At 35.1% G+C, this 115,343-nt stretch carries 112 protein-coding genes, 1 pseudogene and 1 riboswitch (2 of these 114 running past the window's edge); of the genes and pseudogenes, 56 read left to right on the top strand and 57 right to left on the bottom strand.

The annotated features are described in order from the left end of the window. Positions 1–44: the final stretch of a COX15/CtaA family protein gene (locus K332_RS0102425; protein WP_026905991.1), read on the top strand. The gene continues 913 nt to the left of window position 1, outside the view; 44 of the gene's 957 nt are visible here — the last part of the coding sequence; its start codon lies off the left edge, out of view; it ends in the stop codon at positions 42–44. A 34-nt stretch (positions 45–78) separates the two neighbouring features. Here K332_RS0102425 and pyc read toward each other — a convergent pair whose 3' ends face one another. The 3 genes from pyc to K332_RS0102410 form a co-directional block, all read right to left on the bottom strand. Continuing rightward, positions 79–3,519 (bottom strand): pyruvate carboxylase, encoded by a 3,441-nt coding sequence (gene pyc / locus K332_RS0102420; protein ID WP_026905990.1) that lies wholly within the window; start codon positions 3,517–3,519, stop codon positions 79–81. After that, positions 3,507–4,691, bottom strand: a complete 1,185-nt coding sequence (gene ftsW, locus K332_RS0102415) for a putative lipid II flippase FtsW (protein WP_026905989.1) — start codon at positions 4,689–4,691, stop codon at positions 3,507–3,509. Before ftsW ends, pyc begins: the two co-directional genes overlap by 13 nt. Positions 4,692–4,833: 142 nt before the next feature. Beyond that, on the bottom strand, positions 4,834–5,115 hold the full coding sequence (locus K332_RS0102410) for an Fpa/YlaN family protein (protein ID WP_036687981.1): 282 nt from the start codon (positions 5,113–5,115) through the stop codon (positions 4,834–4,836). Positions 5,116–5,347: 232 nt separating this feature from the next. Between K332_RS0102410 and K332_RS0102405 the strand changes: the two genes are divergently transcribed. Both K332_RS0102405 and K332_RS0102400 read left to right on the top strand, forming a co-directional pair. Continuing rightward, positions 5,348–5,830, top strand: a complete 483-nt coding sequence (locus tag K332_RS0102405) for a hypothetical protein (protein ID WP_026905987.1) — start codon at positions 5,348–5,350, stop codon at positions 5,828–5,830. 149 nt (positions 5,831–5,979) lie between these two features. After that, positions 5,980–6,594 (top strand): YhcN/YlaJ family sporulation lipoprotein, encoded by a 615-nt coding sequence (locus K332_RS0102400; RefSeq protein WP_026905986.1) that lies wholly within the window; start codon positions 5,980–5,982, stop codon positions 6,592–6,594. Between the two features lie 40 nt (positions 6,595–6,634). Here K332_RS0102400 and K332_RS0102395 read toward each other — a convergent pair whose 3' ends face one another. Then, positions 6,635–6,886, bottom strand: a complete 252-nt coding sequence (locus K332_RS0102395; protein ID WP_026905985.1) for a hypothetical protein — start codon at positions 6,884–6,886, stop codon at positions 6,635–6,637. 113 nt (positions 6,887–6,999) lie between these two features. Here K332_RS0102395 and K332_RS0102390 point away from each other — a divergent pair, with 113 nt between their 5' ends. Then, on the top strand, positions 7,000–7,203 hold the full coding sequence (locus K332_RS0102390) for a YlaI family protein (protein WP_026905984.1): 204 nt from the start codon (positions 7,000–7,002) through the stop codon (positions 7,201–7,203). Between the two features lie 59 nt (positions 7,204–7,262). Here K332_RS0102390 and K332_RS0102385 read toward each other — a convergent pair whose 3' ends face one another. Next, positions 7,263–7,577 carry a YlaH-like family protein gene (locus K332_RS0102385; protein ID WP_026905983.1) on the bottom strand — a complete coding sequence of 105 codons (315 nt, stop codon included), beginning with the start codon at positions 7,575–7,577 and terminating at the stop codon, positions 7,263–7,265. A gap of 189 nt (positions 7,578–7,766) precedes the next feature. Here K332_RS0102385 and K332_RS0102380 point away from each other — a divergent pair, with 189 nt between their 5' ends. Further along, the gene (locus tag K332_RS0102380) at positions 7,767–7,949 is read left to right on the top strand and encodes a DUF5325 family protein (RefSeq protein WP_026905982.1); all 183 of its coding nucleotides are present in this window, start codon (positions 7,767–7,769) and stop codon (positions 7,947–7,949) included. Between the two features lies 1 nt (position 7,950). Here the strand turns inward: K332_RS0102380 and K332_RS0102375 are convergent, their stop codons facing one another. Both K332_RS0102375 and K332_RS0102370 read right to left on the bottom strand, forming a co-directional pair. Next, entirely contained in the window at positions 7,951–8,760 is an 810-nt protein-coding gene (locus tag K332_RS0102375; RefSeq protein ID WP_026905981.1) for an inositol monophosphatase family protein, read from the bottom strand. Positions 8,761–9,073: 313 nt separating this feature from the next. Continuing rightward, positions 9,074–9,265: a hypothetical protein gene (locus tag K332_RS0102370; RefSeq protein ID WP_026905980.1), complete on the bottom strand. Its 192-nt coding sequence runs from the start codon at positions 9,263–9,265 to the stop codon at positions 9,074–9,076. 217 nt (positions 9,266–9,482) lie between these two features. On the opposite strand from K332_RS0102370, the gene K332_RS0102365 reads away from it, so the two are divergent. Further along, positions 9,483–10,097 carry a YktB family protein gene (locus K332_RS0102365; RefSeq protein ID WP_026905979.1) on the top strand — a complete coding sequence of 205 codons (615 nt, stop codon included), beginning with the start codon at positions 9,483–9,485 and terminating at the stop codon, positions 10,095–10,097. A 222-nt stretch (positions 10,098–10,319) separates the two neighbouring features. On the opposite strand, the gene K332_RS0102360 is transcribed toward K332_RS0102365, so the two are convergent. The 4 genes from K332_RS0102360 to K332_RS0102350 all read right to left on the bottom strand — a co-directional run bounded on the left by K332_RS0102360 (position 10,320) and on the right by K332_RS0102350 (position 12,870). Further along, positions 10,320–10,589, bottom strand: coding sequence for a UPF0223 family protein (locus tag K332_RS0102360; RefSeq protein WP_026905978.1), 270 nt, complete (start codon positions 10,587–10,589; stop codon positions 10,320–10,322). Between the two features lie 11 nt (positions 10,590–10,600). Then, positions 10,601–11,554: an NAD(P)H-dependent flavin oxidoreductase gene (locus K332_RS0102355; protein WP_026905977.1), complete on the bottom strand. Its 954-nt coding sequence runs from the start codon at positions 11,552–11,554 to the stop codon at positions 10,601–10,603. A gap of 184 nt (positions 11,555–11,738) precedes the next feature. Next, positions 11,739–11,852 carry a GapA-binding peptide SR1P gene (locus K332_RS23515; RefSeq protein WP_084287650.1) on the bottom strand — a complete coding sequence of 38 codons (114 nt, stop codon included), beginning with the start codon at positions 11,850–11,852 and terminating at the stop codon, positions 11,739–11,741. A gap of 133 nt (positions 11,853–11,985) precedes the next feature. Then, a complete protein-coding gene (locus K332_RS0102350) occupies positions 11,986–12,870 on the bottom strand; it encodes a polysaccharide deacetylase family protein (RefSeq protein WP_026905976.1) in 885 nt (294 codons plus the stop codon). Positions 12,871–13,044: 174 nt separating this feature from the next. Between K332_RS0102350 and K332_RS0102345 the strand changes: the two genes are divergently transcribed. Beyond that, positions 13,045–14,568, top strand: a complete 1,524-nt coding sequence (locus tag K332_RS0102345; protein ID WP_026905975.1) for a glycine betaine uptake BCCT transporter — start codon at positions 13,045–13,047, stop codon at positions 14,566–14,568. A gap of 60 nt (positions 14,569–14,628) precedes the next feature. On the opposite strand, the gene lpdA is transcribed toward K332_RS0102345, so the two are convergent. From lpdA to K332_RS0102320, 5 genes are all read right to left on the bottom strand, one after another. Continuing rightward, positions 14,629–16,035, bottom strand: a complete 1,407-nt coding sequence (gene lpdA / locus K332_RS0102340) for a dihydrolipoyl dehydrogenase (protein ID WP_026905974.1) — start codon at positions 16,033–16,035, stop codon at positions 14,629–14,631. 4 nt (positions 16,036–16,039) lie between these two features. Next, complete coding sequence (locus K332_RS0102335; protein ID WP_026905973.1) at positions 16,040–17,323, bottom strand: dihydrolipoamide acetyltransferase family protein; 1,284 nt, start codon at positions 17,321–17,323, stop codon at positions 16,040–16,042. 21 nt (positions 17,324–17,344) lie between these two features. Continuing rightward, entirely contained in the window at positions 17,345–18,322 is a 978-nt protein-coding gene (locus K332_RS0102330; RefSeq protein WP_026905972.1) for an alpha-ketoacid dehydrogenase subunit beta, read from the bottom strand. Between the two features lie 3 nt (positions 18,323–18,325). After that, positions 18,326–19,369: a pyruvate dehydrogenase (acetyl-transferring) E1 component subunit alpha gene (gene pdhA, locus K332_RS0102325; RefSeq protein ID WP_211237398.1), complete on the bottom strand. Its 1,044-nt coding sequence runs from the start codon at positions 19,367–19,369 to the stop codon at positions 18,326–18,328. A gap of 792 nt (positions 19,370–20,161) precedes the next feature. Next, positions 20,162–20,827, bottom strand: a complete 666-nt coding sequence (locus K332_RS0102320; protein ID WP_026905970.1) for a YkyA family protein — start codon at positions 20,825–20,827, stop codon at positions 20,162–20,164. A 212-nt stretch (positions 20,828–21,039) separates the two neighbouring features. Between K332_RS0102320 and def the strand changes: the two genes are divergently transcribed. The 3 genes from def (at position 21,040) to rnjA (ending at position 24,324) form a co-directional block, all read left to right on the top strand. Then, entirely contained in the window at positions 21,040–21,591 is a 552-nt protein-coding gene (gene def / locus K332_RS0102315) for a peptide deformylase (RefSeq protein WP_026905969.1), read from the top strand. An 852-nt stretch (positions 21,592–22,443) separates the two neighbouring features. After that, complete coding sequence (locus K332_RS0102305; RefSeq protein ID WP_026905968.1) at positions 22,444–22,653, top strand: DNA-dependent RNA polymerase subunit epsilon; 210 nt, start codon at positions 22,444–22,446, stop codon at positions 22,651–22,653. A gap of 3 nt (positions 22,654–22,656) precedes the next feature. Then, the gene (gene rnjA / locus K332_RS0102300) at positions 22,657–24,324 is read left to right on the top strand and encodes a ribonuclease J1 (protein ID WP_026905967.1); all 1,668 of its coding nucleotides are present in this window, start codon (positions 22,657–22,659) and stop codon (positions 24,322–24,324) included. A gap of 76 nt (positions 24,325–24,400) precedes the next feature. Here rnjA and K332_RS0102295 read toward each other — a convergent pair whose 3' ends face one another. The 8 genes from K332_RS0102295 to fadH form a co-directional block, all read right to left on the bottom strand. Then, positions 24,401–25,066 carry a potassium channel family protein gene (locus tag K332_RS0102295; protein ID WP_026905966.1) on the bottom strand — a complete coding sequence of 222 codons (666 nt, stop codon included), beginning with the start codon at positions 25,064–25,066 and terminating at the stop codon, positions 24,401–24,403. Between the two features lie 632 nt (positions 25,067–25,698). After that, the gene (locus tag K332_RS0102285) at positions 25,699–27,540 is read right to left on the bottom strand and encodes an ABC transporter ATP-binding protein (protein WP_026905965.1); all 1,842 of its coding nucleotides are present in this window, start codon (positions 27,538–27,540) and stop codon (positions 25,699–25,701) included. 12 nt (positions 27,541–27,552) lie between these two features. Continuing rightward, complete coding sequence (locus tag K332_RS0102280) at positions 27,553–29,304, bottom strand: ABC transporter ATP-binding protein (protein ID WP_026905964.1); 1,752 nt, start codon at positions 29,302–29,304, stop codon at positions 27,553–27,555. A 164-nt stretch (positions 29,305–29,468) separates the two neighbouring features. Continuing rightward, entirely contained in the window at positions 29,469–29,711 is a 243-nt protein-coding gene (locus K332_RS0102275; RefSeq protein ID WP_026905963.1) for a YkuS family protein, read from the bottom strand. Between the two features lie 67 nt (positions 29,712–29,778). Continuing rightward, positions 29,779–30,909 (bottom strand): N-acetyldiaminopimelate deacetylase, encoded by a 1,131-nt coding sequence (locus K332_RS0102270; RefSeq protein ID WP_026905962.1) that lies wholly within the window; start codon positions 30,907–30,909, stop codon positions 29,779–29,781. A gap of 16 nt (positions 30,910–30,925) precedes the next feature. Next, complete coding sequence (dapD, locus tag K332_RS0102265) at positions 30,926–31,642, bottom strand: 2,3,4,5-tetrahydropyridine-2,6-dicarboxylate N-acetyltransferase (protein ID WP_026905961.1); 717 nt, start codon at positions 31,640–31,642, stop codon at positions 30,926–30,928. Between the two features lie 109 nt (positions 31,643–31,751). Next, entirely contained in the window at positions 31,752–32,207 is a 456-nt protein-coding gene (gene cbpB, locus K332_RS0102260) for a cyclic-di-AMP-binding protein CbpB (RefSeq protein WP_026905960.1), read from the bottom strand. Between the two features lie 721 nt (positions 32,208–32,928). Then, a complete protein-coding gene (gene fadH / locus K332_RS0102255) occupies positions 32,929–33,696 on the bottom strand; it encodes a 2,4-dienoyl-CoA reductase (RefSeq protein ID WP_026905959.1) in 768 nt (255 codons plus the stop codon). 147 nt (positions 33,697–33,843) lie between these two features. Here fadH and K332_RS0102250 point away from each other — a divergent pair, with 147 nt between their 5' ends. The 4 genes from K332_RS0102250 to K332_RS0102230 all read left to right on the top strand — a co-directional run bounded on the left by K332_RS0102250 (position 33,844) and on the right by K332_RS0102230 (position 37,108). Next, complete coding sequence (locus K332_RS0102250) at positions 33,844–34,695, top strand: metallophosphoesterase (RefSeq protein WP_026905958.1); 852 nt, start codon at positions 33,844–33,846, stop codon at positions 34,693–34,695. A 66-nt stretch (positions 34,696–34,761) separates the two neighbouring features. Then, positions 34,762–34,989, top strand: coding sequence for a hypothetical protein (locus tag K332_RS21860; protein ID WP_036687844.1), 228 nt, complete (start codon positions 34,762–34,764; stop codon positions 34,987–34,989). Positions 34,990–35,200: 211 nt separating this feature from the next. Then, the gene (locus K332_RS0102235; protein WP_026905957.1) at positions 35,201–35,782 is read left to right on the top strand and encodes an SCO family protein; all 582 of its coding nucleotides are present in this window, start codon (positions 35,201–35,203) and stop codon (positions 35,780–35,782) included. An 849-nt stretch (positions 35,783–36,631) separates the two neighbouring features. Beyond that, positions 36,632–37,108 carry a YkyB family protein gene (locus tag K332_RS0102230; protein WP_026905956.1) on the top strand — a complete coding sequence of 159 codons (477 nt, stop codon included), beginning with the start codon at positions 36,632–36,634 and terminating at the stop codon, positions 37,106–37,108. A gap of 40 nt (positions 37,109–37,148) precedes the next feature. Here K332_RS0102230 and K332_RS0102225 read toward each other — a convergent pair whose 3' ends face one another. Then, positions 37,149–37,502, bottom strand: coding sequence for a hypothetical protein (locus tag K332_RS0102225; protein ID WP_026905955.1), 354 nt, complete (start codon positions 37,500–37,502; stop codon positions 37,149–37,151). Between the two features lie 233 nt (positions 37,503–37,735). On the opposite strand from K332_RS0102225, the gene K332_RS0102220 reads away from it, so the two are divergent. Continuing rightward, complete coding sequence (locus K332_RS0102220; RefSeq protein ID WP_026905954.1) at positions 37,736–38,635, top strand: DMT family transporter; 900 nt, start codon at positions 37,736–37,738, stop codon at positions 38,633–38,635. Positions 38,636–38,661: 26 nt separating this feature from the next. Further along, positions 38,662–39,822: an aminotransferase A gene (locus K332_RS0102215; protein ID WP_026905953.1), complete on the top strand. Its 1,161-nt coding sequence runs from the start codon at positions 38,662–38,664 to the stop codon at positions 39,820–39,822. 64 nt (positions 39,823–39,886) lie between these two features. Here the strand turns inward: K332_RS0102215 and K332_RS0102210 are convergent, their stop codons facing one another. Beyond that, positions 39,887–40,072, bottom strand: a complete 186-nt coding sequence (locus K332_RS0102210) for an aspartyl-phosphate phosphatase Spo0E family protein (protein WP_026905952.1) — start codon at positions 40,070–40,072, stop codon at positions 39,887–39,889. Between the two features lie 194 nt (positions 40,073–40,266). Between K332_RS0102210 and lepB the strand changes: the two genes are divergently transcribed. The 3 genes from lepB (at position 40,267) to K332_RS0102190 (ending at position 43,491) form a co-directional block, all read left to right on the top strand. Further along, positions 40,267–40,791: a signal peptidase I gene (gene lepB, locus K332_RS0102205; protein WP_245604620.1), complete on the top strand. Its 525-nt coding sequence runs from the start codon at positions 40,267–40,269 to the stop codon at positions 40,789–40,791. Positions 40,792–41,173: 382 nt separating this feature from the next. Beyond that, positions 41,174–42,331, top strand: a complete 1,158-nt coding sequence (locus tag K332_RS0102195; RefSeq protein ID WP_026905950.1) for a hypothetical protein — start codon at positions 41,174–41,176, stop codon at positions 42,329–42,331. Between the two features lie 20 nt (positions 42,332–42,351). Next, complete coding sequence (locus K332_RS0102190; RefSeq protein WP_026905949.1) at positions 42,352–43,491, top strand: S1C family serine protease; 1,140 nt, start codon at positions 42,352–42,354, stop codon at positions 43,489–43,491. A 56-nt stretch (positions 43,492–43,547) separates the two neighbouring features. On the opposite strand, the gene K332_RS21855 is transcribed toward K332_RS0102190, so the two are convergent. Both K332_RS21855 and K332_RS0102180 read right to left on the bottom strand, forming a co-directional pair. After that, positions 43,548–45,497: an EAL domain-containing protein gene (locus K332_RS21855; RefSeq protein ID WP_051359322.1), complete on the bottom strand. Its 1,950-nt coding sequence runs from the start codon at positions 45,495–45,497 to the stop codon at positions 43,548–43,550. Positions 45,498–45,524: 27 nt separating this feature from the next. Further along, positions 45,525–46,886: a TrkH family potassium uptake protein gene (locus tag K332_RS0102180; RefSeq protein WP_036687843.1), complete on the bottom strand. Its 1,362-nt coding sequence runs from the start codon at positions 46,884–46,886 to the stop codon at positions 45,525–45,527. Between the two features lie 258 nt (positions 46,887–47,144). On the opposite strand from K332_RS0102180, the gene K332_RS21850 reads away from it, so the two are divergent. The 3 genes from K332_RS21850 to K332_RS0102165 all read left to right on the top strand — a co-directional run bounded on the left by K332_RS21850 (position 47,145) and on the right by K332_RS0102165 (position 51,073). Beyond that, a complete protein-coding gene (locus K332_RS21850) occupies positions 47,145–48,245 on the top strand; it encodes a CdaR family transcriptional regulator (protein ID WP_051359321.1) in 1,101 nt (366 codons plus the stop codon). A 93-nt stretch (positions 48,246–48,338) separates the two neighbouring features. Further along, positions 48,339–49,751 (top strand): glycolate oxidase subunit GlcD, encoded by a 1,413-nt coding sequence (gene glcD / locus K332_RS0102170; protein ID WP_026905947.1) that lies wholly within the window; start codon positions 48,339–48,341, stop codon positions 49,749–49,751. Further along, a complete protein-coding gene (locus K332_RS0102165) occupies positions 49,748–51,073 on the top strand; it encodes a (Fe-S)-binding protein (RefSeq protein WP_026905946.1) in 1,326 nt (441 codons plus the stop codon). The genes glcD and K332_RS0102165 overlap by 4 nt, the downstream gene beginning before the upstream one ends. 104 nt (positions 51,074–51,177) lie before the next feature. Here K332_RS0102165 and K332_RS0102160 read toward each other — a convergent pair whose 3' ends face one another. Further along, positions 51,178–51,588, bottom strand: a complete 411-nt coding sequence (locus tag K332_RS0102160) for a YwpF family protein (protein ID WP_026905945.1) — start codon at positions 51,586–51,588, stop codon at positions 51,178–51,180. A 431-nt stretch (positions 51,589–52,019) separates the two neighbouring features. Between K332_RS0102160 and K332_RS21845 the strand changes: the two genes are divergently transcribed. The 11 genes from K332_RS21845 to K332_RS0102100 all read left to right on the top strand — a co-directional run bounded on the left by K332_RS21845 (position 52,020) and on the right by K332_RS0102100 (position 61,255). Continuing rightward, complete coding sequence (locus tag K332_RS21845; RefSeq protein WP_051359320.1) at positions 52,020–52,736, top strand: hypothetical protein; 717 nt, start codon at positions 52,020–52,022, stop codon at positions 52,734–52,736. 305 nt (positions 52,737–53,041) lie between these two features. Further along, the gene (locus K332_RS0102145) at positions 53,042–53,248 is read left to right on the top strand and encodes a DUF1657 domain-containing protein (protein ID WP_026905944.1); all 207 of its coding nucleotides are present in this window, start codon (positions 53,042–53,044) and stop codon (positions 53,246–53,248) included. A gap of 54 nt (positions 53,249–53,302) precedes the next feature. Further along, positions 53,303–53,773 (top strand): hypothetical protein, encoded by a 471-nt coding sequence (locus K332_RS0102140; protein ID WP_026905943.1) that lies wholly within the window; start codon positions 53,303–53,305, stop codon positions 53,771–53,773. A gap of 39 nt (positions 53,774–53,812) precedes the next feature. Continuing rightward, positions 53,813–54,292, top strand: a complete 480-nt coding sequence (gene spoVAC / locus K332_RS0102135; RefSeq protein WP_026905942.1) for a stage V sporulation protein AC — start codon at positions 53,813–53,815, stop codon at positions 54,290–54,292. Beyond that, entirely contained in the window at positions 54,293–55,309 is a 1,017-nt protein-coding gene (gene spoVAD, locus K332_RS0102130) for a stage V sporulation protein AD (protein ID WP_026905941.1), read from the top strand. Further along, positions 55,306–55,656, top strand: a complete 351-nt coding sequence (gene spoVAE, locus K332_RS0102125; RefSeq protein WP_026905940.1) for a stage V sporulation protein AE — start codon at positions 55,306–55,308, stop codon at positions 55,654–55,656. Before spoVAD ends, spoVAE begins: the two co-directional genes overlap by 4 nt. An 18-nt stretch (positions 55,657–55,674) precedes the next feature. Next, positions 55,675–55,878 (top strand): DUF1657 domain-containing protein, encoded by a 204-nt coding sequence (locus K332_RS0102120; protein WP_026905939.1) that lies wholly within the window; start codon positions 55,675–55,677, stop codon positions 55,876–55,878. A 15-nt stretch (positions 55,879–55,893) separates the two neighbouring features. Further along, the gene (locus K332_RS0102115; RefSeq protein WP_026905938.1) at positions 55,894–56,751 is read left to right on the top strand and encodes a DUF421 domain-containing protein; all 858 of its coding nucleotides are present in this window, start codon (positions 55,894–55,896) and stop codon (positions 56,749–56,751) included. Between the two features lie 621 nt (positions 56,752–57,372). Next, on the top strand, positions 57,373–58,899 hold the full coding sequence (locus K332_RS0102110) for a spore germination protein (RefSeq protein ID WP_026905937.1): 1,527 nt from the start codon (positions 57,373–57,375) through the stop codon (positions 58,897–58,899). Between the two features lie 11 nt (positions 58,900–58,910). Continuing rightward, on the top strand, positions 58,911–59,999 hold the full coding sequence (locus K332_RS0102105) for a GerAB/ArcD/ProY family transporter (protein ID WP_026905936.1): 1,089 nt from the start codon (positions 58,911–58,913) through the stop codon (positions 59,997–59,999). Continuing rightward, positions 59,996–61,255 (top strand): Ger(x)C family spore germination protein, encoded by a 1,260-nt coding sequence (locus tag K332_RS0102100; protein WP_026905935.1) that lies wholly within the window; start codon positions 59,996–59,998, stop codon positions 61,253–61,255. The genes K332_RS0102105 and K332_RS0102100 overlap by 4 nt, the downstream gene beginning before the upstream one ends. Before the next feature lie 242 nt (positions 61,256–61,497). On the opposite strand, the gene K332_RS0102090 is transcribed toward K332_RS0102100, so the two are convergent. The 6 genes from K332_RS0102090 to K332_RS21835 form a co-directional block, all read right to left on the bottom strand. Beyond that, a complete protein-coding gene (locus tag K332_RS0102090; protein ID WP_026905934.1) occupies positions 61,498–62,877 on the bottom strand; it encodes a Glu/Leu/Phe/Val family dehydrogenase in 1,380 nt (459 codons plus the stop codon). A gap of 76 nt (positions 62,878–62,953) precedes the next feature. Next, a complete protein-coding gene (locus K332_RS0102085; protein WP_026905933.1) occupies positions 62,954–64,375 on the bottom strand; it encodes a hypothetical protein in 1,422 nt (473 codons plus the stop codon). A 591-nt stretch (positions 64,376–64,966) separates the two neighbouring features. Beyond that, on the bottom strand, positions 64,967–65,530 hold the full coding sequence (thiT, locus tag K332_RS0102075; RefSeq protein WP_026905932.1) for an energy-coupled thiamine transporter ThiT: 564 nt from the start codon (positions 65,528–65,530) through the stop codon (positions 64,967–64,969). 114 nt (positions 65,531–65,644) lie between these two features. Beyond that, positions 65,645–65,748, bottom strand: a riboswitch (TPP riboswitch). Positions 65,749–65,810: 62 nt separating this feature from the next. Further along, the gene (locus tag K332_RS0102070) at positions 65,811–67,598 is read right to left on the bottom strand and encodes a M3 family oligoendopeptidase (protein WP_026905931.1); all 1,788 of its coding nucleotides are present in this window, start codon (positions 67,596–67,598) and stop codon (positions 65,811–65,813) included. Positions 67,599–67,770: 172 nt separating this feature from the next. Continuing rightward, positions 67,771–69,198, bottom strand: coding sequence for an N-acetylmuramoyl-L-alanine amidase family protein (locus tag K332_RS24365; protein ID WP_051359319.1), 1,428 nt, complete (start codon positions 69,196–69,198; stop codon positions 67,771–67,773). Then, positions 69,173–69,448 carry a phage holin gene (locus K332_RS21835; RefSeq protein WP_036687840.1) on the bottom strand — a complete coding sequence of 92 codons (276 nt, stop codon included), beginning with the start codon at positions 69,446–69,448 and terminating at the stop codon, positions 69,173–69,175. The genes K332_RS24365 and K332_RS21835 overlap by 26 nt, the downstream gene beginning before the upstream one ends. A gap of 260 nt (positions 69,449–69,708) precedes the next feature. Here K332_RS21835 and K332_RS0102055 point away from each other — a divergent pair, with 260 nt between their 5' ends. Then, a complete protein-coding gene (locus K332_RS0102055) occupies positions 69,709–70,242 on the top strand; it encodes a YceI family protein (protein ID WP_026905930.1) in 534 nt (177 codons plus the stop codon). Positions 70,243–70,270: 28 nt separating this feature from the next. Here the strand turns inward: K332_RS0102055 and K332_RS21830 are convergent, their stop codons facing one another. Further along, entirely contained in the window at positions 70,271–71,143 is an 873-nt protein-coding gene (locus K332_RS21830; protein ID WP_051359333.1) for a VanW family protein, read from the bottom strand. 218 nt (positions 71,144–71,361) lie between these two features. Beyond that, complete coding sequence (locus tag K332_RS0102045; RefSeq protein ID WP_026905929.1) at positions 71,362–72,573, bottom strand: NAD(P)/FAD-dependent oxidoreductase; 1,212 nt, start codon at positions 72,571–72,573, stop codon at positions 71,362–71,364. Between the two features lie 159 nt (positions 72,574–72,732). On the opposite strand from K332_RS0102045, the gene K332_RS0102040 reads away from it, so the two are divergent. Then, on the top strand, positions 72,733–73,176 hold the full coding sequence (locus tag K332_RS0102040) for a DUF2663 family protein (protein ID WP_026905928.1): 444 nt from the start codon (positions 72,733–72,735) through the stop codon (positions 73,174–73,176). A 239-nt stretch (positions 73,177–73,415) separates the two neighbouring features. On the opposite strand, the gene K332_RS0102035 is transcribed toward K332_RS0102040, so the two are convergent. Next, the gene (locus K332_RS0102035) at positions 73,416–74,651 is read right to left on the bottom strand and encodes a SpoIID/LytB domain-containing protein (RefSeq protein ID WP_245604619.1); all 1,236 of its coding nucleotides are present in this window, start codon (positions 74,649–74,651) and stop codon (positions 73,416–73,418) included. Between the two features lie 339 nt (positions 74,652–74,990). Here K332_RS0102035 and uraA point away from each other — a divergent pair, with 339 nt between their 5' ends. Continuing rightward, a complete protein-coding gene (gene uraA, locus K332_RS0102030; protein ID WP_026905926.1) occupies positions 74,991–76,265 on the top strand; it encodes a uracil permease in 1,275 nt (424 codons plus the stop codon). A 60-nt stretch (positions 76,266–76,325) separates the two neighbouring features. On the opposite strand, the gene K332_RS0102025 is transcribed toward uraA, so the two are convergent. Then, on the bottom strand, positions 76,326–78,485 hold the full coding sequence (locus tag K332_RS0102025) for a type IA DNA topoisomerase (RefSeq protein WP_026905925.1): 2,160 nt from the start codon (positions 78,483–78,485) through the stop codon (positions 76,326–76,328). 204 nt (positions 78,486–78,689) lie between these two features. Between K332_RS0102025 and K332_RS0102020 the strand changes: the two genes are divergently transcribed. Next, positions 78,690–79,169: an SRPBCC family protein gene (locus K332_RS0102020; protein ID WP_026905924.1), complete on the top strand. Its 480-nt coding sequence runs from the start codon at positions 78,690–78,692 to the stop codon at positions 79,167–79,169. Between the two features lie 22 nt (positions 79,170–79,191). Here K332_RS0102020 and dacB read toward each other — a convergent pair whose 3' ends face one another. Then, positions 79,192–80,583, bottom strand: coding sequence for a D-alanyl-D-alanine carboxypeptidase/D-alanyl-D-alanine endopeptidase (gene dacB / locus K332_RS0102015; RefSeq protein WP_051359318.1), 1,392 nt, complete (start codon positions 80,581–80,583; stop codon positions 79,192–79,194). A 224-nt stretch (positions 80,584–80,807) separates the two neighbouring features. Between dacB and K332_RS0102010 the strand changes: the two genes are divergently transcribed. After that, entirely contained in the window at positions 80,808–82,070 is a 1,263-nt protein-coding gene (locus K332_RS0102010; protein WP_051359317.1) for a helix-turn-helix domain-containing protein, read from the top strand. 15 nt (positions 82,071–82,085) lie between these two features. After that, positions 82,086–82,220: a hypothetical protein gene (locus K332_RS24660; protein WP_281170884.1), complete on the top strand. Its 135-nt coding sequence runs from the start codon at positions 82,086–82,088 to the stop codon at positions 82,218–82,220. A gap of 339 nt (positions 82,221–82,559) precedes the next feature. Here the strand turns inward: K332_RS24660 and abc-f are convergent, their stop codons facing one another. From abc-f to K332_RS0101990, 3 genes are all read right to left on the bottom strand, one after another. Next, positions 82,560–84,134 carry a ribosomal protection-like ABC-F family protein gene (abc-f, locus tag K332_RS0102000; RefSeq protein ID WP_026905921.1) on the bottom strand — a complete coding sequence of 525 codons (1,575 nt, stop codon included), beginning with the start codon at positions 84,132–84,134 and terminating at the stop codon, positions 82,560–82,562. A 381-nt stretch (positions 84,135–84,515) separates the two neighbouring features. Continuing rightward, complete coding sequence (locus K332_RS0101995) at positions 84,516–86,240, bottom strand: methyl-accepting chemotaxis protein (RefSeq protein WP_026905920.1); 1,725 nt, start codon at positions 86,238–86,240, stop codon at positions 84,516–84,518. 248 nt (positions 86,241–86,488) lie between these two features. Beyond that, a complete protein-coding gene (locus K332_RS0101990) occupies positions 86,489–86,848 on the bottom strand; it encodes a YuzC family spore coat inner layer protein (protein WP_051359316.1) in 360 nt (119 codons plus the stop codon). A gap of 189 nt (positions 86,849–87,037) precedes the next feature. On the opposite strand from K332_RS0101990, the gene K332_RS0101985 reads away from it, so the two are divergent. Then, complete coding sequence (locus K332_RS0101985) at positions 87,038–88,288, top strand: DNA polymerase IV (protein WP_026905918.1); 1,251 nt, start codon at positions 87,038–87,040, stop codon at positions 88,286–88,288. A 50-nt stretch (positions 88,289–88,338) separates the two neighbouring features. On the opposite strand, the gene coaW is transcribed toward K332_RS0101985, so the two are convergent. Continuing rightward, positions 88,339–89,142 carry a type II pantothenate kinase gene (gene coaW / locus K332_RS0101980; RefSeq protein ID WP_051359315.1) on the bottom strand — a complete coding sequence of 268 codons (804 nt, stop codon included), beginning with the start codon at positions 89,140–89,142 and terminating at the stop codon, positions 88,339–88,341. A gap of 190 nt (positions 89,143–89,332) precedes the next feature. Here coaW and K332_RS0101975 point away from each other — a divergent pair, with 190 nt between their 5' ends. Beyond that, the gene (locus tag K332_RS0101975; protein ID WP_026905916.1) at positions 89,333–91,297 is read left to right on the top strand and encodes an acetate--CoA ligase; all 1,965 of its coding nucleotides are present in this window, start codon (positions 89,333–89,335) and stop codon (positions 91,295–91,297) included. 57 nt (positions 91,298–91,354) lie between these two features. Here K332_RS0101975 and K332_RS0101970 read toward each other — a convergent pair whose 3' ends face one another. After that, positions 91,355–92,557 (bottom strand): S8 family peptidase, encoded by a 1,203-nt coding sequence (locus K332_RS0101970; protein ID WP_026905915.1) that lies wholly within the window; start codon positions 92,555–92,557, stop codon positions 91,355–91,357. A gap of 283 nt (positions 92,558–92,840) precedes the next feature. Between K332_RS0101970 and K332_RS0101965 the strand changes: the two genes are divergently transcribed. The 8 genes and pseudogenes from K332_RS0101965 to qoxD all read left to right on the top strand — a co-directional run bounded on the left by K332_RS0101965 (position 92,841) and on the right by qoxD (position 100,220). Then, on the top strand, positions 92,841–93,662 hold the full coding sequence (locus K332_RS0101965) for an alpha/beta fold hydrolase (RefSeq protein ID WP_051359314.1): 822 nt from the start codon (positions 92,841–92,843) through the stop codon (positions 93,660–93,662). Positions 93,663–93,775: 113 nt separating this feature from the next. Next, on the top strand, positions 93,776–94,237 hold the full coding sequence (locus K332_RS0101960) for an Hsp20/alpha crystallin family protein (protein ID WP_036687838.1): 462 nt from the start codon (positions 93,776–93,778) through the stop codon (positions 94,235–94,237). Positions 94,238–94,399: 162 nt separating this feature from the next. Next, the gene (locus tag K332_RS0101955; protein ID WP_026905912.1) at positions 94,400–95,176 is read left to right on the top strand and encodes a DUF2268 domain-containing putative Zn-dependent protease; all 777 of its coding nucleotides are present in this window, start codon (positions 94,400–94,402) and stop codon (positions 95,174–95,176) included. 210 nt (positions 95,177–95,386) lie between these two features. Further along, positions 95,387–95,464 (top strand): annotated as a pseudogene (locus K332_RS24655) (YjcZ family sporulation protein); the annotation flags it as partial. Between the two features lie 935 nt (positions 95,465–96,399). After that, positions 96,400–97,326, top strand: coding sequence for a cytochrome aa3 quinol oxidase subunit II (gene qoxA / locus K332_RS0101945; protein WP_026905911.1), 927 nt, complete (start codon positions 96,400–96,402; stop codon positions 97,324–97,326). Between the two features lie 64 nt (positions 97,327–97,390). Next, complete coding sequence (qoxB, locus tag K332_RS0101940) at positions 97,391–99,337, top strand: cytochrome aa3 quinol oxidase subunit I (RefSeq protein ID WP_026905910.1); 1,947 nt, start codon at positions 97,391–97,393, stop codon at positions 99,335–99,337. Continuing rightward, entirely contained in the window at positions 99,337–99,933 is a 597-nt protein-coding gene (locus K332_RS0101935) for a cytochrome (ubi)quinol oxidase subunit III (RefSeq protein WP_026905909.1), read from the top strand. The genes qoxB and K332_RS0101935 overlap by 1 nt, the downstream gene beginning before the upstream one ends. Before the next feature lie 2 nt (positions 99,934–99,935). Further along, positions 99,936–100,220, top strand: coding sequence for a cytochrome aa3 quinol oxidase subunit IV (gene qoxD / locus K332_RS0101930; protein ID WP_026905908.1), 285 nt, complete (start codon positions 99,936–99,938; stop codon positions 100,218–100,220). 57 nt (positions 100,221–100,277) lie between these two features. Here the strand turns inward: qoxD and K332_RS0101925 are convergent, their stop codons facing one another. Beyond that, positions 100,278–100,502: a hypothetical protein gene (locus K332_RS0101925; protein WP_026905907.1), complete on the bottom strand. Its 225-nt coding sequence runs from the start codon at positions 100,500–100,502 to the stop codon at positions 100,278–100,280. A 261-nt stretch (positions 100,503–100,763) separates the two neighbouring features. On the opposite strand from K332_RS0101925, the gene K332_RS0101920 reads away from it, so the two are divergent. Further along, positions 100,764–101,306, top strand: a complete 543-nt coding sequence (locus K332_RS0101920; RefSeq protein ID WP_026905906.1) for an NfeD family membrane protein — start codon at positions 100,764–100,766, stop codon at positions 101,304–101,306. Between the two features lie 51 nt (positions 101,307–101,357). After that, a complete protein-coding gene (locus K332_RS0101915; protein ID WP_026905905.1) occupies positions 101,358–102,935 on the top strand; it encodes a flotillin lipid rafts scaffold protein FloT in 1,578 nt (525 codons plus the stop codon). Positions 102,936–103,199: 264 nt separating this feature from the next. Here K332_RS0101915 and K332_RS0101905 read toward each other — a convergent pair whose 3' ends face one another. Together K332_RS0101905 and K332_RS0101900 are read right to left on the bottom strand one after the other, a co-directional pair. Further along, the gene (locus K332_RS0101905; RefSeq protein ID WP_026905904.1) at positions 103,200–103,553 is read right to left on the bottom strand and encodes a DUF1360 domain-containing protein; all 354 of its coding nucleotides are present in this window, start codon (positions 103,551–103,553) and stop codon (positions 103,200–103,202) included. Positions 103,554–103,687: 134 nt separating this feature from the next. After that, positions 103,688–104,332, bottom strand: coding sequence for a DUF3889 domain-containing protein (locus tag K332_RS0101900; protein WP_026905903.1), 645 nt, complete (start codon positions 104,330–104,332; stop codon positions 103,688–103,690). A gap of 426 nt (positions 104,333–104,758) precedes the next feature. Here K332_RS0101900 and K332_RS0101895 point away from each other — a divergent pair, with 426 nt between their 5' ends. Then, positions 104,759–104,968, top strand: coding sequence for a metal ABC transporter ATPase (locus K332_RS0101895; protein WP_026905902.1), 210 nt, complete (start codon positions 104,759–104,761; stop codon positions 104,966–104,968). Between the two features lie 38 nt (positions 104,969–105,006). Here K332_RS0101895 and K332_RS0101890 read toward each other — a convergent pair whose 3' ends face one another. Next, positions 105,007–105,279: a GNAT family N-acetyltransferase gene (locus K332_RS0101890; protein WP_026905901.1), complete on the bottom strand. Its 273-nt coding sequence runs from the start codon at positions 105,277–105,279 to the stop codon at positions 105,007–105,009. A gap of 275 nt (positions 105,280–105,554) precedes the next feature. Between K332_RS0101890 and K332_RS21825 the strand changes: the two genes are divergently transcribed. Further along, a complete protein-coding gene (locus K332_RS21825; RefSeq protein WP_036687834.1) occupies positions 105,555–105,989 on the top strand; it encodes a YndM family protein in 435 nt (144 codons plus the stop codon). 129 nt (positions 105,990–106,118) lie between these two features. Next, the gene (locus K332_RS23875) at positions 106,119–106,217 is read left to right on the top strand and encodes a YjcZ family sporulation protein (protein ID WP_156914130.1); all 99 of its coding nucleotides are present in this window, start codon (positions 106,119–106,121) and stop codon (positions 106,215–106,217) included. 166 nt (positions 106,218–106,383) lie between these two features. Here K332_RS23875 and K332_RS0101875 read toward each other — a convergent pair whose 3' ends face one another. Next, complete coding sequence (locus tag K332_RS0101875) at positions 106,384–109,128, bottom strand: UPF0182 family protein (RefSeq protein WP_026905899.1); 2,745 nt, start codon at positions 109,126–109,128, stop codon at positions 106,384–106,386. Positions 109,129–109,370: 242 nt separating this feature from the next. Between K332_RS0101875 and K332_RS0101870 the strand changes: the two genes are divergently transcribed. Both K332_RS0101870 and moaC read left to right on the top strand, forming a co-directional pair. Beyond that, a complete protein-coding gene (locus tag K332_RS0101870; protein ID WP_036687831.1) occupies positions 109,371–109,961 on the top strand; it encodes a DNA-3-methyladenine glycosylase in 591 nt (196 codons plus the stop codon). Between the two features lie 58 nt (positions 109,962–110,019). Continuing rightward, a complete protein-coding gene (gene moaC, locus K332_RS0101865; RefSeq protein ID WP_036687964.1) occupies positions 110,020–110,502 on the top strand; it encodes a cyclic pyranopterin monophosphate synthase MoaC in 483 nt (160 codons plus the stop codon). A 485-nt stretch (positions 110,503–110,987) separates the two neighbouring features. On the opposite strand, the gene K332_RS0101860 is transcribed toward moaC, so the two are convergent. The 7 genes in view from K332_RS0101860 to K332_RS0101830 are tightly spaced (at most 11 nt apart) and all read right to left on the bottom strand, a layout consistent with a single transcriptional unit that may run on beyond the window. After that, positions 110,988–111,500, bottom strand: coding sequence for a MogA/MoaB family molybdenum cofactor biosynthesis protein (locus tag K332_RS0101860; protein WP_026905896.1), 513 nt, complete (start codon positions 111,498–111,500; stop codon positions 110,988–110,990). A 10-nt stretch (positions 111,501–111,510) separates the two neighbouring features. After that, positions 111,511–112,104: a molybdenum cofactor guanylyltransferase gene (mobA, locus tag K332_RS0101855; RefSeq protein WP_026905895.1), complete on the bottom strand. Its 594-nt coding sequence runs from the start codon at positions 112,102–112,104 to the stop codon at positions 111,511–111,513. Between the two features lies 1 nt (position 112,105). Beyond that, positions 112,106–112,606, bottom strand: coding sequence for a molybdopterin-guanine dinucleotide biosynthesis protein B (gene mobB, locus K332_RS21820; protein WP_051359313.1), 501 nt, complete (start codon positions 112,604–112,606; stop codon positions 112,106–112,108). Positions 112,607–112,608: 2 nt separating this feature from the next. Next, positions 112,609–112,842, bottom strand: coding sequence for a MoaD/ThiS family protein (locus K332_RS0101845; RefSeq protein WP_026905894.1), 234 nt, complete (start codon positions 112,840–112,842; stop codon positions 112,609–112,611). Next, on the bottom strand, positions 112,839–113,318 hold the full coding sequence (locus tag K332_RS0101840) for a molybdenum cofactor biosynthesis protein MoaE (RefSeq protein ID WP_026905893.1): 480 nt from the start codon (positions 113,316–113,318) through the stop codon (positions 112,839–112,841). The genes K332_RS0101845 and K332_RS0101840 overlap by 4 nt, the downstream gene beginning before the upstream one ends. Beyond that, positions 113,311–114,621: a molybdopterin molybdotransferase MoeA gene (locus tag K332_RS0101835; protein ID WP_026905892.1), complete on the bottom strand. Its 1,311-nt coding sequence runs from the start codon at positions 114,619–114,621 to the stop codon at positions 113,311–113,313. Before K332_RS0101835 ends, K332_RS0101840 begins: the two co-directional genes overlap by 8 nt. An 11-nt stretch (positions 114,622–114,632) precedes the next feature. Next, on the bottom strand, positions 114,633–115,343 hold the 3' portion of the coding sequence (locus K332_RS0101830; RefSeq protein WP_026905891.1) for a MoeB/ThiF family adenylyltransferase. 300 nt of this gene lie beyond the right edge of the window; 711 of the gene's 1,011 nt are visible here — the last part of the coding sequence; the start codon falls outside the window, past its right edge; it ends in the stop codon at positions 114,633–114,635.

The following is a 115,343-nucleotide window of genomic DNA, read 5'->3' as shown; positions in this document are numbered from 1 at the left end:
ATAATGACGAAGACGTAGAAACTGTAAGTTCAATTATTAAATAAAAAAATGCAGCCAAATGGCTGCATTTTTTTATTGTTATTCAATTTCAATTAATAGATCATTTACTTCAATAGAATCTCCATCATGAACATGAATGGATTTAATTATTCCACTAAATGGTGCTTGAACAGTAGTTTCCATTTTCATGGCTTCTGTGATTACTAACTCATCACCTTTATCTACTTTCTGTCCCTTTTCACAAACAACTTTAAGAACTGTTCCAGGCATTGTAGCACCAATTTGCTTCTCATTTCCTTTATCTGCCTTAGGTCTTGTTGTAATTTGCGTTTGGACACTCTTATCTCGAATGTTAACCTGACGAGCTTGACCATTTAACTCAAAATACACAACTCTTGTTCCATCTTCTCGCGGTTGGGATATAGAAATTAATTTTACAATCAATGTTTTACCTTGCTCTATCTCCACCTGGATAACTTCACCTATATTCATCCCATAGAAAAATGTTGGTGAATCAAGAACAGATACATTCCCATACTCTTCATAAAAGTGATGATAATCCATAAATACCTTTGGATATAAAGCATAAGCTATCATATCAAAGCTAGTCACTTGACGATCAAGCGTTTTAAATAAAGTATCTCTCATATGCGTAAAATTAACAGGTTCTAATAATTGACCTGGTCTAACCGTGATAGGCTTTCTACCTTTTAAAATGATACGCTGTAGTTCTTTTGGAAAACCTTGATATGGCTGACCAAGATAACCACTTGCTAACTCAACAACGGAATCTGGAAAATCAATCGTATCACCTTTTTCATAGACATCCTCTTCCGATAGATTATTTTGAACCATGAAGAGTGCCATATCCCCTACTACTTTAGAAGAAGGAGTTACTTTAATAACATCCCCAAACATATCATTAACCCGGCGATACATTGTTTTCACTTCATCCCATCTATCTCCCAGGCCAACTGCTTTTGCTTGTTGTCTAAGGTTACTATATTGTCCTCCAGGCATTTCATGTTGATAGATTTCAGTATGTGGCGCCTTCATACCACTTTCGAATTCATGATAATATTCCCGTACATCTTCCCAATAGTTTCCTAACTTTTCATAACTCTGCACATTAATTCTTGGTTGTCTTTCCTTACCCTCTAGTGCATGATACAACGTTTGTGCACTTGGTTGGGATGTTAATCCAGCCATCGGGCCATTGGCAACATCTACAACGTCTACACCAGCATCAATTGCACGTGCATACATGTGAACTCCATTACCACTTGTATCATGTGTATGCAAATGAATCGGAATATCAACTGTTTCTTTTAATTCTGAAATCAATAAGTATGCTGCTTCCGGTTTTAACAAACCAGCCATATCCTTTATTCCAAGAATATGGGCACCTGACTGTTCAAGCTCTTTCGCTAGATTCTTATAATAGTTCAAGTTATATTTCGTACGTGAAGAATCTAAGACATCCCCTGTATAACACATTGCTACTTCAGCAATTTTGTTTTGATCACGAACCGCTTGAATTGCTGGTCTCATACCCTCTACCCAGTTCAAGCTATCAAAAATTCGGAAAACATCGATACCTGCACTTGCACTTTTCTCAACAAACTGATCAATTAAGTTATCTGGATAATTCTTATACCCCACTGCATTACTAGCTCTTAATAGCATTTGCAATAATACATTAGGCATTTTCTCTCTTAATGAAAGTAACCTTTCCCAAGGATCCTCTTTCAAGAATCTATATGCAACATCAAAAGTTGCTCCTCCCCACATTTCAACAGAAAATAGGTTTGGTAAAAGCTTTACGGTTGGCTCTGCAATTTTCTCTAAATCTTTTGTACGAATACGGGTTGCAAGTAGTGATTGATGCGCATCTCGGAAAGTTGTATCTGTTAGTAACACTTCCTTTTGGTCCTTCAACCACTGCGCTAAACCTTCAGGGCCTTTTTCATCTAAAATTTGCTTAGTCCCACTTTGAAAATCAATATGATCTACCTTAGGTACAACTGGATTCTCAAATGCAGGCTTACCTTTTTTTGTAACTCCTTCAAAACCATTAACAGTTGTTTCCCCAATAAAGGTTAGCATCTTCGTACCGCGGTCTTTACGTTTAGGAAAAACAAAAAGTTCAGGAGTCTCATCAATAAACGTTGTATTGTACTCTCCAGTAATAAATTGCTGATGAAGCATAACATTTTCTAAAAATGGAATATTTGTCTTAATTCCTCTAATACGAAACTCTTTTAAGTTACGAACCATTTTTTGTACAGTTTGTTCAAAGGTTAATGCCCAAGTCGAGACCTTAACTAACAGCGAATCGTAATGTGGTGTAATTTCTGCACCTTGGAAGCCATTCCCAGCATCAAGTCTGACACCAAATCCTCCACCAGTACGATATGCCATAATCTTACCTGTATCTGGCATAAAATTATTTAATGGATCCTCAGTTGTAACACGAGACTGTATGGCATACCCTTGCGTCGTTATTTTTTCTTGTACTGGTATTCCAATTGATGGCTCATGAATATTTTGACCATCTGCAATTTTTATTTGTGTTTGAACAATATCAACACCTGTAATTAATTCTGTAATTGTATGTTCTACCTGAACACGCGGGTTTACCTCAATAAAGTAAAAATCATTATCTTTTACCAAGAACTCAACAGTCCCTGCATTTAGGTAATCGACATTTTTCATTAATTGTACTGCTGCTTCACAAATTCTTTCTCTTAATTCATCAGACAGAGATAAACTCGGAGCAACCTCAACCAATTTTTGATGTCTTCTTTGAATAGAGCAATCACGTTCATAAAGATGTACGATATTACCGAACTCGTCGCCAATAATCTGTACTTCAATATGTTTCGGTTGTTCAATTAACTTTTCAACATAAACTTCATCATTACCAAAAGCTGCCTTTGCTTCCGATTTAGCTCGGTCATAACTTTCCCTAACGTTATTCGCACTTCTTACAATACGCATACCACGGCCTCCACCGCCGAGAGATGCTTTAATAATAATTGGATATCCATATGTACTACCAAAGGCTTCTACTTCTTCTAAAGATGTAACTGGACCATCCGTACCAGGTATTACTGGTAGGCCAGCCTGCACTGCCTGACTTCTAGCTCTCACTTTGTCACCAAACATATTTAAATGCTCACTTGTTGGTCCTATAAAAATAAGACCTTCTGCTTCACAGCGTTTAGCAAACTCTATATTTTCGGATAAGAAACCATAGCCTGGATGGATTGCATCTACCCCAACACGTTTAGCAATTTCAATTATTCCGTCAATATCTAAATATGCATCAATCGGTTTTTTTCCTTCTCCCACAAGGTAGGACTCATCCGCTTTATAGCGATGATAGGAGCCCAAGTCCTCCTTGGAATATATTGCTACTGTACGAATATTAAGTTCTGTACATGCTCTAAAAACACGTATTGCAATTTCACCACGATTAGCAACCAATACTTTTTTAATTTTCTTTAACTTGACCATTGTTTTCCTCCTTTAATCAATCGATTATTTGGAATATCATTTTCATTTACAGGAGCAGGTTCCCGTTCTTTCTTCTTAACTGTCATAGCAATATTGTTTAATACACCCATTGAAGCTAATAATATTAACAAGGAAGAACCTCCATAACTTACAAAGGGTAAAGTTACACCAGTAATAGGTAAAATCCCACTAGCAGATCCAAGGTTAATAAATGTTTGAATTCCAATCATTGATGATATACCAATAGCGAGTAGCGCACCAAAACTATCATTACATTTTCGAGCAATATATATTCCTCTCAAAACAATTGTTGCGAGCAAACCAATTACAATAATTACTCCAACAAATCCTAGTTCCTCTGCAACAACTGCCATGATGAAGTCCGTATGGGGGCCAAACAAATAACCTAATTTTTGAACACTTTGACCAAGTCCCTCACCAGTTAACCCTCCAACTCCTATTGCAACATAGGATTGTATTAGTTGATAACCGTCATCTTTCGGAGACTCAAAAGGTGCGTAGGCTCCAGTAAATCGACTAATACGTTCATCTGTAACCATACTTGGTATAGCAATCGCTACCAATAGTAAGCCTATTGCAACTAGCAAAAATAAATGCTTAAATCGAATTCCTGAACTAAAGATTACGGAGCAAGCAATTAAAAATATGATAGCGGCAGTACCAATATCAGGTTGTAGTACAATTAAACCAAGGATTGCTCCTGTTAAAATTAATGGAGGTAGTACTCCTCTGTTGAAATTATTAATATAGGATTGTTTTTTTGAGTAAACCGATGCTAAGTACATGATTATACCTAACTTCGCGAACTCCGATGGTTGAAGGTTTAAAGGACCCAAGTCAATCCATGATTTAGCACCCCCACGAACATCTCCAAAAGCAAATACTGCTAAGAGCAATATAATAATACCCATCACGATAATTGGTACAAGCTTTTGATATGCTCTATATGGAAAAAAGGTACAAAATAGAAATCCAACTAATCCCATCCCAAACCATTGCAATTGTCTAACTAAATAATGTGTACTTTCGTATCCCTCAACAACAACAGTCATTACCATACTTGCACTATAAATCATCACAACTCCAAACCCGGTTAAAACTATTGGTGCGATGAGGAGTGTAAAGTCACAATCTTTTAACCTTCGAAACATTTCGTCCCTCTCCAATTTGCATTAATCACTGATTAAAACTTTTTTCTTACTCTTTTTATGTACATTTAAACAAAAAAACCTTGCCATTCCATATGTAGGCAAAGTTTTTAACACAAAATACTCCCACACAAATTTAGTGGTATTACACAGACTTTTGTGCTGCTTCATGAAGTATGTTTAAACGCCTCTCTAGGTTTTCTAAAAGCGATTTTCCTTCATTTTCATTAATTAAGTTTAATCGTACGGCAAAATCGATCTCCCTGGAGAGACCAAACATTTGCGTATCTAAAACTTCCTCATATAACGGACATTGCGGCATAGTAAGGTTATCAATTTGGACTTCAATAAGCCGTAATATCTTATCAGCATCAGCCTTTAGAAGGGCATAGGCCTTTTCACGATGATCGATCGTAACCTTCTCTATCAAAATATCCCCTCCACCAAAACAAACTTAACTAAAACTTATTTTTTAAGCTTGTTCTCTTCTTTAATCATGCATTCCTCTACCATTATATTATCGTTTACTACTATAAAATGCAAATGTTAGTTACACTAAAAACATCATTATTAATGGTTCTTCAATCTTTGTCTTTTCATTTGTTGGATATGTCTGATATTCTTAAATGGTGATATATTTTTTGGAAAGGTGGAAAACTATGATTGTTCCTATACTTGGAAATGTAGCATACCAGATTACAATGGATCCTACTGTATGGATATTCGATGATCGAAAAATCATTTTAGAAGAGGCATTCGATGTTAATCTTAAAAAAGAAGAAATCGATGAGGTAAAATTAGCATCTGAAAAATGGGAAAATGCAATAGGAAGAACAGCTAAGCCCCCAGTTAATAAGAGCTTAACAAAACATGAAAGAGAAAACATTTTAAAATATTCTTATGTAATGCCTATCAATGACTTTTTAGATTATGCAGAGATAAAAGTTGGCTCAACTGATGCTACCCTTATTACAAATGATGGCGATATAGTGATGAGCATAGAACAACTTTATGACAGCTATTTGTTATTTGCAATTGATGGTAAACCACTGAAGGAAGACGGCCCAGTACATCTTCTGTATAAGGATGGCACCAATATGGATCAACCAATTAAGGGAATTAATAAAATTATAATAAATTAACTAATATTTCATTTACATAAAAATTACATCTCTAGAGGATAGGATAAGATTTTTTCTTAACCTATCCTCTTTTTCATTAGGTTGTATAATTTATCATCTAATACTCAAAATAATAATAAGCTATTCACACTTATTAGGAGGAGTGTTAGATGTTTACACGTTTTGGAGTTCTAGCTATTAGCTTTCTTTTACTTATAGGTTGCGCTCAAGATAATGAAGATCATGCTTTGCCAACAGAAAAAGAAAATCCTAACGACCGAATAATCAATGTGAAAAACTCGGCCCCTAGAGAAGAAAGAGAATATTCTAATGAACAAATAGCGAATCATTTAGCAAACATCGCAAGTGATGTACCTGAAGTAAATGACGCCGTATCGATTGTTGTAGGGCCATATGCAGTCGTTGGAATCGATGTTGACAAGGAATTAGATCGCTCTAGAGTTGGAACTATCAAATATTCTGTACTGGAAGCACTTCAACACGACCCTTATGGAAAAACTGCCGTTGTCGTAGCTGATGCAGATGTGAACGAAAGAATTCGCGGGATGAACGACAAAATAAAACAAGGCTATCCCGTTCAAGGAATTGTCGATGAGTTAGCAGCAATCGTTGGTAGATATATGCCTGACTTCCCATTACCAGAGGATCGTCCCGAAGAACCAAATCAAAACCAAAAAATAATTGATGATGAAAAAGAAAAGCAAGAAATGGACGATATAGTAGACGATCAATCCAAGAATAACCGAGAAAAACGAGAAGACTGAGAAAATGAGGTATCCAGAACTAGGATACCTCATTAATTATTTACTCATTTGCTTTAATATGGTTATAATATTGAACCCCAAATTGAGATCCCTCTGATACCATTTTGGCATTTTCTAGTTGATCTATTTCTAAATCATCAACTTGGTCAGGTTTCCCTGCATTATATAGTGTTAAGTCTTCATCAATCTCAGTGGAGTCTGATGAGGTTAGATGGTTATTCCTTGCTTTGGTACCCATTAAATAGCCAGCAACACCAAGACCTAATGCAGAAACTACATATCGCTTTTTCACTCTATCATCCTTTCTATCGTTTATTTTAATGTTCCTCTTTTATATTGAAATTAAACATTTTCTATTAAGATATGATATAGTTAATTTACAGTTATTTGACCCGAGGTGATAAGATGCAGGTTAAATGTGTTTTATGTGATGTAGTTGAAAATATAGATGATTATTCTCTAGAAGCGAAACGATTACGAAATCGAAAAACCCATATGTACTTATGCGGAAGCTGTAATGAAAGAATAAAAGAAAAGACTTTAGACCGTCATGCAACTGGGAAGTTTCGTTTGTTTGAGGAAAAGAAAAAAGAAGACGAGTTAATATAACCAATTTATTACTAAGTTAAAAGAGGCATTTCAGGTTTTCCAATCTGAAATGCCTCTTTTTAGGTTGTTTTTTTACCTTTTCGTTGTAGATGTAAACGAATTCGATAAATTGCTAAGACTAAACATATTATAACTAAGCTTTCTGTAAGTGGAAGTGGTGAACCACCTGAAGCTACTGACCAAACAATAAACAATATATATAATACAAATATGCCTATTGCTAATAAAATATAAACAATTATTGATTTTAAGATAGGTAACTTTTTAGCAAAGCCTAATTTATAGGCTAAAGCAGCAAGAATAAAGTTGACCGGATATAAAATATTAAATAATTGCTCTACACCATAGTGTTGCATAATAAAGTCATAAACCATATGAATCCCCCATTATGTATGTTCAAGCTTTATCATACTAGATTTATAATAATCTTGCTAGTATAAGTCACCAGGTTTACGAACTCTTTCATGAAAAGTTTTTTATACTTTCCTATACTACTAAATAAAAATTTGAACAAGTTCAAAAAAAGTCTTATACTTGTTATGTACTTAAAGGGAGTGTTTTTAATGAGAAATGTTAACATACCAGCTTTACTCTTAGCTTTACTTGTAGTTTCTATGTTTATTGGAGTTGGGTTTGCAATTGCACTTCGCAGTATAGGGCTTATTCTACTTTTTATTTTATTAGGATTTGGTATTATGGGTGCAGGTATTGCCAATAAGAAAAAGAAAAGTGGCTCACAAGTGTGAGTCACTTTCTTGCTTTTGTTATGAAATCATTTAATATTCGTGAATGAACTTCAGGATGTCCAGCAAATACAGAGTTTCTTTCCAACATCTTTATTCCTTTACCATCAATATTCGTTGTAATACCACCAACTTCTTTAATAAGTATCATTCCCGCAGCAAAATCCCACGGCGAAAGACTCATAGCTAAATAACCTTCTAATACACCTTCTGCAACAAAAGCAAGCTCTATTGCAGCAGAACCATATGTTCTGGAACCACGAGCAGTCTTTACTAAGTCTTGCATAATTTTTTCATCGACCAATTTGTTTTCACATAACCATAAATGGTTTAATCCAATTACTGATTCTTCTAATACAGTTGTTTTCTTTAATGGTGGAAGTTTAACTTCATTTTTAAATGCCCCTTCTCCACGTCTAGCACTATACAGTTGATCCTCCATAACATTATAGATGAGTCCGACTTCCCCTACCCCATCATGATAGATTGCAACTGAAATTGCAAAATTTCGTTTTTGTTGAACAAAATTCATTGTCCCGTCTATTGGATCAATAATCCAAACCGTACCATCAAGTGCTTTCACCTCATCTCCAAATCCCTCTTCTCCTATTAAGAAATGATCTGGAAATGTTGATTTAATTTTTTCAAGAAAATATTTTTCTGTATTCTTATCCATTGAGGTAACTAAATCATTTGGATTAGATTTAGAACTAATATCTAATGGGTCATTTATCTTATTCCTTATCGTCCTTCCCGCTTCCAATATCCATTCTTTTGCTTTCCTGTTAATTTCATCTAATATTAAATTCTTCATTATGTAAATCCTCCATATTCTCTACTATCATTTATAGTATCAAAAGATAGCAAATGAGTATACATTGACACTACCTCATAAGATAAACTCGCTTTCGATATCTTCTTTAAATTAGTTTCTAGTTGTGAAGCTCCATGAATGACTTCTCGAATGGACTGTATGATACTACAAGAAGTAATGCTCCTTTGAATATTGTCGCTATATGATAGGCACTTTCTGCTTTAGTTTTACAATATGTGCAGGAAGCATTTATTTTTTTCCGAACCCAGCAAATAACTCAAGGAAACTTTAATGTTCCTTGAGCTTTTTGTGACTAATTATCAAGTAAGGATAATAACTTCTTTCGTAAAAGTTTTAGTTTTTCTTTTGATTTTATAATTTGCACCTTATCTTCAACCTGCATAGCATCATAAAGTGTCAGTAGTTCATAATCAATTTCCATTCGTATTACTGGAATCTTTTCTTTTTCTTCATTTCTTCTGACCTCTTCTAATATATACTTCAAAAGATCACATCCCTTCTTGATAAATTTTAATAAGACCTTCTAATTTAGTTGTCCATGTTTTCTTGAACTTTCTGTCTGTTTTCTTTATATATATGAGATTTAACAAATTTCGTTCATAGGAGGTCCAAGACAATAAATTCTTATACTTGACTTGTTTATATTAAGTTGTTCATAATAATAAATATAATTTAATATTTGCAGAAAGGTGTTTTTATAGATGAACATAACTGGATTTAATAAAACGGATTTTGACACATTTCATATAGATGGATTAGATAGGAGAATGGAAGCCATTCAAACACGTATCCAACCTAAGTTTCAAGAAATTGGACAAGAATTAGTAGATCATTTATCAAGTAAGTTAGGAAATGAAGTTTATCTTCATATTGCAAAACATGCAAGAAGAACAGTTAACCCACCTAAAGATACTTGGTTAGCAATTTCAAATAATAAGAGGGGCTATAAAAAACACCCACATTTTCAATTAGGACTATTTGATGATCATTTATTTATTTGGTTGGCTTGTATTTATGAATTGGATAATAAAAGTGATATAGCTAAAAGTTTTCTAACTAATTTTACTCAATTGAAAAAGTTACCATCTGACTTTGTAGTTTCGTTAGACCATATGAAAAAAGATTCATTTAGTCTTGATACTCTTGAGAAGTTGCATGTAGAACGCTTTCGCGATGTGAAAAAAGGAGAATTTCTAATTGGCAGACACTTAACTCCGAATGACCCAATCGTTTCGGATGGCGGTAAATTAGTCGAACTAGTTAAGAACACATATGATTCCTTAATACCTTTTTATCAAATGGCTTTACAAGCGTAATCTAGGGAAGTATTGACATATAATACATTCCCTACAAGAACAAGTGATAAAAGGATAAGAAAGTGGAGCAATCGCATAGTAGTCCTTCATTTAAGGGTAACTATGATACGAATAGTTACTTTTTATACAAAATCAGCAATATAAGTCATATGATGATAGTCCAAAAAACAACTCCGAAATTATATAATTTCGGAGTTGTTTTAGTATGTCTTATAAATATGTTTACTTCATTTTTAAAATGGTGCCTTCACTTTCCAGTGCCTTTTTTATTGTCTGATACCCTGAATATCCAGAGTCCCTTTCAAATTCTGCAAAGTATTTTTTTTCCTCACTTTTTGAAGGTACTACTTGTTTAAATTTCCGATAACCAGCAAGTAAAATATTACGGTCAATTCCTTTTTCATAAGCTCTTTCTATTAATGAAAAAAATTGAATAACATCAATAATTTCTTCTTTAGTCCAACTTGAATCAACTGGATAAGAATAATTCATGCTTACCCACCTCAAACTTTCCACTTATTTTTAATTTCTTCCGCTTCTGCAATGATTCTTTCTATTAACTCTTGAACAGAAGGTAGATCATGAATACCTGCAATACCCTGTCCTGCCCAACCAAAACCTAATTCCGATTTTCCATCATATATATATTCCCTATTAGCCTTACCGCTTATGTAATCTTTTAATCCTTCATAACCAACTTCATTATCTTCTAATTCTATTATTTTATCAGTCCACGAATTTCTTATGGCACGTGCTGGCATTCCAAGTGAACGCTTAATAACAACTGTCGAGTTTTCATCAGCACCAAGTAATGCCTGTTTATAGACAGGATGTGCATGAATACATTCTTTTGTTGCGATAAATCTTGTGCCCATTTCAATTCCTTCTGCACCTAAAGCTAACCCGGCCATTAAACCTCTTCCATCAACAATTCCTCCAGATGCAATAACCGGGATGGATACACTATCAACAACCTGTGGTGTTAAAACCATTGTTCCAGTATCTGTTCGACCCAGGTGTCCTCCTCCTTCATGTCCAACTACAATAACTGCATCTGCCCCCAATTCTTCTGCCTTTTGAGCTTGTCGTTTTGCTGCAACCAAAACTAAAGTTTTTATAGGATGTCCTTTAACCATATCCAGGACACCTTTGGGATTCCCTCCAGTAACTGAAATGATTTCAACCCTTTCCTCTATAGCAACTTCAACCATTTCTTCAAATGGACGATTATGCTGACCAATGGCAAAATTAACTCCAAACGGTTTATTGGTTAATTCCTTTACTTTAATTATTTCCTCTCTTAAGGCTTCTGGATTCCCCAAACTCATTGCTGTAATTTGCCCTAATGCACCAGCATTGGAAACCGCAGCCGCTAAGTCTGCATATGCCAAATATGCTAGACCACCTTGAATGATTGGATATCTAATATTAAAAATCTCTGTCACTCGCGTTCTCATAGTTCTCCTCTAGCCTCCAATATAACAATACTACTACAATCCTACCATTTTTTATCACGTGTTTCGAACATAATATTACCTAGTCCTAGTTTCTATTGTTTGATGACATTTTCGAAATGAAAAAGCTACACAAATGTGTAGCTTTTAGAAAGGAATGTTTGATTATCGCATGTTGCTATTGGAATTACTTATTTGAATTGGATTTACAAGTAGGGCATGTGCCATAAAGAACCGTCACCTTATCATTTTCATAGTGCTCAATAGTTTCTTGGCATTCTCGACAAACGATTGTACCCATTAATTCCAGCTCCTCTTTAACTTTGTAGGACTTTATATGATATAGTATGCAACAATTGAATATTATAACACAATTAGTATAACACATTAAACTAAAAATGTACCAGTAGAAATGATCTACTGGTTAAAAATATTTATTGATCCGTTTCAATTAAATTTGGATCTAAAACTTCATAGCCCTTTTCTCGAAGACCGATTACAATATCTTTTAATGCCTCGCTTGTCCACTCACGATCGTGCATTAATAAATTAGCTCCATTCTTTAATAAAGAATATGGTACATCCACTTCCGGTCCTTCTCCGGTCACCATTGCTCTAACTAATTTATCTTTATCAAAGTATGGTTTGAAATAATCATAACCATAGGACCAATTCATCAGAACCATATTCTCTTCTTGTGCAATTTCCCTTGATTCATCCGTATTAATCCCATGTGGTGCTCTAAAGAATTTAGGTCTTTCCCCAATAATTTCTTCTATCTTATCATTTAAACTAACAATCTCAGTTCGTTGCTCCTCAGGATCATGTTCTAAGTCCTTTAAATTAACATGATTATATGTATGGTTTCCAATAACAAACCCCATATCATGGATTTGTTTTAACTTTTTTGCCTCCTCAGGAGTATCAATAAAATGTCCGTTAACAAAGAAAATCGCATTAGCATTCAGTTCTTTCAATGTTTTAGCCATTTCTAAAGAATAACTATCAGGAGCATCGTCAATTGTTAAGAGCACAACTTTTTCATTTGTACCCTCTTTAATTGGTACTAAAGACCAGTCCTCTGAAACCCGATATTGTGCAACTATTTTATTTTCTTCTTCAAGCTCTTGTTCTTCCTCAGTACTTTCAGGATTACTTTCCTGTTCCTCTATTTTATTACTTTCCTCATTTATAGTATCTGAGACCTGTTCTTCTGAATCTTTAGGTTTATCTACTGCTTCTTTTTTTTCCGTGCTTGTACAAGCAGCTAAGATTATAACAAGTAGAGTAAAAATAAATAGAAACTGAATTTTCCTCATGCAAAACCCTCCTGATGTCGTTAAAAGACCTCATTTAATCTTAATTTAATCCAACTAAAAACACAAGACAACCTAAAATAAATTTATTAACTGGTTAAAATCTAAAATAGTTCAGTAATAGTTGGAAATAGTAAGTATATGAACAATTCATGTTAGCAGAAAGGATTTTTATAAATGAAGAAGGTATCTAAAGTATTTTATGTATCTGTTATTATCAGTATATTATTTATCATTTGGGGAGTAATACCAGATTCTGTCTTACCAAATGGGAATTTAGAGAATGTTACGTCAAAAATCCAAAGTTTTATTGTAGACAAGTTTGGTTGGTTCTATCTAATAAGTGCATCATTCTTTTTATTTTTTTCCATTTTCCTCATTTTTTCAAAATACGGCAAAATAAAATTAGGTAAACCAAATGATGAACCAGAATACTCCTATATTACCTGGTTTGCAATGCTCTTTAGTGCAGGTATGGGAATAGGATTAGTCTTTTGGGGTGCTGCAGAACCCCTCTCACATTTCCATAATCCCCCTTATGGGGAGCCTGGAACTAATGAGTCAGCTAAAACAGCTATGCAATATAGCTTTTTTCATTGGGGACTACACCCATGGGCGATTTACGCTACACTTGCACTTGCTCTCGCATATTTTAAGTTTCGAAAAAAATCTTCAGGTTTAGTAAGTGGTATTTTAGTACCTTTATTCGGAGAAAAAGGAAAAGAAGTTTGGGGGACAACTGTTGATTCCATTGTTGTGTTTGCTACAGTATTTGGCGTTGCAACATCACTTGGTTTTGGTGCCATTCAAATTAGCGGTGGATTATCATTTGTTTTCGGTATTGATCAGAATTTCTTATATCAATTAATCATTATCGTAATAGTGACAGTACTATACCTTCTTTCTGCATCAACAGGGGTAAATAAAGGAATAAAATATTTAAGTAATGCAAATATCATATTCGCATTTGCTTTAATGGTATTTGTTTTAATACTAGGACCAACAAATTTCATCTTAAATTTTTTCACAACTTCATTTGGTAATTATATTCAAAATTTACCTAGCATGAGTTTTCGAATGACACCTTTTAACGAGGATAATACACAGTGGATTAAAGACTGGACTATATTTTACTGGGCATGGTGGATTGCATGGGCTCCATTTGTTGGAACCTTTATCGCAAGAGTATCCCGTGGTAGAACAATAAGAGAGTTTGTTCTTGGTGTTTTACTTGTACCAACAATTTTTGGCGCACTTTGGTTTACTGTTTTTGGAGGTTCAGCAATACATTTAGAATTTTTCGAAGGAGAGAATATTTATCGTTATGTAAGTGAATTAGGAGAAGAAACAGTTTTATTTGCGGTATTAGAACATTTCCCATTAAGTACACTAATATCCTTTCTTGCAATCCTGCTAATTAGCACTTTCTTTATTACATCTGCTGATTCTGCAACATTTGTACTTGGTATGCAAACTACTGGCGGAAGACTGGATCCACCAAATTCTGTTAAACTTGTATGGGGAATAATCCAATCCGGTGCTGCAGCTGTTTTATTATGGCAAGGTGGACTTGGCGCACTTCAAACCGCTTCGATTATAGCAGCATTTCCATTTACCATCATTATGTTATTGATTGTTGTTTCATTATTGAAGTCCTTTAAGCAGGAAGCTAAAGAAATTGAGATGAGAAGGAAAAGTTAGACAAATATAGTAAAAATAAAAAGAGTGATGTTTTGTAAACATCACTCTTTTTATACGTTTTTACAACATATGAATTGGTGTTCCAAGTGCTACTTCTGCAGCTTCCATAGTAATCTCACCTAATGTTGGATGAGCATGGATTGTTAAAGCAATATCTTCAGCTGTCATTCCAGCTTCAACTGCTAAACCAATTTCAGAAATCATGTCACTAGCATTCGGACCTGCAATTTGACCACCTAAAACTAATCCATCTTCCTTACGAGTGACTAATTTTAAGAAACCATCAGTTGCGTTAAGAGATAATGCACGACCGTTTGCACCAAATGGGAACTTAGCAACTTTTACATTGTAACCAGCATCTTTTGCTTCTTGTTCAGTCATTCCAACAGATGCAAGTTCCGGTTCAACGAAAGCTACCGCAGGCATTCCAATGTAATCCACTTCAGATTTTTCTCCACTAATTGCTTCAGCAGCAACTTTACCTTCGTAAGATGCTTTATGTGCAAGTGGAGCTCCTGCTACAACGTCACCAATTGCGTAAATGTTAGTCACATTTGTACGACATTGCTTATCTACTTTGATTAGTCCTCTGTCATCAACTTCTATACCTACTTGCTCTAAACCAATTTCACTAGTATTCGGACGACGACCAACTGTAACTAATACATAATCAGCTTCAACTGTCTCTACTTTTCCATCAACTTCATAAGATACTTTCACACCGTCTTTTGTTTCTTCAACACCTTTAGCCATAGCCTGTGTAACGATTGTTGCACCTTTTTTCTTAAGGCCTTTTTTCACAAGCTGTGTCATTTGTTTCTCGAAACCACCAAGGATGTCTTTTGCACCTTCTAAGAAGACAACCTCCGTACCAAAGTTAGCATATGCAGTACCTAATTCTGCGCCAATAAATCCTGTACCAATTACAACCATCTTCTTAGGTACTTCTTTTAAATCTAGAGCAGCAGTAGAGTCTAATACGCGCTCAGAAAACTTAAATGTTGGGATTTCAATTGGTGATGAACCTGTTGCAATAATACAGTTTTTAAAAGTATACGTTTGAGAAGATTTCTCATCCATTACTTTTACAGTATTTCCATCGACAAAATATACTTCACCACTCACGATGTCTACTTTGTTACCTTTTAATAGGCCTTCAACACCGGAGGTTAATTTATTAACAACGGATGCTTTCCACTCTTGTACTTTAGAAAAGTCAACAGAAACACTCTCAGTTTTAATTCCAAGAGCTTCGTTTCCTTGAGCTTTTTCTACAGAGTGACCAGCTTCAATTAAAGCTTTTGATGGAATACAACCAACATTTAAGCAAACTCCACCTAAAGCACCTTTGTCCACGATAGTTACTTTTTGACCTAATTGTGCGGCACGAATTGCAGCAACATATCCCCCAGGTCCTGCACCGACAACTAGTGTGTCTAGTTCAATTGGAAAATCTCCTACTACCATAATCTTACGCCTCCATCATGATTAATTGTGGATCATTTAATAATCGCTTGATTTGATTCAAGGCCATTTGAGCAGTAGCACCATCTACAATTCGGTGGTCAAAGCTCAATGATACCGCAAGTACAGGAGCAATGACAATTTCTCCGTCACGAACAATTGGTTTTTCAGCGATACGACCAATACCTAAAATTGCTGCTTCAGGATAGTTAATTACTGGTGTAAACCACTGACCACCAGCAGAACCAATATTAGAAATTGTACTTGAAGCACCTTTCATCTCATCTGGTGCTAGTTTACCATTTCTTGCTTTATCTGCCAATTCATTGATTTCAGCGGAAATTGTAAAAATAGATTTACGATCTGCATTTTTAACAACTGGTACAAGAAGACCTTTGTCTGTATCTGCAGCAATACCAATATTGTAATAATGCTTTTGAACAATTTCTTCAGTTGCATCATCAATGGATGCATTTAAGATTGGGTATTGTTTCAAAGCAGAAACGATAGCTTTTACAACATATGGTAAATAAGTTAACTTAATTCCTTGGTCAAGCCCAACTTGTTTAAATCTCTTACGATGAGCAACTAATACAGTTACATCCACTTCATCCATTAATGTTACGTGAGGTGCTTTAGACTTGGAGTTAACCATCGCTTTAGCAATTGCCTTACGGATAGGCGACATTTTTTCACGTGTTTCTGGGTAATTTCCTTCAAGAACAGGAGCTTTAGCTTGAGCAGCAGGTGCTTCTGTTTTTGCTTCTGCAGCAACTTCATTAGTTTGAGCAGCTGATTGACCACCGTTTAAGAAGCTATCTATATCCTCTTTTGAAACTCGACCATTCTTACCAGATCCTACTACTTGTTTAATGTTTACACTATTATCGCGTGCATATTTACGTACGGATGGCATTGCAATAATACGCTTATCATCATCTACATCAGTCGCAGCTGGTTGAGCACTAGTAGTAGCTTCTGCTTTAGGTGCTTCTACTTTTACTTCTTCCTTTGCAGGCTCAGTTGGTGCATCTCCACCTGCATCCTCATAACCTTCCGCATCAAAGGAGATTAGTGTGTCACCTACAATAGCAACTTCTCCTTCTTGTACGAAAATCTTAGTAACCGTTCCTTCCACTGGAGAAGGAATTTCAACTACAGCTTTATCATTTTGTACTTCACAAAGTACATCATCTTCTTTTACTAGGTCGCCTTCTTTTACCATCCATGAAACAATCTCACCTTCGTGGATTCCTTCACCGATATCCGGTAATTTAAATTCAAACGCCATTCAAAATCCTCCTATCTTGTATTAGAAATTCATTACAGTGTTTACTTTTTCAATGATGTCATTATAATTTGGTAACCACACTTCTTCTGCTTCAGAGAATGCGTATACCGTATCAGGTGCTGCAACACGTAATACTGGTGCTTCAAGATGTAGGATTGCTCTTTCTTGAATTTCAGCAACAACATTAGCAGCAATACCTGCTTGACGCTGTGCTTCTTGAACTACTACAACACGATTAGTTTTCTTAACAGACTCTAGGATAGTATCTATATCTAATGGTGAAACCGTGCGTAAGTCAACAACCTCTACGTCAACACCATTTTTTTCAAGCTCTTCTGCTGCTTTAAGTGAAGCATGGACCATCGCACCATATGTTACAATCGTAACATCTTTACCTTCACGTTTTACATCAGCTTTGCCAAGTTCAATTGTGTATTCCCCTTCAGGTACTTCTCCACGGAAAGAACGGTATAATTTCATATGCTCTAGATAGATTACTGGATCGTTATCACGAATAGCTGAGATTAATAGTCCTTTTGCATCATACGGAGTAGAAGGAATTACTACTTTCAAACCAGGTTGCTGTGCCATTAATCCTTCTAGGGAATCCGCGTGAAGTTCTGGAGTGTGTACTCCTCCACCAAAGGGCGAACGAATTGTAATAGGTGCATTTTTTGTTCCACCTGAGCGATAACGCATACGTGCCATTTGTCCACTAATTGAATCAATTACCTCATATACAAAGCCAAAGAATTGAATTTCCGGAACAGGGCGATAACCTTCCATTGCAAGTCCAATTGCTAGACCACCAATTCCCGATTCTGCTAATGGCGTGTCAAATACACGTTCTTCTCCAAATTCTTTTTGAAGGCCTTCTGTTGCACGGAATACTCCGCCATTTTGGCCAACGTCTTCACCAAACACTAGCACGTTTTCATCATTTTTAAGTTCAACGCGCAGTGCATCAGTGATTGCTTGAATCATTGTCATTTGTGCCATTGTTTACTTCGACTCCTTTGCTTTGTACTCTTCCATTTGTTCTTGTAAATTATTTGGAAGTGTTTCGAACATAAATGAAATTAAATCTGTAACTTTCTGCTTAGGATGTTGATCTGTTTTTTTAATAGCTGCCTTAATGTCATCTTTCGCTTGTTCAATGACCTTATTTTCTTCTTCCTCAGACCATAGTTTCTTACCTTCTAAGAACTTACGGAATCTTACTAATGGGTCTTTTTTCTCCCACTCTGAATCAAGATCTGTAGAGCGATAGCGAGTTGGATCATCACCAGCCATAGTATGTGGACCATAGCGATAAGTAATTGTTTCGATTAACATTGGTCCTTCACCAGCAATTGCACGTTCCCTAGCATGCTTTGTTGCAGCATATACTGCAAGTACATCCATACCGTCTACTTGAATTCCTTCAATACCTGCCGCGATTGCTTTTTGAGCTAATGTTTTAGCTGCTGTTTGTTTTTCTCTCGGTACAGAAATAGCAAATCCGTTATTTTGAACGATAAAGATATTGTGTGCCCCGTATGCTCCGGCAAAGTTAATTCCTTCATAGAAATCACCTTGTGAAGTACCACCATCACCTGTATAAGTGATTGCTACATTTTTCTTGCCACGCATTTTAAGACCTAAACCAACACCAGCTGCTTGTACATATTGTGCACCAATGATGATTTGTGGTGGTAATGCATTAACTCCCTCAGGCATTTGGTTACCATGGAAGTGTCCTTTTGAGAATAAGAATGCTTGATACAATGGTAGACCATGCCAAATCAGCTGTGGAACATCACGGTATCCTGGTAGTATGAAATCATCTTTTTCAAGAGCAAAGTGACTACCTAATTGTGATGCTTCTTGACCTGCTGTTGGAGCATAGAATCCTAAACGTCCTTGACGGTTTAAAGCGATAGAGCGCTGATCAAGAATGCGAGTATAAACCATTCTTCTCATAAGCTCTTTTAATTCATCATCTGATAAATCTGGCATGTCATCCTTATTGATAATCTTTCCATCTTCATTAAGAATCTGGAACATTTCGAACTGACTTTCAACACTTTCTAAAACGTGTTTCAAAATAGTTCACCTCTTCCTTTCTTATATCCATTTAAAATTATCTTTACTATCCTTCCCAAAAAAAAGGAAAATCTGTACCTATTTGCAGTTTTTGTATATGTGTAAAACTCGAGGAGTTTACCTAGCTGTAATAAAAATATAAACTGTTACATAAACCTCGCAAAAAATACTGGTACAATTTTTAATACATCTAAAGTTTAGCGTATATAATTCCTTCCGGTCAACTACTTTGACTTATGTTTTATTATTTTGCCCAAAGGTTTTTTATATATCGCATATTTTTTCCGATAAACTGTTATAGTTTCACATACTTCCTGTATCATTTTCTTTATCCAGATTACTATTTTTAAATATGTCTATGTACTTTTCACTACCGTTTATTGTTCAAAAAATTATATTTCCACATTAAAACTACTAGGCTGTTTTTGAAATGTTAATTGTCTTTTTTTAACAGTTGGTGGAAAATGCGAAGTAACTACTAATTATTTTTCAGCTGAAATACGTGTGTTTCCATATGAAAATACGGATTTCCGCTGTTGAGGCCTAAGGGCACGTAAGACCATGCAACTAAATCAGGAAAACATGGGCCCTCACAGTCAGAACATGTAACCGATTCAGGAAAACATGAGACCTTCCATACAAATCATGGGCCCGATTTATGCGCACTTTATTCAAATTGTGTAATAAACAATACTTGTAAAATCAGCCAATAAAAAAATACCCACCCCAGCATGGATGAGTATTTAACAACTATTATTGGTCACTCTCGACATATTTAACATTAATTTCGGCAGTTTCATAAAAGCTTTTTTTCAGTTCATTGTAATCCATTGTAAGCTTATTAAAAGTATCATTCGCTTTAATGACTTCTTGATATTTCAAATTAACTTTTTCTATATGAGCTTGTAATTCCTCTTCTTCTAAAGCTTCTTGTAAAAACTTTTCATATAATTCTTTTTCAAGAGTTAATGATTCATTATACGTTTTATTAAGTGTTTCATAAGCTTCAAAACGATTTATCATAGCTTCATACATAGATAAAGCTTTTTCCTTAACCTCTTCATCTTTTATTTCCTTAATTAGATCCTCTGACTTCTCAAATTCCTCTCGTGACGCATCTAAACTTTCTTTTTCAAGCTTGATTTTCTCTGAACGTTCTTCTATTGAAGCAATAGCTTTATTTGTAAGTTCTTGAATTTTATCCATTTCTTCTATACCAAGCTCAATTATTTCTTTATAGAGTCCTTGTTCTTCTTGTTCCAGTTTCGTAATTCCATCTTGCTGCTTTTGAAAGTTATCTTCCAACTGGACAGCAGCTTCTAAATGGTTGTATATTTGCGTTTCAGGACTATTTCCACATCCAGCTAATAATAAAACAGTTACTAAAGTAATGATACCGAATACATGTTTAAAAATCATGTTATTTATCCTCCTCTACCAATACTACGATGACTCATTATTTATAAACTGATACTTAGTATATCACAAAAATATACTGTTGAACTCTTAATTTATGAAGCATGTCTATAGTAAAATTATGCCTTAAAAATTAAATATATGATAAACTATTTTAATGATTATAATATGATAAAGTGGAAAGTGAATAACTTAATAGAAATGGAGAGAATTACATGCTAACTATGGATGATGTAGTTCGTGAGGGTCATCCCTCACTTCGCAAAGTTGCAGATGAAGTATCTTTACCTCCTTCAGATGAAGAGATTTCATTATTACAAGATATGTTAGAGTTTTTAAAGAACAGTCAAGATGAGAAGATTTGTTCAAAATATAATCTTAGACCAGGTGTTGGTATTGCTGCACCACAGTTAGGTATCGAAAAGAAAATGGTTGCCATACATTTCGAGGATGGTAATGGTAAACTGTATAGTTATGGATTGTTTAATCCTAAAATCGTCAGCCATTCGGTAGAAAAAGCCTATTTGACAGTTGGTGAAGGCTGTTTATCAGTTGATCGAAATGTTGAGGGGTTTGTACCAAGATATGCTCGAATTACTGTAAAAGCAATCGATTTAGAAGGTAATGCTATTAAACTACGCTTAAAAGATTATGCAGCAATTGTTTTTCAACATGAGATTGACCATTTAAACGGGGTCATGTTTTACGACCATATCAATAAAGAAAATCCATTTGAAATCCCCGAAAACTCAAAATCTATAGATTAATACAGGGTTTGACGCATTCATTGTGTCAGACCCTTTGTTTATTACAATGCATAGAAATAATAAAAAGGAGAAAAATAGGAGAAGAAACTAGACCTTGGTATCTAACTAACCTTCTTTAGATTATTTCTATAAATTTTTTTATAGTAAATCGATGAATTTTATTTCCATATTTTCAGATTCCATACTATACTATAGATAAGAGGGATTGGACGGTAGAAGTTTTTATATGCTTTTCTTTAATCTTTTGGAAAGGAGTGTATGTCCTTATGTTACGTCGCCTAAAAGAAAAGCTAAAGAAGCGTTGGAAAGATTTTTTAGGCCGGGGACGTGTACCGACAACTTTTAAAGAATTAAGAAGAAGTAAGGACAGGGTATAATGAACAGCCAATCTACCGATAATGATTTATCTAACAACAATGTTACCTGTCTTTTTGTTAAGTGAAGCGTTTAAACGGAATCGAATGTGGAATTAGTACTTATGAATGATGGACCGGATAATAACGGATGTATTAAACTTGTATAAATAAATACGGGATCTCCGGATTCTAACCGGAGATGACTACATAAAAAGCTTAGGCTCTATTTTCAGAAAAACTAGCATTTGCTCGTTCTTTAATGAAGTAACTACTTTTATTGTCTACGGGAGACTTCTCCATTGGACTTCAAGTAGCTACTAAAAGGAGATTACTCCCTTGAATTAACTTACGATGCCGTCAAGCACTTTCTTTGTTAGTTTTTCTATACGAATGGAAAGTTTTATCCTTTCCTAACTACTAAGAAGTAGTTAGCTTTTCTTTTTATGATTTTTTTGAATGGTAATAATATGTTTTAGAGAGAGACAGGAGAGATAGTATGATATTTAAAGTAATTTATCAAGAAACTTCGTATGAAGTACCAATACGAGAACGTTCTAAAAGCCTTTACGTAGAGGCAGAATCTGAAAAAGAAGTAAGACTAAAATTAACTGATCGCAAATATAATATTGAATTTATTCAGCCACTTGATGAGGCACACCTAGAGTATGAAAAGAAATCTGAAGAATTTAATTTGGAGACCATTTAGCTTATGAAATTTGTAAAAAATGATCAAGCAGCGGTCTTTGCACTAGGCGGATTAGGTGAAATTGGAAAAAATACGTATGCAGTTCAATTTCAAGATGAAATTATCTTAATTGATGCTGGTATTAAATTCCCTGAAGACGAACTTTTAGGTATTGACTATGTCATTCCTGATTACACATACCTAGTGCAAAATCAAGATAAAATTAAAGGGTTAATTGTAACTCATGGTCATGAAGACCATATTGGTGGAATTCCATATTTACTGCGAGAGATTAATGTACCAATCTATGCAGGTAAGCTAGCGATCGGCTTAATTAGAAATAAATTAGAAGAACATGGATTATTAAGAAATGCAAAATTAATTCCCATTCAAGAAGATGATGTCATTAAATTCCGAAAAACATCCGTAAGCTTTTTCCGCACCACGCACAGTATTCCGGACTCATACGGTATTGTTATAAAAACACCACCTGGTAATATTGTTCATACTGGTGATTTCAAATTCGACTTCACACCTGTTGGAGATCCAGCAAACATAACAAAAATGGCAGAGATAGGAAAAGAAGGAGTACTTTGCCTTCTTTCTGATAGTACAAATAGTGAAGTACCAGGTTTTACATTGTCTGAAAAAGTTGTTGGACAAAATATTAGTGATATTTTCAGCAGAGTAGATGGAAGAATTATTTTCGCAACCTTTGCCTCCAATATTTATCGACTACAACAAATGGTTGAAGCAGCAGTGAAGCATAATCGCAAAGTTGCCGTGTTTGGCCGAAGTATGGAGAATGCAATTAACCTAGGACAAGAACTAGGCTATATTCATGCTCCAAAAGATACTTTTATTGAAGCAAATGAAATTAATCGCCTCCCTGCAAACGAGGTAACCATTTTATGTACCGGTTCTCAAGGTGAAGCAATGGCAGCATTATCCCGTATTGCTAACGGTACACATAGGCAAATTCAAATTATACCTGGTGACACTGTAGTGTTTTCTTCCTCACCAATCCCAGGAAATACGCTAAGTGTCAGCAAAATCATTAATATGTTATATCGTGCAGGTGCCGATGTTATCCATGGTAAATTAAATAACATTCACACCTCTGGTCATGGAAGTCAGGAAGAGCAAAAGTTAATGCTTCGTTTAATGAATCCGAAGTTTTTCATGCCAATCCACGGAGAATATCGAATGTTAGTTGAACATACAAAACTTGCTGAGATGTGTGGACTAGATTTAGAAGATTCTTTTGTAATGGATAATGGAGATGTTCTTGCGTTAAGTAAAGATAGTGCACAAGTAGCTGGTAGAATTCCTTCTGGAAATGTATTTGTAGATGGAAGTGGTATCGGTGATATTGGTAACATTGTTCTAAGAGACCGTCGTATCCTCTCAGAAGAAGGTCTTGTAATTGTGGTTGTCAGTATTAACATGAAGGAATTCAAGATTGCAGCAGGGCCAGATATCATTTCCCGCGGTTTCGTTTATATGCGTGAATCTGAGGATATGATTAATGAAGCTCAAAAGCTTGTAGCAAGTCATTTGAATAAAGTGATGGAAAGAAAAACTACACAATGGTCTGAAATCAAGAATGAAATTACAGATACGATTGCCCCATTCCTTTATGAAAAGACTAAACGTCGACCAATGGTTTTACCAATTATTATGGAAGTTTAATTTTAAAAGGAAGTTTCCCAAAGTTGGGAGACTTCCTTTTTTTGCTAAATAATAGCTAAGCATAGTTAATTTCAAATTATTCGTCAATTACTAATTGTCTTTCAAATCTAGCAATATCCTTATCCGCACCTACGACTACTAGGATATCTTCTTTTGTTAGTATATCATCTGGTGTTGGCGAAACATTTATATTAGTTCCTTGTTTTATTGCCACTACCGTACAACCATATTTTGCACGGATATCAAGCTCAATTATTGATTTACCTACCATTTTCTTTCCTGCTTTTACCTCGACAATACTATGATCATCGGAAAGTTCAAGATAATCTACAATATTATTTGAAATAATACTGTGAGCAATCCTACGCCCCATGTCTCTTTCCGGATGAACTACTTGATCTGCTCCAATTTTATCTAGAATCTTCGCATGATAATCATTCTGCGCTTTTACTGTTATTCGTTTTACCCCTAATTCAACTAATACAACCGTAGTTAAAATGCTAGCTTGAATGTTATCTCCAATAGCAACAATAACATGATCAATATTCTTAATTCCTAATTCTTTAAGTGTTGTTTCATCTGTTGAATCAGCAATTACGGCATGTGAGGCAATATGTTTATACTGATTAACTCTTTCTTCATCACGATCTATCGCTAGTACTTCCATACCTTCTCTACTTAACTCCTGACAAATACTTCCCCCAAATCGCCCTAAACCAATCACGGCAAATTCTTTTCTCATAATAGTTCCTCCAATGTAAATCCTAATAATTAATACTTTAACAATTCAATGAAAAAGAAGCAATTCCTTTAGGATTTGCTTCTTTAAATACAGCTTTTTCAAAAGTTTGTTGCAGTTTGAATAGACTGTGCGGTAACTACTGTATATTGCCCTTTGCTCTTAATGAATGGAGTGAGTGAACTGCTATGCTACCGCTCCGGCAGAATACTCCACTTTCCGCGGGCACGGCCTCAGCCTCCTCGCGGAAAGACCACCGCTGCGGGGTCTTCGGACACGTGCTGTTCCCGCAGGAGTCTTCGTATTCTGCCTACGCTAATTTAATGTTCTAATTTAAGAAAGCGTATAGATAATGGAACTCCAAATTAGCTCCGGAAATACACGGAGACTCCTTGAAAAAGAAAACCACTTTTTCTGCGTGCGATGTTTTACTAAGAAGCTTTCCTTGTCCTATGGGAAGATAGGCATCGGTGAGACCCCGCAGTGCGTAAGCGCGAGGAGGCTCATCAGCCGCCCATGGAAAGCGAAGTGTATTTCCGGATCGGGTTTGGTGCTCAATCTAAAATCATTAGTTACAGCACAGTTTCCATCGACTATTCAATTAAAAACAATTATGAACAGCTTGCTTTTATGAACTAGATTGCATCTAGCATTTGAAACTGTGAACGTACTAATTCGTAATATTCACCTTTAAGTTCCATTAACTCCTGATGATTACCATTTTCTAATATCTTACCTTGTTCTAAAACAAAGATATTATCTGCTTCTCGGATAGTAGAGAGTCTATGTGCAATAATTATAGCAGTTCTTCCCTTCAATAGTTTTCGAAGTGCTGCTTGTATCTTTAATTCTGTTTCTGTATCAATACTAGCCGTTGCTTCATCCAAAATAATAATGCTTGGATTTGCTAACAGTGCACGAGCAAAAGATAATAATTGTCTTTCTCCTGCTGATAGTATATTACCTCTTTCCTCTACCTCTGTTTGATAACCACTTGCTAAGCGAGAGATGAAATCATGTGCTCCTACCATTTTAGCAGCCTCAATAATCTCATCATCACTTGCATCAGGCCTTCCAAAGCGAATATTATCCATGATTGTACCTGAGAAGATAAAAGTATCCTGAAGTACAACACTAATATGTTGACGCAGACTCCTTAGGGATACTTCACGTAAATTTTGACCATCAATTTTAACCTGACCTGTTGTCGGATCATAGAAGCGACTAATTAAGTTTGCAATCGTTGATTTACCACTTCCGGTATGACCAACTAACGCGATTGTTTGACCTGATTTCATTTCAAGTGATATCTCATGAAGAGCAATTCTATCTTGATCATATGAGAATTGAACTTTATCAAACTCTATATGACCTTTCATTTCTTTAAAGTCAAAAGGATTTTCAACTTCATCAACATTTGGCTTCTCATCTAGGTACTCAAAAATACGCTCAGATGATGCCATGGCAACTAATAACTGATTATACATTTGACCAAGTCTAGAAATTGGATCCCAGAACATTCCCAAGAAGAAAGCAAATGCAATAAAGGTTCCAAGTTCGATTCCGCCATTAGTAGGTCCTAATAGTATTAGATGTGCACCGTAAGCAATCAAAATTACTGTACCGATGGCATTACTCATTTCTACAAAAGGACGGAACATTGCACTTTTTTTCGTTGCATTAATCCATGCATTATAGTTATCCGTATTTAATCCATCAAAGAACTCTGTATTTTCTTTTTCCTGTGTAAAGGATTGGGTAATACGAATACCTTGTATACTTTCATTCAAATGCGAATTCATCCGAGATTGTTGAATACGAACCTCTTGCCAAGTACGTCTAATTTTCCTTCTAAGAACAGTTGAAATGAAGAACATTAACGGTAGAATTACCATAACCGCGATAGCTAATTTTGGACTTAATGTAAATAGTATCGTAACGATACCTAGTAATGTTGCAATGTCCATTAATAGATTGATAATACCATTAGAGAATAGATCTTGTAGTGAATTTGTGTCATTCATTATTCTAACTAAGATTGACCCTGCTGATTTAGAATCAAAGAAGTTATTTGATAATCCTTGTACATGGGTAAATAAATGTTGCCTTAGATCATAAATAACATTTTGACCAAGTAGGTTGACCCATTTAATTCGTAAATAATTGGCCCCATAACTGATTAAATAAAGCACTGCTATTGTGATAACCAAATAGATTAACAATGTTGTATCTTTATTTTCTATTGCAATGTCAAATGCAGCTTTACCAATTAAGATTGGTATCGCTAATCTAATAGCAGTAGATATGATCATCGTAATTATTGCACCAAGTAAATATGTTTTTGTATAAGGCTTTAAATAAACAAATAAACGCCAGATTTGTTTCCAGTTAAAGGGTTTTTCAATTGCTTGATCGACAGTATAATAAAATCGTTTTAAGTGTCGTTTATCTCTTATTTTTTCTTCTTTATTAGCCAATTAAATCCCCCCTTACACCACAGAATTCATGATTACATCATGATCTTGATATTGAATGTCGTAAATTCGTTTATATGCTCCATTATCTTTCTTAAGCAATTCATCATGTGTTCCCCGTTCAATTACATTACCATCGTCGAGTACTAGTATTTCATCAGCATGTTTTAGAGATGAAATACGATGAGCAATGATAAATGATGTACGTCCCTTCATAACTTCTTTCAGCGCTTTTTGAATTTGGAATTCTGTTTCCATATCTACTGCACTAGTAGCATCATCTAAAACTAGAATACTAGGATCAACACAAATGGCACGAGCAATAGCAATACGCTGTTTTTGCCCACCGGAAAGCCCCATCCCTCTTTCTCCTAGTAAGGTATCATAGCCTTTAGGCATTTCCATGATAAAATCATGTGCTTGAGCGCGCTTAGCAGCATCGATAATTTGATCATCGGTTGCATCTGGATTACCATATGCAATATTTTCCCTTATAGAAGTTGAGAATAAGAAAGATTCCTGTAATACAAAACCAATATGATTTCTTAATGTCTTTAAATCGTACTCTTTAACATGCCTTCCATCGATTAATACTTCACCATTCTCTGGCTCATAAAAACGGGTAATTAATTGCGTAATACTAGTCTTACCAGACCCTGTTGCTCCGATCAAACCAATAGTTTTACCAGGAGGTGCATCGAAGTTAATTTTCTTCAAGGCTGAATCATCATCTTTTGTATATGTTAATGTTACATCTTTAAAGGTCACATGGCCTTTAATCGATTCTTTTACAGCATCCTCTTTTACAGCAATGTCCTCATGTTCTTCGAGGATTTCTCTTAAACGCTCTCCAGATGCTTTAGCTTGCGAGAACATATTAATTACGTATCCAACGTTCATAAGCGGTCCCATGATATACCAAACAAGACTAAAGAACGCTACTAGTTCTCCTAATGCAAGAGTCCCGCTTATTACTAGGTGACCCCCAAATGCAAGTAATGCTACAGCACTAACATTCCCTATAAATTCCATTAATGGGAAGAATTTTGCCCAAAGTTCGGAAGTGCTAATATAATTTTGACGATAGTCATCATTACTTGTAGAGAATCTTCCTATTTCATAATCCTCTCGCGATAATGATTTTACTGTCTGCATTCCACTAATATTTTCTTGAACCCTCGTATTTAGCCTTCCAAAGGATTTACGAATGCCACGAAATGCTGGATGTGCAACCTTCTCAAATTTCATAACAACAATAATCAAGAACGGCATAGCTGCCATTGTTACAAGTGTTAACGGTACAGAATAATAAAACATGACACTTAAACTAATTCCTATCAATAAAACAATTCGAATTAATTCAGCAAATCCAAAGGAAAGGAAAAAGCGAAATCCTTCCACATCAGATGTGAGACGGGACATAATATCCCCTGTTTTCGCATTATCATAATATTTAAAGGATAGAATTTGAAGTTTTTTATAAAGTGCATCACGTAATTTATAAACAGCGACAACTCCAAAACGTTCCGCTAAATATTGATGAAAAAAAGTTGCAATCCCTTTGATTAACATTAGTATTACGAAGATTGATGAGATCCATGGTATTAATTCATATCTCTCTCCTCCTACCACATCATCGATTGTTATCTGTAAGATAATAGGATACACAACTGTTATGACCGTTACAAAGAACAAGAAAAACAATGACCAAATAAAGTACTTTCGGTACGGCCAATAAAATTCTTTAAGCTTCCTAAATGTATCCACCCTAATTTCCTCCCCCAAAGTTGATATTCTATAACGTAATTACTAATATAACGGTTTCCGAAATAAAATACCACAACTTTTACTTAATTTTTTAAAAATATTTTTTATTTCCATTAGACAAAAATTAAAGAGGCCTCTCACCTACCCGAGAAGCCTCTTTCTAATTAGCTTAATTTCTCATTAACCATCTGTGCAATTTCGTCAGCGTTTTGCCCACTTGCACTTATCACTGGACCCGCAATACTTGTATCTGCCATTCCCATGACATCTTTATCTAATCCAGAAATCACACAACAATCACAGTGAGCAGTATCTGCTTCTGATTTCAATTCAATGACCTCATGCCCCATTGCCATTAAAGCTTCTTTTACATCTGTAAGGGAACCTTCAACCCCGATTCTAGCCATCCTATCACTCCTCTAAGTATACAAATTTACATGTATAGTTTGACCGAAAGTTTAGAAGATATGCGGACTAGCTAACATTATTGAATAAAGTTTTTAAAACACTCCGTACAGCTTGAACTCCTACTACTAAAGCCTCTTCTTTCGGATTAATTTTAGCATGATGTAATCCATAAGTAGAATCGACTCCAAGCCAGAACATAAAACCAGGAATATCCTTCAACATGAAACCGAAATCCTCACCAGTCATGGCTTCCCTTGCTTCCACATACCGAATATCAGTAGAATTCATTGTCTGCTTAAACAGGTTAATATAATTCGAATCATTGAAAACCTGATAATAGTTTGACCCATAATCCAATTTAATTTCACATTCATAACTAATTTCAAACCCACGAGCAATGGACTCCAATTTCCTTTTAATAGTGTCAATAGCTAATGGATTTAAAGTGCGTATTGTCCCTTCTAACCTTGCAGTTTCCGCAATGGCATTTTGAACATGGCCACTTGTCATTTTTCCGATCGTGACAACTGCACTTTCAAGTGGATCTAATCCTCGAGACACGATGGATTGAATTTGTGAAATAAAACTTCCTGCTGCCACCGCCATATCTTTTGTTAGATGAGGGTATGCCGCATGGCCACCTTTTCCAATAAAATCAATAAACAGTTCACTTGTGTTTGCAAATAGTAAACCCGACTTACTGGCCACTGTCCCAACAGGATATTCTGGTGCAATATGTAATGCAAAAATACAATCTGGTTTCCATAGTTGGAAAGCCTTTGATTGAAGCATAGGTAAAGCGCCCCCAGGACCTTCTTCAGCAGGTTGGAAAATAAATACGACATCATCTTGAATCGGATTATCAACTATGCTTTTTAATACACCAAGGGCAATTGTCATGTGAAAATCATGTCCACATGCATGCATATTTCTAGGATGTATAGAGGAGAAATCAAAACCAGTCTCTTCTATAATAGGAAGTCCATCCATATCAGTTCGATATCCAATCGTTCGTTTTGGATTTTTACCAGCCACTTTGACAAGTATCCCGGTCTTCCAAGTCTGAATTTCTACTTGCTCATTAGCTATCTCTCTAATTTGTCTTAGTAGGTATTCTTGTGTCTTAAATTCCTTAAATCCCAGTTCCGGTATTTGATGTAATTCTCGACGGATTCGTCTAAGTTCCGAAAACTCCATTTAGCATCACCCCGTCTTAATTATCCAAATTACGAAGCTCATGCATAATTTCAGTTTTTGACTTTGTTCCTTCATCGATCTTTTTAAGTACTTTTGCTGGAGTTCCAGCAACTAATGTATTTGGAGCTACATCTTTCGTAACAACTGCTCCAGCTGCTACAATTGCCCCTTTTCCAATCGTTACTCCCTCTAACACAACTACATTGGCACCGATTACTACATCATCTTCTACAACTACTGGCTTTGCAGATGGTGGTTCAATAACCCCCGCTAACACGGTTCCTGCGCCAACATGACAATTCTTTCCTACCGTTGCACGACCACCTAACACTGCATTCATATCAATCATCGTTCCTGCACCAATTACTGCTCCAATATTAATCATAGCCCCCATCATAATGACCACACTATCACCAATTTCAACTTGGTCACGGATTACGGCACCAGGTTCAATTCTTGCATTAATGTTTTTTAAATCTAATAAGGGAATAGCAGAATTTCTGCGATCATTCTCGATAACATAATCTGTAAGGACAGATTTATTTTCTTCAAGAAAAACGGACACTTCTTTCCATTCTCCAAATAATACGCCACTATTTTGTTCTACAAAGGATTGTATTTTCCCATAGGATAACGTATGTAAATTTTCTCCTTTTAAATAAACTTTAACAGGTGTACTTTTTGTACTATTCGATATAAAATTAATAATTTCATTGGCATCCATCATCTTCATGAGGTAGCCACCTCCTAATTTTTATAATTTTCACTTTAACATGACACTTAAGTTTGGGCAATAAAAATATAAGAAAAACACCCTCTGCATTTACTGCAAAGGATGCTCTTTATCTAGTCGATTTATTTTTTCCTGAATATATATCTTTTCGTATTTCTTTTAATATAGCCCTTCTTGTAAGAATACCATCAAAATATCCTTCGTCATCAACAACACATACAAATGGATAATTTATTAATGCTTTTAGACCTTCCACTAACGTATCCTCTTTTAATAATCTTGGTATATCGGTTACCATCACATCTTTAACTTGTAATTCGGATAAGCGATCAATTTCAAATCGTTCAAGACCTAATATTTCATTTAAAATCTTAGTTTTACCAACTGTACCCTCTAATTTATACGTAGAATCCAACACTGGAACAGCTGAGTATCCTGATTTAACTAAAACTAAAAGAGCATGCTCTAAAGGATTATTTACTTGAACATGGGCAACTTTCTCAGAAGGTATCATCATATCGGCAATCGTTAATGCCGTCAATTCTCTATCTTGTAATAAACTCATAATACCCACTCCTTTTTACAAAACTAACTTAAATTATACAGACAACAGATGAAGGGGCTTACATCTTCTATGCAGGAAGGATAGTATAACTTTCCATCTACATATTGCAATTAGAGCATTCGCCCAATGACTTGCACACAGCAGGTGAAGGTTTCCATGAATAAAACTTCTAAGGATACCAATATCGAATGCCAAATTATTGAATTACTTTAGGAAATTATTACTAACCAATATTAGTGTAACATACTTTTACCAAATTTAGCATGTACAACATGTCACTTAAATTATTGAATAATTTGTAACGCAATTAAAGATGAAACTATTGGTTTTAAACGGTTTGAAATTATTGCTGCTTTTATATATAGTGTAACATTAATTGTTATTTCTCTTGATATATTCTATGTAGTAGCAACTCGTTTTGTTGCCCCCAAGAAGTGGACTCTAGTATGATTTTCATCCGCTTCATTACGGATTATTATCAGTATTGACGCTGCTTTTCTCGTAATGAGAGGTGACTCAAAAGAAAATCTACTATTAGAAGTGTCTTATCAATGAGTTTAAGGAATTATTTAATATCAATCATTGCACCCTTCAAATTGAAGGTCAAAACATTTTATCACACTCTTGCGTTCATTGTAACTGAAATATCAAAGCCCTAAGCAACTGCTTAGGGCTCTGAGCTTTTTTCATAACTTTTTATTTTTATAGGTAGAAATCAAATTTAAAATGGGAACTTGTTTAACCACTGACCACCATCCATTGTGATAACTTCCCCATTTATATATGCTGCCTTGTCAGAAGCTAGAAAATAAGCAAGTTCTGCTATTTCTTCTGGCTTGCCTAATCTACCAAGTGGAACAGATTCTAAAGTTCTCTTGGCTGCCTCCTCAGACAGAAATAACTTCTCAGCACCACCAGTCCTTTCTATTGGACCTGGTGCAATAGCATTTACACGAATACCATACTTAGTACCCCACTCTACAGCAAGTGTTCTAGTCATATTTAACACACCAGCCTTTGCTGCAGAAGAATGGATTACACCCGCTCCAGCATTCCATGCATATGTAGCTACCATATTTATGATAGATCCTTGAATTTTTTCCTTAATCCAATACTGTCCAACCGCACTTGAACAATAGAATGTGCCATTAAGAACAATATCTATGACAGAATTCCAACCATTTACAGAAAGATCCTCAGCAAAACAAATAAAATTTCCAGCAGCATTATTAATTAAGTGATCAATTCTACCAAAACAATTTACCGTTTCAGAGACCATTCGTTCTACATCTTCAGGCTTCCGTACATCCATAGGCACAATATGGATTCCACCTTTAGCTGTTTCAGCTAATTCATTTCTTACAGCCACAAGTTTGTCTTCTGCCCTTCCAGTTAAAACGACATTTAAACCTTCATCTGCAAACTTTTTGGCCATATATTTTCCCATTCCACTTGAGCTACCAGTTACAATAACTGTTTCATTCCCCATAAATTCTCCTCCTAATGCCTTCATACTACCATACTATTTATATTTATTGAAAAAGTCAAAAAACACGATATTTTATTCTCTATCGCACTATACTATAAGAATATGTATGCTATAATTTATAACATTATATTTCACGAAGGTGACAGTATGAATAGAAGATCATTTTTAAAAAAATTAATAAGCAGCACGATTACTTTACTTGGGTTAACAGGCGGAACATATTATTATGCTAGAAATATTGAACCAGGTTTACTGACTATCAATATGGAATCCATTTTATCGAAAAAGCTTCCAGATTCTTTTAATGACTTTAAAATAGTTCAGTTTTCGGATACGCATATTGGTTTTCAATATACTCTCGAACAATTCCAAGAATTAATAACTAAAATCAATACATTAAATCCAGATTTAATTGTCTTCACTGGTGATTTAGTAGATGAACCAAATAAGTATGATTGGAGTCCAAAATTAACACAGCTATTACAGGAACTCCAAGCACAGAAAGGAAAATACTGGATTTACGGAAATCATGATCATGGTGGCTATGGCACTGAAATCGTTCAGGAGGTTATGGAAAAGGCTGATTTTACCCTCCTTAAAAATAGTCATCAAGTAATTGAAAAAGGTCTGGATCGAATCATTTTGGCTGGTATTGATGATGTCATTCTAGGCTCACCTAACTTACCTAAAGCACTTGAACAAACTAATCCCGAACTTTTTACGATCCTTCTTTCCCATGAACCAGATTTTGCTGATACTGCTCTTCAGCACCATGTAGATGTCCAATTATCAGGACATAGCCATGGAGGTCAAGTTAGACTTCCGTTTGTAGGACATTTATATACGCCAATTTATGCTGAAAAATATGTGGAGGGTAAGTATACTTTTGATTCTAGTAATTTTAATTTATACGTTAGCAGAGGTATAGGAACTACTAGATTGCCATATCGCTTTTTTTGTAAACCAGAAATAACACTCTTCACCTTAAAAAAATCTTAAACATACTCCCAAATACATAACACTCGCATACATTAATAATAAGTTAGTGTGGAGAGGGAGAGTTTAATGAATTATCAACAAGTTCATGGCTTTTACAATGATTATAATCAAACTGATGAGAGATTTTTTCCGATTGTCCCATTTTTAACTGGTTTAGTAGTAGGCCCACTCTTATATAACGCATTCAATCCATACTATGGATATCCAGTGCCATACCCTTACCCTGTACCTGTTCCATATGGTTATGGATACAATAATGTTTTTGGCAATAGTTACGGAAAAGGTTATTATTAAAGAAAGGAAGCCCTAATCGGCTTCCTCTTTTCTTTAACAAGTACAGATGCTATTTCTAGTACTTCCGTTACCATTTGTATTTACTGTAACAGTTTATCCATAGTTTTAACTGTTCTTAAATGATAAGATAGTTTAGAGAACGAATGCATAAAAAAGAAAGTCATAGATACTTTCTAACCGGACAAAGAAATTACATAACGGAGGGTACGTAATGAAGAGAAAGATTATTTTATTTATGATAACTAGTGCTATTCTTTTACTTTCTGCATGTGGGTCAAAGTATGAAGGAGATTATTCCTACCCTATTGGAGATTTCACTTTTACAAACCAGAATGGGGAACAAGTAAGTAAAAGTGACTTTGATGAAAAAATATGGATCGCTGATTTCATTTATACTAATTGCGAAACTGAATGTCCACAAATGACTTATTCTAAACAAAAAGTAGATCGTGCTTTAAAAGAAGAAGGAATTGAAGATGTGGAATTTGTTTCTTTCAGTATTGATCCAGAAGTCGATAAACCAGAGGTTTTAAAAGAATATGGCGAAGTACGAGGTATCGATTTTGAAAAAGATAATTGGACGTTTTTAACTGGGTATGATTTTGATACAATTAAAGAATTTGCTGTTAAATCATTTAAAATACCGGTAGAAAAAATAGATGATGCCCTTATGCATGGTGTGCAACTTTCCATTGTTAGTCCAGAAGGAAATGCAATAAAACACTTTAATGGATTCACACTCACAGATGAACAAATTGAAGAAATGGTAGCCTTCATTAAAGATATGCAATAGTGCCCAATACAAAAATCCGAACTACGATTGTAAATTCTTCCAATAGGATTTCAATCCATTCGGATTTTTCTTTATGCCCTTTAAGTTTTATAGTTCATTTTGTATAAACTGCGCGGTAACTAATAATTTTTGGTAGCGCATCATACCCGCTCCGGAAATACACTACGCTTTTACTTTCGAGCACAGGGGCGACATCTGCTCGAAAAAACCATCGCAGTGTCTACCTTGCCGTGGGCGGCTGGTGAGCCTACTCACTCCTTCGTCGTTGCGGGGTCTCACCTATGCCTATCCTCCCACAGGTGTCTCCGTGTATTTCCGGAGCTGGTTTAGCTTGAATTTGATTAAAAGTGATTTTAAATGAAAATATGTGATAAAACAATTTTTTTAGAAAGCCAATACTAGCGCAGGCAGAATACGGGGACTCCTCGAAAATAAAAACCGATTTTCTTCGTGCGATGTTATGCTGCCGAAGCCTTCCTTGTCCTACGGGAACAGCACGTGTCCGAAGCCCCCGCAGCGGTGAACTTTCCGCGAGGAGGCTGAGGCCGTGCCCGAGGCAAGGTAGACACTGTGAGGTATTTTCGAACAGATGTCGCCCCTGTGCTGGAAGTAAAAGCGGAGTATTCTGCCGGAGCGGGATTTTAGCACTACACCCACTCCATTCCTAAGAGTGAGGAAATGTTTACAGTAGTTACCGCGCAGTTTCCATCAACTATGCATCCGAACTTAACAAAAATTAAAATTTATAAACCAATTTAAAGCTCTACATAAAATTATCATTTGAAAATGGACAAGCTTTAAGATACTATTAATACAAATAAACAAAACAACACTGAAAGGAGGATATTCATGACAGAGAACTACACTGTTTCACTTAATGACTTAGCTAGAGCGATTTACACGGTAAACCGACATGCAAAAACAGCACCAGATCCTAAACATTTATATTTTATTAAGAAAGAAACAATCCAACGGTTGCTAAAAGAAAATCGTGCAAAGAAAATAGGTTTGCACTTCTCTGAACATCCAAAATTAAGTAACCAGCATTCTACCCTCTTAGTTCAGGTGGATGAATATTATTTTCATATCCCTCCAACAAAGGAAGACTTCCAGGACCTTAAACATTTAGGGCAACTTGATCAAAATTTTCGTAATCCCCAAGCGAAAATGTCATTATCTCAAGCGAAGAAGATAATCTATCAATATATTGATTGGAAGCCAGCAAATAAAAAGCCTAACAAAACACGGCAACAATATACATCTTCATATTTTACGCCATCATCTCTCGGTAAAATGGAATGGCCACCACGTAAAACATTTCGATAATAAATACCTCAGCTAGGGAAATACCCGAACTGAGGTATTTTTATACCTTCTTTTTTCTTATCCAAACCGCTTTAATTAAATGTACAACACACAACAGAAGTCCAAAGATTGCAATAGCTTGTAAAGATACTTTGAATAGCTGATATGTTAGTAACTCTACTTTTCCAACAAAAAGAACTATTACAAAGAAAATAACTATAAAAGACAAACCACTTATAAGATAATTTAATAACCTTTCAGATTTAATTGATAACAAGATAAATGTAATGGGACGAAATATAAAATAACAGCCCATAATTCCAAGGATTATTACAAACGTAAAAAATACTTCCTTTGGAATTCCTAATGACTGTAAATGTGATACTTTAATCCAATCTACCAATTCTAAATCCATTCAAACCCCACCCTTTATTCATTATCAACCATTCTAAACTGTTTTACAGAAATCTATACAACTTGTATTAGCTTTTTCACTTAATATTCTTTAGTGTTAGGAAGGTATAATGTAGTCTGCACTTAGAGAAAAACTAACAAAAATGTTAAGTTACATTATTAAAGTGTAGTGAATGCGATTTTTTCTAATAATTGCTATAATTAGCTTAAAGTTCGTTTAGGGGTGGTTGTTACTTGAACAAAGCGGTTTTCTTAATCATGCTTGGAGCAGCATTATGGGGTACAATTGGTTGGTTTGTAAAAAACTTATATACATATGGTTTCACACCGATGGAAGTTGTTACCTTACGAGCAACATCTGCTGCTACCTTATTAATTATTTATTTAGTAATAAAATCACCAAAATCATTGCATTTAAAATCTGTGAAGGATTTAAAATACTTCATTGGGACAGGAATATTTAGTATTGTATTTTTTAACTTTTGTATGTTTACTGCTATTGAACTTTCAACAATACCTGTCGCAACAGCATTGTTATATACTGGCCCTGCGTTTGTAACTATTTTTTCGTATTTTTTGTTTAAGGAGGCTTTTACTAAACAAAAACTTCTTGCACTTTCAGGAACCCTTTTAGGTACATGCTTTGTTGTAGGACTTCTACCTACGAATTTAAATTCGGTATCTATTGAAAGCATTCTCTTTGGACTTGGCTCTGGTGTCGGTTATGCTTTATATAGTATTTTTAGTAAATACGCTTTACAGAAATATTCTAGTTTAAGCATAACGACATTTACCTTTATTGTGGCTTCCGTAACACTATTACCTTTTTTCCCATTTCAAGAGAAAGCGTATTTATTGGCTAATCCAGAAGTTCTTTTTTACGTCTTTGGACTTGGACTTTTCCCTACAGCAATAGCTTATATCGTATATACATATGGATTAAATAAAACGGAGGCTTCTAAAGCTTCCATTTTAACGACTATTGAGCCAGTAGTAGCTATTTTAATCGGAATCTTTATTTTTAAGGAATTGTTTACTTTTGTACAAATGATAGGAATGTCACTAATTATAGGTGCAGTTATATTAATGCAAATCAAACGTAAGGAAGGCATTCCCTATCAAAAGGCAAGTTAATTAATCATGTAACCTGGAGGAAAGTCATGGAAAATCTATTAAATCATCAAATTAATAAAATTGAAATATCTGGGATTCGCAAGTTTTTTAATATGGTTTCCGAGGAAAAAAATCTAGTTTCACTAACAATTGGTCAGCCTGATTTCCATACACCTGATCATATCAAGCAAGCGACAATAGATGCATTAACCATGAACAAGACAACGTATACAAGCAATGCTGGGATTATAGAACTACGTAAAGCAATTGCAAACTTCTATGAAACCAATTACAATATAAGCTTCCATCCAGAAAATGAAATTATTGTTACTACGGGAGCATCCCAAGGAATAGATATTGTTTTTCGTACAATATTAAATCCAGATGATGAAGTTATCTTACCGGCACCAATTTATCCAGGTTATGAACCGCTAATTACGCTTGCAGGTGCGAAGCCTGTTCATGTTGATACAACTAATCATGAATTTAAGTTAACGAGAGAATTACTTGAGAAGGCTATTACACCAAAAACAAAATGTGTAGTTCTCCCTTACCCTTCTAATCCAACCGGTGTATCTTTAACAGAGTTTGAATTAAAAGAGCTACTCACTGTATTAAAAGATAAAAAGATATTCATACTAGCAGATGAAATATATAGTGAGTTAGTATATGATTTTAAACATGTTAGTATTTCCACCTTTTCTGAAGTACAGGATCGTACAATTGTTATTAATGGTTTATCCAAATCACATTCCATGACAGGTTTTAGAATTGGTTATGTGCTTGCTCCAAAATGGATTACTAGCCAATTGCTAAAAGTTCATCAATACAATGTATCCTGTGCATCATCCATCAGTCAATACGCAGCATTAGAAGCTTTGACATATGGATTAGACGACCCTCATATAATGAAAATGGACTATCAAACCCGAAGAGACTATGTTTACGATAGGCTTATTAAAATGGGACTTTCATTAAATAAACCGAATGGAGCATTTTATTTATTTCCTAAATTTCCCTACTCTAAGATGACATCTTTTGAATTAGGGTTAGATTTGGTAAAAAAAGCTAAGGTCGCACTAGTACCGGGGGGAAGTTTTTCCATATTTGGGGAAGGTTATATGAGGTTATCCTATGCCTACAATCATCCAACATTAAAAGAGGGCCTTGATCGATTAGAGAGATATTTGTTAAAGGAGTATGAATAAATGTAGCAATAGACGGGATATAAAAGATATCCCCCCTATTCGCTATATGATAGTGATTTTTGATTTATCTGTTCTCTGTTTGTGGACAAACTTTTGTCTTTTTACGTTGTTCATAAATATTTAGTAAGCGATCAAGTTCTTGGCTAAGGGCTATAGATTCTAAACTGGTTATTCCTTGCTTTAAGGCAACAGCACTCATTGTATTTCTTAGTTTCTCTATTTCTTTTAAAAGCATGTCAGTATCGTACATAAATTAATTACAATACCTCCTTTACTATTTCTATTACTTTAGCATATGTAAACTATTTTGAACAACTAGGATGGTATTTAATGTGATTTTACAATTCCTAAACTTTTTATACACTTATTTAGGCTTATTCTTGCTATAATATATATAATAATAAATGCTTCAATGTACTTTTTACGAAGAAAGGAATGTCTTCTTTGGCCGGAGTGAAACAAAAAAACGAATTGGTAGAATGGGGTAAGGCAATATTAATTGCCATCCTTCTAGCATTTCTATTACGCACTTTTATATTTGCAACTTCCATTGTTGAGGGAGATAGTATGGATCCCACTCTTCAAGATGGAGAACGTGTTATATTTAATAAATTCGTTTACATGATTGACGAACCTGAAAGAGGAGATATTGTCATTATCCATCGGCCAGAAAAAAATTACGTAAAGCGAGTAATTGGCCTACCCGGTGAGACGATTGAGATTAAAAATCATAAACTCTATATAAATGATGAGCTTCATGATCAAACGTTTTTAACAGAGGATGCAAAAAATCATACGGGCAATTTTGGTCCAATCACCATTCCAATAGGCAGATACTTTGTCATGGGAGATAATCGGTCCATCAGTAAAGATTCTAGAAACGGTTTAGGCTTTATTATGGAGGATGAAATTATCGGTAAATCTGAGTTTGTATTTTATCCATTCAGTGAAATGACCAAAACGAGATGATTAATTAGGAACAAACGTAAGGTTGTCTTTCGGATTCACATCCATAAAGACAACCTTTTATGTTTGCAGATAGGAAAATACTACAATATTTCCCGTTAGCAAAAAAATCCAAATAAAATTTCACTAATTATTTTTCATTATCCCAAATTAGACTTCCAATGAAATATAAAAGGATTACAAAACAAAGAATACCAAATGCTGTTTCCATTCCCATGTTGCGACACCTCCTAGACCTATTATATGTATAATTTCGATAATTTAATAATACTACTAACCTTTTATATCATACCATAACTCATCCCTAAATAAAGAGAAATATGTTAAGATATAATTAAAATTATTGGCGAAAAAGTTCGAAAGATGATTGAAAGTTGGTGAGAATTTGTTACATTGTCCATATTGTGGATCTATAGTTAAGGAAGAGGAATCATTTTGTGTAATTTGTGGTGATGAGCTTCCTAAAGATATCCATTTACGTTCTAGTAAAAAGAAAAAATTCAATAAATATTGGATAGCTACGTTAATATCCTTCATATTTATTTTACTTGCAATAAATCTTTTCAATAGTTTCTTGCAAAATCGTTCTGCTCAGGCAATGGAATTTTATGAGCTTGGTGAAAAAAGTTTAGAGGTAAATGATTATCAAGCTGCACAGGACTTCTTTTCAAAAGCAGTTGATAAAAAGCCTAATTTTATTCAAGGAGAAACAGCACTTGAATTTATACAAAAAACCTTTGCTATCGAAGAAACACTCCAAAAAGCAAATGAGGAATTAGAAAATAGTAATTTTCAAGATGCTCTCACCTTAATCAATGATGCAGAATCTTCTTTGAAGAACTTTGATGGAGTCGCAACAACGACACTAGTAGAAAAAATCGTTTCTAACCGTAATACAATAAAGATTGAACAGTTAAAGAGCTTACTTAGTGATGCCCCACCAATCGATGAGTTAAAAGTGTTACTCTGGGAAGCTGATGCAATAAAAAATCCTGAAGCTGTACAAATTACAGATAATATTCGTAATCAAATTATTGATTTTACCTTTACTAAAGCAAGCGAAAAACTATCAGAAAAACAGTTTAGTGATGCACAATTCATTGTAGAAGATGGTATAAAGTACGCTCCGAACTCGGAAAAACTGCATAGTTTACAAACGACAATTGAAAAAGAAAAAGTATCATTTGAAATTACCCAACAACAGCGTATCCAACAAGCAATTGATACAGCTGAAGAAGAACGTGAAATGAATGAAACAGATGCCATTGAAGTGGTATCTGTAAAACCTGAAAATGATGACCAAGGTAATTTGGTTGTTAAAGGTGAAGTTAAGAGTATCGCAACAATACCTGTAAGCTCTATCCTGGTAGAGTATTCTCTTTTAACAAATGATAAGGAATTTCTATCAAATGAGGTTTATGTATATCCTGATACTCTCTACCCTAACGAAAGTGGAAAATTTGAATTTACTCATTATGATATTGACCAAAATGTTGAAAAAATTAATATAAATGTCAAAAAGATTACTTGGTACACCAATTAGTACTCTTATGGAGTGAAAATATGATAAATACAAAAAGAAAATTACCAATTATCATCTCTATTATCTTACTAATTCTCGGAATTGCTTATTCAATCTATCTATATTCGGATTGGCAATCAACCAATTTGGCTATTAACAATCCCATGATTAAAAAAGTACAATCCGAAAATGAAACGATAAACTTAAAAACAATAATACACGAAGCGGAGAAAAATGTTGTTCAAATTGAAGCAAAGAATGATTATGAATCACTGACAGGCTCAGGTTTTCTTTATAATGAAAAAGGAGATATTATAACCAACGCACATGTCATCAAGGATGCCGAAAGCATTTATGTTAGAACTGCTAATGCTCGTATATACCCAGCTGCAATTATTGGGGTTGGAGAAAACACAGATATTGCCGTCCTTCGAGTTCCTCAACTTGCTGGCGAAACAGGACTCTCCGTTGATACAGATACATTAGCAGAAATTGGAGATGAAGTAATCGCCTTAGGAAGTCCACATGGATTTCAAAATACGGTTACCCTGGGGATAATTTCTGGAACTGAACGTAACTTTACTGTAGATGGATATGATTACAATAATGCTTATCAAATCTCTGCTCTCATCACACATGGTAATAGTGGTGGACCATTAATAAATCGAACTACAGGGGAGGTTATAGGTATAAACTCTGTTGGAACAGAAGATGGCACAATAGGATTTAGTATTCCCATTATTGATGTAATAGAGGAAATCGAAAATTGGTCTAAAGAAGCACAAAACAGTCAACTTACATTTACTAACACAGAAGATTTACTAAATACAATTGACCCGACACAATTTAAGCAAGATGCAGAATATGTAATGGAATATTTCTTAGATAGCATCATCATCCGGGATTATGTAGCTGCTTATTCATTACTAGGTGATTCCATTCAAACACAGACTTCTTACTCTTCCTTCCGTGAAGGATATATTCAGATTGTAGATGTTAAGTATAAACATCAATCTACTACTATTGATGATAGTCACGCATCCATAAAGGCAGATGTGACCTTGACTAAAAATCAACCTAATGAAGAAGAACCAATCAATGAAAATATAACATATGAATTTATAATTGGATTTGAAAATGATCAATTAAAGATTACTACTATTGATTATAAGGACGAATAAATTTAAAGAGACAGACCCAAAGTTGTTCGGGTCTGTCTCTTTTTACTAGTCAAGATTTAATTCAGAAACTTAGTCAACATCTTCGGTGGCAGTGGTTTACTATAATAGTATCCTTGCATCTCATCACATCTCTCATTTGCAAGAAAATTTAGCTGTTCTAACGTTTCCACTCCTTCTGCAATAACCTTCATATTTAAAGAATGTGACATATGGATAATGGATTTTACAATCGCTTGATTTTCTCTTTGGTTTTCATTCAAAAACATTTTATCAATTTTTAATTTTGTAATCGGAAATATACTTAAGTATTTAAAAGATGAGTACCCTGTTCCAAAATCATCAATGGAGACAAGTACACCTAATTCGCGTAACTGATGTAAAGTTTCTAAAATCTCTTCCTCGTTTGACATAGCCATACTTTCTGTTATCTCGAGTTCAAAATAATTGGGGTGTAAATCGGTTTCTTCAAGAACTTGCTTTACCTTCTCAACTAAATTTGGCTGGTAAAATTGTTTTGCCGATAGATTAACACTAACCGTCAATGGTTTAAATCCTTTATCCTGCCATTCTTTGTTCTGTCTACAAGCTTCCGATAACACCCAATCACCTATATCAATAATAAGCCCAGTCTTTTCAGCTAATGGAATAAACTCAATAGGACTAATCAATCCTTTTTCAGGATGATTCCAACGTATTAAAGCTTCTAATCCTACAACTTCATCTTTACGTAAATTCTTTTGTGGCTGATAATAAAGTTCAAATTGCCCTTCCCTAAGCGCCCTTCTTAACTCTGATTCCATTGTTAGCATTGTTTTAAAGTTCTCAGAAATGGACGATTCAAACAAATTAAAATAATTTCTATGCTTTCCCTTTATAACATACATCGCAGAGTCCGCATGCTTAATTAAATCTGAAGCCGTTTTACCATTCTCGGGATATAAGCTTATACCAATACTTAATGTAGTATAAATTTCATATTCATGAATCTTGATTGGTTTTTCAAATTCTGCAATTATTTCTTTTGCTAATGCTTTTGATTCTTCCTTTGAAGAATTTCTTTGTACAATTAAGAACTCGTCCCCACTCATTCTAGCAATAAATGTATCCATTTGTTGGAACGTCTTTAAGCGACCTGCACAAGCCCGAAGTAACTCATCCCCGAAAGAGTACCCTAATGTGTCATTTATTTCTTTAAAATAGTCTATATCAAGGAAATAAACCGCAAGATGCTCATTAGATTCTTTAGCTTGTACAATTGCTTCTTTTAAAACTTTATTAAAAAAGTTTCGATTTGGTAAGTCAGTTAATTCATCGTAATAAGCCATATATTCTATCTTATTTTCCGTTTCAATTCGTTCTGTCACATCTTTTACACTAGCAGCTCTAACAATCTTTCCGCTTTTGTAATAAGGATATTCGTACATTTCAATATAAAAAAGTGTCCCATCCTTTCGAACTCCTTTAAGTTCAAGTACACCATTAAATGCAAGATGTTCAAAATCTGCTAACCTTTGATAACTTTTAGGATCAATCAAATGCTCCATTGATTTTCCTTTTAATTCTTCCTTAGAATAGCCAAACATAGTTGCAAAAGTTTCATCACAATCAATTATGTCTGTTTTACCATACAGAACGATACCCTCAACTGAACTATTTGAAATTTGATTAATATACCGTTTAATCTCATCCGCCCTATTCCGAATAGAAAGTTCATTTAATAGTAAACAATACATATTCTCTTTAACATTAAGTGACTTAACTTCGATTAACTTTCCTTTCTCATTCTTAATTTCCATTAACAAATGAGATTTTTGAGACTCCAACAGTAAATGAAAATCTAGATAATCAACGATGGATTGATCATTTGAATAATTGAGATTTAAGATGGAAAAGGCCTTCTCACTTCCATCAAGGATTAATCCATCTTTATCTACAAACAAAATTGCTTCATTTAAAAAAGATAATAACTGATTATTCATTGGCAACAATAAATGTTCTTCATTCATAAAGGACTCTCCTCACTTGTTATCAACTTACCCAATACTAATTCGTTCCTTTGGATAATGATAATCCCCTGTTTTCTTTGTTTTTTTGAACATAAATAGAAACGTTATTATTCCTACTCTACCGATAAACATCAATATCATGAGAATTACTTTTGTTAAAGTTGATAACTCAGCTGTAATACCTAAAGACAATCCAACAGTTCCGAATGCAGATGTAACTTCAAACATAATTTCTGTGATGGAAAATGGTTCATAGGTAGTAATAAACAGAACCGAAATAAATACCATTAACATAGCCATTAATGTAACTGTTACGGCTTTCATTAAGTCCTCTTCATGAACTTCCCTTCTAAAAATCCGTATACTGCTACCACCACGTGCATATGTAATGATAAAAATAACAGCCAAAGCAAATGTAGTTGTTCTGATTCCTCCCCCAGCACTACTAGGTGAAGCACCAATAAACATTAAGAAAGACAACCACAAATGATTGGATTCTGTTAACAAGCTTACATCCATTGTAGAAAGCCCACCACTTCTAGTCGTTACAGATTGAAATAGCGCATAGAATATACTCTCATGCCAACTTTTCCCTACAAAAAAATTATGCATATCTAATAAATAAATAACAACACTTCCAACAACAATTAAAATACCAAAGGTTAAGGTCGTTACCTTTGTAAATAAACTAAAATGAATAGACCTACGATTGTTTTTCTTCAAAAATAAAAAGTTTTTGATTTCAATTATAACGGGAAAGCCGATAGCTCCAAAGATGATTAACAACATATTTATAAACTGTATAAAATAGTCATCTTTATATGGTATGAGTGACTCTCCAGTTATATCAAACCCTCCATTAGTAACAGCACTAATCGTACCAAAAAAACCATGAAAATAAGCTTCAGAAGGTGATGGATAATACTTTAGAAAATATGTACCTAAGATGAGAAAAGCGATAAATTCCACCGTTAATAAAACAATAAAAATCTGCTTAATTAAACGTACCATGCCTTCAAAGTTAGTTTGATTTTGATCTGTCATAATTAATTGACGTTCCTTTAGCCCAATCTTCTTACCAATTAGGAGCCAAATAAACGTACCAATTGCCATCACACCTACTGCACCTAACTGTAAAATAAATGCAAGAATAAAAATTCCTTCCGTACTTAGTGTCTCAGAGATAGGAATCGTGCTCAAACCTGTAACACTTAATGCGCTTACAGCAGTAAAAACAATATCAATAAATGCAACATCTACTCCATCCTGAAATGCAATAGGTAAACTTAACAACACCGTTGAAAAGATTGCAGCTAATAAATAAAAAAACAAAATAATTCGTACAGGTGATAACTTATTTATCCAACGTAAAAATGATTTTGGTAACATCAGTATACATACTCCTCAAATTTCCCGGAATTTTCAGGAAAATCCTCAATTTTATTATAGCATGATTAAATTATATTTCCTCTACTTTCGATAACTTGTAAATAGAAACTTCAAACCACAGGTTTTAATACACTGAATAGCGTATGGTTTTGTCGACCAAACCTTTATGCTACGATAAACTATATAATATAATATCCAAAGATTATAAATCAAAATAATGAATTTGGAAAGACTTGTTTAATATTTTGGAGGATAAAAATGGAACTAACCCCTGAATTAGGACAAAAAATTATTAATGAAACTAGAAAACTAATTAATGAAGACATCATTATTCTAAATGAAAAAGCTATTATTATTGCAAGTACAGATTCATCACGTATAGGAGATTTTCATGAAGGTGCCTTTCTCACCATTAAAAGCAATTCAACTACAGTCTTGTCAGAGAAACATATCAAACAGTTGGAGGGGATCCGACCTGGTGTAAATTTACCTATTACAATAGAAAATAACGTAATTGGTGTTATAGGTATTACGGGTGATCCAAATAAAATCATCCCATTTGCATCTGTTATGAAAAAAATGACTGAATTACTAATCCGCGAGAATATCTTTATACAAGAAACCGAATGGCATGCAAGAGCAGTAGAGGCATATTTTTTTGACTGGATTCAATTAGAAGACATATCGTTAGAATTTATAAACAAAGGGAACATGCTCGGGGTAGATATATCCCCTCCCTTCCGGTGCACGATTATCGATACTAGACAGGAATTACCTAGCAACCAGATAAAAGAAATCCTAAACCTTCTTCAATTAAAAGTTAAATGTATTGCTATTCGTTGGGGACGTAATCGAATCTTATTTATAACGGAAGAAAAATCCTATGAAATATCCCAATTGAAATCTCATCTACAATCATTTCATAGCTATGTTGCATACAAAAACGAGCTTAAACTAGCTATAGGAATTGGTACAATATCACATTCTCCTATCATTAAAGAATCTTATCAGAATGCAAATAAAGCACTATCAATTGGCAAATACAAATCAATGACAGCCTATGAAGACTTATTACTAGAAATTTGCTTGGATGAAATCGGAATTGAAGTTAAGAAAGAATTTACTAGAAAGGTATTTTCTAATCTTTATAAGGAAAAATCCCTATTCCAGACATTGAAAGTAATCTTGAAGAATAATATGAATTTAAAGCAATCGGCAAAAGAATTACATATTCACATTAACACCCTACATTATCGATTAGCCCGTATTGAACAGCTAACAGGATTTAACCCAAAAAATACTCATTCCATCACGCTATTTTATATGGGAATGCGCTTTTTGGATGAACATCCAATATAATAAAATTTTCGCATTAAATATTTGTGTGAAAATCCATATCTAACGCCCTTCTTTTCTATTAAAATAAAAGAAAAACTTTAGGAGAATGCCTATATGTTAGATAAGCATGTAAAGGAAGCATTAATTTCTATTGTTGGTCTTGATAACTATCAGGATTCAAAAACTAGTTTACTAACTTATTCATACGATGCTACACCAGGATTTCAATCATTTCCAGATGCAGTAGTATCTCCAAGAGACAGTCAAGAAGTAGCAAAAGTAGTGAAATTATGTAATCAATATAAAATCCCGATAGTTCCTCGTGGTTCTGGAACAAATCTAAGTGCGGGAACAACCCCTTTGCACGGTGGAATCGTGTTATTAATGAAACATTTAAACAACATAATAGAAATAGATGAAGAAAATCTAACTGTTAGAACACAGCCCGGAGTTGTTACCCAAACACTTATTGAAGCTATAGAGGATAAGGGATTCTTTTATCCTCCTGACCCTAGTTCAATGAAAATCTCACAAATCGGAGGAAATATTAATGAAAATTCCGGTGGACTACGTGGGTTAAAATATGGCGTAACTCGCGATTATGTATTGGGGCTTGAGGTTGTTTTACCCAATGGAGAAATTATAAAAACCGGAGGAAAATTAGCAAAGGATGTTGCTGGTTATGACCTTACTAGATTATTTGTCGGATCAGAAGGCACCTTAGGCATTGTTACAGAAGCAACGTTAAAACTAATTCCTAAACCGGAAACGAAGAAAACTATGCTAGTACTCTATCAAAATCTTGATGCTGCAGCACGCTCTGTATCAGCCATTATAGCAAATCGAATTATTCCAGCAACATTAGAATTTTTAGATCAGCCTACCTTAAAAGCTGTAGAAGATTTTGCTCAGATTGGCTTACCTACTAATGTCAAGGCAGTCTTAATTATTGAACAAGATGGACCGAAATCAGTCGTCGACTCAGATATGGAAAAAATAGCAACTATTTGCCGAGAAAATGAAGCCGTGGAAGTAACACTTGCAAAATCTAATGAGGAAGCAGAAGCATTAACAACAGCAAGAAGAGCCGCTTTATCTGCTCTAGCTCGTTTAAGACCTACAACGATTTTAGAAGATGCTACAGTACCCCGTTCTGAAATAGCAAAAATGGTAAGTGCCATTAAAGAAATAGCGAATCGAAACCAAGTAACCATTTGTACTTTTGGTCATGCTGGTGATGGAAACCTCCACCCGACTTGCTTGACCGATATTCGTGACAAAGTAGAAATGTCGCGTGTCGAAAACGCATTTGAAGAAATATTTAAAAAGGCAATCGAATTAGGAGGAACGATAACCGGTGAGCATGGTGTCGGAGCAATGAAACTTCCCTACCTCCATTTAAAAGTTGGTGAAGCTGGCATTGATATTATGCGAAATATCAAATTAGCATTTGATCCAAATAATATTATGAATCCAGGTAAAATGTTCACAATGTCGGATAGAAAAAGAGTGGTGATTCAAAAATGAAAACTGCAGAAAAGGAAAGAATCTCACAAGGTTTTAAGGAAAAGATGGATTATGACGAGTTACTTAATTGTATGCGTTGTGGTTTTTGTCTCCCAAGCTGCCCCACTTACATTGAATCTGGCATGGATGAAGCTCACTCCCCACGAGGTCGAATTGCAATGATGAAGGCAGTAGTTGATGGTGATATTGCTCCAGACCAGGATGTGAAGCGCTCACTTGATTTATGCTTAGGTTGTAGAGCTTGTGAACCCGTCTGCCCTTCAGGGGTAAAATATGGCCATCTATTAGAACAAGCTAGAGACATCATATATCAAAATAAAAAGTCTTCCATCGTAGAAAAAACGGTTCGTGGAATTGTGTTTAACAACCTCTTTCCACATCAAAATCGCATGGTTACAGCAACTAATCTGCTTGGTTTTTATCAACGTTCTGGTTTACAAAAAGTTGCAAGAAAAAGTGGTATAATGAACTTCTTTCCTGAATCAATAAGAACGATGGAAAAGGTTCTTCCAACTGTACCAAAGAAAAAAGAACTAAAAAGTCGTCCAAACCATCTTCATGCCATACACGTTCAAAAGAAAAAAGTTGCTTTCTTTTCTGGTTGTTTAATGGATACGATGTTCATGTCAACCAATGATTCTACAATGAAACTTCTCCAGTATGCTGGTTGTGAAATAGTTATACCAGAAACACAAAATTGCTGTGGCGCACTTCATGGTCACAGTGGTGAACGTGAAAAATCGAAAGAAATGGCAAAAAAAAATATAGAAGCATTTGAACATATAGGTGCAGACTATATCATTACGAATGCTGGTGGTTGTGGGGCATTTTTAGTCGATTACGGTTATTTATTAAAAGATGATCCAGAATGGTCTTACCGTGCAGAGAAATTCTCTTCAAAAATAAAAGATATTACAAGTATTTTAGTTGAATTAGATTTTGATAAAGAAAAACTAAGGTTGGAAGAACAGATTGTTACATATCAAGATTCCTGCCACTTAAAGAATGGTCAAAAAACGTTCATAGAGCCTAGGAAGTTATTACAATCTATTCAAGGTGTTACTTATGTAGAAATGAAAGATGCCAGTAGGTGCTGTGGGTCAGCAGGTATTTATAATATTGTGGAGTCTGAAATGTCAATGCAAATTCTAGACTATAAAATGGAGCAAGCTAAAATGACAAAAGCAAAAACAATCATTACAGCAAATCCTGGTTGTTTACTACAAATGAAGCTCGGAATTGAACGTGAAGGTTTATCAGATACAATGAGAGCTGTTCACATTGTAGATTTCTTACTTGAAGCTTTTGAACAATCACTTTAGAAAAACAGTCATTCTTCCTTCTTTTAAAAGGTATGTTATTTTTATGCTTTCCAACTACTTATAAGTAATGGCGAGGCTAGTCTGATATAACGGTCTAGCCTTTTTTATAGAAGACTTTTGAATTTAGTTAGTAAAATTTCCCCCTCATAACCCTTTTCAATTAATTCACTAAGCATTTCTTCAATTTTACTTTTTCTTTTATCAATAATTTTCCCCATTAACATAACATTTATATGTTTTCCAATATTATTAATACTATCAATGGATGTAATAAATGTTGCTGGAGCATTGGTTGTTTTTGATATCTTCACTTCAATCATAACTTGTTCTTCCTTTTCTTGTATTACCTTAAAAAAATCTAAGTAATTCTTGTCTACTAATGCCTCAATGAGCCATGTATTATTATCATCCTCACGGTTAATAATGAGACCATCTAACAAATTGATATCTGTCTTAACTATTTCTTCATTTTGACTTTCAATAATTTGTAATCCTTTTAGCAAAAATGTTTTCATTCTTTATCCACCCCCTCTTTTTGAAAAAACTCACATTCGCTCTTCTTCTAGAATATGCGTTAGTTCTTCATATCTCGGCGCAAAGCTTTTATCAATCCTGGTAAATATAAAGGTTAAGTTCAGTGTACCAAAATTTTCTTACTAATGATAACTATTTTGGTTAATCACATACTAAAATAAAAATATGGAGGGTCTTCCCGTGATATCAGTAGTAATTACTGTTTTACTAATTGTTTTTCTAATCATATTACTCATGATTCGTGCAAATCGTATAGCCAAAGCTATTGCCGTGGAAGAAGACGTAAAGGATTAATTTATATATTAACTGAAAAAACACACAAAAACTGTTCCTATTATAGTCACCAAGTGATACTGTATAGTTAGAGAAGAATTTTTAATAAACAGCACTTAACAGGAGTGTCATAAAAAATATGCGAAAATCACTTGGTGTTTTATCTTTCCTGCTTTTTTTTGTTGTTGCCTGTACAAATCATGAGCCTGCCATTGTAAAGGTGGATACACCACCTGAGGAAGTAGCAGAAGAACCTGAACTTATTGAAGAAGTAAGTGATAATGAAGAAGTTGATGAATTTATTGAATTTAAATTAGATGAGGAAGTTCTACGTGTTAACCTAAAGCAAATTCCAATTCTAAGTGCTTATTTGCATGCAGCAGATGATCGACAAGCTGTTATTGAAGAGATGGGAATTCAACATATTTTAAATAAAGACGGAAACATTATATATTTACTCGAATTTTCGTGTACCAATGAAGAATGTTCCTATCTTTTACTAGATGAGACCAGTGAAAACACAGGATTATTAGTTGCAGATTTAGCGATATTTGAACATGTTACAATATCACCGGAGGACTCAAAGTTATTACTAAAATTCAACAGAAATTCTACTCACGAATTTCCACTTTCTAACGTTGTCGTCATAGATTTAGAAGAATGGCATGTGCTCTCCATCGAGAACGATTCTATTACAAATAATTTTCTTGATTACCAATGGCCAATTTTGTTCGTTTCTTGGATTGACGAAGAAAGCTTATCAATTACTGTGCCTGATACTATTGAACCAAATAATTTACATTCTGAAACCACAAATAATAATGTGAGTGAGGTGATTTTCACAGTAGAAAAATAATAAATATTACCAGTTTTTTTATAGGATATTTATAAATAAATTTGCTAACTACTAAAGGTGTTCCAATTGTGGAGCACCTTTTTTTGTTTCAATAACTTTCAAAGATAGGCAAATCAATACTTGTCATAACGTACAATTTCTCAAATGAAAAGCACTATGGACAAGACTCAAATCGGAATATCACTAGTAGCTACAACGCTTATTTTAACGATATTTCTAAATGAAAATTGGTAACACCTAACAAGTATATTTCGACAATATTTCACGATGCTATATAGTGAAAGCTATTTTGAGGAGGAAAACACATGACAGTTGGTAGCCAAATTAAACAAGCAGTTGCTGGACTAAAAAGTGTGCAGGCAAGCTTCGAACAGTTTGCACTTCAAACGGAGAACAAACAAGCAAAACAGGTATATGAACAAGCTGCACAACAAACCCAAAGCATATTAGACAGTGTCGAGCCTCGCGTGCAACAAATTGAGCAGGAAGAACCACAATATAAAGGTTTCTAACTGAAGAGGAGGTTACCTCTCCTCTTCAATCATTTAAAGAATTAGGTGAATAACATGGTGAAATATCGATTTATAATCATATATGGGATTATATCTCTGTTTCTAATCGTTGGATGTGCTAATGATAAATCTGAATCATCTAACTCACATGAACAACTTAACATAACACAGATTTCCTCTAATCAAGCTTATAATCAGGAATACGCTAACGAAGCAAAGCGAATATTATCGCAAAAAAATGATATCCAGAAAATTTTCGCTGTTAATTCCGATGATTTACTTATAATAGCTATTGAGATTCCTCACCATGATCGGTTTAAACTGTCGAAAATAAATAACGATTTATCAAAAGAAATGGATAAGAAATTTGAAAAGGATAAAATAAGTGTCGAGCTTGCTACTGACAAAAAGATAATTTTAGAACTAGAAGCACTTGAAAAAGAATTACAGAATAACAACATTTCTAAAAAAGCATTAAAAAAACGCCTTGACCACATCAGTAAATTATTGAAGGAACAAACATAGCATCCAGTACTAGTTGATCATTAGAAAGAAGGTATTCAAATGGCAGATAAAAAGAAAAAAAATCTCCCTCCAAAAGCTCAAAATTATCAAGCTTTTCAAGATGAACGAGAGGTAAAGCGTCCTATCCTTAAAAATTGTTTAAAAGCATTTTTTGTAGGTGGATTTATTTGTTTTATCGGCCAGCTAATTTCTACATTATATATATATTATTTTGATTTCACCGAACAAACAGCTGGAAACCCTACTACTGCAACATTAATCTTTATCACAATGCTACTTACAGGGTTTGGCGTGTATGATCGCATCGGCCAATTCGCTGGAGCCGGCTCTGCTGTACCCGTTACTGGATTCGGTAATGCTGTCATTTCTGCTGCCATCGAGCATCGCACCGAAGGATTTGTACTCGGTGTTGGTGGTAACATGTTTAAATTAGCGGGTTCTGTTATATTATTTGGTGTTTTCTCTGCTTTCATAGTGGCATTAATAAAAACAATTATAATATCTTGGGGTGGATTTTAAATGCTAGCAGGACATCGTACTTGGATATTTGAAAATAACCCTGTAATCATTTCAACTGGCACTGTTGGTGGTCCATTCGAAGCCAATGGAAAGATTCCACATGCATTTAATATATTACATGACGATATGTGGTTAGAGGAAGATTCCTTTGAAAAAGCACAGCAAAAGATGATGGAAGAAGCATGTCAGTATGCAATTAAAAATAGCCCCATTGAAAAAGAACAAGTATCATTCTTCATCAGTGGTGATTTAATCAATCAAATAACACCTACTAGTTTTGCTGCTAATACAATTGGGTCCCCCTATTTTGGTTTATTTAGTGCCTGTGCTACATCAATGGAAAGCCTCGCACTTGCAGCCTTTATGATTAATGCGAATGGTGCAGAATATATACTTAGTGGTACTTCTAGTCATAATGCTGCAGCAGAAAAACAATTTCGTTATCCTACAGAATATGGTGGTCAGAAGCCTCCTACCGCTCAATGGACTGTTACAGGAGCTGGCTGTGCATTAGTTGCTAAATCTGGAAATGGACCAAAAATAACTTCTGCAACAATCGGTAAAATTGTTGATATGGGAATGACAGATCCGTTTAACATGGGTGGCGCAATGGCGCCTGCAGCTGTAGATACAATTATTACTCATTTAAAAGAAAGAAATATCGATGCTTCATACTACGACCTTATTATTACAGGAGATCTGGCACATATAGGTAGAGAAGTTGCATTAGATTTACTCCATCAGAATGACATAAATATTGCAGAAGAAAATTTTGTTGACTGTGGACTTACCATATATCGTGAAGACCAACCTGTATTAGCTGGGGGAAGTGGACCTGCGTGTTCAGCAGTTGTTACTTATGGACATTTTCTAGATTTGATGAAAAAAGGAGAAATGGAGAAAATACTTGTAGTAGCTACTGGGGCCCTTCACTCCCCTTTAAGTGTGAATCAAAAGGATCCAATTCCATGTATTGCTCATGCAGTATCCATTGAAACTGGGAGTGATATTATATGATTTTTTTCTGGGCTTTTGTTATTGGAGGTTTAATTTGTGTAATAGGACAAATAATGTTTGATGTTTTCAAATTAAGTCCCGGACATACATTGAGTATTTTAGTTGTTGCAGGAGCAATCCTCGATGGATTTGGATTGTACGAACCATTAATCGATTTCGCTGGTGCAGGGGCAACCGTACCTATAACCAGTTTTGGTAATTCATTAGTACACGGCGCAATGGCCGAAGCAGAAAAACACGGAATTATCGGAGTGATAACCGGAATGTTTGAAGTGACTAGTTCTGGTATTTCCGCAGCGATTATATTTGGAATGATTGGAGCCTTGCTTTTTAAACCAAAAGGATAACTTATTAGGGGGATTCCTATGACAGTCGGATCACAAGTGAAAACATGCTATGCAAGTATTAAAAGTATTGAAGCAACCTTATCCATTCTCAGTAATCAAACAAATGAATTACATGCTAGAAATGTCTATAGAGAAGTAGAAAGTATAGTCCAAGAAATAAAACAGGACTTAGAAAAACAAGTTCTGTTATTAAGTAGAGAAGAACCACAATACAATCAATAAGGAGGAATTATTATTATGGCAGACTGGATTCAAATTGCATTTCGAGCTGTTTCTCTCCTTATTATATTATTTTTCTTTACAAAATGGCTTGGGATGAAACAACTATCGCAATTAAATATATTTGAATATATAACTGGCATTGTTTTAGGTGGAATCGTGGCCATTCATGTAAGTACATTGGATAGTCCTATCCATTTTGCTTTAATTTCCATGTTTATATGGTTCATTATCCCTTTTGTAGTTGAACAAATATCCTTAAAGAGTAAAGCCTTTCGCGATTTCACTCAAGGCAAAAGTAGGGTTGTCATTCAGAATGGAAAAATTATGGAAGATAACCTTAAGAAGGAACATTACTCGACGGACGATTTACTAGAGAGCCTGAGGGAGAAAAACATTTTCAAAGTAGCAGACGTTGAGTTTGCTGTCTTAGAACCTAATGGCAAATTAAACGCTCTCCTAAAAAGTGAAAATAGACCACTAACAGCTAAGGATTTAGAACTAGAGATTGCACCTGAACGAGAGCCGCAGACCGTCATTATGGATGGAAGACCTCTTCTTGAACCACTTGCAAATATATCATTAAATCCTACATGGCTGGATACAGAATTGGAAAAAATGAATGTCAGTATTGAAAATGTATTTCTTGGACAAGTAGATAGTAGCGGGCAATTAACGATCGACTTATACGACGATACAATTGCAGTACCCAGTCCTACACAGAAACCATTGTTACTCGCTACAATGAAAAAGTGTCAGGCTGACTTAGAATTATTTGCTCTAGCAACTGAAAATGAAAAAACAAAGCAAATGTACAAAAAAAATAGTGAGAAGTTACAAAAAGCAATTGATCATATTTCACCATTATTAAAGTAAAATCCTACTTTCTAATAACGAGTAGGATTTTACTTTTTGACTGTTTTCTCATAGATCGTTGCTAATTATACAATTTTTATAAACTGTGCGGTAACTAATAATGTTTGGACTGAGCGTCATACCCGCTCCGGAAATACACTTCGCTTTCCGTGGGCGGCTGGTAAGCCTCCCACAGGAGTCTCCGTGTATTTCCGGAGCTGGTTTAGCTTAAATTTGATTAAACGTGATTTTTAATGAAAATGTGTGATAAAACAATTTTTATTTAGAAAGCCAATACTAGCGCAGGCAGAATACGTAGACTCCTGCGGGAATAGCACGTGTCCGAAGACCCCGAAGCGGTGGTCTTTCCGCGAGGAGGCTGAGGCCGTGCCCGCGGAAAGCGGAGTATTCTGCCGGAGCGGTGTCTTAGCACTACACTAACCTCTTAATTAAAGTTACCGCGCAGTTTCCATCAATCCTGAAAGAAAATAGAAACAAACATTACGAAAACAGTCTACTTTTTAAATTCACCACATATTTTACCAACTAACATGGAAACGTAATAGAGTGAAACCTTAAACTGTATATTTTTACAGTGATTTAAAATGCTACAAAATTTATAGGTTGGAGTTGTCAGATGAAATGTTAAGAAAACGATTTAAAAAATTACTAGAGGATAGCCCACCACCGGAAGACAAAAAGTCTTCAATAAAGGATATAAAAGTAAAGGAAGCAATTATAGACCCAAACTTAGATAAGACATTAGAAATATTTCAATCCATTTACTCCTATCCAAACAACCAAGATGTTAAAATTCGCAAAATGAATATTTCTGGACTAAGGAAAAATGGAGCTATTTTATACATAGATACGATAACAAATCCAATGGTTATAGAAGAACATATTATAAGCCCTTTGCTTACAAATGAGGATAAAACTAAGGAAATTAGTGAAATTGTTACAGCTCAGTCAATCACTCCAAAAATAGTTATCAATGAAGCTTTAATTGAAATAAACAAAGGAAATGTCGCACTCTTTATAGAAGGTGAAAGCCGCGTATATTTAATAGGAGCAAGCCAGTTTGAGGCTAGAAGCGTAGAAAAACCGGAAAATGAAAACGTCGTAAAAGGACCAAAGGAAGCATTTATTGAAAAAGCAGCAACAAACATTTCCTTAATAAGAAAAAAAATAAAGAATGAAAACTTAGTTGTAGAATCTTTAGTAATCTCTGAGCGGTCGAATAATAATCTTTTTTTAGTTTACGAAAAAGATTTGGTTAATAATAAAATACTACAAAATGTAAAAAACCGTCTGGACTCATTGAATGTTGATGCTATTCAAAATCTTAGCTTGTTAGAACAACAGATAGAAGAACGAAAATATTCTATCTTTCCAACCATTTTATACACAGAACGTCCTGATCGGGCTGCTTCTTTTATAGAGGATGGGCATATTGTCTTACTAATGGACAATTCACCGGATTCTTTAGTATTACCTGCAACGTTTTGGTCCTTTTATCATAATTCAGAGGATCATTATTTACGATTTCCTTATGGGAACTTTACAAGATTATTACGATTTTTAGCTTTATTTATTACCCTATTTACGTCATCTTTGTATGTGGCAGTTGTCACGTTCCATTCAGAAATGGTACCACCTGATTTATTGCTTGCGATTGCAGCTACACGAGAAAAAGTTCCTTTCCCCGCTGCTTTTGAAGTTCTTGTTATGGAATTAGCATTTGAACTAATTAGAGAAGCTGGGTTACGCGTACCTAGTCCAATTGGTCCAACCATTGGAATTGTTGGAGCACTCATTTTAGGTCAAGCTGCCGTACAAGCCAATATTGTTAGTCCAATTGTTGTTATTGTGGTGGCATTAGGGGGTTTAAGTTCCTTTGCAATTGGTGATATTAGTATGAACTTCGCAATTCGAATTAGCCGATTCTTGTTACTAGTTAGTGCCAGTTTTTTTGGATTATATGGGATAACTGCATTTTTTACTGCAGGAATGTTTTATTTGGTTTCCATTAAATCATTCGGAGTACCTTATCTTTCCCCGATGACTCCAACTTACGTTTCATCCGGCGATACGGTATTTCGAAGAATATTAAAAAATGAAATCTTTCGACCTGGCTATCTAAAGCCAAAAGATATGGAAAAAAGATAGGAAGATAATGAATGGAAGAATCAAAGGGTAAAATCGGATTAAAGGAATTCATCGTCCTTACCATCATCATGATTGGCACAAAAGTTGCTGATGATACACCAGCTATTTTATTTGAATCCTTGCACAATGCAGGTTGGATGGCCCCTCTCATAAATGGAATTATTGCGATTATTCCTATATACCTACTAATAAAGGTCGTTACCAGTTATGACAGGAAAGGTTTAATCCATGTTACCAATGATTTGTTTGGTAAATTCTTTGGTTTCAGCATCGTGTTTATTTTATGGGTGTTTTTATTTTCCGCATTAATTATTGACACAGCTATCTATGCAGATATTATCACATCGGTATATTACATCAAAACACCCACTATTATTATTTATGGTGTTCTGATGTTAGTATGTGCTTACGGGGCCAAAAGAGGGTTAGAACAAATTGGCTCCGTTGCTTATCTAACTTATCCCTATTTACAGCTAACTTTTTTTATTGCCTTACTCTTAACCATAACTCAGGGAAATGTCCATTTTCTTTTTCCTCTTTTTGGACCAGGTGGTTGGGAAGTATTGAAAGAAAGTGCATTAAAGCTTTCCATTTATGGTGATCTTCTCTATCTATTCATTCTTATCCCTTATATAAGCAGTACGAAAAATTTTAAAAAGGGTACATGGATTGCTTTTATTATCATTGTCCTTAATTTAACGATAGCAATGGCAAGCTATGTTTTTTTCTTTGATTATAACTCAGTTATGGAATTAAATTATCCATACCATGAAGTCATTCGAACGATTACAGGAGGTTTTTTAACGAACTTAGAAACATTCTTCTTTCCCTTTTGGATTATTGCTTCAATCGTAAGATTCGCTATTTATCTTTACTTAACCGCAATATTGTTTGGACATCTATTTAAAATCAAGCATTTTGAATATGTTATTCCAACCCTTGCAACCTTGATTGTATTTATTGGAGTTATCCCTGAAAGCACATCCAGTACCATTTTTCAATTAAGACAGGGCTTATTATCTATTTCAACACCTGTTTTTTTCTTTTTACCTTGTCTCATGTGGTTGGTTGCAAAGCTAAAAGGAGTCACTAAAAAATGATAAAGTTGATTAGCATAGTTAAGTTTATTTCCCTATTCGTTTTACTATTAATACTCGGCGGTTGTTGGGATCAAAAAGAAACAGAAGAGCAAGCCTATGTTATTGCAATTGGACTTGATAAAGCTGAAGAGAGTGAAAATCTGGTTAAAGTCACTTATTTAATCTCTAACCCTGAAGCTGGTACTGCTGCTGTTGGGGGTGGAAGCAGTAGTGAACCACCACGTGAAATCATTTCGTTTGAAGCAGAAGACTTCGTTACCTCCCGAAATTTAGCTAACACGGTCATAGCAAAACAAATTACATACGATATTCTTCAAATCATTGTGGTGTCAGAGGATTTTGCCAGAGATGATGATTTTGTTAGATGGATTTATGATGCTACGAAGTCGATGGAGATCCGGAGGGATTCTAAGCTATTAATAACGAAGGAAGATACCTTAACGTTTTTAGAGATTAATCAACCTAAATTAGAAACAAGACCACATGAATATTTCAAAATGCTTTTTGCACGTGGAAAGGAAACTGCCATGTTGCCAGTTTCTGATTTGAACACCTTCTTTCGAATAACGGAAGCAGATGCCGATCTCTTTTTAGGAATTTATGGGACAACGGAAAAAAGTGAGAAACAACATGGTAAAGAACCAGATCAAGTTATAGCAGGTGAATTTCATTACGAAGGTGAAACAAACCCGACCGAATTTGCAGGTGCTGCCGTCTTTAAGGAAGGAAAAATGATAGATGTAATTACGATAGAGGATACGCGCCTCGCTTTTTTGCTAAATCCAACCATGAACGGCGTGGACATTTTGGCATCCTTCCCAGATCCATTTGATGAAAATTACCATATATCTACCCGAGTAAATAAAATTAGTGATATAAAGATAAAAATGGATTTAAAAAAAGAACAACCAGAGATTAATGTAACTTTACCAGTATCAATAGACCTTTTATCCAACCATAGTATGACAGAGTACCAATTAAACGAACAAAATAAAGAAAAATTAAAAAAATCGTTTGAAGATACTTTAGAAAAGTTATTTAAAGATTTTGTTAAAAAAACACAAGAAGAATATAAAACAGAACCATTTGGATGGTCATTAATCGCAAGGAAAAAATTTCTAACAATTCCGGAGTGGGAGGATTTTGATTGGATGAAAACCTATCCCGATATGAAAGTAAACATTACTGTTAACGTAGAACTAGGAAGTTTCGGAAGACAAGGTGGCTTACCAAGCTTGGAGGAGGTTCGGGATTAAGTGATTATTGCTGTTTTATCAACTATGATAGTCATGTTTTGTTATACAGTTGGTTTTTCCATAACACTATGGAAAGGAAAAAGTAAAGTTGGGGCTATCTCCGTTTTCATCTTAGCAATCGGAATCCTCGTTACTCCCTTCTTTTCCATTCTTAGTTTTTAAGAAAGTTTGTGATATTAGAATAGTCTGTGGTATAAATAGTTTACTTATACCACAGACCTCCTGGTTTTATTTTATAACATTTAATAAAGTTTCCCCTGACGATATAATATAGTAGAAAGTTTCATTACCGCATGAATGTAACAATTCTGCCTAAGTGGAAGTGGATCATCAAAAAACTGGGGGTATATAGAATCAAATGTTTCTTTCATTTTAGTAAATTGTTTATCAAATACCTCTTCTTCCGTATAAAATTGTGTCTCTCTTCCCTGAAGCCACTCTAAATAAGAAACAATTACTCCCCCGGCATTTGCCAAAATATCTGGGATAATAATAATCCCCTTCTTGCTTAAATAAGCATCCGCTTCAGTTGTTATAGGTGCATTAGCGCCTTCCACTATAATTTTTGCATGTATGTCTGACATATTATCTTTATTAACTTGATTCTCTAGCGCTGCTAAGAATAAAACATCAATATCCAATGTAATAATTTCCTCACGACCTAAGATTTTAGCTTTTATAGCCGCATTTCCTAATTGTTCTTCTGAGGTAGGAAGATCACCTTTATTTGTTGAAACAAATTTTACTAATGCCGGAATGTCTAAACCATCCGAGTTGTAAAGTGTCACATTCCGATCACTTACCGCAACAACTTTATTATTTAGATGATTACATTGAAATGCCGATAAGGCAGCCACAGATCCAACATTTCCGAATCCCTGAACCGCTAATTTTAATGACTGATCCTTCAAGGTTAAAGTTGTTTTAGCAAATTTATTGTCGCGTTCAGCTAACCAGTTTTCTTTCGCTCGGGCAAAGTCATGTAGTAAATAACGAAATGTGAAGTATACACCCTTCCCAGTAGCTTCTCGCCGACCTAAAGAACCTCCATTAATAATACTTTTACCGGTAAAGCTACCAAGGTATGATTCTCCTGGGCGAATACTTTTATATTCTGCCATCATCCAATCCATTTCCCGTTCCCCAGTTCCAACATCGGGTGCAGGAATGTCTTTATCAGGTCCAAGAATATCACTAAAATATTGAACATATTTCTTACAAACTACATAAAGATCCTTTTCACTGTATTCTCGAGGGTCAATAATCACTCCACCTTTTCCACCACCAAAAGGCACTTCATGTAATGCATTTTTTAATGTCATTAAGGAAGCTAAATTCACAACCTCATCTTCTTTTACCGTTTCATGGAAGCGAATACCACCTTTATACGGACCAAGCACATTATTATGCTGTACCCGAAAGGCCGGAATCCGAACAACTTGACCATTTTCAAGTGCAATCCTTAGATATGATTTGTTTACATGATTGGGTGTTGAAAGGATAGAAAGTAAGGATGTAAATGCTTTATTTCTACCCTCACCTACTAAATCTGGTAAAAAGCTCCCATCATCGATTAATACCTTTAAAGAATCTTTTACAATATCTACCGTTTGATTCACCAAAATAAAACCTCCATAATATTTAACTATAATAAGAGTGTAACAAAATCAAACAGAGATACCAATAAATAATCTCAATTTACAGAATAAACACAGCAAATAAAGTCATGATAACTAATCCTGCAATTACTGGGATAAAATTTTTACGGACTAACTCCATAACGGAAACACCACAGAATCCTGCTATAGCGATCAGGGATGACCAAGCAACAATCGTTCCCCCTCCAGTCCAAATTGCTCCCATTTGGCCAATTGCTGCCAAAGTTTCCGTATCCATACCTTGGGTTTCAAGTGATGCTGCAAGAGCGCCTGTTAGCGGTAAACCCGAGAAACCCGAACCATCTAATCCCGTTATTATACCAATGATTAGAAGACTAAATGCAGCTAACAAGGCACTTTGAGGTAAGAATTCTTGGGTAGCTTCCACCAAACCAAATAATAAAGACGGCCCCTCTTCCACCCCTAATATATTCCCAGCAAAATCTCCACTTCCCAAAAAGAAAAATCCTGCAATTGGTATAACCGGCCCCATCGCTTTAAAAGCAAATACAAAACCATCGGTAATATGATTTGAAATATAGTCGAGTGCGTGATGTTTACCAAAAGCAATCGTAGATAAGAGTAATAAGATAACAGCAACTCCACCTACAAATGCCGCACCATCCCCACCTACTAAACCACCACTTCCAGTAAATAATTTATTGTACATCATATAAATGACAACAACTAATAGTGAAAGTGGAACAAATATAGCAAATACTTTACTCCATCTCGTTAAGTTATTTGTTTTAGCTTCATTATTGGAATTCTCTGCTGCATTTAAAATTTTTAAGTCTCTTTGATTTTGTGGATCATTCTTTAAACGAATACCCTTTCGATACATAAAGTATGCAAGTAATATGGCTATGCCACCTGCTATTAAGGATAATATCAGTGATTTGTCAGCCACACCCCCGGCATCCTCTAAACCTGCAGAAGTTGCTGATAAACTCGGAGCGACCTGTACAATATAGTCAGAGGATAAAGCCATACCCTGACCAGCAAGTGCAATTGCTACAGCAGCTGTAATTGCTGGTAACCCTGCCCTTACAGCTGCAGGTACTAGTAATGCGCATATTAATGGTACCGCTGGTGTTGGCCAAAAAAACAATGAAATAATATAGGTTACACCTACCAATACAAAGAATGATATATGGCCATTCACCATAACTTTTTGTATTGGTTGAATCATTCGAACATCTGCCCCTAAATCCTTCAACGAATTTAATAAGGCTAACATGAAAGTAATGATTAAGAAAATACTAAACAACTCTTGAGCAGCAATTAAGTTTGCATTAAATATTGCAGTAAAGCCATCAACAATGCTTCCCTTATATACCCATGCAATTATAAATGTACCGAGTAGAGTAGGAAGCACGACACCTTTTCGGAATATCATTGTTACAATAATAGCGAGCGTAAAAATACCATAAAGCCAATGGACTAAAGTCAGCTCTACCATTTACATCTTCCTTTCGTTCCGTTGTGCTATAGCCTATGCGTTTTTAAACACAGCGGTGAAAGGGTTAGACAAAAATAAATAGGTATTTAATCATAACTAGTCCTCTTTTTTCTTTTCTTCACAATCAAAACAGATTAACTTTCCATTTCTATGGCTTCCATTTAGAAACCCACTCTCACAAAAAACTTCATTCTGACATTTACTACATTTACCGACTAATTCCCTCATTCTCTTCGCCCCTTCCCTTTAGTATAAAGGTTTAATTAACCTACCTTCGTAAAATTTAATGCTTTGTATTTTCACAGTTGATGGAAAATATGACGTAACTTAAAATCATTTATTATGTAGTACGTAGGTTTCCATTTAAATATACAGATTTCTGTGTTGAAATCTAAAGGTGCGTAAAACCATGCTACCAAATAGGGAAAACATAAGCCCTCCTAGACTAAACTTGCACCCAAACAAAACTTGGGTCTAGTTACTGCGCAGTCTAAACAAATTGTGCCACTAACTACTTTTTAGAAAATAGCAAATTAAAAAGAGTAACCTCAATTACGAGATTACTCTTTTGATGTGAACGGATTATTTATTTTAAGCTGATTGCAGCAATGTTTTAGGTTGTTTGATAAACAAGAAAAAGACTACTATTGTTGACAAAATGAATGAAGGCAACATATAAGAACCATTATATATTAGTGAAAATAGCCATACAGGTTGACCTTCTGGTGCGGAACTACCCCAAAACACAATTCCAGCATAGAAGTGAGCTAGAAAACGTAATCCTGTACCAATAAATACACCTAATGTAATATATGTTAATCGTTTCATTACTTTTCCATCTTTAAGTGATTGTTGTATTGGTTTAGCAAAGACTCCTGCAACGCCTAAAGCGGTAAATGCGAAACCATATTCAATAAATGCTTGGTATGGGTGGAGAATAAATGCACCAAATGCCATTTGAAGAATTCCCCACAAGAGCCCTGTAAGAAGCCCTCCTTTTAATCCCCAACGGAAAGCAACAATAAATACTGGAATCATAGCAAATGATATGGATCCTCCATTAGGCATCTTAAACGCTGGTAACAAATCTAATATTAAAGCTAACGCTGTAAACACAGCAACCTCAACCATAAATAATATTTTTTTCGAACTCACATCATATTCCTCCCCTAATGTATTCTAAAAATCTAAAAAATTTTTAGACACAAAAAAAGCAATGCCAAGGGGAAGCTTCCTGATGGGGAATTCCGCTCACATTGCATACTTTATCCATCACAAAAGCCACCATCCCTACGCTAGTACTAACTAACAGGTTCTAAGGGTCTGAACATAAGTGTTCACTCTCAGCCAATTAGGCTCCCCCTGTGGGCTATTTTTCACTTTTTTTGTTAAAACTATTGTAGCTTAAGTATAGCATTTTAGCAATCAATCTAGATTATAAAGAAATAAACTCCTCAACATCCTTCACACAAAGTGCGATTGCGTTTTCCCAAAAATCAGATTTTGTAAGATCAACATTTAAATGTTTTCTTGCTAAATCTTCTACTTCCATTCGGCCTGTATCTCTAAGTAATGCAATATATTCATCTTCAAAACTCTTATTGCTATTCTGTGCATGTGCATAGATTCCAAGACTAAATAAATATCCAAAAGTATATGGAAAATTGTAGAAAGGTGTTCCCGTAATATGAAAATGTAATTTGGATGCCCAGAAAGTAGGATCATATTCACTAAGTGCATCACAATATGCTTCTTTCTGCGCCTCAACCATTAACTCATTTAGACGTTTAGTGGAAACCATTCCCTGCTTACGTTCTTCGTAAAATCTAGTTTCAAAAAGGTACCTTGCATGGATATTCATAAAGAATGCTATACTGCGTTGTACCTTATCTTCTAATAATTCCAGTTTTTCTTGTCTAGTTTCTGCACGCTTTACTGTTGCATCCGCGACTATCATTTCTGCAAATGTCGATGCTGTTTCAGCTACATTCATTGCATAGCCCTGATTTAATCCGTGCATGTCATTCATAACATGCTGATGATATGCGTGCCCTAATTCATGAGCAAGTGTTGAAATATTCGAGGAGGTACCTGAGTATGTCATAAATACTCTAGTTTGCTGACTATCTGGAAAGCTAGTACAGAATCCACCTGGCCTTTTCCCTGGACGATCTTCCGCTTCAATCCAACGCTTTTCAAAAGCGTTCTGAGCAAAATCTGCCATTTTAGGGCTAAATTGTTTAAAATTACTAATGATGAATTTTGCACCTTCTGTATACGGTACTTTTTTAACTGTTTGAGTTAAAGGTGCACCAATATCATATATACTTAGCTTTTCTTTACCAAGTAGTTCAGCTTTTTTGTTTAAGTACATTACAAAATGCTCTTTATTATTAGTTATTGCATTCCACATTGCATCCAATGTTTCCTTTTTCATACGGTTTATCTTAAGTGGTTCTTTTAAAACATTATCCCAACCACGGTGTTTATATTTCTGCAAACGAAAACCAGCTAAATGATTTAATGTTTGTCCAAATAATTCTGAATTACCTGCCCATGCTGTACTCATTTGAGTAAATACATGTTTGCGAAATTCTGGATCTGGACTGCTTAATTTATTGGCAGCCTGTCCTACAGAATAAGACTTAATTTCTTCGTCCTCCGTAATATTCACGGTCATATTACCAACAATAGTTTGATACATTTGCCCCCATGCATTGTATCCATCCACAGCTAAGTCGTTTATAATAACTTCTTGTTCTGATGGAAGTAATTCTTTAGCACTTTCTCTTGCTTCATTTAATACAAATGCTACCTCTTGTAATTCATCATTTTCTAATAAACTTGCCCAAGTGTCGTTAGAAACAGAAATGAACTTTTGGTTTAAAGCAGTTCGAATCCCCCCCATTTTTGCAGCTAAATCACTTCTTTTACCAACTAATATATTGGCATTTTCATCTTTAACATCTTGTGCGCTTAAACAGCTTATGTAGGCAAAGGATTCCCTAAGTTTTTTCATCGTAGTTTCTAGTTTTTTTACAATATTAGCTAATAAAGAGATAGGATTCTTTTCTTCAGGTTTATATTCTGTAACAAGGATTGATAACTCTTCCATTTCCGTCTCTACGTTTTTCAAATAATCCTTAAATTCCTTCGACTCACTTCCTCCTGGAAAAATGACATCCAAATCCCATATCTTCTCGTACTCCCTAGTTTGTTGCATCAAATCTCTCCTTAAATTTTAAAATTAGAATTAATTAATATATTAACAATAAATTAACTGTTTTTCACTAAAAATATTTTATAACCCGAAATATTTTATTTCCGAAATATATTCACTTAAGTAATAAAGGATGTCTTAATGAATAATTTCCCATTAAGACATCCTATGTTCGTTATGAATTTGAGATTGTTGCCCCAGTAGTTGGATGAGCGTAAATTTGAACCTTACCAAAATCTCCAGTTTGAATAATATAGACATGTGCTTGTGTGGTACCTAATATTTTATACTTTAAACCACCAAATTTCTTCGGATTCAAATAGCCCTTTTCTTTTCCTTTTACCGGCGAAACATTCACAGGATACACTCGCCATGAACTCTCTGAAGCAGGTAAGTTCAAATAGCGATCCCCAGAACTTTTCACGTTAGTATTGGATGCACGATTATCATCTTCACTTATGGTAGATGCTGTATTCGGACCAGCATAAATCTGCACTCTTCCAAAGTCCGCCGTCTCAATAATATAAACATGTGCACCAGTACTTCCTAAGATTTCATAGGTTAGACCACCAAATTTCTTCGGATTTAAGAAACCAACCTCATTTCCTTTTACTGGAGAGACCCCTATAGGATATACTCGCCACGAACTTTCACTAGCTTTTAGATGCAAATGCTTTTCAATCTTCTCATCCGTATTCGTTAAAGGACTTGTTGTTACAGAACCAGCACTACTATTTATTACTGCGCCAGTGCTTGGATGCCCATATAGTTGCACCTTACCAAAGTCACCAGTTTGAATGATATAGACATGTGCCTGAGGCTGCCCTTGAATTTCATAAGTTAGTCCACCAAATTTCGCCGGATTCAACACTCCTTTTTCATTTCCTTTAACTGGGGCAACATTGAGTGGATATACACGCCAAGAATTCTCTGAGGCAGGTAAATGAATAAACTGCCCTTTTGAACCGTCTGCTCCACCTTTCTTAGGTTTATTCGGCGCTGGATTGATTGGAATATTGACATTACTTTCTTCTCCGGTTGGAGCTTTGTAGGTGTATCCTGCGTACTGACAAAATGCTTTGACAACTGCCTCTGCATATTTCAAATGATGATTACGCAATTGCTGAATATCGTCTCCAGGTGAATCAGCAAATCCATATTCAATTATATTTGTTACAACACTACCAGTCTCTCTTATCATAAAATAGTAATCTAGGCTTGAGTTTCCTGGAAGTGTTCGGGTAAACACCCGTCTTATATTTTGTCCTGCCTTTTTTAATTCATCTGCAATCTTTTGTGCCATAGCCTTGCCATCGTAAATAGAATGAATTACCTCGGCACCATCCCCACCGCCAGCATTAAGGTGATTAGAATGACAATAATTTGCTCCACTTTCACGAACAATTCTCGTCCGCTCATCAGGTGAAAGATGTTTATCCGTTGTCCTTGTAATGGAAACAGGTAGACCCAATTCTCTATAACGATTATATTGATACAACGATATTTTTAAGGCTAAATCCTTCTCTTTCCAATAACGATTTGTACCACCACCTGGGTCCTTACCACCGTGACCAGGATCAATGATTAAGATTGGTCTTGCCATTAGATTTTCTCTCCTTTGCTTTGATTAGACCTTTTTCTCGTAGTATATCCCTCTGAGCAATTCCTCTCTTTGTTATATAGTTATTTCTAAACCATGCATTTAGTGCAATAATTATTGTAAAAAGTGAAGATACAACTTGTTCTAATGTCTCACTATCTATTGGAAGGGGTGATTTTCCAAAGATTACTAGTAATTGATTTATTAAAGCCAAGAAAAGCACGGATGTGCGAATAACAGTACCTTTGTCCACTTTTTTACACCTCCCTTACACGTGTATATATTATTATTTTCATTACCTCCTTTAATTGTGTAGGCGCAAAACCATAATATGAATATTTTCAATACTATAATCGTGTTACTCCTTAAAGAAGTGGCAAAAAATTTTTACCAAAATATAATTAATTAAAAATAAATCAATTAAAGATACTTGACTTGCATCTGTTATAGTTATATACTAAGTTACGTAAAGTAAGTTAAATTCAATTAATAACCATTGGGAGGAATTTTATTATGACAAAATCAGTTTGGAATATAGACAAGAGCCATAGCGCGCTGGATTTTACTGTAAAACATATGATGATTTCTAAAGTTAGAGGATCCTTCTCAGATTTCGATGCAAAAATTGAAGCAGACCCTAATGATTTAACTGATGCGAAAATCGAATTCTCTGTAGATGTAAATAGTATTAATACACGTAATGAAGATCGTGACAATCACTTACGTTCAAATGATTTCTTTGATATTGCAAATCATCCAAAGATGACTTTTATTGCTACAGATATTAAGAAGAAATCCGACGACGAGTATACTGTAACTGGTGCTTTTACTCTACGCGGGGTTACAAAGCCTGTTACTTTTGATATGACAGTAGAAGGTGTTGCTAAAGATCCTTGGGGTAATGAAGTAGCAGGATTTAGTGGTTCAACAAAACTAAATCGTAAAGACTTCGGTCTTGTATGGAACGCTGCACTTGAAACAGGTGGGGTACTTGTTGGTGAAGAAGTAAAAATTAATATTGAACTTGAAGCACATAAACAAGCATAATAAAATAAGGACCGTTCCTCCAATTGAATTAGGAGGAACGGTCCTTTTTCTGATTAATGATTGCATATTCTGAAGTAAAGACTCGTACAGCCATTTTTCCATCTTTAGCTTTTGCACGAATTAAAATGGGATGACTATATTCATTCTTGAAAACAAAGTCTGGTCCCCACCAACTTACTGTAGCATCTTTTCCTGGTGGAACATATGGTACAGAGCGGCTATGAGAATATCTTTCAAGAATTTCGATTCCTTTTAAAGAAACAGCATTAAATAGAGTTGATGATACCTGACAAATACCACCACCAATATCTTCTGATAATTCACCTTTAACAATAACTGGAGCCTTTTTATATCCTTTTTCCGCAGTACGTTGTCCAACTACACCATTAAAAGAAAACGTTTCTCCCGGAAAAATAACATAGTTATTAATTGCTTCTGCTGCTAATGCAATATTATGAGATCTCTCCTTATTACTTGCCCGGTAGTAGGTAAGATAGTTTCCTATTTCTTTTGAACTTATTTCTGATAATAACTCCGTATCAACTTTTGGATATACATTCTTTTTAGGTAACTTCATTTCAAACGAAACATCACTATAAAAAAACTCATAAAAAAAACGAATAAAATTTTGCCGGTCTAATGTTTGCCCCACTTTTTCAGGAACAATGGTCCATGAATCATCTAAAGTGGCATTAACAGGTTCTTGGTACACTTGTTCTTCTAGTCTCTCAAGTAATAAAGTTAATTTTTCACGATCAATAAACATTTTGTCAACATACTGATATGTAAAGTCACTACGAATAATAGTTTCATTAATTCCATCGTCAGATAATATTAATTGGTTTTCTACAGCTAATGTACTATTTGCTATAAATATAAAGATAAGTAAAAATATCAGAATCCTCTTCATTACTATTCAAGCACCTCCTACATATAGTTTTTAGAAGAACCTTACAAAACCCACCTTACTATCATTAGCAAGGTGGGATTCATTATCTAAAATCTCGCTTGTCTTCTAACGACCGACAGGTAACTATATAACCAACAATGGCTGCTAGTCCGATTAAAAACCACTTGCATATATTTTTCATAAAACCACCTCATTATTAAAAGTAACGTCTAAAACGGACGAATCTTGCCTTTTTTCATTAGTAGTAATGGGCCCCCGAGTAAGAATAAATAGCGATCATCAACAACCTTTTTCATAGCTGCAGCCGACTTACCATATAACTTTTTACCAATTAGAATAGTACCCATTCCATCAGTAACTCCGAGACTTGCCACAGTCCCCTTATCACTAAAAGTGAATTCCTCTAGAGGTAGATTGTGGATTAGAGCTTGAATATTGGTCACACAGGTAGTCGCATGTTGCATAGCTGCTTGAGCAGTTGGAGGATAAGGACGATTTTCATATTTATTCATTACCCAAGCACAATCCCCAAGAACAAATATATTATCATGACCTGGTGCTCGTAAGTCTCCATTGACCGTTACCTTTCCTTTTGTCAGTTCGAATCCCGATTTACCTAAAATCGAATTACCGGTAACTCCCCCAGTCCAAACAATGGTACCAGCCTTAATTAACTCATTGTCATCTCCCACAATAAATCCTTCATTTGTACATTCGTTTATTCTTACACCTTCTAGAATATGCGCACCACGTTCTTGTAACGATTTTCTTCCGTAGGATACTAAATCATTGTCAAAGGTTGGCAATATACTCGGAGCTGCTTCTACATTGATAATTTTAGCCTTTCCTCTATCAATATCATATTTTTTACATAGCTCTGGAACTTTTTCTACAAGTTCCCCTACAAACTCAATACCAGTAAATCCACCGCCACCAACTAATATGGATAGACTAGATTCATCGGCTTCCAGATCATTATTAAATTTAGCAAATTGGTATTCAATATGTTCACGTATCAATCTACAAGAATCAAAATCTTCAATAAAAAATGCGTGTTCATCCATACCTTTTATGCCAAATGTGTTTGTTTCATACCCTAAAGAAATAACTAAGTAATCATAAGAAAGTTCGCTATGTTCTAAGATAACTTGACTTTCTTCTTTATCAACTTTAACAACAGTATCATAGATTATACGGACACGATTTGGATTTATTACATCTCTAATCATAATACGAGCTTGATTTTGGTTGATTGTTCCGGCAGCAACTTCATGGAGCCATGTCGTTTGATAATGATAATTATGCTTATTGACCAATACTATTTCTGCTTCTTCTGGAGAAAGAGCTTTCATTAGTTTTTTTGTTGTCATCATGCCTGCATAGCCTGCACCTAATACAACAATTCTAGGCTTCGTATTCAAGAATCATTCACCCTTTTCACTATAATTTCGATATTACACGTTAAATTAAACACTATAGTATTATGCATAATCCCTGAATATATCCGATACTAATAACTTTTTAATAGGATGATTAAATGCCGTTGGACTAGCATAAATATGATTATAGGGGGGATTAACATGCCATTAAAAACCGTGAAGAATCTTTCTTCTGAAACAATAAACCAACTAAATGAAGTTATTAAGAAAAGTAAGAAGAAGAAACGATATGAGAGATTACGAAATAACGCTCTGATGGCTGCTTTATTATTATTACTTGTATTTTTCACTATTCTTTATGTAACGGAAATAAGTTACGTTTCTGATCCATTTGCCACTTTTGCTAGTATTGTGATGAATCCATTTAATTTATTTATTATTGGACTTATATCACTTTCATTTGTCTACTATAATTTTTATCAAAAAAAACTAAAAAAGGAAAAAGACAAACTAAATAATGTTAGAAAAGAGGTCATTGACTACCTTAATGATTCTAAAAACATGAACCTGCAAGACAAAGTGGAAATGATAAAAAAGGAAATGAAAGATGTATATGACATCAATCTATACGTTAAAAACAAATAACCAAATTATTCTTTCAATATAATTTGAGAAAAAACAATGGGAGATATATTAGTTGGTAAAGATGTGGCTGAATTCGTTGCACCCTTCACCCTTAATGGTGAGAAATTGATGAACATTCTGGTTATCCTCATACTTTATATAATTACCTTTGTGCATTTGTCCGGCATGATCATAAAACGCAAATTGAAACAAACAAAAGAAAAAATAGAGGTGTTAAGTACCTCTATTTTTTTAAATTCCTATTTTAGCTGTTGTAATGTTCCTGCGGATATATTCATTATTGTCGTACCAGGATAATAAAATGAAATTATTTCTTTATAATCTTTTCCTTGTTCACCCATGAAGTGAGCACCCCATTGACTCATCCCTACACCATGTCCGTATCCCCTCCCCTTCATCGTGTATACTTCATTTTCTAACTCAAGGGAATCAATGAGATAACTTTTAAAAATTGTCCCACCAATCATTGGACGAATTCGATTAAGATTTACATCATCCAACTGAACTTGTTCAAATAAGATTAAACCTTCTAGTATTCTTCTCATAAATGTAACACTTATCGATCCACTCACACTCCGTCCAGAAGCTAGTTGATCTCCTTTTAATTGGAATTTAGGTATCGTTAAAATCTTAATCTCACCCGGATAGCCATTTCGATTTAACCAGCTTTTAATTGTATTTGTAATATCCGTTTCCTTTTCCTTACTATTTTCCCACCAATTGGGATTATTAAAGTCGATATCCTCGTACTCGATTTGAGTCTCATGAAGTGAATACTCCCACGGATGTGTTGGATCAAACGGATCGTCCTTAATAGGGAAATAATTCAAAGGTTGTCCTCCCCACACATTAGCATTATTTTCCGTAATGCCACCATTACTTGCCGAGTAAAAAGTTTCAACTAATTTGTTATTATGTGTGATAACCTCACCCTTTGTTTCTTCCACCGCTTTCGTTGTATTAACATCCCACTCATACCCACCATAAACCTGATAACTAACCGTATCATCCATTAGTTGATCCATTTTAGAAACCGCATACGTTCTCGCTGCTAAGGTTTGCGCTTTTAATGTTTCAAGTCCCCATGATGAAAAAACTTCAAATGGAACAACACCTTTTAAATAGTCTTCTAATGGTAATTGGTTAATAGGTCGAATTGAATTCGCCTCGTCAACAATGAATTCCATCGCACCTAAATAAGGTCTGTCATTAATAAAAACTACATGATTCGTGTCATACTCTTGTGGAACTAAGATTAATCCTCCGTTTATTTTTTGTTTCTTCCCTTTCTCTTGTTTTAGATATAACTCTCCTTTCTTTAGTGATAATGTATAGTTCACTCCTTCTTGTAATTGTAAAGTTGGATCTAAACTAAAGTAGTCTCCTTCAATTTTAATGTCTAGTTCATTTGTGTTTCCGATATAGTTCCTGAGTTTCACAGTAACCATTTTGTCAGCACTTACTAACGTTGGCAAAAGTAATATACCTATCATTGTAAAAACAAATGTTATGTATCTCATGAGTATATTTTTTCTAAGGTTCGTTTTAATATACATCCTAAAAAATAGATTGACACAATAATCATTTATGGTTAATATGTAGTTAAGTTCATACGGTTACCTTTAATTCAGTCCTGTGAGACTGGCAAGGTGTATAAGACAGCGAGACTGTCTTGTAGAATCATAGTGATGGTGTGACCATTTCTGTATTCTTATGCTTAATAGCACCTTGTCCTTTTATCGGGCAAGGTGCTTTTTTATTTATCTCTTACCTGGTAACTGATGAACAATTTTTTAAAGGGAGAGAAAAACAATATGGCAAAATATGATGAGATTCAAGTAGATCAACGCTTACCACTTTTTCAAAGTTTACCATTAAGCTTCCAGCACTTATTTGCAATGTTTGGTTCTACTGTACTTGTACCTATTATTTTCGGGGTAAACCCAGCTACTATTCTATTAATGAACGGTATTGGAACATTGTTATACATCTTTATTACGAAAGGAAAAATCCCAGCTTATTTAGGATCTAGTTTTGCTTTTATTGCACCGGTTGGATTAGTAATTAGTCAATACGGATATGAATATGCATTAGGTGGTTTCCTTGCGGTGGGTATCATTCTTACCCTTGTAGGTCTTCTGGTAAAGGTTGCAGGTACTGGATGGATTGACGTATTATTTCCACCTGCGGCAATGGGAGCAATTGTTGCTGTAATTGGATTAGAATTAGTACCAGTTGCTGCTGGTAATGCAGGTTTAATTGCACAAAATGCAGCAGACACTTCATGGACTATGGATCCAACAACAGTGATTGTGGCACTTCTTACATTAGGAATTACTGTTATCGGTTGGGTAACTTTTCGTGGATTCTTTAAAATTATCCCTATATTAATAGGTTTTGTAGCGGGTTATATTATTGCATATTACTTCGGATTAGTAGATTTTGAACAGGTAAAAGAAGCAGCTTGGATCCAAGTACCAACTTTCTACACCATGCAATTCGATTGGTCGGCAATTCTTATCATCATCCCAGCAGCCCTAGTATTAATTCCTGAACATATTGGGCATTTATTTGTAACCTCTAATATTGTAAAAAAAGATTTAGCTAAAGACCCTGGACTTGACCGTTCACTAATGGGGAATGGTATTTCAACTATACTTTCTAGTTTCATAGGTTCTACACCTAATACAACCTATGGAGAAAACATTGGTGTACTAGCTATCACAAGAGTATATTCCACATGGATTATTGGTGGCGCAGCAGTTATCTCTATCTTACTATCATTTGTAGGTAAGCTAGCAGCTATTATCACCTCTGTTCCACCAGCAGTACTTGGCGGAATTTCCTTATTGCTATTCGGTATCATCGCAGCTAGCGGGATTAGAATGCTTGTAGAAGCTAAGGTTGACTATAGTAAATCCCAAAACTTAATTCTAACTTGTGTCATTTTAGTTATTGGAATTAGTGGAGCAACCATCCAAATTGGCGAAGTTGGACTTTCGGGTATGGGATTAGCAACGGTTGTAGGTATTCTACTAAGTCTACTATTTAAGCTATTTGATGTTTTAAAATTATCCAATGAAAAATAATAAAATCTATAAACTGTAATAATAGAAGCAGCTGGGATTATTAAATAATCCCAGCTGCTTCTATTTTTCAAACTCCATATTCCAAGAATAATAATCATTCTTAGGATTTTTGTCGTAGCTTAAATATGCATTAAACTTCTTTCCTTGTTTACTTGTTAGACCCTTTACATAAGCTTTTTTATTCTTCAATAGACTCTTTACCATAGTCTTTGTCGGTTTCTTCTTTAACGCCGATAAATACTTGTCATTCTTCCAAACAACAAACTTACATCCTTTTTTCCAGTTGCTACATCCAAATCCTTTTCTACCCTCGATAATATTCCCACCACAATTTGGGCAAGTCCCAAGTACCTCATTAGATAATTTTGAAGTAGTACCTGTCACCTCATGGATGGTAATTTCTTTATCTTTCTTTATTATTTCAACAGATTCCGTTGTGAAATTAAAAATGGTATGAAGAAACATATTTTTCTTAACTAAACCCTTCTGTATATCAGAGAGTGTTTTTTCAAGACGTCCAGTAAATTCAAGGTCAAAGAGTGATTTCACAGGAAAAGTTTCGACTAATCTTTTACCTAATTCTGTACTAATAAGATTTTTACCACTTGCAGTAATATACCCTACATCTTTCAGTTTCTTTATCGTTTCTGCCCTTGTTGCAGGCGTTCCGATACTGAACCCAGTTAATATATTTCCCATTAATTCTTCATTGTCGTCTTCCTTCATACTTTTTCCGCAGGTTTCCATCACCCTTAGTAATGTTTTTTCTGTATGTGGTTTTGGTGGTTGGGTAACATGTGTTGATACTTCTGTTTTCCCCACCGTGACAGTCTCACCTTGTTGTACAATCGGGAGTAACTTGTCCTTCGAAGAAATCTTCTCTACCTTTTTCCAGCCTTCAACTAGTTGTACTTTTCCCCTTGATTCAAATATCCCCTGCAATTCAACTTGTAAGATTTTAGTCTTGATTTTCGTTTCCTCATACTCTGCAATAGGCATAAATTGTGCAATAAAGCGATTTTTGATTGCTGTATAGACAATTTGTTCATCAGGAGTTAAACGAGTAGGTTTCATGTAGGTTGGGATGATTGCACTATGGCTTTCCACTTTTGCATTGTTAAATACTCGTTTCGTTTTCATGAATTTAATTTCATCTTGATAAGGCAAGCCCTCACTAACCGTTTTTAATACTTTAGCTGTTTTACCAACCAAACTTTCTTCTAATGCTGTACTCGAAGTTCTTGGATAGGTGATGAACTTTTTTTCATATAATACTTGCGCAACTTTCAATACTTTATCGGATGTCCATCCTTTAAACTTACTAGTGATAAAACCTTGCAAGTTGGATAGATTAAATAAAAACGGTGGAAATTCCTTTTTCTTTTCGACTTTCTTTTCCATTATTATTGCTTCTTTTTGTTGAATAAGTTCTTCCATGTTAGCTAACATTTCTTTACTCTTAAACTTTTCTTCTTTTCCCTCAATATATGTACCTTCATACATGTCGTTATTATTGGTTACAAAGGTTGCTGTAAGTTTAAAATAATCTTCAGGTACAAAATTCTCTATTTCTTTGTCACGGTCATAAATAATCTTTAAAGTTGGAAGAAGTACACGACCAATGTTCAGTGCTTTTCCTTTCCCTTTTTGGTATTTTAATGTTGCCACAGAGGTCAAATTAATACCAATTACCCAATCGACCCACTGTCTACTAACACCAGCATCTTGCAATGGACGTAACTCTTCATTTGGCTTTAAAGAATAAAGCCCTCTTAAAACTTCATCTCTTGTCCATTCATTTAACAACAACCGAAAAACAGGTTTATTAGGTTTAGCCCTGTAAATAATGCTATCCCCAATCAACTGGCCTTCCCGATCATAGTCACAAGCAGAAATAATCCCATCTACGTCTGCTCTTTTCATCAAACTATGTATGATGGTTAGTTGCTTCTTAGCTCCTTGGTCGGCCCATTGTCTATTTTTCGGATTACTTTTAACCTTGTACTCAAATTTCTCTGGAATAAAAGGAAAATTATCCATTTTCCATCTTGCCATTTTTGAATCATAGTCTTTTGCATCAAACAGCTGTAATAGATGCCCAAAAGCCCAGGTAATAACATACTGGTCACCTTCAAAATAACCGTCCTTTTTTCCTTTAATGCCAAGTGCATCGGCAATATTTTTAGCAACAGACGGCTTCTCTGCAATAATTAACTTCAAACTAGCACCTACTTTCATTATTGAAAAATTAACAGAGAGGAATCACTTAATAGGTAAAAAAAATAGAGGAGAGGAAAGCGAGTGAATCTATTATACTACATTATTAAAACAAATTTAACCCATTTCTCATTTATGACTGGCATTACGCGAATGGCAAAATACTTTTTTAAAGGTTATACTTTACAAAATAGGTAGGTGAGAAAAATGCTAGCAAAAATAGAAAAGCAATCAAATGGCTATATTGTTACATACAACCGCCAGTTGGAGCAACCTCAAAAAGTTGTTTGGGAAATGCTTACTAATAATGACAAATTATCATTATGGTTTAATGAGCTTCGTATTATTGAACATAATCAAGGAGGAGGATATTTGAACTTTGATATGGGAGACGGTACTTATGAAAAAATGGATATTACCGATTACCAAGAATATAATGTTTTAGAATTCACATGGGGAGACGATCTCGTCCGCTTCGAATTAATTGATCAGGGCAACCGTTGTAATCTACTTTTAATTGAAAAGGTTACTAAACTTACTGAACATACTCCAAAAGATTTGGCTGGTTGGCATGTATGCTTGGATGTAATAGCCATGATCCTTGATAAAAAAGAAGTTGAAAATAGAATGGATAGTTGGAAGTACTGGTTTGAGAAATATAATGAAGCATTAAGTTTGTTTAAGTAAAGGTAAAAGCAAAACAATCAAGTTACAATTGTTTTGCTTTTTCAGTTGCAATATAGTCGACTAATCTATCAATTATGTCTGGCCCGTCTTCCTCGTCGAGAAGGTTATTCAACATAATAGAGAAAATCAATTCCTCCCCTTCCTTCGTTGTTAAATAACCAGATAATGTACTAACTCCCATAATTGTACCTGTTTTTGCATTTACTTTGAGTCCATCCATTCTCTCATTCAATGTACCACCTTTCATGCGATCCTCTTCTCCAGCAATAGGAAGTGCACGGTAAAAGATTTTAAACCATGGCTCCTTTTGTATACGGAAGAGAAATTTAGATATTTCATTTGGTGGAATTAATGTTACGTGAGATATACCAGAGCCATCACGAATAACTAGTTGTCTAGTATCAACACCTAATTCCTCCAGTGTCTTCTCCATCACTACTAAACCTTTATCCCAACTTCCTTCTCCTTTAACAACTTTCCCTAATTCTTTAACAATTATTTCACCATGACCATTGTTACTTAACTTCATAAAAGGAATACATAAATCAGCTAATGTAATTGAATTACGAACATAAAGTAAATTTGCTTGCTTAGGTTTAACCCCTCGAGAAACCTCTCCAGTGAATCCAACGCCATTTTTCTTTAAAGCGTTTAGAAATAACTCTAAGGCATAATTCGTTGGCTCCCAAACTGCAATCCATTCTTTTATACTTGCTGCATAAATTGGAATAGTTCCCTCGATGATAACATTATTATTTCCATGTTGTCTTGTAACCGTTAATTCAGCCTCTTCTTCTACATGTTCAGGTTCAACTGTCACTACTTTATTAATTATTTTTATGTATCTATTCCAAGGGGTCAATATTATCTCTGGTTTATCCCCTGCATTACTTCCTGGGCAAATAGTTAACATGACTGTACCAGTATCATAATCCTCATTTGGAGAAACAGTTAATGCGGAAACCTGTGCACCATAATAATAATGTTCATCATTCCAATTTAAATCCTGTGACAAGCGAACATCATCATACCATGTATCATCACCAATTATATTTCCTTGTATTTCATGAATTTCTTTTTCCTTCATTACTTGAACCAATTGTTCAAAATCTTGTTGTAATAAAGTAGGATCTCCTTTACCTTTTATATAGAGATTCCCTACTAGTCTATTATCCTCTATATTCCCATCCATCCATAGTTCGGTTGAAAAGGTATAATTTTCCCCTAATTCTGCTAACCCTACTGCACAAGTAAATATCTTCATGTTAGATGCTGGATGAAGTCTAATATCCCCCATATGGTCATAATATAATTTCCCTGTATCTCTTGACCGTATGCTTATTCCTGCAAGTGCCCCCTGGAGTCTTACTTCATTCTTCATAAACTCATGAAATTTCTCCCATCTTTCTTCCATAAAACCCACTCCATTTTTATGTATTTTAATCTAGTCGTATTAATCACTCAGCAATTATTTAATTATTTTCTGTTCAAAAATAACTTTTCCAGGAAAATTTTCCTATATCCTAGAATAAATAGTTAATTTTTTACCCATTTTTGCATTTTGTTGAATATTGTCACAATACTATAGTATTCTAGATTGCTTTTACGTATAATAAAACCCATAGAGGTGAGAAAAATATGGGAATCGATTTAGGACAAGCAATAAAGATTAATCGTTTACGAGCAAATATGACACAATCAGATCTTGCCAATGGAATTATTTCTGTATCCTATTTATCAAAAATAGAAAATGGTACAGCAGAACCACCAAATGAAGTTATTGAACTATTAGGAGAAAAACTAAAGTTTAATATTAAGGATTCCGAGGAAGAAATTACCCATAAATCAATTATTCAGTGGTTCCGGCATCTGTTACGTTATGAAGTTGATGAATCGATTTTACTTTACAATAAAATTAAAAGTAATATCTCAAACTTACTAGATAAACAATTGCTTTCACTAATTGAGATTCATAAGTTAGGTTATTACATTCTAATAAAAGACTTAGAAGAAGCCGAAATTCATGTGGTTTCACTACAAAAAAGCTCCAAAAGATTTACAGAAACTGAAAAATATTACTTTTTTAAGTTTACTGGACACTATCATTATTCCCAACTAGCATATCGTAAGGCTTTAGAATGCTATCAAGAGGCCGAAAACTGTTTGAAATCTGATATTTTTCATAAATCCGAGGAAATTGCAGATCTATTTTATAGGATTGCTTGTTCTGCAAGTAAAATTAGACAAACTCATCTTTCATTACTATATTCCTTAAGATCCTTAGAATATTACCAATCTAATTATGACTTAGTTAAGTCTGCTAATTGTCATATACTTCTTGGGATTTCATATCGAAGAATTAATGATATCGAAAAAGCAAAAGAAAGTTATAACTACGCAATTAAAATTGCAAAAGATATTAGTAATAATGAAATATTAATTTTATGTCATCAAAATTTAGGGAAATTATTATCTTCTATTGGTGATTCTGAGGAGGCAATCAGGCAATATCTAAAGAGTTATGAATTGAGGAAAAACAGTGCGCTACATAGAAAGCTGACACCAATTTCTAGTCTAATGAAGGAATATTATCAAATTGGTGACAAGGATAACGCAAAAATGTGGATGGAATTAGGAATGGATATGTCTAAAATGCTAAATCCTTCTGAGTCTATTCACGTGTATGAATTTAAAGTTTATCAATACTTAATAAACGGCTTAAATACTTCCTTTGAATCATTAATTATAGATCATATTATTCCGTTTTTTAATGAAAGACAACTACATTATGAGGAATCAAGGTATCTCAAGTTAATTGCACAGTATTACTTTAATGATAGAAAATATAAGCTGGCAGCAACTTATTATAAAAAATTAGGTAGTATCTCCACTTATACTTGAAAGGAGGTGACAACGATGAAGAAATTTTTTGTATTAACACTTGTTTCTTTTGCTATTATTTTATCAAGTATTCCAGCAAGTAGCTTATTTTCTCACCAAGGATATGATTTAGCAAACAACGAAGAACCATACCCATGGCCAAAAAAGTAAACCTCTAAATTGTTAAATGTGTAATTTTCCTTGTCTTCCTCAAAATGAGACATGAGCAAAGACATGGATACTGCCTTTACACATCCTCGATTTTCATCTTCTGAATGTCATACTCTATTTTATTAGAGACAAGGAAAATATTCACATTTAAGGTTTTACTAGTATCTTCTACAACATTACCTAAACGGTTCCCCTTGGTGTTTTCAATTTATTAATAAAGATACAACAATGGTTCCCCTCCATACTTTTCATTTTAGCCCCACTCTTTTGCTGTCAGTTTTTCATAGGACTGCAAAGAGTCTTAATACCTTCCTTATTAAAAGAAGGGCGTAGAAATTTCTACACCCCTTCTTCCCTCCTATATTTTTTCTTCAGCTCCAATAATTTTTGAAAATCTTTTTCTAATTCTGGATCTGGATTTATGCTTAATCTACTTAAGACTTCAGAAAGTTTTGTTTCAATCACCATTAAGTCTTGTTCTGTTTCATCCAAAACGGTTGGCTGATAACTAAGATATGATTGATAATCCCCTTCAAAGAACTTCATTTTCTGATTCTCTATTGTTATGATTTTTGATGCAATTTTTTCGATAAATCTCCTATCATGAGATACAAAAATGACGGTCCCTTTATATTCTTTAATTAAGGACTCCAATGCCTCAACCGCATCAACATCCAAGTAATTAGTTGGTTCATCCAATATAAGTGTATTAATATCACTTAGGAAAATCTTAGCAAAGGCAATCTTTACTCTTTCCCCTCCGCTTATAACATTGACTTTTTTATATACATCATCCTGGAAAAAGTGAAGTCTGGCTAACATAGTTCGAACTAATGATAGTTCTTGGGAAGATGTTGCTGTAACATTTTCTAAAATAGTTTTCTCCTGATCTAGAATATCAAGATTCTGACTGAAGTAGCCTATCTTTACCGCAGGTGACACCTCTATTCCTTTTTCATCTGAAATCAATTTTCTTATAAAAGTAGTTTTTCCGACCCCATTATTTCCAATAATTCCAATCTTATCTCCAGCATGAATGTAAAACCGTGTTTTTTCCCAGAGTACTCGTTTTCCGATTTTCCCTTCTAATTCCTCCACACGGATAATTACTTTATTCCCTAGTAATTCTTCATTTATTACATCCATATTTAATGCCGGAGCCTCTTTTACCTTCTCTACTTTATCCAATTTTTCTAACCGTGTTTTAATAGCATTTGCAGCAGTTTCAAGCTTTTTTTGCTTTTTAGCAAAATAAGGCTTTCCCCCTTTTAAATTTGCATCCGAGTCATTTTTATTTTTAGGATTTTTGGTAGCTCTTGCAGCTTTTTTCTTTTTTAAGTCTAGTGCATGCTCTAACTGTCGTTTCTTTATAATATAGTTATTGTAGTCCTCCTCTTGCTTCTGGGTTTCCAATTCTTTTTGCTGTCGATAGGAAGTGTAGTTCCCGTTATAAGTTGTTACGTTTCCATCCTTCACTTCCCAAATTTTATTACATATAGAATCTAAAAAAGCACGGTCATGAGAAACAATTACAACTGCCCCATTCCAACGTTTTAAATGACTTTCCAGATTTTCAATATGCTCTTTGTCTAAATTCGTGGTCGGTTCATCTGCAAAGAGAATGTCAGCCTTTCTAGCGATTGCCCCATTAATATAAGATTGTGTTACTTCTCCGCCACTTTTTGTTGTATTTGTATTCTTTAATTGAGGTAATAGCTCCAATTTCCCTTCAGAATGAATCGTTCCGGTGAAATTTTTCTCATTACTCGTTAGAATATTTACTAAAGAAGTTTTACCACTACCATTTTTTCCAACAACACCTATAAAGTCTCCCTTTTGGATTTGCAATTGTTTAACATTTAATAATTCTTTGCCTTTAACTTCATACTTTATCTCTTGAGCCTCTAATAACATGTTCTCACCCCATTTGTTTTTCTTGATCTGGAAGGAAAGTTTGTATACTTTCCTATCTACCAAATAAAAAAAGCCCCTATTCACGAAGAATAGGAGGCTAAACCATGCCAAATAAACAAATGCTCAAAAACATTTTTGTGTCTACTTGTGCAGATTCTAATCCTATTCCGCGTGTTTAGAATAAATTGCAGACTAAATAAAGGGCTATATTCCCTTATTTGTTATCAACAATTATTCATTTCACGTTTAAAAACAGGATTAGTTTAACATCTGCTTAAATATACACCCTTTCCGATTGATTTAAGTCTACTATAATTGAGTCCATGCTTTTTTGTCAAATTGAAAAAAGATAAACACAATGGTTTACCTTTTTTCTTTATTTTATAATTTAAATTGACGTACTAGCCCATTTAGCTTTTCTGCTAACTTCGCTAAGTCCTCTGAGCTTCTTGACATTTCCTCCATCGAACTACTTGTTTGTTGGGTGGAAGCTGAGGTTTGCTCAATACCAGCTGCTGACTCCTCTGAAATAGCTGAAATTTCTTCTATTGATGCATTCATTTCTTGTGTAGTCCCAGCAATCCCTATAAGATTCTGTTTTACCAGGCTTATACTAGTCACCATCTCACTTATCGCCTGATTGATGTCACCAAATGTTTCTTTTGTATGGTTAATTTGTTTTGTACCTTCTTGTACTTCTTTATAGCCCATTTCTAGTGAATCAGTAACAGCACTAGTATCATGTTGAATTTTCTTTACTATTTCTGTAATGTCTGTGATGGACATAGCTACCTGTTCTGATAATCTTCTTACCTCATCAGCAACTACTGCGAAACCTTTTCCATGCTCACCAGCACGTGCAGCTTCAATAGCAGCATTTAATGCAAGTAAGTTAGTTTGGTCAGCAATATCACGTATCACTGATACAAGTTGACTAATTGCTTTTGAGCTTTCATCTAAACCACGAACTTTTTCCACGGCATCCTTAACAATCAGATCAATTTGATTCATTTGATCACCAGAAGCTTGCATTAATTCATTTCCTTGGTTTGTTAGGCCTAAGACGGACTCAGAAGATTGTTGTATTTTTTCCCCATTCTCATTCGCCTCTTGAACACTAGTAGAAAAACTGTACATAGTATGGGTTAAACCACTTGCCGCATCTGCTTGCCTTTCCGATCCAGAAGCCAATTCCTGCATGGTTGATGCTACTTGTTCCGAACTAGCTCTAACCTCCCCTGCAGACTGCATCAGTTCTTCACTCTGTGCAGTTACAGTATCGGATACGGTAGATACTTGTTGAATCATATTCTTTAAATAAGTACTCATCTTACTCATGGAAGAAGCTAGTTGTCCAATCTCATCTCTGCCAACATAGTCAATATCAGCTACTGTCAAATTCCCTTCTGCAATTTGATTGCTTACCTGAACAACTTTTTTAAGATTACGAGAAACCATTCGGCTAATTAATACAATTAATATTACTCCTATCACAATTGAAGTACTTAAAAATATGACCTGAATAATAAATGTTTTTTCTTGACTTTCAATTGCACTATCCACTGCCTCTTCTCGTTCTGCATTCACGGAAACAACAAGTTGATCCAATAATTCTATAGATTCTTCTCTAATCTCATTTGTTTGGACTAGAAATGACTCCGCTACATCAGTATTGCCGTTTTCAATGGCGGATACGATGTAATTTGTAAACATTCTATACAGTTCCTGATTATTGGAGGTTATTTTTTGAAAAATTTCTTCTTGCTCTTCCGACTTCAAATTAACTTTAACTTTACTTGCCAAACTATTATAGTGAACCTGGTTTTCTTTGAAAGTCTCTACTAAACTAGAATCTTGCACTTGATAGTAAGAAACAATATAAATACTCATATTACGAGTTAATGATCCCATTTCTGAAATATTCATCGCTATATCGCTTTTGAATTCCAATTCTTCTATATCTTTGCCTATACCAAGGATGGAGCTCGATACTAATGCCGCTGAACCTACAATTAATATTATTACAATGGCGAATGTAAGACCGTATTTCCAACCGATTCTAATATTACGTAGCTTTAATTTTTTAACCTGAAATTTCTTTCTCATTATTGATCCCCCAAATATGTATCTAAGTTAATTTTTCTATGTACGGAAAGTTTCAAGGCTTTCTTATTACTAAAAAACTACTCTAATCGAATAGCTATTTTTTTGATTTTTTCAAAATAACAAAGTTTATTATAATTTTATACGATAATTCGTCAAATTACAACAAAACTCGAGCGTAAATTACTAGTATCATTTCAGGTTTTTAAGCTTAAATGCCAGTCAAATTGTATTTAACTGGCATTTTGCTATTAATTCCATCGTAATGCTACAGTTAATCTGCAACATTCTGTATTTTCAACTTTCGAAATGAATTCCATACGTAACTCATCAGGATTAAATGTAACATGAATATCAGATGTTATCCCCATTGATTTAAGTAATCTCTCAACCTCATCATTATTAGACTTTTGTGCAGCTTCCATGACCTTTTTGCTAAATTCCCCCGAATCCGCAAGCTTATCTAATATAATACTTGCTTCCCTCATTAACTTTCTTGTTTCTTGTGCAGATTGATGTAAAAAACCTGTATTTACATCGGGGAATTGACGATGTATTTGGTTAGGATAAGGATATACTGGGTAAGCATATACTGGGTAATAATAATACAATGGTTGTTCCACCTCTCCCTATTTTCTTCCATACAACACTATATGCAGAAAGTAAATTTCAGGGATAAGTAATTTTGTAATATCATTGTTGAAATCGATAGGGCTGCTTATTTGTATAATTTTCCATTGATAATCTAAAATACAATACATATAATAAGAACAAACGTTCCTAATAGGTGGTGAAACAAAATGGATTATTCCACTTTTCCGCGGCATGATGTACTATGTATTGATATGCGTTCCTTTTATGCTAGTGTCGAGGCTGTTAAATTAGGGTATGACCCTATGGAAGCCATGCTTGCAGTAGTTGGTGACCCAAATAGATCTGGTAGTATTGTTCTTGCTGCTTCACCTGCTTTAAAAGAAAAATATGGGATAAGCAATGTCAGCCGTTTTTTTGAATTACCAAAAGATCCAGATATCCATATTGTTCCAGCACATATGGCCGATTATCTGCAAGTCTCCGTAGAAATCACTAGATTAATTAATCAATATGCTCCGAAAGAAGCCATCCACCAATATTCTGTGGATGAAGTATGGGTAACACTAGATGGGCTTGATAAGCTATTTGGTAGCCCTTTAGAGATTGCTAAACAAATCAAACGTGATATTATCGATAGTTTTGGTATCACCTGTTCCATTGGAATTGGGGATAATAAATTTTTAGCAAAGGTGGTAATGGATTTACACGCCAAAAAAGTTGGCATTGCAGAATGTCGCTATGAAGATGTAGAAGACAAACTTTGGCCTTTTCCTGTTGAAAAAATTTGGGGCATTGGAAGTCGCATGAAACGTAATTTAAACCGCTTGGGTATTATCACCCTAGGGCAGCTTGCGCGCTTTGACCTAGAGCATCTTAAGAAACGATTTGGCATCATGGGAGAACAGCTTTATTGGCATGCATGGGGAATTGATTTAAGTCCCGTGTTCGGAGATTTTGTTAAGCATGAGCAAAAAGGATTTGGGCACGGTATTGCCCTCCTGCGGGATTATACAAAAGATGAAGTTGCTGTTTGTATTTTAGATTTATGCGAAGAAGTCTGTCGTAGAGCACGTACAGCTGGAAAAACAGGTAAAACGATTCATCTTGGAATTTCCTATTCAAAAGAAACTGGTGGTGGATTTTCTCGTTCTCGATCTATCCCCTTTCCTACTAATGTCACGATAGATATATATCATATCTGTATGCAACTTTTCAGTGAATTTTATGATGGTTTTAGTGATATCCGCCATGTCTATGTCACACTGGATAATTTGTACGATAAAGCAGAAACGCAATTAAACTTGTTCGAAGACCGTTCTAAAAGAAATGATATCGGTTATGTCATGGATGCCATCCGAGATAAATATGGATCTACCGCCATTCTCCGCGCAAGTAGTTTTACTGATGCTGGCGTTACACTAGATCGCAGTAAAAAAATTGGTGGACATTACGCTTAACCCCCTCAGGAAAGGGACTTTTCTGAGGGGTGTGTAAAAAGAAAATCCTTCTAATCAATGAAAGCCCCGATAGCACCCGCATGTGACCCTTTTTCTAAAAATATAGGCTCGTAGGACATCGCATCCTTAAAACTACTAAAAATATTTTTTAAAGCCTTATTATTCACCAAAGTACTACCAACGAAAACAATCCGATTAACTTGCTTACTTCTTGCTACTTGACCAGCAAGTAAAATAATCGTCTCACCAATTAACTGCATCACACTTGCTAAGTAATCATTCTCATTTGCTGCTTCATTTACATGTACTTTCCCAAAATTAGCAGCTGTTAAATCACCAAAGATTGGCGGTTCATTAGGGGCATAAATATCCCGAACTAATAAATCACTATTTCGGTTGTCCCCTTTTTCTGCCATAGTAATATACGAAGAAAAATCATTTTTACCTGTTATTAAATGACCGAGTCCCATTAGAGTTCCTCCGCCAATCCCACTACCTAACACACGCTCAAAGGAATCTTTCTCAACATAAAAAAATGAGGTTCCCGTACCAATATTGACTAATATAAATTCCTCTTGTCGATTACTCATTTCCTGTTCTAATAAGTAGCGTGTTCCCTTCGTAACCGCGTGAAACTCCCCAACTAAACGAGAATCATTAGAAAGTAATTTCTTTAACTGACCAGCTTTTCCACCAGTTATTACTAATTCTGCATCCGGGGCTAAAAAGACTAACCATTCCGCCACTTTTTCTAATTCACGATTTGAAAAGGTTTTAATATGTATTTTCCCTTGTTCCTGATAAGCAATTTTGACAAGTGAGCCACCAGCATCTACTCCAATTTTACGTATCAAATCTTTCCCCCCTTGAAAACTCTTTCCATTATCAATTTACAACAACAATTAGAAAAAGAAAAGAATACCAGATTAGCCAACATTTAGCACCAGATACTAAAATTTGATACTAAAGTTTTATTTCACCCATTCAGAAAATTTGATATAATTCAAATAGATGGGTTAATTAATAAAAGGAGGAAGCTAACAAATGGATGTAAGTGGTATTTTACAAGTAGTTGAGAATAGTAAACTAGTCTATCCAAATGAAAAAAAAGCACGTGCCACAACGATTGGTTCGGCTAAAGCCTTTCAAGAGCTAGTGGAAAAATCCCAAAATAACCCTGCAGAGTTTTGGGATAATGTTGCTCGTGAGCTTGTTTGGTATGAACCATGGAAAGAAACCCTCACAGGAGACCTTCCCGACTTCCGTTTTTTTGAAGGCGGTATCAGCAACCCAAGTATAAACTTACTTGATCGACATGTAGAAAATGGTGCTGGAAACAGGACAGCACTAATCTGGGAAGGTGAAAATGGCGAAACGAAGTTCTTCACCTATACTATGTTGTTAGCTGAAGTCAATCGCTTTTCAAATGCCTTACGATCATTAGGAGTTAAAAAAGGTGATGGTGTAGCCATTTTCCTTCCGAATTTAGCAGAAGCATTTATTGCTGTTCTAGCATGTTTTCGTGTAGGTGCTGTCTATAATAGTATTTTTTCCGGATACTCGGAAAAATCATTAAAAGATCGCTTAACTGCTTTTGAACCAAAAGTTATGGTCACCGCTGATGCAACACAACGTCGCGGTAAAAAGATAAATTTAAAAGAAAAAGTAGACAATGTGGTACCTGAAATTTCATCCGTGGAAGCTGTCATTGTTGTCAATCGTTTTGGAACTGAGGTTACAATGCAACCAGGTCGAGATTATTGGTGGGAAGATTTACGAACAAAAATGAGCATGAATTGTGAGCCTGAGCGAATCGAAGCAAACGAACCTGGAATTGTTTTTTATACAAGTGGAACGACTGGAAAACCAAAAGGTGTTGTTCACTCCGGTATGGCCTTTGTTATCCAAAATTATATTTATGCAAAATATCATATGGACCACAAAGATGACGATGTATTTTGGTGCTCCGCAGATATCGGGTGGCTAACGATGCACATATGGGGTATTGTTGGTTCCTTAGCTAATGGAGTTACTACTGTTGTCTATGAAGGCGCGCCTGATTATCCTACAAAGGACCGATTCTATCAAATCATAGAAAAATATCGGGTCAACAAGCTCTTTACCGCTCCAACTGCATTACGAATGCTTAAAAGTCTAGGCAATGAAGTAATGGAGAGTTTTGATCTTACATGTCTCGATGTAATCTCTTTGGTTGGAGAACCATTTGATTCCGAAACATGGCATTGGACATACGAAGTACTTGGCAAAAAGAGAATTTCAGTTAATAATACTTGGGGACAAACAGAAACTGCGGGCTGCCCTATCGCAGGAGCTGCTTGGTTAACTCCGATGAAACCGGGATCAGCAGGAATACAATTCCTAGGGGCAGATGTTGCAGTGGTGGATGATCAAGGAAATCCAGTCGGACCTAATACATTAGGAAACCTCGTAATTAGAAAGCCATTCCCGATGCTTTGTCGCACACTTTGGAAAGAGCCGGAACGGTACTATAAAACTTACTTTAGTCAAGTTGAGGGTTGTTACTTTGCTTCTGATTTAGCATTAATCGATGAAGAAGGCTACATATGGGTAGTAGGACGTTCAGATGATGCATTTAATGTTGCTGGTCACAGATTAAGTACAATGGAAATGGAAAGTGCTGTTCTCGAGGTTGCGGGCGTTTCAGAAGTGGCTGTAATCGGTGTACCTGATGCAATTAAAGGAGAGGTTCCCGTAGTGTTCGTCCGACTAGCAGATGGTTTTTCTGAATCTGAAGAGTTATTAGAAAGAATTAGTTCAAGCATTGAGAAGCAAATTGGTGCTATTGCAAGACCACAAGAGATCATTGTTTCAGATGCTCTTCCTAAAACAGTAAGTGGAAAAATTATGCGAAGACTCTTGAAGGAAATTGTAGTGAAAGGTACGGTAAGTGGAGATGTTACAGGACTAGAGGATCCTGGTACAGTAACACATATTCAGGAAACGGTTAACACCCGTACAAAGATTTAACAACTTAAAAACGGAACAGCTAAATTGCTGTTCCGTTTTGTAATAAGCTAAGTATTATTAATAACGAACAGAAGCATTCACATTAATCAATCCATGCTCAACTTGACGACCTACACCACTCATATATACAGCAGTATTTTCAATTGCTGCTCGAACTTGTGCATTGCTTTTTCCTTGTGATTTCAGTAATGCTGCCTGCCCAGCAACATATGGAGAAGCCATGGAAGTACCAGACATGTAAACATAGCTGTTATTTGGATAAGTAGATGCGATATCTACCCCAGGAGCCATAACATCAACCCAATTACCCCAGTTGGAAAAGCTTGCTTTACGATTATTTGAATCAACAGCACCTACAGCAATCACATTCGTGTATGACGCTGGCTCAAAAGTTGTACTCACGCCATCATTTCCTGCTGCAGCAACAACGACAACTCCTCGATTCCATGCATAGTTCACTGCATTTTCTAATGTCTGGGTATCACAGTCACATCCTAATGAAAGGTTAATAACCTCAGCACCTGCATCTGTTGCATAAATGATACCATCTGCAATATTCGCTAAAGAACCACTTCCATTAGCATCTAAAACTCGAACAGCTAATATTTTCGTGTTAGGAGCCATACCAGCAATACCAGTTGCATTATTCGTTTCTGCGGCAGCAATTCCAGCTACATGTGTACCGTGACCATTTTGATCCTGTGGGGTCCAGTCTCTCTGGACAAAGTCATAGCCGCGAATAACCTTTCCATCTAAATCAGGGTGATTATAGTCCACACCAGAGTCAAGTACTGCAATTTCTTGACTCGAGCTACCACGAGTAACATCCCAAGCATGATCTGCATCCGTATTAAATAATCCATATTGATAGCTAGGGCTAAAATACGTATCATTTGGTGTCCATGTAGCATTAAGTACATAGTTTGGTTCAGCATACTCTACATTAGGATTGTTATTTAAATCCTTTACAACAGCATCTACATTACCAACTTCAAGCACTAAAAACGATGACTTGACTGCGTCAGTATCGGCTTTCACCTTTGCATTAACATTATTAAGGGCATTACTTTGTTGTGTAGCAGAGACGTCATCTTTAAACTTAACGATAACTTCTCCTTTAATGTAATCATCTTTTGCTACAGAATGCGAACTACTAGTAACCTTTTCTAGCTTCCCCTCGTCTGTTGCAGCATTTCCTACAATTGGAAAAAGCAGAACTAGAACAACTGTAATCAAACCACCTAACCAAGACTTCTTCATGAAACTCCTCCTCTCGTTATACGTTTAATTATATTTCGAGAGGCATATCCAAATAATGAGCAAAGAAGCCCAAATAAGTTGGGAAATAGAAGTGGCTATCTTCAGTTTGACACTGGTCTAAATCCTTATAGTAAAGTTAGAAATAATATCAATTTCAAATTTATCATTTTATAATGATAAATAGTATTAGCATTGGGAAGAATGTGGCTAAAGATGAATTGACAATTTATGAGTCACTTTAATGAGCATTCCTAATTAAGTTCGAGGTGAAAATTAAAACCAGATGGATTTTACAAAAATGTATATAAATATATTGAAAACAACTATTTATTGTGAATATAGGCTCCAAGATAAACCAACTATTTTTCTCATACACGGTTTTGTTGCATCATCATATACCTTTAATCGCCTAAAAGAACTTCTAGCAAATGACTTTTCAATCATAGCGATTGACTTACCTGGATTTGGGAAAAGTGAGAAATCTACATCATTTATCTACTCATTTGACAACTACGCTAATCTTATACTGAAATGCATGGATCATTTCCAAATAAAAGAAGCTTATGTAGCTGGTCATTCTATGGGTGGACAGATTGCTTTATACACAGCAATGAAAGAACCAGGTCGAGTAAAGAAACTAATTTTATTCTGTAGCTCAGGATATTTACCAAAAGCAAAAAAACATCTTATTTACAGCTCTTATCTCCCCTTCTTTCATGTATTTGCAAGACGAAAGATTAATTCACAGAGCGTTGTTAAGAATCTTAGAAATGTTTTTTATGATCATTCTTTTATTACGAATGACCAAATTGAGGAGTACGGGAGACCACTCCAGGATAAGAACTTTCCAAAGTCACTTGTCAGACTACTTAGACACCGTGAGGGAGATTTAACTAGTGAGCAACTCCATGATATTAAGACACCCACTTTACTAATTTGGGGTGAAGAGGATAAAGTTGTTCCGCTTCCTATTGGAAGAAAACTTGCTAAAGACTTACCAAATGCAAAACTCGTTTCGTATGAAAAAGCTGGTCATTTAGTTACAGAAGAAAAATCCCAGCAATTATATAAAGAAATCCTCTCATTTACCGAGACCCGGGATTAAGTGAAGCAACACTTTATCCTGGGTTTTTAACGTCTTCACAATATAATGCCCACCACTTTACAAAGAATATCGCATAATCTAATAGTAATATTTCATCATAGGGGGTGAACTGTATGGATGATTTTAGAAAAAACAGGCTTCCTGGTCGCTTCGATATTGATATGACACCTTTAAACGACTTTATGAAACATATGGACTCTTTTTTCAATCAATCGTTTAAACAGATGAATGAGCACTTCCACCTTCATCCATTTTGGGTAGACGTTAAAGAGTTGAATACCCATTATCTAATACAGGCAAAACTTGACGGATATAGGCGAGATCAAATTCAAATTGAAGTGGAAGGAAACAAATTAAGGATAAGTATTGATGACCATCGACTTATGGATCAAAAGGATTTGAAAGGTAGCATAAATTATAAACAGCAAACATTTTCCAAAAGTGAACGAGTTATTTCTTTACCATTTGACATACCTAAGAAAGAGATTAATGCCTCTTTTAAAAACAACAAATTAAGCATTACTATACCAAAAAGAAAAAGTAATAGGACAATTATAGATATCGAAGAATCTTAATCCACAATGGTTTCAGCCTCTATTAAAGTCGCTCAGATTCTTTTTAATACTATAACTCTGGCTAAAGCCAACCGAAAATTCATCCCATGTCAAAAGACGGGCAATGCCCTGCACCAGTGTTTTTTTCAGAAAAACAAAAATTAATGAAAAGAAGGAGATAGCTTGCCAGTATATCAAACTGATAAATGGCTTGAAAAGTCATATGACTCCCCCGAACATATTTATAAAAAACTAACTAACTACTTTTATAAAGGTAATATAAAAGAAGTCACTAAACTACTTATTAGTCACGGAATGTATCACAGACCAGAACAAGATGGAGAATCATTATTAAAATCTTTACGCAAAAAAAACGTATGGAAAATCATTGCGAAAGAAGAAAAAATACTAAAACAAGATTGGAATGGAAAAAACATCCCTATATTTATCTTCCCATCTGATATGTACAATAGAAAAATAAAAGAACAGTATAGCGGAAGAGCCGGTCTAGCATTTAGTGATAAATTATTTTTATTTATCTCCGATAGAAGTACCGAAAATGAAATAAAAGCTTTATTCACTCATGAATATAATCATTGTTGCAGACTTAAGCACGATCCGATTAAGGAAACAGACTATACCCTTTTAGATGTCATCATTCTAGAAGGGCTAGCAGAAAATGCTGTTCGAGAAAGATTCGGATCTTCTCTCTTAGCACCATGGACATCCTATTATAATGGTGATGAATTAAAGGACATATGGGAAAGTATAATTTTACCTCATAAGGATTTATCCAAAAACACAAGAGAGGCTAGTAACATTCTATACGGGAGGAGCTTTTATCCTAATATGGCAGGATATAGCGTTGGATATTATTTAGTGAAACAATATATAAAAAATACTGGTAAAGGAAGTAAGGAATTATTAAAAATTCCTGCTAAAGAAATTGCTTCAATCTAATAATAGGCAAATATACAGTTTCCCTAAAAACTGGGTATCTGTCCCAGTCAATACGATTCTGTAATCATATAGTATAACAAACACTAAATGAAAAGTGTTTTAGATTTGGAGGTTCTTCCTTCCAAATTTACTGATATTGTACGTTAGGAGGGATGTAGAATGTCATTCGGATACGGCTGTGGTGGTTATGGCGGTTATGGCTACGGCGGAGGAGGTTACAACAATAGCTTTGCGCTAATCGTTGTATTATTTATCCTTCTAATCATCGTAGGTGCTGCTTGGCTATAATTTTAAGAATTTACTAAACTACAATAAGACGGGGGCACTTCCCCGTCCCAGGTAGTAATGAATCTTTCACAAAAGGCTATATTTCTTCGATGTTATCGGCCAAGAGGTGGGCCTAAAACGAATAGTTAATGGAGCATCCGTCAAATTGGATGCTCTTTTTAATTTGGCTGTTTTCGTAATGTTTGTTGCTCTTTCTTTTCGCTATTGATAGAATCTGCGCAGTAACTTTAATTATGAGATAAGTGTAGTGCTAAGACACCGCTCCGGCAGAATACTCCGCTTTCCGCGGGCACGGCCTCAGCCTCCTCGCGGAAAGACCACCGCTGCGGGGTCTTCGGACACGTGCTATTCCCGCAGGAGTCTACGTATTCTGCCTGCGCTAGTATTGGCTTTCTAAATAAAAATTGTTTTATCACACATTTTCATTAAAAATCACTTTTAATCAAATTTAAGCTAAACCAGCTCCGGAAATACACGGAGACTCCTGTGGGAGGTTAGACATAGGTGAGACCCCGCAACGACGAAGGAGTGAGGAGGCTCACCAGCCGCCCACGGAAAACGAAGTGTATTTCCGGAGCGGGTATGACTCTCAGTCCAAACATTATTAGTTACCGCACAGTCTATTCAAATAGGTAACTAACAACAAATCTTATAAAAGACGGCATTATTCTAACTACATATTAAAATTTCCCCGTCCTCTAACTAGCTATATTTAAAACTCCTCCTCCCCCCTTCGGCCCCGATTTACCAGGATTATTTTTCCTATTTACACAAAATCGACATATATTATTGAACAATTTGTGAAGTGTAAAACAAATCATTGTAATAATTATCACAACGTAATAAGATATGGTAGCGGCTCTTTGTGAAAAAAAATCACATGTATGTCCATTTTGTTAACATTAGCAACCATTTTTGGTGAAAGGAGAAAGTATATGAAACTCAAATTAGCATTTATTACATTCGCTATATTGTTAATGACTATTTTAACTGGTTGTGAACCTCTTTTGGTATTAGACCCTAAAGGTCCTCAAGCAGAAACAACAGCTAATGTAATTTGGCTTTCAATTTTAATTATGGCGATTATCGTCATTGTCGTCATCACGCTTTTAATTATCATGCTCTATAAATATCGGGCTTCCAAACAATCAGAGGATTATGAACCTCCACATATTAAAGGAAATCCTATTGTTGAAACAATTATAGTAGCAATTCCCGTTCTAATCGTTATTTTCCTTTCCATTGTTTCGGTTAAATCAACTTACGAAGTGGAAACAGTTCCTGAAGGATATGAAGATAATGAACCACTCATAATCTATGCTGCGTCCTCTAACTGGAAATGGCATTTTAGTTATCCAGAACAAGATATAGAAACATTGAACTATGTATTTATACCAACCCATCGCCCAGTAGAGTTTAGATTATATTCCTATGGACCAATCACAAGCTTTTGGATTCCTCAGCTTGCCGGTCAAAAATACGCAATGGCAGACATGGTCACGAAGATTAACCTAGTGGCAGAAACTCCTGGTGATTATGTAGGTAGAAATGCAAACTTTAGTGGAGAAGGATTTGCCGAGAATACGTTTAATACAACAGCATTATCAAATGAAGAGTTTAATAAATGGGTAGAAGAAATTCATTCTACAGCAGACCCACTTACTGAGGAACAATTTGATAAGTTATTAGAGCCTGGCCATTTAGGACAAATGACCTTTACAGGAACACACCTAGAATTTGCACCAGCTCCAGAGGGTGAACATGCAGGACATCACCATGGAGACTCAGACGAAGGTCATTCAGATCATGAAGACTCCGAAGAGGAAAGTCATTCAGATCACGAAGACCACTCTAGTCATTAAATAAGATGATTAATAGTTTGGAAGTATTAAATAAAAGTGAAGTATCTCGAAAGGAGTTATCAAAATGGAATTCTTTGATAGATTTGCCATTCCCCATCCAAGTCCAATGATTTACGCATCGATGGTGGCAATTGGTTTAGTACTTATTGCTATCGTTATAGGACTTACTTACTTTAAAAAATGGGGTTACTTATGGCGTGAATGGTTAACAACTGTTGACCATAAACGTATCGGTATGATGTATATTATCTCTGCATTATTAATGCTATTCCGAGGTGGCGCTGACGCAGTAATGATGCGTCTACAAACAGCTGTACCGGATAATACATTTTTAGATGCACAGCACTATAATGAAGTATTTACAACACACGGGGTAGTTATGATAATCTTCATGGCTATGGCATTCATTATCGGTATGATGAACTTTGTTGTACCTTTACAAATAGGAGCACGTGATGTTGCATTCCCTAGATTAAATGCAATTAGTTTTTGGTTATATTTTGCAGGAGCAATGCTATTTAATATCTCGTTTGTAATTGGCGGCTCCCCTGACGCAGGTTGGACGAATTACTTCCCACTTGCCGGAACCGAGTTTAGTGAGACTGTCGGTGTTAACTATTATATGTGGGCACTACAGATTTCTGGTATTGGTACACTAATGACAGGAATCAACTTTATCGTGACCATTCTGAAAATGAGAGCACCTGGTATGACATTAATGAAAATGCCGATGTTTACATGGTCTGCATTAATTACTAACGTCATCATTGTATTTGCTTTCCCAGTATTAACCATTGCATTGTTAATGGGTACACTTGATCGTCAGTTTGGAACACATTTCTTTGCATCGACAAATGGCGGAATGGATATGCTCTGGGCTAACCTATTCTGGGTTTGGGGACATCCTGAGGTTTATATTTTAATCCTCCCTGCTTTTGGTATTTACAGTGAGGTTATTGCTACCTTCTCACAGAGAAACTTATATGGCTATAAGTCCATGGTAGGATCAATGGTTCTTATCTCATTCATGTCATTCTTAGTTTGGGTACACCATTTCTTTACAATGGGACATGGACCACTTGTAAATGGAATCTTTTCCATTACCACAATGGCTATTGCCGTACCAACAGGAATAAAAATATTCAACTGGTTACTCACCATGTGGAAAGGAAAAATCCGCTTCACTGTTCCAATGTTATATTCCATCGGATTCATTCCGCTATTCACCATTGGTGGTGTAACGGGAGTAATGCTAGCTATGGCAAGTGCCGACTATCAGTATCACAACACCATGTTCTTAGTTGCACATTTCCATAACGTTATTATCCCTGGGGTTGTATTCGCAATGCTTGCTGGACTTACCTATTGGTGGCCAAAAATGTTTGGATTTATGTTGAATGAGCGAATTGGTAAATGGGGATTCTGGTTCCTATCTATCGGATTCTGTCTAGCATTCTTCCCAATGTATATCACAGGATTAGATGGGCAAGCACGTCGTATGTACACATACTCTGAAGAAACTGGTTTTGGTCCATTAAACATGCTTTCCTTCTTCGGCGCTGGACTAATGGCAATTGCCTTTATTCTAATTGTATATAACGTATATTACAGTTTCCGTCATTCACCAAGAAATGTTGGTCAAGATCCATGGAATGCACGTTCACTAGAATGGGCAACACCTAATCCAGTACCACATTACAATTTTGCGGTTACTCCAGTCGTTAACTCGTCTGAAGCATTTTGGGATTCTAAGAAAAACGGCCATCAATTATTTAAAAATAAAACAGAAAAAATTCACATGCCAAATAATAGTGGATTACCAATTATATTGGCAGGGTTATTCTTTGTATTCGGATTTTCGTTCGTCTTTGGCATATGGCCTGGAGTCATTATAGCTGCATTAGGAATTTTTGGATGTATGGCATACCGGACGTTCGAAAAAGATAACGGACATTATATTCCGGTAGAAGAAATAGAAGAAACTGAAAAGAAATTAGGAGGTGCTAAATAATGAAATTAAATAATACTGAACCTCTTGAATATAGTACTAATCAGAACCAAATGAATATTTTAGGTTTTTGGATATTCCTTGGTGCTGAAATTATGCTGTTTGGAACATTATTTGCATCGTTCTTTACACTTGAAAATGGTGTTGGTTCTGGACCATCAGGTGCTGAAGTTTTTGAGATTACACCTGTTATATTGGAAACAGTTATTCTATTAACGAGTAGCTTTACTATTGGTCTAGCAATCCATGCCATGCGAATTAATAATAAAAAGGCAACTCTGGCATTCTTAGGAATTACACTTCTATTAGGATTATCATTCCTTGGTGTAGAAGTTTATGAGTTTATTCATTATTATCACGTTGGTGTAACATTACAAACTAGTGCCTTTTCAGCAATATTATTAACAACTCTTGGCACACATGGTGCGCATGTTACGTTTGGTTTATTCTGGGGATTATTCATATTCCTACAAATCAAAAAGCGAGGATTTACGCCGGAAACAACTAATAAATCATTTATCTTCTCACTATATTGGCATTTTCTAGATGTGGTTTGGATTTTCATCTTTAGCTTCATCTATTTGAAAGGAATGATGTAAACATGAAAGAGTTATTCCCAGTAAAACAAGTAATGGGATTTGTTTTTTCACTAGTTCTTACTGCAGTTGCCCTAAGTGTTTACTTCTTTAATATGTCGTTTGAAATGGGGATGACGATATTATTAGTTACAGCTTTTATACAAGCAGCACTTCAGCTGGTGTTCTTCATGCATGCTGGTGAATCAAATGACAAAAAAGCAATTTATACAAATGTTTACTATGGTATAGCAATTGCTTTAGTTACTGTATTTGGTACACTACTAACATTAATATGGGGATATATGTAATTTCTATAATTTAGCTAGCAATAAAGGAGCTCTGTCCTAGTCGACAGGGCTCCTTTTCTATTCGCTTATTTTATTGTTCTTCTCCACTACTTCTTCCGTTACAACTAAGAAAAGCCCCATGATAAAAATGAATACTCCACCCATTGTTATTCCTATTCCTACTCCAGTTATCACATTGTAATCGTTTCCAAAATAGCCGTATAAAAATGAAATAATACCAATAGTGATTAACGTGCCACAAAGAATATTAACTGCCCTTAATATTTTTGCAGAATTTATCATGATCCATCCCCCCTCTTCCCTATATTATTCATCCTGTTCACAAATTTGTCAAACTTTTATCAAAATAGGCGTATTTCATTATGTCTATGGTAAAAAAGTCCGTTGATTACCTTAAACACCATATTTACGCGAATACTTTTATTAATTGAACATTGTACTTTACATTTTTTTAAAAATTATTTCTATTTTATGAAACCTAGGTTACAATAGAATCGTATAATAGGTAATCGGAATTTTTAATCTACAGATAGGATGATGCTTATGACAATATTTGGAGTTGATATTCAAACAATTTATTTAACAACACTAATTATCTCAGGTTGCTTTACTGTACTTTACTTGTTTTTCGGGGATGTTATAGACGGTGTTGGTGAGGGTATTCCCATTTTGAATCCCACTCTGATTTTAGCTTTTATTGTTTTCTTATCCTCTTCTGGATTTGTATTAGAACTAGTTACACCCTTCTCAAGTACCCTAATACTTCTTGTTTCAATTGCTTTTGCTCTCATAATGGATGTTCTATTAAACTTTTTCGTTCTAATTCCACTTGCATCCGCTGAGGAATCTTTAGCTTTCACGGAAGAATCATTAAAAGGAAGAGTTGGTAAAATAATCATCTCTATTCCAGAGGATGGCTTTGGTGAAGTTATTGTTGATGGAAAGAGTGGAATGATTTCAAGACCAGCAGCAAGCTATGAAAATATTCCCATTACAGAAGGAACAGAAGTACTAGTATTAGAAATCAAAGCGGGTGTATTTTATGTCACTCCTTACAATTTGAATTCCGAATTATCATTATCATAATATAATATGGTTTAAAAACCGTATTAAATATATTATCAAGGGGGAAATGGAATGGATTTAGGTATATTTGGTGGATTTACAATACTAATTGTAATTGCATTATTTCTTGTCATTACACTTATTGCAGTATTTATTAAAAAATACCGCACAGCTGGTCCAGATGAAGCTTTGATTGTAACAGGAAGCTACTTAGGAAACGGAAAAACCGTACATACGGATGAATCTGGAAATAAGATTAAGATTATTCGTGGTGGAGGTACATTCGTACTACCAGTATTCCAACAAGCTGAACCATTAAGTCTACTATCTAGTAAACTTGATGTAACAACTCCTGAAGTATACACAGAACAAGGAGTACCAGTAATGGCTGATGGTACTGCCATTATAAAAATAGGTGGTACTGTAAATGAAATTGCCACTGCTGCAGAACAATTTTTAGGAAAAACTAAAGAAGATCGTGAAAGTGAAGCAAAAGAAGTTCTAGAGGGACATCTCCGTTCCATTCTTGGATCGATGACAGTGGAGGAAATTTATAAAAACCGTGATAAATTCTCACAAGAAGTTCAACGTGTCGCCTCACAAGATTTAGCAAAAATGGGACTAAACATTGTCTCCTTTACTATTAAAGATGTAAGAGATAAAAATGGTTATCTTGATTCCTTAGGTAAACCACGTATTGCACAAGTAAAACGTGATGCTGATATTGCAACAGCAGACGCTGATAAAGAAACACGTATTAAACAAGCTGAGGCTGCAAAAGAAGCGAAAAAAGCCGAACTTGAACGTGCAACTGAAATCGCTGAGGCCGAAAAAGAAAATCAATTAAAAACAGCTGAATATCGACGCGAACAGGATATTGCAAGGGCACGTGCAGACCAAGCTTACGATTTAGAAACTGCTCGTGCACAACAAGAAGTTACAGAACATGAAATGCAGATCAAGATTATCGAGCGTCAAAAGCAAATTGAACTAGAAGAAAAAGAGATTTTACGTCGTGAAAGACAATACGATTCCGAAGTTAAAAAGAAAGCCGATGCGGATCGTTACTCTGTTGAGCAAGCTGCTATCGCCGAGAAAGCAAAACAAATTGCTGCTGCTGATGCTAACCAGTATCGAATTGAATCCGAAGCAAAAGCACAAGCTGAGAAGATTCGTGTAGATGGTTTAGCAAAAGCTGAAGCAGAACGTGCACAAGGTGAATCTGAAGCTGATATTATTCGTCTTAAAGGTCTTGCAGAAGCCGAGGCGAAACGCAAGATCGCTGAGGCATTTGAGCAATACGGTCAGGCAGCAATCCTAGATATGGTTATCCATATGCTTCCAGAATACGCGAAAGAGATTGCTAGCCCTCTAGGTAATATCGATAAGATTACTGTAGTAGATACTGGCGGTAATGGTAAAAATGGCGGTGGTGCGAACAAGGTTACTGGTTATGCAACAGACCTAATGGCATCACTACAAGAGACTCTTAAAGCTTCTTCTGGTATTGATGTTAAAGAATTACTAGAAGGATTAGTTGGTAATAATAAATTAACCGTTGGTGATCGTGATGGATTATCTTTTGAACTTAACGAACCCAAAACGGTTACTAAAGATAAAGAGAGTGTAGAAGAAAAGGTTACCAAATAGACGAATAAGCGCATCCTATAGGGTGCGCTTTTTTTATGGTTTTGGTGTTCTATTTTTTTGTCAATAACAGAGTAATGTTAAACCACACAACTTTATAGTTTGTTGCATGGCTTAGCATAAAATTAGATATTACTTATCGTCGTTTTCTTCTTTTACCACAACCACAACCAGATCTCTTAATTCTTTTTCCTTGTGGCTTTGGTGAGGACGTATTACCTTGTTTATTCTGATTAGTCATTTACAACTGTCCTCCTTTAACAAACATTATTCTACCAACCGTTGCACAATAGATTCACATATACCCGCTGCGCCAGCAATTGCCAGAAGCGTTATTAAAACATCACTTCCCGTTGGCCAAACCACCATTAATCCCAATAAAAGAGCTGTACACCACATACCGGTACACCAATAGCAACTTAATAGCTCACCAACCCAATACTGTAAACCCTTCCCTTTAATTTCAATATAGGTAAACGTATTGCCATTGGGATCTGTCTCTTCTATTTCATTATGAAAGGGTCTTCGAATAAAATTAGTAATCTTATCAAATACAACTAGCCTTGTTAATCGGAATGCAGCTAATAAAAGCAATATAAATTCAAGCCATCCATTAATCATTTTCTTCATCCTTGTTAAAATTGCTATATAGGGAGAATTTACTTTTTGAAATATAGGTATATAATAGTATAGTTTTCATAGCATTAAATGACACTGGTAAATACCCAGTTAAAGCATTATTTCAGAACATTAGCCTATATTTCTGTAAAATCAAAGGAAATCACACGATCCGTTTGAGGATTATAAACAACACTTCCTCTTATTTTTAATTCCTCTTTTTGTTGATGAAGAATAAAATCAAACGTTTCTTTTGTTCTAGTTGGTGATATTTCTGTTTTACCGACAGAATTATAATCAGTTACATCAAACCCTGGATGACCAACTTGCACTATTTCTAGTAAATATTTCCCCCATTTCTCCCCTTCTAATTCCGGTGATGGGGTTATCTCTACATTTATAACCCCCTGATTCAAATTAGCCCCTAAAGCTTCAAAGGATCTACGATGTAGATTGATTCGATTTTGGGGATATCCCCTTACTTGATCTACTACCGTCACTATGATTTCTCGCCCATTAACTGGATTTCTTACTTTTAACGAATCACCACATTGACTAGTTGTATTTTCCCCTACAGCAACCGACATAAATTGATTTGTTGACCAAGGTAGTCCGCATTTTGTAACTGGACCACCAGATGTCCATGTTGCTTGCCCCTGTATAACCTGTTGTCGTTCTCCATTAGATACATTCGAATAATTATGATTTTCTATTGGATAATACGGATAAACTGGATAAGGGTAGTAGCTATATCCAGAATTATAAGGATTATTATAATACATATCGGATCCCCCTAAATTCAAATTGTTTCCTTCTCCTGTTGTTCGAGCTACATTCATAGCCCCGTATTACAAGAATATGAATATAGATGGTTGACCTGTTACATTTATGGAAAGCATAATTATATATCGACAAATAAAAAAGCTGTATTCATAATCTTTGTTGCTTTTTGTTTTATGATTGATGGAAACTGCTCGGGCATGATGCCCTAATTGGGGTGCAAAATTCTTTTAGTTTGTCAAATTTGCAAAATGGCTCAATTTTAAATTACGAAATACATTCCTATTCCTCATTTCTGCCAATTAACTACTTCAAAATGATGTATAGCAATGTAATTCCTCATGTAGTTACTGCTCACTTTATACAAATTATGTAATCAGCAAACTATTAGAAAACAGCAAATAGAAAATCACAAAAAGGAGTTTCACATGAGTGAACAAACTATTTTTATAAAAGAAGAAACTTCTGAGCCTGAGATTATTAAAGTAGAAGAAATTCTAAATCAATTAAGTGGGATAGAGCGAGTATTAATTGATACCGATGATGGAGAAGTTAAAATAGAATTTGATGAAAAGACTATTTCAAAAGAGCGAATTATAACAATCTTAATTGAAAATAACTTTACGATTATGCAATAAAAGCAGTGTAACAAAACCGCTACACTGCTTTTCACCAATCACACTAAAATATCATGAAGATTATTTTTTTCTATATATTTCTGAGCATAAGAACATTCCGGTATTATCTTTACTCCCTCTTGTCTAGCATAATCAACAACCATGTTAACTAGCTGGCTTGCCGTACCTTGTCCCCTAAATTCATCTGAGACAAAGGTATGGTCAATAATAAGATTTCCGCTAGAATCTTTTTGATAAGATATTTTAGCTTTTGGATCAGCCTCATCTTCACCTATATAAAATTTGTTTTGACCATGTTTGATATCTTCCATTTTGCACCTCCTTATTATTTTTTCCTTTATCATATTATTAATTATACGGTTAATCCCTATCTTAATCAAAACTAGCTATGATTTTACCACACCATAGGAAGAACAAAATCTCACAAAAGCAACATCATTATACAAACGTAATTGATACCTTTTCGCAACTCTAATGCAAGTTTGTACAATCAAGGATAAAAATATTGAAACCCTAGTAAAGAATGAAAAGATTAAGTAGGGGGAAATTAATATGGACTATTTCTAATTTGAAAGGGGTAACTTTTATGAGGCATTTATCATCATTTTTGCTTAAACTTATTGTGACTACAGGTGTACTTTGGATAGTCTTAGGTTTGTTTTACAATGTAACATTAACCGATATTCTACTAACTAGTTTTGTATTAAGTGCAATAGCTTATATTGCTGATGTGTTTGTCCTACCGAACGTATCTAATTTTTGGGCAACTATTGGTGACTTTGGATTAGCATTTGTTGGAATTTTCCTGATAGGGCAGGTGTTATTTGAAGGGAATTTTTCTATTGCAGATGCTTCACTTATATCTGCAGTCTTTATCGCCATTGGCGAAATATTTTTCCATCGGTATATGAAGAGTAAAGTAATTGACGATAAAGAATATACACATCCAAATGATATAACCATCTCCAATCGAATGCAAACCGAGTTTAGTTCAGAGTTAGATGAAGATGTTGATAAATAATCATGCTTACAAAAGTAATATCCTTATAAAAAAATGGCACATTTTTCTATTCCTTCCACAACAGTCCACGAGAGCTACAGTTCTTCTCCATATGATAAAAGTGATACTGATAGAAGGAGGGGAAACGAAGTGGGATACAGTGGAGGTTCTAGAAACAACAATAACTTCGCATTAATCGTAGTTCTGTTTATTCTATTAATTATTGTAGGTTCAGCTTATGTCTATTAATAAGCTGCAAAACTAACGCATTTCCTTATCCTAGGTCTGGATGCGTTAGTTTTTCTATCGTTATAGTCAGTAAAGTCCATAGTTAATTAAAATAATAATCACCTCCTAACAAAAAATGCCAGGCTATCAATTAATCGATACCTGGCATTCATATATTACACTAAACCTACTCTAAACCTTCTAATATTGTTTCTATTTCAGTCATAAGTTCTGCTGCTTTTTTCCATTCACCTTGCATAAGTGCTAATTGATATTCATCGAATAGTTTAGACACTTCCACAAGAGTTTCTTCTGCATTCACGATTGGATCTGTCTCTTCCTCGTCTTCTGTACCTTCATCAGGTTTAGCCGGATTACCATCATCATTCGGTTTACTTCCTGGGTCAACAATCTCGAGTATTCGTGCTAATGCCTTTTCAAAACTCTCTTCCATTACAATATAATCATCATAAGCTACGACCACTTGTTTCACTTCAGGTAAGGAAGTTTCATTTGATGATTCTATATAAATAGGTTCTACATAAACAATCGTATCTTCAATTGGAATGGCTAATAAGTTACCACGAATTACTTCAGATCCTCCCTGCGACCAAAGGTTTAATTGCTGAGAAATGACACTGTCCTGATTAATTCGATTTTCAATTTGTTGCGGTCCATAAACATTTTTCTGTTTAGGGAAACGATAAACAAACATTTCACCGTAATGCTCCCCATCGTTCCTAACACCCATCCAAGCAATCATATTTTGCCTATTTCTAGGTGTATATGGTTGCATTAAGATAAATTCCTCTTCTTCATAATCAGGTAATTTCATCGTTACAAAGTAAGGGTCCATTTCAACATCTTCATTATAATACTTTTCTGTAGGAATCTCCCATACATCCTCACGGTTATAAAATACCTCTAGATTGGACATATGATATGTTCCATAGATGGATGATTGAACCTTGAATAACATCTCTGGATAACGGAAATGCGCCTGAATATCTTTTGGTATTTCTTCTGTGAAAAGATCCGGGAATATATTAAGATATGTTTGTAATAATGGATCACTTGGGTCTACTACATAAAAATCTGTTTCCCCAGTATAAGCATCAACGACAACTTTTACCGAGTTACGAATATAATTCTCTCCACCGTCAGAATAAGGTTCTGCGTATGGATAATGTTCTTCTGTTAAATATGCATCTATCATCCAAGCTAGACTACCATCGTCTCGAATAAAAATATACGGATCTTCATCATAAGAAAAGAATGGTGCTATTCTATCTACACGATCCATAATATTACGCGTATGTAACATTAAACTATCTGAGTTTATTTGATCAGATACTAACATACGAAAATTCGCTGTGTCTATCGCGAATAATAAACGGTTTAGACCTGTCATCGGAATACCATTTTCGGCATCATAACGGGATGTTGCATTGTCTCCACCTTGTGGATAATCAAATTCTTCTTTTTTACTATTTACAACAATTTCGTCATACGATTCTTCACCAAAATATATTTGCGGTCGAGTAATTTCCATATCACCTTGTGGCGGTAAGTTATTCAACATATATTCTGGCTGTCCTTGCGGTGTCACTTGGTTAACATGACTCATAACAACTCCATAACCATGTGTATAACGCAAATTCAGGTTTTCCCATGTTTTTGCTTGATCAGATAAATCTTCTGTTCTTAATTCCCTAGCACTAATGAAGACCTGCTCATAATCTCCATCAATCATATAACGATCAATATCAACATCATTAAATGAATAGTATGGTCTGATCGTTTGAGTTTGGTCATACACATCTTCTAGTGGTCTGACGTCATTAATACGAACATTTTCAATCGTCTTCATATTTCGCTCTATCATTGCTGTATCTAATGTATCATTAACTGGATGTTCTTGCTCCTCTATACCAGATAGTTTATAGGCTGATCTAGTATACTCCAAGTTATGTGCCAAATATGGCTGTTCTTTTGAAAATTCATTTGGTGATACTACAAAACTTTGAACAACAACACTAGCAAGCTGACCAACAACAACAAGTACTACATAGGCAAAGATTGGAATTGCCATGGAAAGGATTTTTCCACGATTCATAGCTATAATCATCCAAATTGTACCTATTAATGCAACAGCAGCTAATATATAAGCTTTAGGTATATTAATCAACTGATCTGTATAACTTAAACCGTAAACAGCACTTTCTTGGAAGATGTTTACCTTATTCGTGAGAAGTGTTTCATATGGTGCTAATAGATGCAAACCAGCTAGTAAAATACCAACAAATCCTAATGTTATTCCCATATGGATCTGTGCTTTTCTACTTTTACGATATATACCAAATACTGAATAAAATCCAACTTCAAGTAAGAAAAAGAAAATCGCAAGACTTAATAAAAGATTAAGTATAATTTTCAATACAGGTAAAGTATACATATAAAAAGAGATATCCATATTGAAGTGAGGATCTTTAATATTAAAGGAAGCTTGATTAATGAACTTCAATAAAGGTTCCCAGCCTATCCCCTGTACAAGTGAGCTTCCAATTAATCCAATTACAATAGAAATCCCAAAAACAATCGCACTACTTTTCTTCTTTTCTAGGATTATCGGTGGAAGTTGCTCTTGTTTTAGATGACTTATGTAGGTACTTCGAACCCAGAAAAAGGTTATTGCTGATAAAACAAAGAATACAATAAAACCGATTCCAGCAAGTAATACCTTACTACCAAGAATAGTTGTAAATAAATCACGAAAGCCTAAACTATCCATCCAAATATAATCGGTTAAGAAACTAACAGACATAGCCCCGACAATAAATAAAAGAATAATGACTATAAGTGTAATAGATTTTACTTTTGACATTTTTGGTTTCTTTTTAGAAGTTTTATTCTCAAAAACTGTAAAATCCAAAGCGGTTCCTCCTAATTTATAAAATTTGAATCGTATTTTTTTACCCAAGCTAATCATACCAGATTAATGGGATATTCCACTATTATTACGATGTACAATGAAAATAGTTTCATTTTTTCAGTATTACTGCAAATCCTTAATTCAAGCTCTTCTATTATTTTATCCAAAGTCATGGATATTCTTTTTATTTACAAGGGAAGAATAGTACCCTAATTATAATATTAGTAGGAAGGAAAATCATTATGGACAATGCGTTGACACCACTACCAAAAATATTCTACACTAGACCAACTTTAACGCTTGCAAGAGAACTGTTAGGCTGTATTTTAGTAAAGGTAACTGACGAAGGTATCGCATCAGGAATTATTGTTGAAACAGAAGCATATCTTGGAGCCATGGACCAAGCAGCACATAGCTTTCAAAATAGACGAACAAAGCGGACCGAAATCATGTTTCATGAACCCGGTATAGTTTACACCTACCAAATGCATACCCATTGTTTAGTCAATGTAGTCGCAGGTCCAGAGGAGACACCAGAAGCTGTTTTAATTCGAGCAGTAGAGCCTTTAAGTGGAATTGAATTAATGTTAAAAAGAAGACCAGTTTCTAACATAAAGAACCTTACTAGTGGTCCGGGAAAACTTACAAAAGCTCTGGGCATAACAATGGATGACTATGGAAAAGCTTTCTATAACTCTTCTTTATTTATTGCTGAAGGAAAGAAACCACCCGAAATAGAGCAAGGTACAAGAATAGGAATTGATAATTCAGGAGAAGCAAAGGACTATCCTTATCGTTATTGGGTTACAGGTAACCCTTTCGTTTCAAGATAACTTGTCTTTTTCAACTTCCTACAATAAGATGAATGTAATAGATATTACTGAGGGGGAGATAATTATTTTAACGCATTTTAATGAGGATGGCCGAGCTAAAATGGTCGATATCTCAAATAAAGAAGCTACTACTCGAACAGCTATTGCTATGTCAAGTGTACAAATGAGCTATCAAGTTTACGATGCTATTCAAAATCAAAAAATAAAAAAGGGCGATGTACTTTCTGTTGCCCAGGTTGCTGGAATTATGGCAGCTAAACAAACATCTTCACTGATTCCAATGTGCCATCCAATTCCAATTAGTGGGATAAATATTACTTTCGATTGGAAGGAATTACAGGATAACATCAAACTATCGATACAGACTGAAGTAAAAACAGTTGGGAGTACTGGTGTGGAGATGGAAGCATTAACTGCAGCATCAATAACAGCATTAACGATTTACGATATGTGTAAAGCAGTCGATAAAAGTATGATGATTGGATCTACCTATTTATTAGAAAAAAGTGGCGGAAAAAGCGGGGATTATAAACGAAATTAAAAAGTAAAACTTCATTCGGTTGGAGTTTTTTCACTTTTCCATTCAATTGCAAATTGACGGAAAATGTGCAGTAATTTAAAATCATTTATTAAATGAAGTACATAGGTTTCCCATAAAAATATATGGAGTTCCTATATTGAGGTAAATGAATTTGTGAGATCTAGTCAAGTCGTGCTGGTTATCCCTATTCTCGCAACAACTAAGCTGCTAATTGTGCGAACCTGTTGAATTTTCATGCCACATCAACTACCTTCGTGCATCTTTTAGAGTTCCTTGCATGAATACGAATGAAAATGAAATAACTCGAGCGAGATTAACTTACTCATAATCCTACTAACAGTACATGAGCCAGAATCGGGAAAATACGAGCCCGCTTAAACAGAACAAGCGACAGAATCAGAAAAGCATGAGCCCTAACAAACAAGCCCATCCACCCTGATCAAGAAACCATGGAACCTGTTGCTGCGCATTTAATAAAAATAATATTACTCCAAATCCTTCGTTATTTCTCTAACTGCATGTCCAAGCTCTGGTAAAATCAGTTTCTCCATCGCCAGTTTTACAGCTCCTCGTGAACCTGGAGTTGAAAAAACTATCCGATTATTAACAACCCCACTAGTAGCACGGGATAACATACTAGCTGAACCAATATCCAGCTGATAGCTTAACATCCGGAATAATTCACCAAACCCAGGAATCTCCTTAGAAAACAATGGCTGTACCGCTTCAATCGTCACATCACGATAGGAAATCCCAGTACCTCCATTTATAAGAACTGCTTCCACATCACTATTTGCAGCCATTCCTTTCACAGTCTCCTGAATAATTATTTTTTCATCAGGAATAATCTCATATTGACGAATCTCATGACCCTCTTTCTCAAGAAACTCCATCATCAATTTTCCACTTTTATCTGTTTCCTTTGTTCTTGTGTCACTTACTGTAATAACTGCACATTTTACGGAATGTTTAGCATGCTGACGATGATTCTCTAACATGTTCTCCCCCCTAGTTGTCCAACCTCTGTTCATACTTCAGTAGGTCATCCTGAAAATTAATATTTCGAAATGGTTTTTCATTTTCAATCTCAATAAATGTAATCTCACTTTTTATAAATAATTGCTTTGGAGAAAGTTCATGATGAGCTAGTTGTTCTTTAATTTTATCCTTCATCGATCGATGAAAAATAGATATAAGTGGCTGTATCCTTCCTTTTACAAGCGGAACGATAGCCTCTTTTGAAACTCCTATATTCTCTATTAACGTTTTATATATCGATTCTTCTATAAAGGGCACATCAACAGGGGATACAAGATACCATTCCGCTTCCACGGAGTCCATCCCCGAATAAATACCTGCAAGGGGGCCTAATCCGGCATATTCCGGTTTATCAGTAATAAGTTTGAGATTGGGTTCACTTAACTTAAATTCATCTAGTAAATCATTGTTCGAAACAAGTACAATTGACTCTACTAAAGGATTCATTGCTTTGATGGGATATTGATAAAATGGAACCCCGTTCTTTAGTGCAAAAGCCTTAGGAGAACCAAATCGCCGTGACTGGCCACCAGCCAGTACGATTCCAGCAATTGCATATTTCAATCTACATCCCCTCCAAATAATGATGATAAACCCATTGACAAATAACTTCTGGATTGTCATTGTCAAAAACCGGTATATCAAAATCCTCTATATGTAGGTCATTAGACTTTATAATTCCAATAATATTTTTAAGACTCGTTAACAACGACAAGTCATCCTGATTCCGAAGAAGAACTAGCTTTGGAAAATCTAGTTCCTTAAATCCTTCCATTACTAATAATTCAATACTTAATTTCTTGTAGATTTCGAGCATGTCTGAAATCTCCCACTTACTTCCATGAGTTAACTGAAATACATTTTCGCCTAATACACCAGCAACTGTTGAACCTGCATCTCGGTGTTGTTCACTGTCTGTGCTTTCAATTCCTGCCGGTATCCCACCATGGCCATGATTTTTTAGAGATCCTACCTGAACACCTTTACGTGAAAAATAATGGATTACTTCCTTAGAGATAGTTGTTTTTCCACTATTTTTAAACCCTACAATTTGCAAAACCTTCATCCTTATCCCCCACTAACAGGTGGAATGAGAGCTACAACATCACCACTTGAAAGCATGTCACCTGGTAAAGCATATTCTTCATTTACAGAGATCATGACATGGTCAATTTGAGGTAGATTGTATGTTGATTTTAGCCTCTCTTTTAATTCCGAAATGGATATATTAGAAGCCTCCATTTCAATCTGCTCCTTACCTATCGAATCTTGAAGTTGCGCAAAAAGTAACACCGTAATCATGACATATCCCCCTTCCCGATTTTGGTTGGTTCCCCGTCTGGGTATGGAACCTGTTCAAGCTGATCTCCAATCCAAGTTTCCCCGTCTTCCCAATGTTCTTTTTTCCATATTGGAACAATCTGTTTAATTCGTTCTATCGCATATTCATTTGCTTCATATGCAGCTTTCCGGTGTGGTGACGAAACAACAATTGCGACAGCCACCTCTGATAAATCAAGTCGGCCAACTCGATGAGTGATGGCCACTTCTGTATTTTCCCATTTCTCTTTTATCTCTTTTCCAATTTGTTCTAACATCTTTACTGCCATCGGTTTATAAGCTTGGTATTCTAAATAAAGCGTTCTTCTACCCTTTGTCCATTCCCTGACCGTTCCGAGAAAGGTGGTTATAGCACCAGCTTCTCTTCTCGTTACCTTTTCAATCAATTCTCCTACCTGAATAGGCTCATCAACAATATCGAACATGACTTTATCCATTGCGAATACTCCTTCTTGTATTAAGATCCTTTTGTATAAAGGCTTCAAAGGTAGAACCTTCTTGATCTTCTAGTAATATAACCGTAACATCCATTCCTGCTTCATATCCCCTAGTTCCTCCTGGTAGTTGGATTAAAATATCTGCTTGACCAAGTGAAGAAACGACATTCGATTTATCCAGACCTACTGGGTTTGCTACTAATCTTCCATTATCAAATCCTAAATGCCCCCTAACAAAACGATCAAAAGGGTTTGCCTTTTTAAAATCAGATCCCAAAATAGCAATTTCTTTTTTCAAGAATGGTGTCTTAGTATGTAAAAACTCACGGATAATCGGTCTAGTATAAAGTTCAAATCCGACATAACATGCTGAAGGATTACCCGATAAACCGAATAAAAGTCCGCCATTTAACTCTGCGACTGTTGTTACACTACCTGGACGCATCGCAATCTTATTAAATAAAACATTTGCACCTAATTTTTCATAAATGGATGGTAGATAATCATAGTCTCCTACTGATACCCCACCAGTCGTAATCAGGATATCAACTTTTCCTATAGCTTCTGATACCTGATTAAAGCATGTTTCAAAATCATCGCTAAACTGACCTAAATAAATAGATTCACCACCAGCACGTTCCACCTGAGCATATACCATATAAGCATTACTGTTACGTATTTTTCCCGGTTCAAGTGGCTGATCTACCTCTAATAATTCACTACCCGTAGCAATTATTCCTACTTTTGGTTTTCTACTAACAGGAACTCTTTTATAACCAAAAGTAGCTAGTAGTGCAACAATTCCTGGATTTATATATGTACCTTTCGAAGCTAGAACGGTTCCATTTTTGGTATCTTCTCCGGTGAAGGATATGTTTTCCCCAATTTTTGAACTCCGCTTCAATTCGAAGTAAGGTTTTCCTTCTACTTCCAATTCATTTGCTAATTCGAGCATAACTACCGCGTCACAAGAATCAGGTATCTGAGCACCAGTCATAATCCTTACCGCTTGCCTCTCTCCTACATGATCTTCAAAAACGCTACCTGCCCCTATCTCCCCAATTACTTCAAATGCAATTGGATTATTTCTTGAAGCTTCCTCTGTATCTTTAGCACGAACAGCAAAACCATCATATGGAGAGCGGTCAAAAAAAGGCACATCATGGTCAGCAATTAAGTCAGATCCAAGAAAATGCCCATAGGAGTCTTCAATCGAAACAAATTGAAGACTCCCACCTTTTTTATAATTCATTACCCGTTCTATTGCCTCTATTACTTTGATAGGTTTTCTTCTTTCAACCATATTGTTCCCTCCTATCCTACTAGTTGATAATATATATTTCTGGCTTTTTCAGTAGAATCGGTTCCATGAATAAGGACCCGGCCATCACGAAAAATTACAATACGATAATCCTCATAATTTAGCGATAGTAAAAATTCATTTTGATTAACAATTCCAATGGTTCTAAGACGCTTTGCTAATTCTTCTAGGTGAACTTCTCTCTTCGCTCTTACCTGCACGGTATTTCTCCCACATAATACTTCCATTTTTGTCTGTGCTTCATATGTAAGCTTTGGGTATACTGGATTTTCTCCACAGGTTGGACATGTACCCTTTTTTGAACGCTCCATATTAATGGTATGATAGAGATTATTCCATAAATCAAAAGTAACTAATTTTGTCCGTAAAGCTACAAAATCCTCTACCAATATCTTTAGTGCTTCAGCCTGCTGATGGGCAACAACCATTTGTACGGTGGGGGCTATGATCCCTACTGAGTCACAGGTTGCACCACTTACTGGTGTTGCATCTAGTATGCATTGTAAACATGGACTTTTACCAGGTAAGATAGTGTAACTCATTCCTGTGCTACCTACACATGATCCGAAAATCCATGGCACATTATATTGATGGATTAAATCATTCATAATAAATCGAATGTCAAAATTATCGGTTGCATCTATTACTAAATCTACACCTTGTAAGAGAGGTATTAAATTAGTACTTGTTCCATCCATTACATA

This window comes from Paucisalibacillus globulus DSM 18846 (genome assembly GCF_000482485.1).
GTDB lineage: Bacteria > Bacillota > Bacilli > Bacillales > Amphibacillaceae > Ornithinibacillus > Ornithinibacillus globulus.
The sequence above is the reverse complement of the archived record's forward strand: the minus strand, read 5'-3'. Positions and strand labels throughout refer to the sequence as shown.

Coding starts and splice junctions, on each gene's coding strand:
- pyc (WP_026905990.1), bottom strand. CDS start 3,519: ATGGTCAAGTTAAAGAAAATTAAAAAAGTATTGGTTGCTAATCGTGGT.
- ftsW (WP_026905989.1), bottom strand. CDS start 4,691: ATGTTTCGAAGGTTAAAAGATTGTGACTTTACACTCCTCATCGCACCA.
- K332_RS0102405 (WP_026905987.1), top strand. CDS start 5,348: ATGATTGTTCCTATACTTGGAAATGTAGCATACCAGATTACAATGGAT.
- K332_RS0102400 (WP_026905986.1), top strand. CDS start 5,980: ATGTTTACACGTTTTGGAGTTCTAGCTATTAGCTTTCTTTTACTTATA.
- K332_RS0102390 (WP_026905984.1), top strand. CDS start 7,000: ATGCAGGTTAAATGTGTTTTATGTGATGTAGTTGAAAATATAGATGAT.
- K332_RS0102385 (WP_026905983.1), bottom strand. CDS start 7,577: ATGGTTTATGACTTTATTATGCAACACTATGGTGTAGAGCAATTATTT.
- K332_RS0102380 (WP_026905982.1), top strand. CDS start 7,767: ATGAGAAATGTTAACATACCAGCTTTACTCTTAGCTTTACTTGTAGTT.
- K332_RS0102375 (WP_026905981.1), bottom strand. CDS start 8,760: ATGAAGAATTTAATATTAGATGAAATTAACAGGAAAGCAAAAGAATGG.
- K332_RS0102365 (WP_026905979.1), top strand. CDS start 9,483: ATGAACATAACTGGATTTAATAAAACGGATTTTGACACATTTCATATA.
- K332_RS0102360 (WP_026905978.1), bottom strand. CDS start 10,589: ATGAATTATTCTTATCCAGTTGATTCAAGTTGGACTAAAGAAGAAATT.
- K332_RS0102355 (WP_026905977.1), bottom strand. CDS start 11,554: ATGAGAACGCGAGTGACAGAGATTTTTAATATTAGATATCCAATCATT.
- K332_RS23515 (WP_084287650.1), bottom strand. CDS start 11,852: ATGGGTACAATCGTTTGTCGAGAATGCCAAGAAACTATTGAGCACTAT.
- K332_RS0102350 (WP_026905976.1), bottom strand. CDS start 12,870: ATGAGGAAAATTCAGTTTCTATTTATTTTTACTCTACTTGTTATAATC.
- K332_RS0102345 (WP_026905975.1), top strand. CDS start 13,045: ATGAAGAAGGTATCTAAAGTATTTTATGTATCTGTTATTATCAGTATA.
- lpdA (WP_026905974.1), bottom strand. CDS start 16,035: ATGGTAGTAGGAGATTTTCCAATTGAACTAGACACACTAGTTGTCGGT.
- K332_RS0102335 (WP_026905973.1), bottom strand. CDS start 17,323: ATGGCGTTTGAATTTAAATTACCGGATATCGGTGAAGGAATCCACGAA.
- K332_RS0102330 (WP_026905972.1), bottom strand. CDS start 18,322: ATGGCACAAATGACAATGATTCAAGCAATCACTGATGCACTGCGCGTT.
- pdhA (WP_211237398.1), bottom strand. CDS start 19,369: ATGTTCCAGATTCTTAATGAAGATGGAAAGATTATCAATAAGGATGAC.
- K332_RS0102320 (WP_026905970.1), bottom strand. CDS start 20,827: ATGATTTTTAAACATGTATTCGGTATCATTACTTTAGTAACTGTTTTA.
- def (WP_026905969.1), top strand. CDS start 21,040: ATGCTAACTATGGATGATGTAGTTCGTGAGGGTCATCCCTCACTTCGC.
- K332_RS0102305 (WP_026905968.1), top strand. CDS start 22,444: ATGATATTTAAAGTAATTTATCAAGAAACTTCGTATGAAGTACCAATA.
- rnjA (WP_026905967.1), top strand. CDS start 22,657: ATGAAATTTGTAAAAAATGATCAAGCAGCGGTCTTTGCACTAGGCGGA.
- K332_RS0102295 (WP_026905966.1), bottom strand. CDS start 25,066: ATGAGAAAAGAATTTGCCGTGATTGGTTTAGGGCGATTTGGGGGAAGT.
- K332_RS0102275 (WP_026905963.1), bottom strand. CDS start 29,711: ATGGCTAGAATCGGGGTTGAAGGTTCCCTTACAGATGTAAAAGAAGCT.
- K332_RS0102270 (WP_026905962.1), bottom strand. CDS start 30,909: ATGGAGTTTTCGGAACTTAGACGAATCCGTCGAGAATTACATCAAATA.
- dapD (WP_026905961.1), bottom strand. CDS start 31,642: ATGAAGATGATGGATGCCAATGAAATTATTAATTTTATATCGAATAGT.
- cbpB (WP_026905960.1), bottom strand. CDS start 32,207: ATGAGTTTATTACAAGATAGAGAATTGACGGCATTAACGATTGCCGAT.
- fadH (WP_026905959.1), bottom strand. CDS start 33,696: ATGGGGAATGAAACAGTTATTGTAACTGGTAGCTCAAGTGGAATGGGA.
- K332_RS0102250 (WP_026905958.1), top strand. CDS start 33,844: ATGAATAGAAGATCATTTTTAAAAAAATTAATAAGCAGCACGATTACT.
- K332_RS21860 (WP_036687844.1), top strand. CDS start 34,762: ATGAATTATCAACAAGTTCATGGCTTTTACAATGATTATAATCAAACT.
- K332_RS0102235 (WP_026905957.1), top strand. CDS start 35,201: ATGAAGAGAAAGATTATTTTATTTATGATAACTAGTGCTATTCTTTTA.
- K332_RS0102230 (WP_026905956.1), top strand. CDS start 36,632: ATGACAGAGAACTACACTGTTTCACTTAATGACTTAGCTAGAGCGATT.
- K332_RS0102225 (WP_026905955.1), bottom strand. CDS start 37,502: ATGGATTTAGAATTGGTAGATTGGATTAAAGTATCACATTTACAGTCA.
- K332_RS0102215 (WP_026905953.1), top strand. CDS start 38,662: ATGGAAAATCTATTAAATCATCAAATTAATAAAATTGAAATATCTGGG.
- K332_RS0102210 (WP_026905952.1), bottom strand. CDS start 40,072: ATGTACGATACTGACATGCTTTTAAAAGAAATAGAGAAACTAAGAAAT.
- K332_RS0102190 (WP_026905949.1), top strand. CDS start 42,352: ATGATAAATACAAAAAGAAAATTACCAATTATCATCTCTATTATCTTA.
- K332_RS21855 (WP_051359322.1), bottom strand. CDS start 45,497: ATGAATGAAGAACATTTATTGTTGCCAATGAATAATCAGTTATTATCT.
- K332_RS0102180 (WP_036687843.1), bottom strand. CDS start 46,886: ATGTTACCAAAATCATTTTTACGTTGGATAAATAAGTTATCACCTGTA.
- K332_RS21850 (WP_051359321.1), top strand. CDS start 47,145: ATGGAACTAACCCCTGAATTAGGACAAAAAATTATTAATGAAACTAGA.
- glcD (WP_026905947.1), top strand. CDS start 48,339: ATGTTAGATAAGCATGTAAAGGAAGCATTAATTTCTATTGTTGGTCTT.
- K332_RS0102165 (WP_026905946.1), top strand. CDS start 49,748: ATGAAAACTGCAGAAAAGGAAAGAATCTCACAAGGTTTTAAGGAAAAG.
- K332_RS0102160 (WP_026905945.1), bottom strand. CDS start 51,588: ATGAAAACATTTTTGCTAAAAGGATTACAAATTATTGAAAGTCAAAAT.
- K332_RS21845 (WP_051359320.1), top strand. CDS start 52,020: ATGCGAAAATCACTTGGTGTTTTATCTTTCCTGCTTTTTTTTGTTGTT.
- K332_RS0102145 (WP_026905944.1), top strand. CDS start 53,042: ATGACAGTTGGTAGCCAAATTAAACAAGCAGTTGCTGGACTAAAAAGT.
- K332_RS0102140 (WP_026905943.1), top strand. CDS start 53,303: ATGGTGAAATATCGATTTATAATCATATATGGGATTATATCTCTGTTT.
- spoVAC (WP_026905942.1), top strand. CDS start 53,813: ATGGCAGATAAAAAGAAAAAAAATCTCCCTCCAAAAGCTCAAAATTAT.
- spoVAD (WP_026905941.1), top strand. CDS start 54,293: ATGCTAGCAGGACATCGTACTTGGATATTTGAAAATAACCCTGTAATC.
- spoVAE (WP_026905940.1), top strand. CDS start 55,306: ATGATTTTTTTCTGGGCTTTTGTTATTGGAGGTTTAATTTGTGTAATA.
- K332_RS0102120 (WP_026905939.1), top strand. CDS start 55,675: ATGACAGTCGGATCACAAGTGAAAACATGCTATGCAAGTATTAAAAGT.
- K332_RS0102115 (WP_026905938.1), top strand. CDS start 55,894: ATGGCAGACTGGATTCAAATTGCATTTCGAGCTGTTTCTCTCCTTATT.
- K332_RS0102110 (WP_026905937.1), top strand. CDS start 57,373: ATGTTAAGAAAACGATTTAAAAAATTACTAGAGGATAGCCCACCACCG.
- K332_RS0102105 (WP_026905936.1), top strand. CDS start 58,911: ATGGAAGAATCAAAGGGTAAAATCGGATTAAAGGAATTCATCGTCCTT.
- K332_RS0102100 (WP_026905935.1), top strand. CDS start 59,996: ATGATAAAGTTGATTAGCATAGTTAAGTTTATTTCCCTATTCGTTTTA.
- K332_RS0102085 (WP_026905933.1), bottom strand. CDS start 64,375: ATGGTAGAGCTGACTTTAGTCCATTGGCTTTATGGTATTTTTACGCTC.
- K332_RS0102070 (WP_026905931.1), bottom strand. CDS start 67,598: ATGCAACAAACTAGGGAGTACGAGAAGATATGGGATTTGGATGTCATT.
- K332_RS24365 (WP_051359319.1), bottom strand. CDS start 69,198: ATGGCAAGACCAATCTTAATCATTGATCCTGGTCACGGTGGTAAGGAC.
- K332_RS0102055 (WP_026905930.1), top strand. CDS start 69,709: ATGACAAAATCAGTTTGGAATATAGACAAGAGCCATAGCGCGCTGGAT.
- K332_RS0102040 (WP_026905928.1), top strand. CDS start 72,733: ATGCCATTAAAAACCGTGAAGAATCTTTCTTCTGAAACAATAAACCAA.
- uraA (WP_026905926.1), top strand. CDS start 74,991: ATGGCAAAATATGATGAGATTCAAGTAGATCAACGCTTACCACTTTTT.
- K332_RS0102020 (WP_026905924.1), top strand. CDS start 78,690: ATGCTAGCAAAAATAGAAAAGCAATCAAATGGCTATATTGTTACATAC.
- dacB (WP_051359318.1), bottom strand. CDS start 80,583: ATGGAAGAAAGATGGGAGAAATTTCATGAGTTTATGAAGAATGAAGTA.
- K332_RS0102010 (WP_051359317.1), top strand. CDS start 80,808: ATGGGAATCGATTTAGGACAAGCAATAAAGATTAATCGTTTACGAGCA.
- K332_RS24660 (WP_281170884.1), top strand. CDS start 82,086: ATGAAGAAATTTTTTGTATTAACACTTGTTTCTTTTGCTATTATTTTA.
- abc-f (WP_026905921.1), bottom strand. CDS start 84,134: ATGTTATTAGAGGCTCAAGAGATAAAGTATGAAGTTAAAGGCAAAGAA.
- K332_RS0101995 (WP_026905920.1), bottom strand. CDS start 86,240: ATGAGAAAGAAATTTCAGGTTAAAAAATTAAAGCTACGTAATATTAGA.
- K332_RS0101985 (WP_026905918.1), top strand. CDS start 87,038: ATGGATTATTCCACTTTTCCGCGGCATGATGTACTATGTATTGATATG.
- K332_RS0101975 (WP_026905916.1), top strand. CDS start 89,333: ATGGATGTAAGTGGTATTTTACAAGTAGTTGAGAATAGTAAACTAGTC.
- K332_RS0101970 (WP_026905915.1), bottom strand. CDS start 92,557: ATGAAGAAGTCTTGGTTAGGTGGTTTGATTACAGTTGTTCTAGTTCTG.
- K332_RS0101965 (WP_051359314.1), top strand. CDS start 92,841: ATGGATTTTACAAAAATGTATATAAATATATTGAAAACAACTATTTAT.
- K332_RS0101960 (WP_036687838.1), top strand. CDS start 93,776: ATGGATGATTTTAGAAAAAACAGGCTTCCTGGTCGCTTCGATATTGAT.
- qoxA (WP_026905911.1), top strand. CDS start 96,400: ATGAAACTCAAATTAGCATTTATTACATTCGCTATATTGTTAATGACT.
- qoxB (WP_026905910.1), top strand. CDS start 97,391: ATGGAATTCTTTGATAGATTTGCCATTCCCCATCCAAGTCCAATGATT.
- K332_RS0101935 (WP_026905909.1), top strand. CDS start 99,337: ATGAAATTAAATAATACTGAACCTCTTGAATATAGTACTAATCAGAAC.
- qoxD (WP_026905908.1), top strand. CDS start 99,936: ATGAAAGAGTTATTCCCAGTAAAACAAGTAATGGGATTTGTTTTTTCA.
- K332_RS0101925 (WP_026905907.1), bottom strand. CDS start 100,502: ATGATAAATTCTGCAAAAATATTAAGGGCAGTTAATATTCTTTGTGGC.
- K332_RS0101920 (WP_026905906.1), top strand. CDS start 100,764: ATGACAATATTTGGAGTTGATATTCAAACAATTTATTTAACAACACTA.
- K332_RS0101915 (WP_026905905.1), top strand. CDS start 101,358: ATGGATTTAGGTATATTTGGTGGATTTACAATACTAATTGTAATTGCA.
- K332_RS0101905 (WP_026905904.1), bottom strand. CDS start 103,553: ATGATTAATGGATGGCTTGAATTTATATTGCTTTTATTAGCTGCATTC.
- K332_RS0101900 (WP_026905903.1), bottom strand. CDS start 104,332: ATGTATTATAATAATCCTTATAATTCTGGATATAGCTACTACCCTTAT.
- K332_RS0101895 (WP_026905902.1), top strand. CDS start 104,759: ATGAGTGAACAAACTATTTTTATAAAAGAAGAAACTTCTGAGCCTGAG.
- K332_RS0101890 (WP_026905901.1), bottom strand. CDS start 105,279: ATGGAAGATATCAAACATGGTCAAAACAAATTTTATATAGGTGAAGAT.
- K332_RS21825 (WP_036687834.1), top strand. CDS start 105,555: ATGAGGCATTTATCATCATTTTTGCTTAAACTTATTGTGACTACAGGT.
- K332_RS0101870 (WP_036687831.1), top strand. CDS start 109,371: ATGGACAATGCGTTGACACCACTACCAAAAATATTCTACACTAGACCA.
- K332_RS0101860 (WP_026905896.1), bottom strand. CDS start 111,500: ATGTTAGAGAATCATCGTCAGCATGCTAAACATTCCGTAAAATGTGCA.
- mobB (WP_051359313.1), bottom strand. CDS start 112,606: ATGAAGGTTTTGCAAATTGTAGGGTTTAAAAATAGTGGAAAAACAACT.
- K332_RS0101845 (WP_026905894.1), bottom strand. CDS start 112,842: ATGATTACGGTGTTACTTTTTGCGCAACTTCAAGATTCGATAGGTAAG.
- K332_RS0101840 (WP_026905893.1), bottom strand. CDS start 113,318: ATGGATAAAGTCATGTTCGATATTGTTGATGAGCCTATTCAGGTAGGA.
- K332_RS0101835 (WP_026905892.1), bottom strand. CDS start 114,621: ATGGTTGAAAGAAGAAAACCTATCAAAGTAATAGAGGCAATAGAACGG.